Source organism: Actinocorallia aurea, assembly GCF_054783995.1.
This window is the reverse complement of the sequence record NZ_BAAGPQ010000006.1, coordinates 54,060-157,791: the sequence shown is the minus strand read 5'-3', so window position 1 is coordinate 157,791 and position 103,732 is coordinate 54,060. Positions and strand designations below refer to the sequence as shown.

Here is a 103,732-nt window from a genome sequence, read left to right as displayed (position 1 = left end):
TAGGGTGGGGGGATGAAGGTTTCTGGGCTGCCTGATGTTGATCGTTGTCTGGTCATGGGGGTGGTGAATGTCACTCCTGATTCGTTCAGTGACGGGGGGGAGTGGTTCGATCAGGAACGGGCTGTGAAGCACGGGCTGGAACTGGTGAAGGACGGGGCCGACATCATTGATGTCGGAGGTGAGTCGACGAGGCCCGGGGCGCAGCGGGTTTCGTTGAAGGAGGAACTGCGGCGGGTGGTTCCGGTGGTGGCGGCGCTGGCGGCCGAGGGGGTCGCGGTGAGCGTCGACACGATGCGGGGTGAGGTGGCGGAGGCTTCGGTGGCGGCGGGGGCGAGGCTCGTCAACGATGTGAGCGGCGGGCTCGCCGATCCGGACATGGCGCCGGTGGTGGCGGCGGCGCGGGTGCCGTACGTGGTGATGCACTGGCGCGGGCACGGGCACGAGATGCACACGCGGACCCAGTACAACGATGTCGTCGCGGATGTGTGGCGGGAGCTGCGGGTCAGGGTCGACGACGTGATCGCGCAGGGTGTCGACCCATCGATGATCGTGCTGGATCCGGGGCTGGGGTTCTCCAAGGAACCGGAGCACAACTGGCGGCTGCTGGCCGTCACCCGTGAGCTGGGCCGGGAGTTCCCGGTGCTGATCGGGGCGTCGCGCAAGAGGTTCCTCGGCAAGCTCCTCGCCGACGCGGACGGAAAGCCGCGCCCGTTCGCCGAGAGTGATGACGCGACGCTCGCGGTGACGGCGATCGCCGCGCTCGAAGGAGCCTGGTGCGTACGCGTTCACAACGTGAAGCCGAACGCGGACGCGGTGAGGGTCGCCGCCGCCGTAGGCTCAGCGCGTGGATGAAGCAGCCGCGGTAGAGGCCGCCAACGCCAACTTCTATACGGCATTCGAGAACGGGGACCTGGACCTCATGCACGAGGTCTGGGCGGACGGCGACTGGGCCGACACGGTGACGTGCGTGCACCCGGGTTGGACGATGCTCCGGGGGCGCGACGAGGTCATGCGCTCGTGGGCGCTGATCATGGCCAACACGGCCTACATCCAGTTCGTCCTGACCGATGTGCGGACCGAGGTGCGCGGTGATCAGGCAGTCCTGACATGCGAGGAGAACATCCTCACGGCCGACGAGGACGATGAGGGATTCATCGCCGGGGGAAGCGTCGTGTCCACCAAGGTGTTCGTACGTGATGAGGGGCGCTGGCGCCTTTGGGTGAACCATGGTTCACCGGTGCTCGACGGAACGGACGACGATGGATCGGATTGAGCTGCGCGGCCTGCGCGCACGGGGCCACCACGGCGTGCTGCCGGCCGAGCGGGAACTCGGCCAGGAGTTCGTCGTGGACGCGATTCTCAGTCTTGATCTTCGTCCCGCGGCGGCGAAGGACGACGTGACGCTCACGGTCCACTACGGGGAGTTGGCTTCGGCTCTGGTGGAGGTGGTCTCCGGGGAACCGGTCGATCTCATCGAGACGCTGGCGGAGCGGCTCGCCGAGGTGTGCCTCGCCGATCAGCGGGTACGCAGCGCCGAGGTCACCGTGCACAAGCCGGCGGCGCCGATCCCCCACCCGTTCGCCGACGTCGCCGTCACGATCTTCAGGAGCCGCGGATGAACGCAGGAGACGACCGCACCTTCACCGGCGGTCACATGCTTTCCGACCACAGGGTCGTGCTCTCGCTCGGCAGCAATCTCGGCGACCGCCTGGACAACCTCCAAGAGGCCGTGGACGCTCTCTTCGACGCTCCGGGCCTGACGCTCCGGGGGATCTCCCGCGTGTACGAGACCGCGCCGTGGGGCGGGGTCGAGCAGGACGACTTCCTCAACGTCGTCGTGGTGGCCACGACCCGGCTGGCGCCGCTGACGCTGCTGGACCGGGTCCTGTCGATCGAGGAGTCGATGCGCCGGGAGCGGGCGGTCCGCTGGGGACCGCGCACTCTGGACATCGACATCGTCGTGTACGAGGGTGTCACGTCGCACGATCCGGCGCTGATGCTGCCGCACCCGCGCGCGCACAAGAGGCTGTTCGTCTTGGCGCCCTGGGCGGAGCTCGATTCCGAGGCGGTGCTGGAGCCGCATGGCCGGGTGGCCGACCTCGCCGCCGCGCTGACCGATCAAGTCGTCACCGTGCGGGACGACCTGGCCCTTCAGCTCCCCTCGTGAGGGCGACCCGCCCGTCGGTGCTCCTCCTGCTGGTGGTGGTGCCGGCTCTCGTGCTCTGGGCGGTGCTGCGCGCCTTCTACGGGCAGCTTCCCCCGCTGCCGTGGACCGCGGTGCCGACGTTCCTGCTGCTCGCGTTCGGGGAGATCTTCATCGGGTTCGGGACCCGGAACAAGATCTTGCACAAGTCGTCGGCGGAGACGGCCCGGCCCGTCGATCCGCTGAGCGTCGCGCGGCTGGCGGTGCTGGGGAAGGCCAGCGCGCACGCGGCGGCGGTGCTCGCGGGGGTCTTCCTGGGATTCGTCCTCTATGTCTCCGGGGATCTGGACAATCCGGCGCGGCAGCACGACTTCTTCGTCAGCGCCGCGACAGCGCTGTCGGCGGTCGTCCTCGCGGGCGCGGGCCTGTTCCTCGAATGGTGCTGCCGCATCCCCAAGGGCGAGGACGACGACGAGCGCTAGCGGTCGAGGGCCTCGGCCGCAGGAGTGCGACCCCCGTCAGCGGTCGATGTCGCCGACGACGAAGAACATGCTGCCGAGGACGGCGATCATGTCCGCGACGAGGAGTCCCTCGAACAGTTCGGGCAGGACCTGGATGTTGTTGAAGCTCGCGCTGCGCAGTTTGAGCCGCCACGGGGTCTTCTCGCCGCGGGAGACCAGGAAGTAGCCGTTGAGGCCGAGCGGGTTCTCGGTCCAGGCGTAGGTGTGGCCGTAGGGGATCTTGAGGATCTTGGGCAGTCGCTGGTCGACGGGGCCGGGCGGCAGGTCGGCGAGCCGGTCGAGGCAGGCGTCGGCGAGGTCGAGTGAGACCCGCGTCTGGTCGAGGAGGCACTCGAACCGCGCGAGGCAGTCGCCTTCGGTGCGGGTGACGACGGGGACGTCGAGTTCTCCGTAGGCCAGGTAGGGCTCGTCGCGGCGCAGGTCGAAGTCGACGCCGGACGCCCGCGCGATCGGCCCGCTGATCCCGTACTGGAGCACCTGTTCGCGGCTGAGGACGCCGATGCCGCGGGTGCGCGCCCGGAAGATCTCGTTTCCGAGGATGAGGTCGGAGATGTCGCCGAGCCGGGAGCGGACGAGCGCGACGGCCTGGCGGGTCCGTCCGATCCAGCCGAAGGGCAGATCCTCCTTCAATCCGCCGACGCGGTTGAACATGTAGTGCATGCGCCCGCCGGAAACCTCCTCCAGAACGCGCTGGATCTCCTCCCGTTCCCGGAACGCGTAGAACATCGGGGTGATCGCACCGACCTCAAGCGGGTAGGACCCGAGGAACATGAGGTGGTTGAGGATCCTGTTCAGCTCGGCGAGGAGCGTGCGCGCCCAGACGGCCCGCTCCGGCACCTCCATGCCCAGCATCCGCTCGGCGGCGAGCACGACCCCGAGTTCGTTGGAGAACGCCGACAGCCAGTCGTGCCGGTTCGCCAGCATGATGATCTGGCGCAGGTCGCGCACCTCGAACAGCTTCTCGGCGCCGCGGTGCATGTATCCGAGGATCGGTTCGCACGCGGCGATGCGTTCGCCGTCCAGGGTGAGGCGCAGCCGGAGCACGCCGTGGGTGGACGGGTGCTGCGGCCCGATGTTGAGGACCATGTCCTCGGTGCCGAGCTCCTTGGCCCCGGCGCCGATTCCGACTGTGCGCGTCTCCATGGACGCCATGGTCGCAGAAGCCGGGCCGGGCGGGTGCTCCGCGGCGGTGTCGCGTAAGCGGCGTTTCGGGTTGACTGGGGCGCGATGAACGAGCAGCCGCAGATGATTCCGCCGGAGCCGTACCGCCAGCGCAGCCGTGAGGAGGCGTTCGGTCCTCCGCAAGGCGCGGGGTGGTGGAGGCTGTCGCCCCGCTACCGCTGGCACAGGCGGCTGTCGGCCCTCGCGGTGGTGGTCGTGGGCGGTCCGCTGGGCGCGCTGGTGGTCTCGCGTTCGGGGGGCGGGGCCGGGGTGCTGCTGTGGTCGGTCGCGGTGCTGCTCGGTTTCGTGCTCGCGTGGGTGGCGGCCGAGCAGGAGTTCCAGGCGTGGGGGTTCCTGGAGCGGAAGGACGACCTCGTCATCACGTCCGGCGTGTTCGGGCGCCGTGTCGTCATCGTCCCGTACGGGCGGATGCAGTTCGTCGATGTGACGTCGGGGCCGCTGGAGCAGGTGCTGGGGCTCGCGACCGTCCGGCTGCACACGGCGGCGGCGACCACCGACGCGCGCATCCCGGGCCTGCCGACGGCGGTCGCCGACCAGTTGCGCGACAGGCTCGCGCGGCGCGGAGACGAAGGGTCGGGTCTGTGACGGCGTATCTGACGATGACTCCCCGCGCCGCATGGCCGACGGTCGGGGCCCGCCGCCTGCACTGGGCGACGGCCCCGCTGCGGGCGATCACGATCTTCGTCGTCTACCTGGTCCTCATCGGGCTGTGGCTGCTCGTCGTGCCGTCCGGCGGGACGGTCACCATCCCGCTCGTGCGGGTCATCCTGTTCATCGCGGTCTCGGTGCCGGTCGCGGTGGTCGCGGCGGGGGTCGGGGCGTGGCACTGGTGGGCGCTGCGGTACTGGATCGAAGGCGACGACCTTGTGGTGGACGCGGGGATCGTGCGGAGCCGCATCCGCCGGATCCCGTTGTCGCGGATGCAGGGCGTGGACGTCGTGCAGCCGCTCGTCGGGCGGGTGCTGGGCCTCGCGGAGGTGCATCTGGAGCTCGCGGGCGGGACCTCCGCGCAGATCACGCTGCGCTATCTCGGCGTGCGAGAGGCGCAGGCGCTGCGCGCGGAGCTGCTGGCGCTCGCCGCGGGGCTGCCGGCGCACACGCCCGAGGCGCCGGAGCGGCCGATCGGGCGGGTGACGCTGGGCGTGCTCTTCGCCTCGCTGATGTTCAAGGTGCCGGTCCTCGCGGCGATCGCGCTGTTCTTCGCGCTGGTGGCCTTCGGCATCGTCTTCCAGGAGCTCGCGGTGCTCGCGGTGGCGGTGCCGCTGCTGCTGGGGCTGCTGCGCGGGGTGATCGCCCCGCTGGTGATGTACACCGAGTTCACCCTCTCGGTCGCGCCCGACGGCATGCGGTTGCGCTACGGCCTGTTCGAGACGCGGACGCAGACGGTGCCGCCCGGCCGGATCCAGGCGGTGCGGGTGGTGGAGCCGCTGATGTGGCGGGCGTTCGGCTGGGCGCGGGTCGAGGTGACGGTCGCGGGGTACGGCGGTGACCGGCAGGCGCTGTCGTCGACTCTCGTGCCGGTCGCGCCGACGTTCGCGGCGTTCGCGCTGGTGGCCGAGGTGTTCCCCGGGGTAGCGCTGGAGCGGATCACGCTGAAGGAGGGGGCGGCGGGGCACGCGGCGGCGGGCGCGTCGCCCGAGGTCTTCGTGACGCGCAGGGGCCGGGTCTGCCGGACATGGGACGTCGTGGCGCTGGCGCGGGCGCAGTCCGTGCGGATGACGGCCTCGCCGTGGCAGCGACTGTTCGGCAGGGCGACGGTGCACGTCGATGTGCCGCCGGGGCCGGTGCAGGTCGCGGCGGTGGACCGGGACGCGTTGGACGCGCGGGAGATGGCCGACGACCTGGTCGGGCGGTCGATGCGGGCGCGCGCCATCGCGGCGCGGCCGGAGCGGTGGGCTCGCTGACCCCGTCCTCGGCGAGTAGGCGGCCGCTGCAACGCGAACGGCCGGCGGCCCCATCGGGACCGCCGGCCGTTCAAGGAGCGACTTAGAAGTCGTTCTTGACGACGACGCCGCTGTCCGTGCAGGAGCCGCTGGCGATGCCGAGGATCGCGATGCCGTTGCCGCAGAGGTTGATCGGGATCGAGATCGGGGCGATCAGCTGGATGCCCGTGAGGAGGCCGGTGTTGTTGTTGTTCTCCGGCCCGTCGTTACCGCCGTTGCTGGCGAACGCCTGGCCGGCGCCGCCGAGCACGCCGAAGGCGGTGAGGGCGAGCAGACCGGTGCCGGCGATTTTCTTGAGCGACATTGAAGGAGATCCTCCTGGTACGTGGACGAAGCATCGGAGCAATGCCGCCCCGAACTCTCACGGGGAGTAGTTATTCAGCTACTCGCCGGTAGTGGGTCGCTAATTCGAGCACGATTACTCGATTAGGGGGCAAGGATCACCATCCCTTTACCTTCCGTGGTCGGTACGTCCTGGAATCTGGCGGGTCTGCTGCGACACGGATGTGCCACGCTGGTGTCGTGATCGGGTGGCGCGAGGCGATGGAAGGGGCCCTGTACGGCTCCGAGGGCTTCTACCGAACGCAGAGCCCCAGGCGGCATTTTCGGACTTCGGTGCATGTGTCCATGTGCTTCGCGGAGGCCTTCGCGCGGCTGCTCGCCGATGTCGATGTCGCTCTCGGTAGTCCCGCGCGGCTCGACTTCGTCGATATGGGGGCGGGCGACGGGGCGCTGGCCGAAGGGGTGCTCGCCGCCCTGCCGGACGGACTGCGCGCACGGGTGCTGGCGACCGCCGTCGAGGTGGCGCCCCGGCCGTCGCGGACGGTGCCGGGGCTGGTCTGGGCGACGGAGCCGCCCGCGCGGATCACCGGGCTCGTGGTCGCCAACGAGTGGCTCGACAACGTGCCCCTCGACGTCGCGGTGCGCACTCCGGACGGGCCGCGGCTCGTGCTCGTCGACGGCTCGGGCCGCGAGGGGGCCGGGGCGCAACCTGACGCCGCGGACCTCGCGTGGCTCGCCCGGTGGTGGCCGGACTCACGGTGGCCGGAAGGCGAGCGCGCCGAGATCGGGCGCACCCGGGACGTCGCCTGGGCGGAGCTGGTCGACCGGCTGGACGCGGGCCTCGCCGTCGCCGCCGACTACGCGCACGACGCGACGAGCCGGCGGGCCACCCTGACCGGCTACCGCGACGGGCTCGGCACCGCTCCCGTCCCCGACGGCACCTGCGACATCACCGCACATGTCGCCCTCGACTCCGCCGCCGAAGCCGCGCTCGCCCTGGCCGCGGTCCGCGGCACGACGAAGGCGGATGTCTCGCCCCAAAACGAGTCGGCGCGGCGGGCTCCGGCCGACCGCGTGTCGGCCGAGCGCGAACAGGCTCGGGGCATGTCGGCGGAACGTTCGGAAGAGGGCTCAGCGGAAGGTTCGGGGGAGGGTTCGGCCTCGGCTCACGAGCCGGGCGCCACCCCTGTGGACCGCATCCTCGGCGCGGCGGGAGGGGCGGTTCCTCCAGGCGCCAGGCCGACCGGAGGAACCGCCGCGAAGGCCGCACGGCGGGACGTCGCGGAGGCAGGGGGCGTGCCCGCGACGGCCTTCCCGAAGGCTCCCCTGGCGACGGTCCTCACCACACAGCGCGCGGCGCTGCGCGCTCTGGGCGTGACCGGCGACCGGCCTCCGCGGGAGCTCGCGGTGGCCGATCCCCGCGCCTACCTGCGGAGCCTGGCGCGGGCGGGGGAGTGCGCCGAGCTGACCCACCCCGGAGGGCTCGGCGGTTTCGGGTGGCTGATGCAGTCCAGGGGGGTGTGCCTCGACGGGTTCGCGGAGGCCGAACCCAGGGCGACCGCCGCCCGCGGGCTGACCGGGTGAGCACCGGACCGGCGGTCGCCAGGACCCCTGAATCCATCCGGGAGATCTCCTTAGGCGGCTCCCTTCACGGTGTGTGATGGTGGTGTGGCAGAAACCACCTTCGCCCCTGGTGGGCGCGGGTGGCTATGACCCCGGAGCGACCTTTTGGTGACCACGGGTCAGGACGGGTGTCAGGTGAGCCGCTCCGGGGGTTGGGTACTCTTGGCTGTCGCAACCGTCCGGTACCCCTTGCGAGGACTGGAACGTTCATGGAAATGCCTTCTCAGCGACCCGGCAGGCTCAAGGTCGGGGTCGTCGGCGCCGGCCGTGTCGGCGCGGTGCTGGCCGCCGCCCTGCAGCGCGCGGGGCACCTCGTCGTCGCCGCCTCGGCGGTCTCCGCCCGCCCGCGTGCGGAAGCGGTCCTGCCCGGGGTGCCCTTCCTGGCGCCCCAGGAGGTCGTCGAGGCCGCGGACCTTGTGCTGCTGACCGTCCCGGACGACGCGATCGCCGGGCTCGCCGCGGGGATCGTCGCCGCCGAGGTCCCGGTGCAAGGCAAGCTCTTCGCTCACGCCAGCGGACGGCACGGCGCGGGCGTCCTCGACCCTTTGACCCGCGCCGGCGGGCTCCCCTTGGCGCTGCACCCGGTCATGACCTTCACCGGTCGGCCCGACGACCTCGACCGCCTCGCCGGGATCTCCTTCGGCGTCACCGCGCCCGGGCCGCTCCGCCCGATCGCCGAGGCGCTGGTCTTCGAGATGGGCGCCGAGCCCGTCTGGATCGAGGAGGAGAACCGGACCCTGTACCACGCGGGCCTCGCCGCGGGCGCGAACCACCTGGTCACGCTGGTGGTGGAGGCGTCCGGGCTGCTCCGTGGGGCCGGGGTCGAGGAGCCGGGCAGGATGCTCGGTCCGCTCCTCGGCGCGGCGCTCGACAACGCCCTGCGCCTCGGCGGGCAGGGGCTCACCGGCCCCGTCGCGCGCGGGGACGCGGGCACGGTCGCCGATCACGTGGCCGCGCTCGCGAAGGCCGAGCCGGACGCCGTCGCCGCGTACCTGGCGCTCGCCCGGCGCACGGCCGACCTCGCTCTGGACGCCGGCCTGCTCAAGCCGGAGGACGCCGAGCGCCTGCTCGGCGCGCTCTCGGACCCCCGATGAACGGAAGGACCCCGATGATCGTTCACACCGTCGCCGACCTGCGTCGGGCGCGCCGGGCGCTGCCGGGCCGGGTCGCCTTCGTCCCGACGATGGGGGCGCTGCACGAGGGGCACCGGGGCCTGGTCCGGGCCGCCCGGGAGGCGGCCGACCACGTCGTGGTGAGCATCTTCGTCAACCCGCTCCAGTTCGGCGAGCAGGCCGATCTCGACCGCTATCCGCGCACGCTGGAGGCCGACGCGGCGATCTGTGCCGAGGAGGGCGCGGAGATCGTCTTCGCGCCGTCCGTGGACGACGTCTACCCCCGCCCGCTGGAGGTCTCGGTGAAGACGGGGCGGATGGGCGAGATCGTCGAGGGCGCGGCGCGTCCCGGGCATTTCGACGGGATGGCGACGGTCGTCGCGAAGCTCTTCGGAATGGTCGGTCCCGACCTGGCGTTCTTCGGTCAGAAGGACGCGCAGCAGCTCGCCATCGTCCGGCGGCTCGTGGCGGACCTGAACCTCGATCTGGAGATCGTCGCGGTGCCCACGGTGCGGGAGGCGGACGGCTTCGCGCTGTCCAGCCGGAACAGGTTCCTGTCCGAGGCGGAGCGGGTGACGGGGCTGGCGCTCTCGCGGGCGCTGTTCGCGGGCCGCGACGCGGTCTCGGGCGGTCCCGAGGCGGTGCTGGCCGCGGCGGAACCCGTTCTCGCCGAGGCCGCCAAGGCGGACCCTCCGCTGCTGCTGGACTACCTGGTCCTCGCCGACCCGGCGAACTTCACGCCCGTCACCTCCGGACATCGCGGTCCGGCTGTCCTCGCCGTCGCCGGACGCGTCGGCGCCACCCGGCTGATCGACAACCTCCCCCTGGAGTTCTGATGTTCCGCACCATGTTCAAGTCGAAGATCCACCGCGCCACGGTCACCCAGGCGGACCTGCACTATGTCGGTTCCGTCACCATCGACGCCGATCTGATGGACGCCGCCGACCTGCTGCCCGGCGAGCAGGTCCACATCGTGGACATCGACAACGGGGCGCGGCTGGAGACCTATGTCATCGAGGGACCGCGCGGCACCGGCGTGATCGGGATCAACGGGGCGGCGGCGCACCTGGTGCACCCGGGCGACCTCGTCATCATCATCAGCTACGCGGCGATGACCGACGCCGACGCGCGCGCGTTCAAGCCGTCGGTCGTGCACGTGGACGGGGCCAACAAGATCGTCCTGCTCGGGGACGACCCGGCCGAGCCCGTCCCGGGCACCGACACCCTCCGTCCTGACCTCGTGGGCTGAGCCGGACGGCAGGCTGAGCGGCGAAGGACCGGGAACCCGCATGTCCGGTGACGTTCCGCGCCCATTCCGACAACCCCAGATGAATGCCTCGAAAGGGTTTAGTGTCATACTGACGAAAACCCCCGAGGAGGGCCCGATGATCAAGGAGCTCGCGGCAGGAACGCCGGGCTGGAGCGTGGAGACCGACGTCGTCGTGATCGGATCCGGCATCGCCGGACTCGTCGCGGCCATGCGCGCGTCCGAGCACGGCCGCGTCCTCCTCGTCACCAAGGCCCTCCTCGACGCGGGCTCCACCCGGTGGGCGCAGGGCGGCATCGCCGCGGCGCTGGCGCCCGAGGACAGCCCCGAGGACCACCTGGCCGACACGCTCACCGCCGGAGTCGGCCTCTGCGACACCGAGGCCGTCCGGACCCTCGTCACCGAGGGCCCCGGCGCCGTCCGCAGGCTCATCGACGTGGGCGCCCACTTCGACCTCGCTCCCGACGGCACGGTGTCCCTCACCCGCGAGGGAGGGCACCACCGGCGCCGCATCGCGCACGCCGGCGGCGACGCGACGGGCGCGGAGATCAGCCGGGCGCTGCTCGCCGCGCTCAAGCAGGCCGACGGAGTCGAGGTCATCGAGAACGCGCTCGTGCTCGACCTCCTGACGTCCGGCGGCCGGGCCGCGGGCGTCACCCTGCACGTCATGGGCGAGGGCTCGCCGGGCGGCGTCGGCGCGGTCCGCGCGCGGGCCGTCGTCCTGGCGACGGGCGGGCTCGGCCAGGTCTTCGCGGCGACCACCAACCCGGAGGTCTCCACCGGCGACGGGGTCGCGCTCGCGCTGCGCGCCGGAGCGGAGGTCGCCGATCTGGAGTTCGTGCAGTTCCACCCGACCGTCATGTGGCTCGGACCGGACGCCGAAGGCCAGCAGCCGCTCATCTCCGAGGCCGTGCGCGGGGAAGGCGCCCACCTCGTGGACGCCGCAGGGGAGCGCTTCATGGTGGGCCGCCATGAGCTCGCCGAACTGGCGCCCCGTGACGTCGTCGCCAAGGGCATCATGAACCGGATGCGGGAGACGGGCGAGCCGTGCATGTGGCTCGACGGACGCCGCCTCGGCGCCGCGTTCTGGGAGTCGCGCTTCCCCAACATCCTCGCGAGCTGCCGCCGCCACGGCGTGGACCCGGTGACCGAGCCGATCCCCGTGGTCCCCGCCGCCCACTACGCCAGCGGAGGCGTCCGGACCGACCTGCACGGCCGTACCTCCATCCCGGGCCTCTACGCGTGCGGCGAGGTCGCCTGCACGGGCGTGCACGGCGCCAACCGTCTCGCCTCCAACTCCCTGCTCGAAGGACTCGTCTTCGCCGAGCGCATCGGGGAGGCGGTCAAGGAGGACCTCGCAAGGCCGAGCACGCAGCCGGAGCCGTCAGGCGGCTCAGGGGGGCTGCTCGACCCTTCGGTGCGCGCTGAGGTCCAGAAGGTGATGAGTGCCTACTGCGGCGTCCTGCGCAGCGCGGACGGGCTCGCCGAGGCCGAGCGCGCCCTTGCGCGGCTCGCCGGGCGCACGTCGGAGCGGCACTGCGTCGAGGCGTGGGAGGCGACCAACCTTCACCAGGTCGCCACGGCGGTGGTCGCGGCGGCGGCGCGGCGCACCGAGACCCGCGGCAGCCACTGGCGCGAGGACTTCCCCGACCGCGACGACACCGCATGGCTCGGCCGCCTGGTCGGACGGGCGGTGCCGGGCCCGGACTCCGGGACGGGCTACGGCCTGGAGTTCCGCCCCGCGGGAAAGACAGACGAGACGGCATTGAAGGGCGAACGATGACACCCGAGCTTCAGGGGCGCCTGCGCGCCGAGGGACTCGATCCGGACCGCGTCGAGAAGGTGGTGCGCATTGCGCTGGCCGAGGACGGCGACGTCGACGTGACGAGCGAGCCGATCTTCGATCCGGCGCAGGTGTCGACCGCCGACTTCACCGCGCGCGACGAGGGGGTCGTGGCGGGCCTGCTGGTCGCCGAAGTGGTCTTCGAGGTCCTGCTGGGCGCGAAGGCCTCCCTGGAGCCGAAGGTGAAGGACGGAGAGCGCGTCGGCAAGGGCGACGTCCTGCTCACCGTCACCGCCCCCACGGTCGGGCTGCTGCGCGCCGAGCGGATAGCGCTCAACTTCCTCACGCACCTGTCCGGAGTGGCCACCCAGACGGCCCGCTGGGTGGCGGCTCTGGAGGGCACCAAGGCGCGGGTGCGTGACAGCCGCAAGACACTGCCGGGCCTCCGCGGCCTGCAGAAATGGGCGGTGCGCTGCGGCGGCGGCGTGAACCACCGCATGTCCCTCCAGGACGCGGCCCTCATCAAGGACAACCACGTCGCGGCCGCCGGAGGCGTCACCGCGGCCTTCCAGGCCGTCCGGGCGCGTTACCCCGAGCTGCACATCCAGGTCGAAGTCGACACCCTGGAGCAGCTTCGGGAGGCATTGACGGCCGGAGCCACCGACATTCTGCTGGACAATATGACGGACTCCACGATGGCCGAGGCGGTTCGCCTGACGGCCGGTCGAGCGACCCTCGAAGCGTCCGGCGGTCTCTCCCTCGACAGGGCCCGAGACGCCGCCGTGACCGGTGTGGACTACCTTGCGGTCGGTGGGCTGACGCATTCCGCGTCCGTCCTCGACATCGGCCTTGACTTCCGTTCAGTAGCGGGGACCTGATGCTTCTCACCATCGACGTCGGCAACACCCACACCGTCCTCGGCCTGTTCGAGGCCGAGGAGGTGATCGAGCACTGGCGCATCAACACCGATCCGCGGCGCACCGCCGACGAGATCGCCGTGGTGCTCCAGGGGCTGGTGAACCAGAGCCCGCTCCTCGTCGGCACCGACATCAGCGGGATCGCGCTCTGCTCGACCGTGCCGTCGGTGCTGCACGAGATGCGCGAGATGTGCCGCCGGTACTACGGCGACGTGCCCGCGGTGATCGTCGAGCCGGGGGTGAAGACGGGCGTCCCGGTGCGGATGGACAACCCCAAGGAGGTCGGATCCGACCGGATCGTCAACTCCCTGGCGGCGATCCACCTGTACGGCGGCCCGGCCATCGTCGTGGACTTCGGCACCGCGACGACCTTCGACTGCATCTCGGCCAAGGGCGAGTACGTCGGCGGGGCGATCGCGCCGGGCATCGAGATCTCCATCGACGCGCTCTCGGTCCGCGGCGCGCAGCTGCACAAGATCGAACTGGTGCGGCCCCGGCACGTGATCGCGAAGAACACGGTCGAGGCGCTCCAGTCGGGCATCATCTTCGGCTTCGCCGGCCAGGTCGACGGCCTCGTCGACCGCATGGCCGAGGAACTCTGCGACAACCCCGACGACGTCAAGGTCGTCGCCACGGGCGGCCTCGCCCCCCTCGTCCTCGAAGAGGCCCGCAGCATCGACGCCTTCGAGCCCTGGCTCACCCTCCACGGCCTCCGCCTCATCTACGAACGCAACATCGGCGGCTCGTGAACCGGTGTGATCCCACCGAGCACCCCCACCCGCGACGCCCGTAGCCGGCGCCCCCCGCGCCACCACGTCCTGGGTTCCTCCCAGGAAGCGCCGCCAGGCGCGCCCCACGAACAACCCCAAGTAGCGCTGCCAAGCGGGACCAAGCGCGGGTTACCTTCCAGGGAGCGCCGAAGGCGCGGCCGCTCACGTGATCGGGCGCCCAGGGATCTCAAGCGCCCGATCACACGCCGACCTTCGGCCCCCCAGGGCCGAAGGTCGGCCAACAAACACAGTTCGCGTTGGATTTTCGGGCTCGATAGCCTGACACCGTGAGTGAGCAGACCTTCGACGCGTCCCTGGGCGACGGCTATGCCGACGCGCCCGAGCAGATGCGCGTCCGCCTGGAGAAGGTGGCGCGGCTGCGGGAGAGCGGCATCGACCCCTATCCGGTGAACTTCCCGCGCACGCACACCATCGCCGAGGTGCGCGCCAAATACCCCGAACTGGAGCCGGGCACCGAGACGGGTGAGAAAGCCGCGATCACCGGGCGGGTCATGCTCTCGCGCATCGGCGGCAAGCTCTGCTTCGCCACCCTGCGCGACGGCACCGGCGACCTCCAGGTGATGATCTCCCTCGCCGGCGTCGGCGAGGAGGCCCTGGCCGCCTGGAAGGGCGACATCGACCTCGGCGACCACGTCGGCGTCGAGGGGGAGATCATCTCCTCCAAGCGCGGCGAGCTGTCGATCATGGCCGAGCGCTTCGTGCTGACGTCCAAGTGCCTGCGCCCGCTGCCGGAGAAGCATGCCGGCCTCACCGACCCCGAGGCCCGCGTCCGCTACCGCTACGTCGACCTCATCGTGAACGACGAGGCGCGCAAGATGGCGCGGCTGCGCAGCGACACGGTGCGCGCGGTCCGCGACTTCTGGCACGAGGAGGGGTACCTCGAGGTCGAGACCCCGATGCTCCAGCCGATCCACGGCGGCGCGGCGGCCCGGCCCTTCAAGACCCACATCAACGCCTACGACATGGAGATGTACCTGCGCATCGCCATCGAGCTGTACCTGAAGCGGCTCGTCGTCGGTGGTGTGGAGAAGGTCTTCGAGATCAACCGCAACTTCCGCAACGAGGGCGCGGACTCCACGCACAACCCCGAGTTCACCATGCTCGAGGCCTACGGCACCTACCTCGACTACAACGACATGGCCGACCTCACCCAGCGCATGTACCAGAAGGCCGTGGTGGCCGCGCTGGGCCACTCGGTGGTCGTGCACGACGGCGAGGAGTACGACCTCAGCCTTCCGGTGTGGCCGCGGATCACGCTCTTCGGCGCGGTGTCCGAGGCCCTCGGCGAGGAGATCACTCCGCACACGGCGATCGAGCAGGTCCGCAAGCTCGCCGACGCGCGTGAGATCCACTGGGACCCCAAGTGGGGCCAGGGCAAGCTGGTCCAGGAGATCTTCGAGGAGCTGGTGGAGCACACCCTGCTCCAGCCGACCTTCGTCATGGACTACCCGCTGGAGACCTCTCCGCTCACCCGGGAGCACCGGGCCGAGCCCCTGCTGACCGAGAAGTGGGACCTCATCGGGTTCGGCACCGAGCTGGGCACCGCCTACTCGGAGCTGGTCGACCCGATCGAGCAGCGGCGGCGGCTCACCGAGCAGTCGCTGCTGGCGGCCGGCGGCGACCCGGAGGCGATGCAGCTCGACGAGGACTTCCTGCGGGCCCTGGAGTACGCGATGCCCCCGACGGGCGGCATGGGGGCCGGCATCGACCGGATGATCATGGCCTTCACCGGCAAGAACATCCGCGAGACGATCTTGTTCCCGCTGGTCAAGCCGGGTTCCTGACGTCTCCCCTCGGCCGGTTCATGAGGCCGAGTCCCGGATCACCAGGTCCGGCGCGAGCGTGATGTTGCGGCCTTCGGCCCCGGCGAGCGCCAGTTCCGTCGCGATCCTTCCGAGGTCGCGGCGGGGCTGGCGCACCGTCGTCAGGGGCACCACCGCCGTGGCGGCGAGCGCGATGTCGTCGTAGCCGATCACGGCTACCTCCTGGGGGATCTTCACCCCGCCCCGCACGAGTTCGTTGACGACGCCGATGGCCATGAGGTCGTTCGCGCACAGGACGCCGTCGGGGAGCGTTCCAAACTCCATGAGGCGCTGCGCGGCGTGTCGGCCCGCTTCCGTCGTCGGGGCGGGCTCGGCGAGGGTCAGCGGCGCGGCGTGTCCTGCCCTGGCCAGGGCGCGCAGGGCCCCGGCGCGGCGCTGGCGCAGCGGGGGCGTCTCGGGCTCGGCGGTGATGAAGGCGAGGTCGTGCCGGCCGATCGCGGTGAGGTGCTCGGCCGCGAGGCGCCCTCCCTCGACATGGTCGACGCCGACCGTGCAGGCGCCCGCGCCGGGGATCTTCCGGTCGATGAGCACGACGGAGACGCCGTGGGCGCGCAGCCGCCCTATCCGGCGCGCGTCGAGCCCCACGGGGGTCACGATGAGCCCTGAGACGCCCTGCTCCTCAAGGAAGTCGACGCACCGCCGCTCCTTCTCCGGGGAGCCGTCGCTGGTGCACCACAGGACGTCGAAGCCGCTCTCGTTCAGTGCGGCCTCAGCGCCGCGTGCGACGTCGGTGAAGTAGGGGTTGGCGATGTCCTCGACGAGCACTCCGAGTGTTCGTCCCGAGCCCTTGCGGAGCGCGCGGGCCGCCTCGTTGCGGACGAATCCGAGCTCCTCGATCGCGGCGAGCACCCGGACTCTGGTCGCTTCGGCCACCTGTTCTGGCCGGTTTAGGACATTCGAAACGGTCCCAACTGAGACTCCCGCACGTCGCGCCACCTCACGAATACTTGCTCGCATCAGCCCACTCCCCTCCGGTACGGGACGTGTTCTCGCAGGTTAACGCCATATCGTTCGCGCGAGGCCGCCAGAGACGGCACGGGACGTGGCGGGATGATCACTTTTAGCGCTCTTTGGGACCTTGACGGTCCAGATCCGGCCGCCTAGCGTTCCGGACCGTAGGGACCTTGAAACGATTCACGGAGCGGGAAGGGGAAGGCTGCAACCGATGTCCCCTCTCTCAAGCCGACGTTACTCACAGTTCCCCGCGAACGGCCCGCAAACGACGCATCGGCCGAGTCCGGCCACCGCAGACAACCGAGACCGAGAACCATTGCCCGTGCAGCCGTCCGGCTGCGCCCCCGCGGTCGCACCATCGACGAGGGAGGAATGGAGTGGAACAGGCCATGCTCGCACGCAGGGCGTTCGACGAACCTCGGCTGAGCGAGGACGAACTGAAGTTGCTCGCCCAGATCGCCAGTGGAGTCACCGCCGACGTCGCGGCGCGCAAGCTTGAGCTGAGCGCCCGGACCCTGCGCCGCAGGCTCCGGACGATCTGCGACCGACTCGACGTCAACACCCCCATCGAGGCCGTCGTCTGGGCGGCACGCAGGCAGCTCATCTGATCCGCCGGCCCGCCCGTGGGAACCCCTCCGTTCCCGCGGGCGGTGCCTTGCCGGGAGTCCTTCCGCCCGGCGCCGGAGCGCCGGCTCAGGCGATGCGAACCGCGCCCGCGTAGGGCCGTCCCGCGATGGGCGCGATCTTCACGACGTCGCCCGTCTGCGGGGCGTGGACCATCTGGCCGTCGCCGAGGTACAGGCCGACGTGGTGAAGATCGCTGTAGAAGAAGACGAGGTCTCCCGGCTGGAGGTCGCCCTCGGAGATGTGGGTGCCGGCGCTCCACTGGCTGCCCGTGTAGTGCGGGAGGCTGATGCCGACCTGGCGGTAGGCCCACATGACCAGGCCCGAGCAGTCGTAGGAGCTCGGCCCGGCGGCGCCCCAGACGTACGGCTTGCCTAGCTGGCCCAGCGCGTACCGCAGGGCCTCGGCGGCCTTGCCCGCGCCCGGCACCGGCGGGATGTCGACGACCTTGCCCGGGTCCTCGCGGACGATCTTGTCGCGGATCTTGGTGTACTGGTCCTTGAGGTCGTCCTGCCGGTCGGTGAGCTGTTTCTTCAGATCCCGGACCTGCTTCGCCCGGTCGTCGGCGGACTTCTGCGCGCGGTTCGCCGACTGCATCGCCGACAGCAGCGTCATGACGCGCGTGCCGTCCTGGTTGGCGAAGTAGCTGAGGGTGGCGCTCTGGTCGAGGAACGCCTGCGGGTCGTTCGACGTCGCCAGCAGGAACGCCTGGTCGGACGTGCCGCCCGTCATGTAGCTGGTGGCCGCCAGGCTGGTGACGCGTTCGGCGGCGCCCTTCATGGCCTTCTGCTGCCGCTCGGCGTTCTCCCGGGCGACCTTCGCGGCGCGCTCGGCCTGCTTCAGCTTGACCTTGAGACCGTTGATCTCCTCGCTGACGGTCTCGAGCTCCTCGTGGATGGCCTCGATCTTCTGCATAGGGTCGGGCTCGGCGTGCGCGGTGCCGGGGACGACGAGGACGGAGGAGACGAGCAGGCCGCAGGTGACGGCGACCAGACGGCTTCGGGCGTGCTTCACGGTCTTCCTCTCCTGCCCCTGGGGCTCGGTCGAGGAGACTAACGAAAACCAGGGTCGGTGCCAACCGGAACCTCGTACGGGTCGGCGAAAACCCGGCGCTGCGGATAGTCTCGGGCTCACTATGGAGTTGACGATCCGGCGGGCGCGTACGCCCGATGTCCGTGCTATCCGGAGTCTGGTCGACACCTATGGCGGGCAGGGACGCCGCCTCCTTCAGAAGAGCACGGTCAAGCTCTATGAGGACATGCAGGAGTTCTGGGTGGCGGATGCCCCCGGAAACGGCGGAGTCATCGGCTGCGGTGCCCTGCATGTGATGTGGGAGGACCTCGCCGAGGTGCGGACCGTCGCAATCAACCCCGAATGCAGGGGGCTCGGCATCGGGCACCAGATCGTCGAGCGGCTGCTGGAGACCGCCCGGGATCTCGGCGTCCGGCGGGTTTTCTGCCTGACCTTCGAAGTGGACTTCTTCGCGCGCCACGGCTTCACCGAGATCCAGGGCACGCCGGTGCAGCACGACGTCTATGAAGAGCTGCTGCGCTCCTATGACGACGGCGTCGCGGAGTTCCTCGATCTGGATCGGGTGAAGCCGAACACCCTGGGCAACACCCGGATGCTGCTTCGCTTGGAGGAATGACGTCATCATGAGTGGACCCCCCAACCCGTATGGTCCTGGAGGAGGATTTGGGTCTCCCCCTCCCCATGGCCGGCCCGCACAGGGATCCGGAAATCAAGGACGGCCGGGATTTCAGGATCCGGCGCAGTCCCGCGGCGGCCCTTCGCCGCAGCCGCAGTATGAGCAGCCGCGGCCGGCGGGCCCGCATCCGGCCGAGAGCCTTCCTCTCGCGTCATTCCGCCCGCGCGCCCTGGCCCGGCTGATCGACGCCGGACTCGTGTGGGCCGGCGGTTTCGCGGTGCTGTTCCCGATCGTCCTCGCCTCGATCGGAGTGAACAAGGAAGAGGACGGGGTCTGGTCGACCCCGGTCCTGTGGACGACTTTCATCGTCGTCGCGGTCATCCCGTTCCTGTACGAGGCGGTCCAGTTGGCCGTCTGGGGCCGTACCCTGGGCAAACGGCAGATCGGACTGCGCGTCGTACTCGCCGACCCGGCGGGCGGAACGCTGCCCATCACCACGGCCGTGTACCGGGCCGCGATCAACAATCTCGGCTACATGCTGGGCATTTTTCTGTTCCTGCTCCTCGGCGTGCGGGTGTGGTCGTTCTTCATCTTCTTGATGTTCGTCGCGGCCGCCGGCGTCTTCATGGCCTACGCCTGGTCCGTCTGGGACAGGCCGCTCTTCCAGTCGATCCATGACCGATACGCCGGGACTGTCGTGGTAGATGACCGGGCGGAGTGGCCATAGGGTCAGGCCATAACGACCCCTCAAAGGGGAGATGCTCATCACAGCGAGGGCCGTCCGGGTGCATGAACCGGGCGGCCTTCGTTGCGTCCTGGGGGGATCAAGCAATTCTCACCCTTATCTACGGGTATATCTCGTGTGGGCGCGTGCGGGGGCCTCGGGGATGGGTTAAAGGTGGCATCTGCGTTGGATTCGGGTGGGAATCCATGATCGACTTGTCGCTCGACATGGCCTCGACATGAATCTTCCGTTGGAATCCGGGCCGATTACGGTCCGTCACATCGTGGGAGCGAAAACTCTGAGGGGCGCTGAATTGTCATCGGCAGTCGTCGGGTATATCTTTGTCAACCGAATGAACTATCGCCGGGCTCGCCCGATCGGTGCGCGACCTATCGGTGTCCGACTCGTGTGCCCCGGCTCTACCGATTGCTGAAAGGCCAGCCCCATGGCACGCGAAACTATTGTTCGTCTGGTCGACGATCTCGACGGCGGCGCGGCGGACGAGACCGTGTCGTTCTCGCTCGATGGCGCGGCCTATGAGATCGACCTGAGCGCCGAGAACGCCAAGAAGCTGCGGGACTCGCTCAACGCGTTCGTCGAGCACTCCCGCCGCGCCGGCTCCGCCAAGCGAGGTGGCCGCGGCACGGGCCCGGCCAAGCGCGGCGCCTCCAACCGTGAGCGCAGCGCCGACATCCGGGCCTGGGCCAAGGGCCAGGGCATCAAGGTCAACGAGCGTGGCCGCATTCCCGCCTCGGTGGTGGAGCAGTACGACGCCGCCCACTGACGCACGTCGCACCAGATACGAGCGAACGGCCCGATCCGCCCTGCGCGGAGCCGGGCCGTTCGCTTGTGGCGTATCGGAAAGTGCCGACGGGAGCGGGAAACTGCGCGTCTCCAGGGGTACTCGTGGGAGGAGAGCCCCAATAGGTCGTTCGCCTGTGGCGTATCGGGAACACGGCACGCTCAGTCGGTAGTTGGATGAGGATGAACAGCCCCAGCACTGGGAAGGCCTTCACCTGAAGACCTCCTGCGGGGCGGTGTGAGGGAGCGACGAGATGTTCGAAAGGTTCACCGACCGTGCACGGCGGGTGGTCGTCCTGGCCCAAGAAGAGGCCAGGATGCTCAACCACAACTACATCGGCACCGAGCACATCCTCCTTGGCTTGATCCATGAGGGTGAAGGTGTCGCCGCCAAGGCCCTTGAGAGCCTGGGGATCAGTCTCGAAGCCGTGCGCCAGCAGGTCGAGGAGATCATCGGCCAGGGTCAGCAGGCGCCGTCGGGGCACATCCCCTTCACCCCGCGCGCCAAGAAGGTGCTGGAGCTGTCGCTGCGTGAGGCGCTGCAGCTCGGCCACAACTACATCGGCACCGAGCACATCCTGCTCGGCCTGATCCGCGAGGGCGAGGGCGTCGCCGCCCAGGTCCTGGTGAAGCTGGGCGCCGATCTGAACCGGGTCCGCCAGCAGGTCATCCAGCTGCTGCACGGCTACCAGGGGAAGGAGGCGACGGCGACCGGCACCGCGACGGAGTCCGCTCCCTCCACCTCGCTCGTGCTGGACCAGTTCGGCCGCAACCTGACCCAGGCCGCCCGCGAAGGCAAGCTCGACCCGGTCATCGGCCGGGACAAGGAGATCGAGCGGGTCATGCAGGTGCTGTCCCGCCGCACCAAGAACAACCCCGTGCTGATCGGCGAGCCGGGCGTCGGCAAGACCGCCGTCGTCGAGGGCCTGTCCCAGAAGATCGTCAAGGGCGAGGTGCCCGAGACGCTGAAGGACAAGCAGCTCTACACGCTCGACCTGGGCGCGCTGGTCGCCGGTTCGCGTTACCGCGGTGACTTCGAGGAGCGCCTGAAGAAGGTGCTGAAGGAGATCCGCACCCGCGGCGACATCATCCTGTTCATCGACGAGCTGCACACGCTCGTGGGCGCGGGTGCCGCCGAGGGCGCGATCGACGCCGCCAGCATCCTCAAGCCGATGCTGGCCCGCGGCGAGCTGCAGACCATCGGCGCCACGACGCTGGACGAGTACCGCAAGTACCTGGAGAAGGACGCGGCCCTGGAGCGGCGCTTCCAGCCCATCCAGGTGGCCGAGCCGTCCCTGTCGCACACCATCGAGATCCTCAAGGGCCTGCGCGACCGGTACGAGGCGCACCACCGCGTCTCGATCACCGACGGCGCCCTGGTGGCGGCGGCGCAGCTCGCCGACCGCTACATCTCCGACCGGTTCCTGCCGGACAAGGCGATCGACCTCATCGACGAGGCCGGCTCGCGGATGCGCATCCGCCGCATGACCGCGCCGCCGGACCTGCGCGAGTACGACGAGAAGATCGCAGACGTGCGCCGCGAGAAGGAGAGCGCGATCGACGCGCAGGACTTCGAGAAGGCCGCCGCCCTGCGCGACAAGGAGAAGCAGCTCCTGGCCGCCAAGGCGCAGCGCGAGAAGGAGTGGAAGGCCGGCGACATGGACGTCGTCGCCGAGGTCACCGAGGAGCTCATCGCCGAGGTCCTGGCGACCGCCACCGGCATCCCGGTCTTCAAGCTGACCGAGGAGGAGTCCGCGCGGCTGCTGCGCATGGAGGACGAGCTGCACCGGCGCGTCATCGGCCAGGAGGACGCCATCAGGGCGCTGTCCCAGTCGATCCGGCGTACCCGTGCGGGCCTGAAGGACCCCAAGCGTCCCGGTGGCTCGTTCATCTTCGCCGGTCCGTCCGGTGTCGGTAAGACCGAGCTGTCCAAGACCGTCGCGGAGTTCCTGTTCGGCGACGAGGACGCGCTCATCTCGCTCGACATGTCCGAGTACATGGAGAAGCACACCGTCTCGCGGCTGTTCGGCTCCCCGCCCGGCTACGTCGGGTACGAGGAGGGCGGCCAGCTGACCGAGAAGGTGCGGCGCAAGCCGTTCTCGGTGGTCCTGTTCGACGAGATCGAGAAGGCCCACCCGGACATCTTCAACTCGCTGCTGCAGATCCTGGAGGACGGTCGCCTGACCGACGCCCAGGGCCGGGTCGTCGACTTCAAGAACACCGTCATCATCATGACGACCAACCTCGGCACCCGGGACATCTCCAAGGGCCTGTCGATCGGCTTCGGCCGCGCGGACGACGCCAAGGGCGACTACGAGCGGATGAAGGCGAAGGTCGGCGAAGAGCTCAAGACGCACTTCCGTCCCGAGTTCCTCAACCGCGTCGACGACATCGTGGTCTTCCACCAGCTCACGCCGAAGGAGATCATCCAGATCGTCGACCTCATGGTCGCCCGCCTGGACGAGCGCCTGCGCGACCGCGACATGGGCATCGAGCTCAAGCAGTCCGCGAAGGACCTGCTGGCCGAGCGTGGCTACGACCCCGTGCTGGGCGCCCGGCCGCTGCGCCGGACCATCCAGCGGGAGATCGAGGACGCCCTGTCCGAGAAGATCCTCTACGGCGACCTCAAGGCCGGCCAGATCGTCGTGGTCGACACCGAGGGCACGGGCGAGAACGCCAAGTTCACGTTCAAGGGCATGCCGAAGCCGTCGTCCGTTCCGGACGTCGCGGCGATCGAGGAGGCCTCTCCGCTGAACCTCAACAAGGACTGAGACACGTCCTGAGCCATGGGCCCGCCACCCTTCGGGGGACGCGGGCCCTTCGGCTGTGTCTGTCTGCCCGCCCTCCGGCCCTGGGGGCCTACGGGCGGGCTGGTGATCGGGCTCTCGCGAGCCTGGGGCTGCCCCTCCGGCCCTGGGGGCCTACGGGGCAGCCCCAGGGAGCCCGATCACGTGACGCTCCGCGCCTGGGCGGCGCTCCCTGGACATCGGGGTGTCTGAGGCTGCGCTTGGCGGCGTTCCCTGGGAATCGGCGGTGTTTGGGCCGTGCCTGGCGGCGCTTCCCGGAACCGGCGGTGTCTCAGGGGTGGTCGTTCGGTGCCGGGCGGGGCGGCGGGCCCTGGGACACGAGCTGTTCCGGCGCGGGTGTTCCGGAGAAGCCGGGCAGGGCGTAGCGGCCGTCGTCGAGGGGGTCGACGAGGCCGTCGGCGATGAGGCCGTCGAGGGCGCGCTCGCGTTGCACGGCGTCCGACCAGACGATGTCGAGGGCAGGCTTCTCGACCGGGTGGGAGGCCTCCCGCAGGACGGCCAGGAGCCTTCCGCGGCACTGCCGGTCGGTTCCGGCGTAGGTCTGGCCGCGGCGGGGTGGGCCGTCCCAGGCCGGTTTGCCTGCTTTGTACCAGGCGCACTGGGAGATCACCGGGCAGTCGGCGCAGCGCGGGGAGCGGGCGGTGCAGATCAGCGCGCCGAGTTCCATGACGGCCACCGCCCAGGTGGCGGCGGTCTCGGCGTCCGCCGGCAGGAGCGATTCGGCGAGGCGGAGCTCGCCCGTCGTCTGGGACTTCGGCGGGTGCTCCTGGCCGGACCTCAACCGGGCGAGGACCCGGCGGACGTTGGTGTCCAGGACGGCGTGCCGCTGGCGGAAGGCGAAGCTGGCGACGGCCGCCGCCGTGTAGGCGCCGACGCCGGGAAGGGCGAGGAGTTCGGCGTGGTCGGAAGGCACCTGGCCGCCATGCCGTTCGGTGATCGCGACGGCGCAGGAGTGCAGCCGCAGGGCGCGGCGCGGGTAGCCGAGCCGCCCCCAGGCGCGGACGGCCTCACCGGACGGCTCGGCGGCCAGGCTCGCGGGGGTCGGCCAGCGCTCCATCCAGGCGGCCCAGACGGGCAGGACCCGGTTGACGGGCGTCTGCTGGAGCATCAGCTCGCTCACCAGGATCGACCAGGGTGAGGCGGAGGGTGCGCGCCACGGCAGATCACGGGCGTGGACGGCATACCAGGCGAGAATCGGTTCGGTCGGCATCGCCCGCCAGCTTAGGGGGTGCGCGTGTCGCACGGCGCGCCGAAGATCCAAAAAGCATACTGTCGGCATGGATTCGGGCACACCGGGTTACGAGGATGAGGGATACGCCGACGCGTACTGGAAGCGCAGGGCGATCGCGCTGGGCGCGGTGCTGCTCGTCGTCGGGGGGCTGGCCTGGAGCTGCATGGGCGAGGACGCCCCTGTGCGCAAGGCCGCGGGGGTCGGGTCGGCGGGTCCGTCGCCGAGCGGTTCCACGCCGAGCCCCACGGCGGGCGGGAGTCCGAGCGCGGCCGACCCGTTCGCCCTGCCGACGGTCACCCACACCGCGACGGTCACCGCCACCGTGGCGGCGCCGCGCAGGCCAGGGGACGTCTGCGCCAAGGACAGCGTGGTGGCGAACATCACGCCGACGAAGCCGCAGTTCCGGCCCGGGGAGCGGCCGTCCTTCCGAGTGACCGTGGTCAACACCGGAGCGATGGACTGCACCTTCGACGTGGGGGCCGAGCGGTTCGTCGCGCGGATCACCACGGGGCCGTACAAGATCTGGTCGTCGGCGCACTGCCCCGCCTGGGCCGGCTCGTCGATCCAGCTGCTGCGCCGCGGCATCCCGTATGAGACGGCGTTCGAGTGGAACCGCCGACGCAGCTCCAGCGGATGCGCGGCGGCACAGGACAAGGTCTCGTTCGGCGAGTACACCGTGCGCGCGGCCGGGCGCGGGGTGAAGGCGCCCAAGCAGACGTTCACGCTGCTGGCGCCGCCCTGAGGGCGATCGGACGGTCCTGCGGGGTTGTCCACAGGGCCGCCGGAAAGTGTCGGCGGATCGGCCTAAGGTCTGTGGCATGGCCAAGGCAGTGAAGACCGCGTACAGGTGCGGCGAGTGCGGGTGGCAGACCGCGAAGTGGGTCGGCCGGTGCGGTGAGTGCCAGGCGTGGGGCACCGTCGGGGAGGCCGGCGGGGCGGCGCCGCCACGGGTGGTGGCGGCGGGGCCCGTCAGTGCGCCCGCGCGGCCGATCGGCGAGGTCGACGTGCGCAGCTCGGCCGCCAGGGCGACCGGCATGGAGGAACTCGACCGGGTGCTCGGCGGCGGCCTGGTGCCGGGCGCGGTGGTGCTGATGGCGGGCGAGCCGGGCATCGGCAAGTCCACGCTGCTGCTGGAGGTCGCGGCTCTGGCGGCGGGCCAGGGGGCGGTGCTCTATGTGACGGGCGAGGAGTCGGCCGAGCAGGTGCGGTTGCGGGCCGATCGGGTCGGGGCGATCACCGAGCGGCTGTACCTCGCGGCGGAGACGGATCTGGGGGCGCTGCTCGGCCACGTGGAGATGGTGCGGCCGAACCTGCTCATCGTCGACTCCATCCAGACGATCGGGTCGGCCGAGGCGGACGGGGCGCCGGGCGGGGTCACCCAGATCCGGGAGGTCACGGCCAACCTGATCCGGGTCGCCAAGGAACGCGCGATCACCACGGTGCTCGTCGGCCACGTCACCAAGGAGGGGGCGATCGCGGGGCCGCGGCTGCTGGAGCACCTGGTGGACGTCGTCCTGTACTTCGAGGGAGACCGGCACAGCAGGCTCCGGATGATCCGGGCCGTGAAGAACCGCTACGGCCCGACGGACGAGCTGGGCTGCTTCGATCTGTCCGAGGTCGGCATCGTGGGCCTGGCCGACCCGAGCGGGCTCTTCCTCACCCGCCGGGAGGAGCCGGTGCCGGGCACCTGCGTGACCGTGACGCTGGAGGGCAGGCGGCCCCTGGTGGCCGAGGTGCAGGCGCTGGTCGGCCCGAGCTTCCTGCCATCGCCGCGCCGCGCCACGTCCGGGTTGGACTCCACCCGGGTGGCGATGGTCCTCGCGGTGCTCCAGCAGCGGGCGCGGATGAAGATGCACGAGAAGGACGTCTACGTCTCGACCGTGGGCGGGGTCAGGCTCAGCGAGACCTCGGTGGACCTCGCGGTGGCGCTGGCCGTCGCCGGATCGAGCTCGGAGCAGCCGCTGTCGCCGACGCTGATCGCCGTCGGGGAGGTGGGGCTCGCCGGGGAGGTGCGGGCGGTGCCGGGGGCGCAGCGGCGGCTGAGTGAGGCCGCGCGGCTGGGCTTCCGCAGCGCGATCGTGCCGAGGGGGGCCCTGGAGCTGGGCAAACGCGGGCCCCTGCGGGAGTTGGGCGCGGTCGAGTTCGAGGGTATGAAGGTGATCGAGGTGGACACCCTCGCCGAGGCCACCCGGGTTGCGTTCACCGCGCCATGATCACGATGTGGATTCGATGCCCACCATTTTCGGAAGAAAGGGAACCAGCCGGGGGGCTACCACGTCCGATCGAACGGAGAAGGGGTTCTCGGTAAACTGTCTTCGCCCGAATCTCTTCCCAGGGGCGCAGAACGGTGGAGATCTTCCGGTCCCGCCGCGTCCCCTCTGACGACAGGCGACCTGCGGGGGTCCAGTGCCAGCAACAGAGAAGACCGTCGACGACCGACGCCGTACGACCCTGGGCGCGGTGGCTCCGGGGACACAGTTGCGCGATGGGCTGGAGCGCATCCTGCGCGGCCACACCGGCGGCCTGATCGTGCTCGGATACGACAGGCTGGTGCAGGAGCTGTGCACCGGCGGGTTCGAGCTGGACGTGGAGTTCTCCGCGACCCGGCTGCGCGAGCTCGCCAAGATGGACGGCGCGATCGTGGTGGACTCCTCGTGCACCAGGATCGTCCGGGCCGCGGTGCACCTCGTGCCCGATCCGGCGATCCCCACCGAGGAGTCAGGCACCCGGCACCGCACCGCCGAGCGGGTCGCCAAACAGACCGGCCACCCGGTCATCACGGTCAGCCAGTCGATGCGGATCATCGCGCTGTACCTCGACGGACGCTATGTCCTCGAGGACTCCGCGGCGATCCTGTCCAAGGCCAACCAGGCGCTCGCCACCCTTGAGCGCTACAAGCTGCGGCTCGACGAGGTCTCCGGCACCCTGTCGGCGTTGGAGATCGAGGATCTCGTCACCGTCCGGGACGTGACCGCGGTCGTGCAACGGCTGGAGATGGTGCGCCGGATCGCCGACGAGATCGAGGGCTACGTCGTCGAGCTCGGCACCGATGGGCGGCTGCTGTCGCTGCAGCTCGACGAGCTCGTCTCCGGGGTCGAGGAGGAGCGGGAGCTGATCATCCGGGACTACCGGCCCAGCCAGCGGCCGGTCGCCGAGGTCCTCGACGCGCTCGACGCGCTCATCGCCGCCGACCTCATCGACCTCGGCGACGTCGCCCGCACGATGGACTTCACCGGCTCCGACGCCCTCGACCTGCCCGTCAGCCCCAAGGGCTACCGGCTCCTCGCCAAGGTGCCGCGCCTGCCCAACACGGTCGTGGAGCGCCTCGTCGAGCATTTCGGCGCCCTCCAGAAGCTTCTCGCCGCCACCACCGACGATCTCCAGGCCGTCGGCGGAGTGGGCGAGTCCCGGGCCCGCTCCGTCCGCGAGGGCCTCTCCCGCCTCGCCGAATCCAGCATCCTGGAACGCTACGTCTAGCCGCCCCCCCGCGCCCCACGGGGTGATTCGCGCCCGGCGCACACACGTGCGGGCGAGGAGCGCGCGGCGCCTTCGGGCGCCCGCCGGCGCCGTGAAGCCTCGTCGTCCCCGGCCGCGCGGAGCCCGCCGAAGAGTTCACCGAGCCCTACGATGCCCCGTGCCGCCCAGTCGGCACGGGCACCCGGTCGATCGATCGGGGAACGCCGCTCGGTGTTCCGGACGTACGGGGCCGTGGGGAGCGGTCGATCAGGTGGGGCCGGTCGGGGTCGCGCGGCTAGTCGATCGGTTAAGGAGCGCCGCTTGGTGTTCCGGCGTGGGTCGGGGTCGGCGGAGAGGTCGGGCGGGTGGGGGTGGCGGTCGGGGTCAGGGGCGGGGGCCGGTGCCGTGGAGGAACTGGTCGACGGCGGTTTCGACGAGGTCGTCGAGGCGGTCGGGTCCGACGAAGTCGCCGTTGATGAGCGAGGCGATGCCTTGGAGGGTCGCGAAGAGGACGACGCCGATCCGCTCCGGGTCGCCTGACTGGAGCGCGCCCTGGCGCTGGCCCTGGACGACCGGTTCGTTCAGGAGGCCGAACGGGGCCTCGGCCGCCTTGACGATCCGGGTCGCGCCCGGCCGGTGCTTGCCGGTGTACATGAGTTCGACCAGCGCGGCGTTCTCGGTCGCGAAGCGGACATAGGCCGTCATGACGGCCTGCACGCGTGCGGGGAAACTCCCCTTCGCGGCCGCCAGCGCGGTGCGCAACGCCGTGTCCAGCCGGCCGAAGCCCGTCTCGCCTAGCCCGTGGACCTGCTGATCAACAACGCGGGCGTGATGGTCCCGCCCTTCTCCCGCACCGCCGACGGCTTCGAGCTCCAGTTCGGGACCGACCACCTGGGGCACTTCGCGCTTACCAACCTGCTCCTGCCGCGGATCCGGGAACGGGTCGTCACGGTCTCCTCCAACGGCCACAGGTGGGGCTCGATCGACTTTTCGGACCTCAACTGGGAGCGCAGGACGTACCGGGCGATCACCGCTTACGGGCAGTCCAAGCTCGCGAACCTGCTGTTCACTTCGGAGCTCCAGAGGCGTCTCGCCGAAGCCGGCGCACCGGTGATCGCGACCGCCGCGCACCCGGGCATGGCGGACACGAACCTGCTGCGGTCCGACCGCCCGCGGCCCGCTCGTGACCGCATCGCCAAGGCGGTGACCCGGAGGCTCGGGCAGAGCGACGAGGACGGCGCCCTGCCGACGCTCTACGCGGCCGCGGCCGACCTTCCAGGCGACGCCTACGCGGGCCCGAGCGGCTTCCTGGAGGGCCGCGGCGCTCCGAAGCCGGTCGGCCGCTCGGCGAAGGCGCGCGACGCGGAGACCGCACGCCGCCTCTGGGAGGCGTCCGAGGCCCTCACGGGGTGGCCTTCCCCCGCGAAGCCCTTCGGCCCGCCCACCCCGGCCCGCCGCGACGGTCGGGCCACCGTCAGCGCTCGGCCGCCAGCCCGCTGGTTCGCATAACCCGGGCGCGGCCGTCTCGCGGCTCGGGCGCGGCTGGCTCGTGGTTGCGCGGATCCGAGGCATCCGTCGTTCGCGGGGTGGGTCAGATGCGGGTGAGGAGGTCGTGGAGGTGGTCGGAGAGGGAGGTGGGGCGCTCCAGCATGGCCATGTGGCCTGCGGTGGGGATGACCTCGAGGCGGGCCTTGGGGCACTTCGTGGCGATGGTAAGGCTGTGCTCGACGGGGGTGAGACGGTCGTTCTCGGCGGCGACGATGAGGGTCTCGATGTCGGCCAGGGGGGCGCAGGGGGAGATCTCCGGGGTGGTGATCATCGAGTGGAGGAAGCCGGTGAGGGCGTCGAGGCGGGTCGCGGCCATCATCTCCTCGGCGAAGCGCACCGCCGTGGGGCTCGCGTCGGGGCCGAACGCCAGGAAGTCCTCGATGAGCAGGGACGCCGTACGGCCGCGCTTGCGCAGCGGCTCGAAGGGCAGGACACGCGGGGTGGCCGCGCGCAGGCCGGTGGGCAGGACGCGCCGGCCGACCCGGGCCAGGGCCGCCGGAAGCCCCAGGGTCGCCTCGCCGAGCCCGCCGCTGGACGTGCAGACCAGGGCCGCGCCCTTGACGCGCGAGCCGATCAGCTCGGGGTAGGTGTCCGCGAAGCGCATGATCGTCATGCCGCCCATGGAGTGGCCGACGAGGACGACGGGGGTGTGCGCGGGGACGGTCGCGTCGATCACCGCGCGCAGGTCGTGGGCGAGCTGGGGCAGCCCGTAGGTGCCGTGCGCGGCCGATTCGGACCTGCCGTGGCCGCGGTGGTCCCAGACGACGATCCGGCCCGCGTCGCGCAGGGCCTCGCGCTGGAAGTGCCAGGAGCCGCCGGTGAGGGTCCAGCCGTGGCAGAAGACGATCGCGACGTCCTCGCGGTCGGGGTTGTCGACCTCGGCGTGCAGGACGGTCCCGTCGTCCGCGGTGACCCGGACGGGTGTGCCGCGCCGGCCGCCGAGCGGCTCTCCGGCGTACGGGTCGGGGCGCAGCGCAAGGCGGCGGGCGGCGTGCCGCTGGACCGCGGTGCCCGCGGCGGACGCTCCGGCGGCGACGGCGCCGAGGGCGGTGGCCCACATCAGGGTGCGACGGCTCATGGATCGACCTCCTCTTTCCGCATTGTTATACATCTTGTCCAGCAATGGGAAGCGCTCAGTATCCCCGGTGCCAGAGGTTGACCGCGTAGTCCACCTCCAGGCCCGGCGTCTCCGCCAGGAAGCGGGAGGCCAATTCGGCCGGGAACTCGATGCCCAGGACGGCGGCCAGATCCGCGCGCGAGCCGAACGACCAGCGGATGAGCAGCGGCTCGCGGGAGAACCCCTGGCGGACCCAGAACCGCTCGACGGCCTCGGGATCGTAGGAGGGGAGCCACTGCCGGAACCAGCCGCCGAAGGTCGAGCGGGTGGCGTCGTTGTCGATCACGAAGGCGGTGCCGCCGCGGCGCAGCACCCGGTTCACCTCGCGCAGGCCGGGTTCGCAGCCGGGCCCGAAGAAGTACGCCCACCGTGCGTGCACGACGTCCACCGACGCGTCCGGCAGCGGGATCGCCTGGGCCGAGCCGGGCCGGACCGCGACGTTGCCGAGCCCCGCCGTGCGCCGCCGGGCCCCCGAGACGAGGCCGGAATGCGGTTCGACGCCGACGACCCGGCCCGCCCGCTCGGCGAAGAACGGCAGGTGGAAGCCCGTGCCGCAGCCGAGGTCGAGGACCGTAGCCCCGGCCCAGGGCCGGATCCGCCACATCGCCTCGGCCAGCAGCCCATCGGGGTCGACGGCCCGGTTCTCGATCTCGTAGGTCTGGGGCGTGTTCCAGATGTTGGGGCTCGGGACGGCGCCCGCGGCGATCTCCATCACGCCACCGAGGGTAACCGCGCCTGCGGACACCCTGGCAGGGGCGTCGCGGGCGGCTCCTGTGCTTCGCGCCACGGCTGCGCGCTTCCGCCCGAGAAAGCGCATAGGCTTTCAGTGCCAGGAACGGCCAGGGAGGCGCAGCCTTGTCCCGTAACGACATAGCCAAGTCGATCAGGGTTCCGGACGCCCCGATCACGCTCTCGACGGCCTCGGTCTACCCGGAGAAGGTACCGAGCGCCTTCGAGACCGCCGCCTGGCTGGGTTACGACGGCGTCGAGGTGATGGTGACCCTCGACGCGGCCTCGCAGGACCTGAACGTGCTGCGGCGCCTGTCGGAGTACCACCAGATGCCGATCAAGTCGATCCACGCGCCGTGCCTGATCTTCACCCAGATGGTGTGGGGCAGGGATCCGTGGGTGAAGCTGATGCGCTCGAAGGACATCGCCGAGCAGCTCGGGGCCGAGGTCGTCGTGGTGCACCCGCCTTTCCGCTGGCAGCGCGAGTACGCCCGCGAGTTCGAGGTGGGCCTCGCCCGGATGCAGGACGAGACCGACGTGATCTTCGCCGTCGAGAACATGTTCCCGGCCAAGGCCCGAGGCACCGAGCTGGGCATGTACTCCCCGCACTGGGATCCCAGCGGCTACGACTACCCCCACCTGACCTTGGACATGTCGCACACCGCGGTCTCGGGCAGCGATTCGATGGCGATGGCCGACAAGTTCGGCGAGCGGCTGCGCCACCTCCACCTGGCCGACGGCGTCGGCATCCCCAACAAGGACGAGCACCTCGTTCCCGGCCGGGGCTCCCAGCCCTGCGGGGAGATGCTGGAGCGCCTGGCCCTCCAGGGCTACCAGGGCCATGTGGTGCTGGAGGTCAACACCCGCAAGGTGACCTCGCGTTCTGAGCGGGTCGAGGACCTGGCCGAGGCGCTGGCGTTCGCGCGGCTGCACCTGGCGGCGAGCCGCACCTGGGAGGTCTCGGCCTCCGGGGAGGTCTCCCGCCAGCCCGGCCGCTGAGGCCGTCCCGACCTCGGCTTAGTCTGGATCGGGGGGAGTCGCGACACGGGGGGAGGGGTCCCGATGCTGCGCCGGACACTGCAGTCGGCCTCGCGCAGGGGCGGGCCGTTGCGCAAGGCCGTCGAACGGATGCCGTCGGCGCAGGCCGCCGCGGGCCGCTACGTGGCGGGCCAGACGGTCGGCGAGGTGCTGCTGGCGGCCCGGGTGCTGCGCAGCGAGGGCATGCTGGTGTCCATCGACCGCCTCGGCGATGAGGTCACCGACCGGGACGAGGCCGAGACGACGGTCCGGGCCTATGAGCGGCTGCTGGAGGAGCTTCCCGAAGGCGCGGACGTGTCCTTGCGGCTGACGGCCCTGGGCGTCGGGTTCGACGAGGGGCTCGCCTACGCGTGCGCGGAGCGGATCTGCGAGGCGGCGGCCAACGCGGGCACGACCGTCACCCTCGACATGGAGGAGCACGACAAGGTCGAGGCGACCCTGCGCGTCGTCGATCGGCTCCGGTTCGGGTACCCGCTGACGGGGATCGTCGTCCAGTCGTCGCTGCGCAGGTCGGAGGAGTACTGCGCGGAGTACTCGCACGGCGAGTCCCGGGTCCGCCTCTGCAAGGGCTCCTTCCCGGCCCCCGCCGAGGTCTCCTTCACCGACCGGGACGAGGTGGACAAGTCCTTCGTCCGGTGCCTGCGCGTCCTCATGGCGGGGGAGGGCTACCCGATGATCGCCACGCACGACCCTCGGCTGCTGGAGATCGTGGACGCCCTGCGGGTCATCCACGACAGGTCGTACGACTCGTTCGAGTACCAGATGTTCTACGGCGTCCGTGAGGACGAGCAGAGGCGCCTCGTGGACACGGGCGCCCGGATGCGCGTCTATGTGCCCTACGGAGGCAACTGGTACCCGTACGTCATGCGCCGGATGGCCGAGCATCCCGCCGACCTCTGGCACCTCCTGCGCGGCGCGCCCACCTGAGGCGGCCCACCTCGCGGAAGGAGGCGGCCCCGCGTCGCACTAGGCTGGGGCGTCGGCTAACTCCCCACTGCGCATGACCAGGTCAGGTGTGTGATGATCGCGATACTCGGTACCGGCAAGATGGGCGAAGCGCTGCTCTCCGGGCTGCTCCGGGCGGGGCGCAAGCCCGAAGAGGTGCTCGTGACGGCCCGGCGGCCCGAGCGCGCCCGGCTGCTGCACGAGCGCTACGGGGTCGGCTCGGTGGGCAACGCCGAGGCCGCGGCCAAGGCGTCGGTGCTGGTGCTGGCGGTCAAGCCGCAGGACATGGGCGCGCTGCTGTCCGAGGTCGGCGAGCACGTCGCGCCCTCGACCCTCGTGGTGTCGATGGCCGCGGGCATCACCTCGGCCTTCATCGAGGAGCGGATCGCCTCCGACGCGCCGGTCGTGCGCGTCATGTCGAACACCCCGGTGCTGGTGGACGAGGCGATGAGCGTCATCTCCGCCGGTTCGCACGCGACGGAGGAGCACCTGCGGCTCGCCGAGGAGCTCCTGTCGCCGGTCGGGAAGGTGACCCGGATCCCCGAGTCGCTCCAGGACGCCGCCACGGCACTGTCGGGCTCCGGGCCCGCCTACTTCTACTACCTGGTCGAGGCGATGGTCGACGCGGGCATCCTGCTGGGGATGCCGCGGGCGGCCGCGCTGGACATGGTGATCCAGTCGGCGGTCGGCGCGGCGGTCATGCTGCGCGACTCCGGCGAGCACCCGGTCCTGCTGCGCGAGGCCGTCACCTCGCCGGGCGGCACGACGATCTCGGCGATCCGCGAGCTGGAGCGGCACGGGGTGCGCGCGGCGGTCCTCGAGGCGATCGAGGCGGCCCGCAACCGGGGCCGGGAACTCGCCGGCGGCTGATCCAGGGGGCCCAAGTCGGGGGACCCAACGGACGTGCCGGGCATACCGCCCTAGCATGCGCTTGTGACGATGCGGCGTTTCGTCCCCCCGGCGCTGGCCTGCGTGCTCGCGCTCGCGTCCCTGAGCGGCTGCTCGGACGACGGGGACCCGGGCACCCGGATCAGGCTCGGCGCGGTCGAGCGCGGCGCGGTCGCCGAGACCGTCGAGGCCCCGGCCACGCTGACGGCCAAGGCGAACGCCACCTTGCGCAGCCCCGCCGACGGGACCGTCGCGCGCCTGCACGTCCGCGACGGCGACAGGGTCAAGGAGGGCCAGGTGCTGGCCCGGATCTTCTCGCCGTCGGCCCAGGAGCAGCTCGACCAGGCCGAGGAGGCCGACCGGAACGCCGCCGACGGGGTCGCGCCGCCCGCGGGCCTGGGGATCGCCGGTTTCAAGGACGAGATCGACGCGATCGCCGAGCGCGGGTTCAAGAAGGCCCGCCAGGCCGCGATGAAGATCGAGGATCCGAAGCAGCGCGCGGCGGCGCTCGCCGAGATCACCAAGGCCGAAGGTGACTACGCGACAGCCGCGGGCGCGGCCCAGGCCGCCGTGGACCGGCTGAACGAGGGCATCGGCGGGGTGACCGCCGCGCTGGCCTCGATCGGCGCGGCGAGCCGGGTGCAGACGCGGGCGGCGGTGAAGGCCGCCCGCCGGACCGTGGACGGGCTCGTGCTGCGCGCGCCGTTCACGGGCGTGGTGAGCCTCGGCGGGCCCTCCGGCGGGAGCAACGACGCGCTGTCCGGGATCCTGCCCGAGCAGATCTCCGGGTTGACCGGGGGCCTCTCGGTACCCGGAGCGGCCACCGACGGCTCGGCCGTCGCGGTCGGCGCCCCTGTGGCGTCCGGGGCCGCGGTCGTCACCGTCACCGATGTCTCGGAGCTGCGCCTGTCGGCCGACATCGACGAGTCCGACATCCTCAAGGTGACGCGGGGGAGCACCGCCGCCGCCGACTTCGACGCCCTTCCCGAGGCCGTCTACGGGGCGAAGGTCTACAGCGTCGGGGTGACGCCCAAGGCGGGCGGCGGAGGCGGCGTCACGTACCAGGTGCAGCTCGAACTGGCCGAAGGAGAGCTCTCCGACGGGGCTCAGGCACCCGAGCCGAAGCCGGGGATGAGCGCTGTCGTCCGGATCACCGTCCGGGAGGTGGCCGACGTCCTTGTCGTCCCGGTGGCGGCCGTCGTCAGCAGCGGCCGGGACAGCGTCGTATGGGTGGACGACGGGGGCAAGGCCGTAAGGCGGACGGTGACGCTCGGCGCGGAGGGCGACGGGAAGGCCGAGGTCGTCTCCGGGCTCAAGGAGGGCGATCGCATCGTCGTCTCAGGGGCCGACTCCGTCGAGGCGGGACAGGAACTGGGGTGAGCGGGCCGCCCGCCTTGGAGGCCGTCGACGTCACCCGCACCTATGAGCTGGACGGCGTCAGCGTGCAGGCGCTCAAGGGGGTGAGCCTGCGGATCGACGAAGGCGAGTACGCCGCGATCCTCGGCCCTTCGGGCTCGGGCAAGTCCACCCTCATGCATCTGCTCGGCGCGCTCGACCGGCCGACCTCCGGGACGCTGCGCATCGCCGGGCGGGACGTGGCGGGGCTGACCCCCGACGAGCTGGCGGAGCTGCGCAACGCGCACATCGGCTTCGTCTTCCAGTCGTTCCACCTTCTGGCCCGCACCAGCGCGCTGGACAACGTCGGCATGCCGCTGGCGTACCGCGGCGTGGCGAAGGCCGAGCGGCGTGAGCGCGCGGCGGCGGCACTGGAGACGGTCGGGCTGGGCCACCGGCTCGGGCACCGGCCCAACCAGCTGTCGGGCGGCGAGCAGCAGCGGGTCGCGATCGCGCGGGCGCTGGTCGGCGGGCCGCGCCTCGTGCTCGCCGACGAGCCGACCGGCAACCTCGACACCCGCACCGGCCACGAGGTGATGGACCTGCTGGAGCGCCTGAACGCCGAGACCGGCGCCGCGGTCGTCCTCGTGACCCACGAACCCGACGTGGCCGAGCGCGCCCCCCGCCGCGTCCACGTGCGCGACGGCCTGATCGAGACCGACGTGCGGACGGGGGAGGCGTGAGGGCCCGGGAGCTGTTCGCGGTCGCGTTCGAGGCGCTCCGGGTGAATCGGATGCGGAGCCTCCTGACGATGCTCGGCGTCGTCATCGGGGTGTGGGCGGTGGTGGTGCTCGTCGCGATCGGCGGGGGCGCGCGGGACATGGTCGAGGGGGAGATCGAGGGGCTCGGGTCGAACATCATCTTCGTGGTGCCCGGCGAGTTCGGCCTCGGGACCACGGCGGCGACCGTCAACCGGATGACCGCCGAGGACGTGGCGCTGCTGCGCGGGGTCGTGGGCCGGGACGCCGTCACCGCGACGCTGACGTCCGGGGAGAGCGTCCGCAACGGCCGCGCCGAGCTGTTCACCACGCTCACCGGCGCGGACGAGAACGGGTCGCGCGTCTTCGACAGGCCGCTGGCCAAGGGCAGGCTCCTGTCCGGGATCGACGTGGAGACGGGGCGGCGCGTCGCCGTCCTCGGGCCGGACGCCGCGGCCCGGCTGTTCGGCGACGTGGACCCGATCGGCAGGCAGGTGACGGTCGCGGGCGCGCGGTTCCGGGTCGTCGGGGTGTTCGCGCCGATCGGCCAGACCTTCGGCCAGTCCCGCGACGCCGAGGTGCAGATCCCGCTGACCGCCGCGCACCGGCTCCTGGGCGTCACCCGGGTGGACCTCGTGGCGGTGCGCGCGCCCGACGCGGACGCGGTGCCCGGGCTCCGGCCGCGGATCGTGGGGGCGCTGCAGGACGCGCATCCGGGCGAGCGGTTCTCGGCGGTGACCCAGACGCAGCTGCTCGGCACGATCGGCACGGTGCTGGGCGCGCTCACCGCGGTCCTGGCCGCGATCGCGGCGATCTCGCTGCTGGTCGGCGGGGTGGGGGTCTCCAACATCATGCTGGTGAGCGTGCGGGAGCGGACCCGCGAGATCGGGCTGCGCAAGGCGCTCGGCGCCCGTCAGCGCGACATCCTCGGCCAGTTCCTGGTCGAGGCGGTCCTGCTCACGTCGGCGGGCGGCGTCACCGGGATCGTCCTCGGCGCGGGGACCGCCCTCGCGATCGCGGCCCTGTCCCCGGTCCCCGCCGCGATCGCCTGGTGGTCTCCGGCCCTGGCCTTCGCCGTCTCCGCGGGCGTGGGCGTCTTCTTCGGCGTCATGCCCGCCCGCCGAGCGGGTCGCCTGGACCCGGTGATCGCCCTCAGAGCCGACTGATGGCAAAGGACCGACTTTCCGGGTCCGCGCAGAGGACGACCTGCACGCCGCAGGCCCCCTGGAGGACCAGTGATCGGGCGCCCCTGGGCTGCCCCGGAGGCCCCCCAGGGCCGGAGGGGCGGTCCAGGGATCTCAAGCGCCCGATCACGCCGCGCCGGAGGCGCGGCAAGAAGGCACAGCCAGGGCGTCGGTGATGAAGGCAGCGGTCTCGCGCATGGCCTCGTCGGCGTCCGGCAGGACGCGGTTGAGGAGCTGGAAGACGTGCATCTGGCCGGCCCAGACCTGGAGGTCGACGCGGCCGCCTGCGGCGGTGAGGAGCCGGGCGAGTTCCTCGGCCTCGGGGCGCAGGACCTCGGCGCCGCCGACCTGGATCAGGACCGGCGGGAGGGCGGACCAGTCGGCGGTGAGCAGGTGCAGCCGCGGGTCGATCTCCAGCCCGGCGACGAGCCGGCCGACGCGCCGCGCGGCGAACGGGCTGATGAAGGCGTCCCTGACCTCCTTGTCGGCGGGCACGGACAGCTCGCACGACAGGTCGACCCAGGGCGAGTACAGGACGACGCCCGCGGGCTCCGGCAGGCCCGTCCGGGCGATCTCCCCGGCGAGGCTGGCCGCCAGGTGTCCGCCCGCGGAGTCGCCCATGATGACGACCTTGTCGTGGCCGCGTTCCAGCAGCCACCGGTAGGCGGCGAGCGCGTCGTCGAGGGCGGCGGGGAAGGGGTGCTCGGGGGCGAGCCGGTAGTGCGGGACGAGGACGGGCAGGCCGGTGTCGAGCGCGACCCGGGTGGTGAGGCTGCGGTGGGTCTGCGGGGAGCACAGGATGTAGCCGCCGCCGTGCAGGTAGAGCACCGCGCCGGATTCGGGGGCGTCGGCGGAGTCCGGGATGATCCACTCGGCCCGCAGGACGTGGCCGGTGCGCAGGTGCGGGTCGCGGACCCGCTCGACGCGGACGCGCCGGTCGGTCGGCATCAGGGCGGCGGCCCTGTCCAGCGCGCGGCGGGCCACCCTGATGGGCAGGGGCCGGCTGGGCGCATGATGGATGAGAGGCCGCATCGTGAGGCGGAGGGCCCCACCGAGGACGCGGCTCTGGACGCTCGGCCGCCACTCCCACCGCTCGTCGCGGGGGCGCGGCGCGGTCACCGACGAGACGAGTTCCTCGGCCATGGCCACCCCAGGTGTTTCCGGTTTGTTAAAGCTTACCCATTCTGACAACAGGGTTACCCTACGAAAAGCGTCAAAATGGTACGCTCCACGTAACTCTCCGTATAGCACGCTACGGTGGGACCGACGGGCGGTCCACGACGCGGCGGAGAGATCAAGATGAGCGGCGAACTGCGGGTCTACTGGGATGACAAGCTGCTGTCCTACGACTTCGGGCCGACCCACCCCCTCAATCCGGTCCGCGTCGACCTGACGATGCGGCTCGCCCGGGCGCTCGGCGTCCTGGACGGCGTGGAGGTCGCCGGGTTCACCTCGGCCGGTGACGGTCTCCTCTCGCTCGTGCACGACCGCGGCTACATGGAGGCGGTCAAGGCCGCGGGGCACTCCCTGAAGCCCGACTACCGCTACGGCCTCGGCACCGCCGACAATCCGGTCTTCGAGGGCATGCACGAGGCGTCCGCGCTCGTCGTCGGGGCCTCGGTGGCCGCCGCGCGCGCGGTCTGGAACGGGGAGGTCCCGCACGCGGCCAACATCGCGGGCGGCCTGCACCACGCGATGCCCGAGGGCGCGGCCGGCTTCTGCGTCTACAACGACCCTGCCGTGGCGATCGCCTGGCTGCTGGAGCACGGCGCCCACCGGGTCGCCTACGTCGACGTCGACGTGCACCACGGCGACGGCGTCCAGAAGGCCTTCTACGACGACCCTAGGGTCCTCACGATCAGCCTGCACGAGACGCCCAGGACGCTGTTCCCCGGCACGGGGTTCCCGAACGAGACCGGCGCGGAGGGCAGCGCGGTGAACGTCGCGCTGCCGCCCGGCACGGGCGACCTCGCCTGGATGCGCGCCTTCCAGGGCGTCGTGCCGCAGCTCTTGGCGGCGTTCCGACCGCAGGTCCTGGTGACCCAGCAGGGCTGCGACACCCACGCGCAGGACCCGCTCGCCCATCTTTCCCTCACCGTCGACGGCCAGCGCGCGATCTACGCGGAGCTGCACCGGCTCGCCCACGAGCACGCCGGCGGCCGGTGGGTGCTGACGGGGGGCGGCGGCTACGAGTTGGTGAGGGTGGTGCCGCGGGCGTGGACGCACCTGCTGGCCGAAGCTTCCGGGCGGCCTCTGGCGCCTCGGACCCCCTGTCCCGAGGACTGGCGGGCCTACGCGCTGGAGCGCACCGGAGAGATCGCCCCCAAGGCGATGACCGATGGTTTCCAGGTGGAGGTGCAGACGTGGGGCGAGGGCTTCGACCCGGCCAATCCGATAGACCAGGCGATCCTGGCGACCCGCAAGGCGGTCTTCCCGGAGCACGGCCTTCTCCCGCTCTAGCGGGTGAGGGCGCGCCGTCCCGGGAGGAGTTGCGCGCGCACCTGCTGCGCCACTACATCGCCGGAGACGTCGCGACGCCCCGGCACAACAACCTCGGCCACTTCCGCAAGATGGCCCAGGGCGACCCGTACTACCAGTTCGGCCTCGACCTCGGCGCCTGGACGTACGAGGAGACCGTCGCGATGATGGCCGACCTCTGCGGGACGAGCCCCGACCTGTCGCACTGGTACGGCGACGACACCATCGACGTCGAGCGTACCCTCGACGCCCTCGACGCGATGGGGGACAGGATCGGGAGGGCCGCACGGGCGGGCGAGACCGTCCTGCTGGCGACCGGCCACCCCGGCGCGCTCCTCGACGTCCTGTACGTGCCGCTCGCCGACGCGCTGCGCGCCGCGGGCTGCGCCGTGCCGACGCCCGCCGAAGGCTGGTCCTATCTCTCCGACGAGGGCAGATACGGCCCGGAGATCAGGACGATCCGGTACAACGGGGGCGTCGCCGCGCTGGAGGGAGAAGGCGAACTCCGGCACACGCACCACTCGGCTCCCATGGAGGCGATGCTGGCAAACCTCGCAGGCGAATCCCGGTATTGGCCGGATCTGGTCATCGCCGATCACGGGTGGGCGGGCGCGGCGGGTGAGGCGGGCGTTTCGACGGTGGGATTCGCCGACTGCAACGATCCCGCCCTGTTCGCGGGGCATGTCCTGGGGAAAATAGAGGTCTGTGTGCCGCTGGACGACTTCGTGCTCCCCCGTCACTACACCCCCTTGACGCGCTATCTGATGGCCCGCGCGGACCTGCTGGCCTAAAGAACCCCTTGCGACTTGCGGTGCGCGATTTACGCTGGATGAAGAACACGTGCGGTGATCGAAGTCACCCGAAGGGCAGGTGCGCGGCACGTGTAGTGAGAGGGCGACTCATGGGCTCAGGCGAACGACCCCTCAGCGAGGTGAGGTTCCTGACCGTCGCCGAGGTGGCCTCGGTGATGCGGGTGTCCAAGATGACCGTCTACCGGCTCGTGCACTCGGGCGAGCTTCCGGCCATCCGGGTCGGACGCTCGTTCAGGGTCCCCGAGCAGGCCGTGCACGACTACTTGCGAGAGGCCTACATCGAGGCCGGGTAGTCGAGCCGGCCCGGGTCACGGGGACGGGGAACACCATCGACACCGGCGGCCGAAAGGCCGCCGGTACTACTCAAGGGACGACCAACGGTAGTGTTAGGCGGCGGGCCGCTGTTAGCGGCCCTTTCCTGCACACCCCGCAACGGTCATCCGGGCGATGGCCGGGGATCGTCTGAGTGAGGTTTCGTGGGTTCCGTTATCAAGAAGCGTCGTAAGCGGATGGCCAAGAAGAAGCACCGCAAGCTGCTGAAGAAGACCCGCGTTCAGCGCCGCAACAAGAAGTAAGTTCGCAGCTCGCCTACTGCCAGCCGTGAGGGGTGGGCCGCACAGTGTCTTCTCTGCGTGCCTCTTCAGCGGCCCGCGTCGTCCTCGTCACTGGCGTGTCCAGGTTCTTGGGCGCGCGGGTCGCTAACACCCTGCAGGCCGACCCGTCGATCGAGCGGGTCATCGGCGTCGACACCGTGCCGCCGGCCCATCAGCTGGGCCGCACCGAGTTCGTCCGGGTCGACATCCGCACGCCGAGCATCGCCAAGGTGATCGACAGCGCCGAGGTGGACACCGTCGTGCACCTCAGTCTGGTGACCTCTCCGTCGGGGCAGCGCGCCGCCGCCAAGGAGATCAACATCATCGGCGCGATGCAGCTGCTCGCGGCCTGCCAGCGCTCGCCGCACATGCGCAAGCTCGTCGTGCGCTCCTCCGCTTCGGTCTACGGGTCCTCGCCACGCGATCCCGCGGTCTTCACCGAGGACACCGAGCCGGTCGAGGCCCCGGTGTCCGGCTACGCCAAGGACGCCGCCGAGGTCGAGGGCTATGTGCGGGGGCTCCAGCGGCGCAGGTCCGATCTCGTCGTGTCGGTGCTGCGGTTCGTCAACTTCCTGGGCGCCGGCGTCGACTCGCCGCTGACCCGGGTGCTGCGCATGCCCGCGGTCCCGACGGTGCTGGGCTACGACCCGCGCCTGCAGTTCCTGCACGAGGACGACGGCGTGGAGGTCCTGCGGCGGATGACCGCCGAGGACCATCCGGGCGTCTTCAACGTCGCGGGCGACGGCGTGCTGCTGCTGTCGCAGTGCCTGCGCAGGGCGGGGCGCGCCGCGGTCCCGCTGCCCGCGCCCGCCTACGCGATGGTCGGCGACGCCGGCCGCCGGGCGGGCACGCTGCCGGGCTTCTCCAGCGAGCTGCAGCGTTGGCTGACCTACGGCCGGGTGGTCGACACCACCAGGCTCGAAGCGGAGCTGGGGTGGCGGCCCAAGTACGACACCGCCGCCGCCTTCGCGGAGTTCGCACAGGCCCACGGGCTCGGCAACGAGCGGCCGCTGGGCCTCTTCGACATGCTCACGGCGGGTCTGCCGCACGAGCCGGAGAGCGGAGGTGCCCGCGGTGAGACACGCGGAGAACGGTGAGCCCGCGGAGCCGATGGCGCGGGTGATCCCGCTGCACGGCCACCGGGAGCCGGAGGAGGATCGGGGCTCGCTGGAGCGGACCGTGGCGTCCGGGCTGGCCTTCCTGCGCCGCAGGATCGCGGGCGAGTACGAGATCGACGAGTTCGGCTACGACCCGGACTTCACCGACTCCGTCCTGGTCCCGCTCGCGCGCGTGTTCTACCGGCACTGGTTCCGGGTCGAGCTGCACGGCCTCGACAACGTGCCCGACACCGGCGGCGCGCTGCTGGCCGCCAACCACTCGGGCGTCCTGCCGCTGGACGCGATCATGCTCCAGGTCGGGCTGCGCGACTCCCTCGACAGGCATCTGCGGCTGCTCGGCGCCGACCTCGTCTACCAGGTGCCGTTCCTCGGGCACCTGTCCCGCAAGTCGGGCCACACCCTGGCCACCCCGCCCGACGCGCTGAGGCTGCTCGCCAAGGGCGAGCTCGTCGGGGTCTTCCCCGAGGGCTTCAAGGGCGTCGGCAAGCCCTTCAGCGAGCGCTACCGGCTGCAGAGGTTCGGCCGGGGAGGCTTCGCCGCGACGGCCCTGCGCGCAGGCGTCCCGCTCATCCCGACGGCCATCGTGGGCGCCGAGGAGATCTATCCCAAGATCGGCGACCTCAAGCCGATCGCCCGGCTCTTCGGGCTGCCCTACTTCCCGGTGACGCCGACGTTCCCGTGGCTCGGCCCGCTCGGCGTCGTGCCGCTGCCGTCCAAGTGGATGATCCAGATCGGCGAGCCGATCCCGGTGGACGACTACGGCCCCGACGCCGCCGACGACCCGATGGCGGTCTACGAGCTGACCGACCGGGTGCGCGAGACCGTCCAGCAGATGGTCTACGACCTGCTGCTGCGCCGCGGCCCGGCGTTCTAGCCGCGGACCCTCGGGGCTTCAGACCCGCGCGGTGTCCAGACTGCGCGGTGTGCAGACTGCGCGGTGTTCAGACGCGTCCCACGGGGGCCCGGTAGTGGCGGCGCAGCGCGATCCCGGCGGCGACGCCTCCGGCGAGCGCGCCCGCGCCCGCGGCGGCGGGCAGGGTCACCAGGGCGACCTTGCGGCCGGTGCGGAAGTCGTGGACGGGCCAGTCGTCGGCCTTGGCGCGGTCGCGCAGCTCCCCGTCGGGGTTGACCGCGTGCGGGTGGCCGACGGTGGTCAGCATGGGCAGGTCGTTGGCTGAGTCGCTGTAGGCCGCGCAGCGTGACAGGTCGAGGCCTTCGCGCTCGGCCAGCGCGCGCACGGCCTCGGCCTTGGCGGGCCCGTGCAGGAGGTTGCCCACGAGGCGGCCGGTGTAGACGCCGTCGACGGTCTCGGCGACGGTGCCGAGCGCGCCGGTGAGGCCGAGCCTGCGGGCGATGACCCGGGCGATCTCCACGGGCGTCGCGGTGACCAGCCAGACCTGCTGCCCGGCGTCGAGGTGGTTCATGGCGAGGCTGCGGGTGCCCTGCCAGATCCGGTCCTCCATGACGTCGTCGTAGATCTCCTCGCAGAGGGTGACGAGTTCCTCGACGGACTTGCCCGCGACGAAGCCGAGCGCGGTCTCGCGGGCCGTGCCGATGTGGTCGGCGTTCTCGGTGCCGCGGGCCCGGAACAGGGCCTGGCCCCACGCGAACAGCAGAAGGTCCTTGGTGGTGAACAGCCGGCGCTTGGCGAGGCCGCGCGCGAAGTGGTAGATCGACGCGCCGCGCATCATGGTGTTGTCGACGTCGAAGAAGGCGGCCGCCGTGGGATCTTCGGCGAGCGGCAGGCTCTGGACGGCCTCGACCGCAGCCTTGCCCGCGCCGACCGGGTCGTCTTGGTGCCTGTGCCAGAACCGCCGCATGCCGATGACCATCTCCGCTCCCCGTCGCCTTTCGCAGAGCCTAACCACGGCCGCCGCGGTTTCCGAGTCCGCGCCGCCGAATCGGGACCGTCGTCACAAGAACTTCCCCAGCGCTTCACCAGGAACGCGGGTCGTGGGGGAGGTTCCGGGCGAGGGTCCGCACGGCGCGGTGCTGGAGCGCCTTGACCGCGCCGGTGTTCTTGCCCATCGCCTCGGCGGTCTCGGCGACGGACATGCCGTGCAGGAAGCGGAGTGCCACGCAGAGCCGCTGGTCTTCCCCGAGGCGCCTTACGGCGAGGAAGAGCGCCTGATTGGCGAGGGAGTCCACCACCGCGCTCTCAGGGCCGTCCAGGGGCGTCTCGGGGGGCTCGTCGGTGATCAGCTCCCACCGGCACCGCGCCGACTTGTAGTGGTCGGCGACGAGGTTGCGGGCGATCGTGACGAGCCAGGCGCCGAAGTCGCGGCCCTGCCAGGTGAAGTCGCCGATGCGGCGCAGCGCGCGGGCGAAGGTCTCGCTGGTGAGGTCCTCGGCCAGGAAGTGGGTTCCGACGCGCGCGTGCACGTAGCGGTAGACGAGATCGGAGTACTGCCCGTAGAGGGCGCCGAAGGCCTCCCGGCAGCCTTTCCGCGCGCGTTCGACGAGCACTTCGGCGCTCGGCGTCTCCGCGGGGGCGTGCATGGGAGGTCTCCTAGGGGGTGGCTGTGACCTGCGGCACGAAGGCCCACCCTAGGCAGCCCGGCAGTTCCCGGCAATCCTGCGTTACATGGAAAAACGGTGAGAAATTGCCCGCGCGGTACGCCTCATCGCGGTTCATCGGGCACCATGGGTCCGCGATGGTCGAAGGAATGCTGGCTCTGGTGGCGACCCTGGCAGCCCTTGTGGGCGCCGGGTTGCTCGTGCAGAGCACCCTGAAAGAGCGGCGGGCTCATCTCGCCGTGTGGTCCGGTGCCCTGGTCGTCATGGCCCTGGGCCTGGCCGGTATGGCGCTGGGCTCCTTCGCCGGCTTCAACGCCGCGGCGTTCCGGCTGTGGGCCGCGACCGGGGGGCTGCTCGCCCCGCTGTGCGCCGCGGTCGGGCTGCTCGAACTGACCGCCAAGCCGGTCCAGGTCAGGTTCGCGGCCCGCCTCGTGGGCATCTCCTACGGGCTCGTCGCCCTCGTCGTCCTGGTGCTCGACCCGCTCTCGACCAAGGTCCCCGACAGCGGCCTGCCGAACCCCGGCGACGCCTACGGCGTGCTGCCCGGGTCGCTGCTCACCGGCGCGACCGCGCTGACGGTGCTCGCGCTCATCGCGGGCGTCGCCACCACGGTGGTGCGCACCCAGAAGCGGGACAAGAGCGCCTACCCGCTGATGCTGCCCGCGGCGCTCGCCACCGGCGCCGGAATGATCAACGTGATCGCCGTCGGCTGGCTGCCCGGTCTGCTTAAGATCGTCGGACTGGCCGCCGCCGCAGGACTCATCTTCTTCGCCGCCTCCAAGACGATGACGGCCGAGTCCGACGAGGACGGGCCAGACACCGAAGCCGAACAGGAAGCCGAGGAAGAGATGGCCTTCGACCCGCCGCACCGCCCGCACCAGCAGCCGCCGCGCAACACGCAGGGCATGCGCAGGCCCGAGGCGCCCCAGCCGCCGCTGCCGCAGCAGGGGGGAAGGCACCACACCGGCCAGCGTCCGATGCCGCCGCAGCCCCCCGCGGGGCCACCCACCCAGGCGATGCCGCCGATGCAGTCCACCGGCCCCGTCGCGCCGGACGACTGGTTCGCCACGCCGCCCCCGCAGCCCACGCAGCCCCCCATGGGCCCGTACGGCCAGATCGTCGTCTACACCCTGCTGGACGGCCGCGAGCAGGCGTTCGACCGGCAGATCAACGCGCTGATCGGCGAGGCCGTGCGCGCCGAGGACGGCATCCTGATCTTCACCTGCCACGAGGTCGAGGGCGCGCCGACGCAGCGCATCTCCTACCAGCTCTTCCGCGACCGGGCCTCCTACAACGAGCACCAGGGCCGCCCGTACGTGCACCGCTTCCACGGCGAGAGCCGCACCCACGTGCTCGCCACCAACGTCATCGACCTGAAGCTGACCGGCGGCAGCCTGCCGGTCCTGCGATGATCACCCTGCTCTCCCGGCCCGGCTGCCATCTGTGCGACGACGCCCGCGCGGTGATCGAGCGGGTGGCGGCCGACTGCGGCGCGGCCTGGGAGGAGAAGGACATCACCCAGGACGAGGCGCTGCTCCGCGAGTACCACGACCACATCCCCGTGACCTTGGTGAACGGGCGCCAGATCGATTTCTGGCGGGTCGATGAAGATCGTTTGAGGCGCGCGCTAGCCTCTGGGTGAATGTTCCGTCCGTCACACAGTCCGGGCCGTTCGCCTCTTCTCACCAGGGAAATCCGCCCGGAACCGGACAGCAAGACTTTGTGCATTCGTTCACGACCGGGTTAACCTGGTGGAAATACGCCTCTCCCGGGGTGGGAGAGGCGCGCTCTAGGAGAGGCCGACCCACCCGCGATGAGCCCCCGGGAAGCGCAGACCGAGACCGCCGACGGTGATACCGCGGCGAGCAGACACACCCCCGCAAGAGACCTTCCATCCCGCGACGCCAAGGTCGGCGTCAAGGGCATCCCCGAAGCGACGGTCGCAAGGCTGCCGGTCTACCTCAGGGCGCTGCACGGACTCCAGGACCGCGGGGTGATGACCGTCTCTTCCGAGGAACTCGCCTCGGCGGCGGGCGTGAACTCCGCCAAGCTCCGTAAAGACCTGTCACACCTCGGCTCGTACGGCACGCGCGGCGTCGGATACGAGGTTGAGTACCTCGTGTACCAGATCTCCCGCGAGCTGGGCCTCACCCAGGACTGGGTCGTGGCCATCATCGGAGTGGGTAACCTGGGCCGCGCGCTCGCCGGTTACGGCGGATTCGCGTCCAGGGGGTTCCGGGTCGCCGGGCTGCTCGACGCCGACGCGAACACCGTCGGCCAGCGCATCTCCGGGCTCACCGTGGAGCACATAGACCAGCTGGAGACGATCATCAAGGACCACGGCGTGTCCATCGCCGTCATCGCCACCCCGGCGGCGGCGGCGCAGCCGGTGTGCGACAGGGTGGTCGCTGCCGGAGTCACCAGCGTGCTCAACTTCGCCCCCGTGGTCCTCGCCGTCCCCGAGGGCGTGGACGTCCGCAAGGTCGACCTGTCGATCGAACTCCAGATCCTGGCGTTCCACGAGCAGCGCAAGGCCGGCGGACCGCATGAAGAGTACGTAGAGGTACAAGCATGAGCCTGCTCGTCGTCGGCCTCAGCCACCGATCCGCCCCCGTCACGCTTCTGGAGCGCGCCTCCATCACCGGCGACGACCTGGTGAAGCTGCTGCACGAGATCCACGACGCGGTCCGCGAGACGATGATCGTCTCGACCTGCAACCGGGTCGAGGTGTACGCGGCGGTGGACAAGTTCCACGGCGGCGTCCAGGTCATCTCCGAGGCGCTCGCCCGGCGTTCGGGCATCGCCCTGGAGGAGCTCACCCGGCACCTGTACGTGCACTACGAGGACCGGGCCGTCCAGCACGCCTTCGCCGTCGCCTGCGGCCTGGAGTCCATGGTCGTCGGCGAGGGGCAGATCCTCGGGCAGATCCGGTCTGCCTTCCGGCTCGGCCAAGAAGAGGGCACCATCGGCCGGGCGCTGCACGAGGTCGTCCAGCGCGCGCTGCGCGTCGGCAAGCGCGCCCACTCCGACACCGGCATCGACAAGGCAGGGGCCTCTCTCGTCAGCGTGGGGCTCCAGGTCGCCGCGGCGCACCTCGGCCAGATCGAGGGCCGCCGCGCGCTGGTGATCGGCGCGGGCGCGATGAGCGGCCTCGCGGTCGCCACGCTGGCCCGCAGCGGGGTCGGCGAGATCGCCGTCGCCAACCGCACGTACTCACGGGCCGTGCGGCTCGCCGAGTCCGCGGCTGCCGAGGGCGTGCCCGCCCGGCCGCTGCCGCTGGAGCAGCTCGACGCCGAGCTGAACAAGGCCGATCTGATCATCTCCTGCACCGGGGCCGGGCGGATCATCACGCCCGCGCAACTGGAGCCCGGCCGCCGGTTCATCCTCGACCTCGCGCTGCCGCACGACGTGGACCCCGCGGTCCGCGACCTCGAAGGCGTCGGCCTCGCCGGGCTCGACGACCTGCGCACCGCCGAGGAGGCCGCGAAGGCGATCGGCCCGGAGGCCGTCGAGGCGGTCCGCCGGATCGTCGCCGACGAGGTCTCCGCCTTCCTCTCGGCCGAGCGGGCCGCGGCCGTCGCCCCGACGGTCGTCGCGCTGCGCGCCAAGGCCGCCGAGGTGGTGGAGCTGGAGCTCACCAGACTGCGCGCCAAGCTCCCCGACCTCGACCCCAAGACCGAACACGAGCTCGCGATGACGGTGCGGAGGGTGGCGGACAAGCTCATGCACGCCCCGACCGTCAGGGTGAAGGAGCTGGCGGCGTCGCCCGGCGGCGACTCCTACGCCGACGCCCTGCGCGAGCTCTTCGACCTCGACCCCACGGCTCCCGAGGCCGTGACCCGCGCGGACATGCCGCGTCAGGAACGGAGTACGTCGTGACCGAGTCCGTGGCCCGGCCGGCCCTGCGCCTGGGCACCCGCAAGAGCCTCATGGCGACCACCCAGTCCGGCCTGGTGGCCGACGCGCTGACCGAGGCGACGGGGCATGCCGTCGAGCTGGTCGGGGTAACGACCGAGGGTGACGTCTCCAAGGCACTGCTGGCCCAGATGGGCGGCACCGGCGTGTTCGTCAACGGGCTGCGGGAGAAGATCCTCGCCGGTGAGGTGGACTTCGCCGTGCACTCGCTGAAGGACCTGCCGACCGCGCCCGCCGAAGGCATCGCCCTGGTCGCGATCCCGGCCCGCAACGACCCCCGTGACGCGCTGTGCGGTCCGGGTAAGCTGAGTGAACTCCCGCAGGGCGCGAAGGTCGGCACGGGCTCGCCGCGCCGGGTCGCCCAGCTGCGGGCGCTGCGCCCCGACCTCGAGGTCGTCGCGATCCGCGGCAACGCCGACACCCGCCTCGGCAAGGTGAGCGGCGGGGAGCTCGACGCGATCGTGCTGGCGCACGCCGGGCTGGTGCGGATCAAGCGCACCGCCGAGATCGGCGAGGTCTTCGAGCCTGACCAGATGCTGCCGGCGCCGGGTCAGGGGGCCCTGGCGCTGGAGTGCCGGGCGGACGACGCCCGGATGTTGGAGATCCTCCGGGTGCTGGACGACCCGGCGAGCCGCGCGGCCGTCACCGCCGAACGCACCGTTCTCGCGGTGCTGGAGGCGGGATGCTCCGCGCCGGTGGGCGCGTACGCGCACCTGGAGGACGAGCAGAACCTGATCCTGACCGCGGCGGTCGTCTCGGTCGACGGCACCCGCCAGGTCAGGCTCACCGCGAGCGGCCACCCCGAACGGGCCGAGGAGCTGGGGCGGGAACTCGCCGCGCGGCTCTTCGCCGAGGGGGCCGACAAGCTGATGGAGGTGCCATGACCGTCACATTCGTGGGCTCGGGTCCCGGAGATCCGGGCCTGCTCACCCTGCGCGCGGCCGAGGTACTGGGGAAGGCCGACACTGTTGTGGTGAACCTGTCGTCCTGCCCCAAGGACGTGCTGGCGCTGTGCGCGCCGGGCGCCGAGATCGTCGACGCCGACGACCGCGACGCCGCGAAGCTCGTCCTGGCCGCGGCCCGGACGGGCAGCGTCGCCCGCCTCGTCTCGGGGGACTCGGGGCTCGGCGGGCGGACCGCCCGGGAGGCCGAGGTCTGCGCCGCCGAGGGCGTCGAGTTCGAGATCGTGCCGGGCGTCTCGGCGGTCACCGCGGTGCCGCAGTACGCGGGCATCCCGCTGCGCGACGACCGGACCCGCGAGGTGCGCGTGATCGACGCCGCGGGGGGCGGCGTCGACTGGGACGCGGTCGCCGCGGGCGATGCGACCCTCGTCGTGCTGGGCGCCGACGGGATGATCAGCGAGGTCGCCAAGGGCATCATCTCGGCGGGCCGCGCGGACTCCACGCCGGTCGCCTACACCTCGCTGGGCAGCACGACCGAGCAGGAGACGGTCGTCACCACCCTGAACCGGCTGTACGCCGAGACCAAGGGCATGGACTCCCCGGCGATGATCATCGTCGGCGACGTCGTGCGCTGGCGCGAGAAGCTGTCGTGGTTCGAGACCAAGGCGCTGTTCGGCTGGCGGGTCCTGGTGCCGCGCACCAAGGAGCAGGCCGCCGACCTGTCGGAGCAGCTGCGCTCCTACGGGGCCGTGCCGGACGAGGTCCCGACGATCTCGGTCGAGCCGCCGCGCACCCCGCAGCAGATGGACCGGGCGATCAAGGGCCTGGTGACGGGTCGCTACGAGTGGGTCGTCTTCACCTCCGTGAACGCGGTGAAGGCGGTGCGCGAGAAGTTCGTCGAGTACGGCCTCGACGCGCGCGCCTACGCGGGCCTGAAGGTCGCCGCCGTCGGCGAGCAGACCGCCGCGGCGCTCGTGGAGTTCGGCGTGGTGCCGGACCTCACGCCGTCCGGCGAGCAGTCCAGCGACGGGCTGCTGGAGGTCTGGCCGCCCTACGACGAGGACCTCGACCCGATCAACCGGGTGCTGCTGCCGCGCGCCGACATCGCGACGGACCGCCTCATCTCCGGCCTGACCGACCTCGGCTGGGAGTGCGACGACGTCACCGCCTACCGGACGGTCCGGGCGGCCCCGCCGCCCCAGCCGATCCGCGAGGCCATCAAGGGCGGCGGCTTCGACGCCGTCCTGTTCACCTCGTCCTCGACGGTGAAGAACCTGATCGGCATCGCGGGCAAGCCCCACAATGTGACGGTCATCGCGGTGATCGGCCCGCAGACGGCCAAGACCGCCGAGGAGTACGGCCTGCGCGTCGACGTCATGGCCGAGAAACCATCGGTATCGGCCCTCGCCGAGGCCCTCGCGGAGTACGGCGCCAAGCGCCGGGCCGCGCAGGTCGAGGCCGGCGAGCCGCTCCGCAAGCCGAGCCAGATGCGGCGCGGGGCCCGGAAGAAGAGGTTCACGTGATGATCGAACGCCCCCGCAGGCTGCGCAGGACCCCGGCGCTGCGCCGGCTGGTGGCCGAGACCCGGCTCGACCCGGCCGACCTCATCCTGCCGATGTTCGTGAAGGAGGGCATCGCCGATCCGGTCGAGATCGTGTCGATGCCCGGCGTGTACCAGCACACGCGCGAGAGCCTCCGCAAGGCGGCTCACGAGGCCGCCGAGGCGGGCGTGGGCGGTGTCATCCTGTTCGGCATCCCCGAGCACAAGGACCCGCGCGGCTCGGCCGCCGACGACCCGAACGGGATCATGCAGGTCGCGCTGCGCGACCTCGCCGCCGACCTCGGCGACTCGCTGGTGATCATGACCGACCTCTGCCTGGACGAGTACACCTCGCACGGGCACTGCGGGCTGCTGACCCCCTCGGGCGAGGTCGACAACGACCCGACCCTGGAGCGGTACGCCTCGATCGCGGTCGCCCAGGCCCAGGCGGGCGCCCAGGTCGTCGCGCCCAGCGGCATGATGGACGGCCAGGTCGCCGCGATCCGCGACGCGCTCGACGGCGCGGGCTTCCACAACATCCCGATCATGGGCTACTCCGCCAAGTACGCCTCGGCCTTCTACGGCCCGTTCCGGGACGCCGCCGAGTGCGCGCCCCAGTTCGGCGACCGCGCCGCCTACCAGCAGGACCCGGCCAACGCCCGCGAGTCGCTGCGCGAGGTCGCCCTTGACCTCGCCGAAGGCGCCGACATCGTCATGGTGAAGCCCGCCGGGCTCTACCTCGACGTCATCCGGCAGGTGCGGGACTCCGTCGAGGTGCCCGTCGCGGCCTACCAGGTGAGCGGCGAGTACGCGATGATCGAGGCGGCCGCGGCCAACGGCTGGATCGACCGCGACCGGGCGATCCTGGAGTCGCTCGTCTCCATCAAGCGTGCCGGGGCCGACCTGACCCTGACGTACTGGGCCACCGAGGTCGCGCGCGGCCTCCGGTAGGGCTCGGGCCCAGTAATACAGCCCGGTTCCGGTCGGGTGATCTCCTTCTAGTCATTTGGAGCCGTATCCGGGGGTCGGCGCACAGGCCTCCGGGGACTTTCGCCATGATCGGGGAAAGGGCGGTTCTCTCCTCGGGGGGCGGTAGATGTTGGCGGTGACGCGCTATTCACGCACGAAGAACCGGTTGGCCGACGCGGCACGGGATTACGCGCGGCGGGGCTGGGACGTGGTGGCCGGCGCTTCGGCCGGCGCCGACCGGGCCTGTTCGTGCGACCGGATCGGCTGTCCGGACCCCGGGGCCCATCCGGTGTCGGCGGCCTGGGGCCTCCAGGCCACGACCGATCCGGAGATCCTGAACCGCTGGTGGTCGCGGGAGCCCGGGGCGAACCTGATCCTGCCGACCGGCCGCGTCTTCGACGTGTTCGACGTCCCCGCCGAGCCGGGTCGCGCCGCCATCGAGGCGATGGTCGCCGCCGGGGTGCCGACCGGCCCGGTGGCCGGGGTCGGCGAGGAGCGGCTGCTGTTCTTCGTCGCGACCCGCGGCAATCCCGAGGACGAGGCCGAGTGGTGGTCCTGCCATCTCGACTCGACCCCCGAGACCATCGTCGACAACCCCGGCATGCGCTGGCACTGCCGCGACAGCTACGTGGTCGCGCCCCCGTCGGTGCTCCCTTCGGGCCGCGAGGTCTTCTGGGTCCGTCCCCCCGACGGCGCGCCCCTGCCCGACCCGCTGCGCATCCTGGAGTTCCTGGCCGACTAGCGGGGGTCGGGAGCCGTCCAAGGGCTCTGGAAGGCTCTGAGACGACGAAGGGCGCGGCCGGAAGGCCGCGCCCTTGTCCTATGTCCGCTTACTTCTTCGGGGCCTTGATCGAGACCTTGCCGCCCCACTTGCCGTAGGCCACGACCACGGTGATCTTGGGCTTGCCCTCGGCGGTGATGGTGGCCTTGAGCTGGCGGGGCAGCCAGCTGGTGCCGACGGTGAGGTCGTAGGCGACCTTCGCCCTCTTGTAGCCCGGCGCGATGTCCTCAAGGCCCGAGGCGTCGTGGATGGTGCCGAGCCAGTGGGTGCCGCCCTTGCGGCTGAGGTCCTCGGTGGCGTCCAGGAGGTCGGTCAGGCTCGCCACGGAGCCGCCCCAGCGGGCCTGCGCGGCGAGCACGCCGTAGGTCTTGGCCTTGCCGAGCGCGAACTTCTGCCAGGCCGTGCCGTTCTGCACGTAGGCGCTGCCGTCGATGACGATCGCCGAGCGCTTGGTGAACGGCTTCTGCCCGGTGAGGCTGACCTTGAGCGCGCCGTCCTTGGCCCAGCCCGTCGCCCTGGTCGTCTCCTTGCCCGCGACGCGCTGGAAGCCGAGGGCGAAGCTGTCCTTGCCGTCGACCGCGTTGGTGATCTTGCCGGCCAGGCCGGGGCCGTCGATGGCCTGCTCGGGCGGGGCGGGCAGCGGGGTCTCGGTCGCCAGCGGGGTGGTGGCCGCCGGGACCGAAGGCTGGACGGTGACTTCGGGGTCGTCCCCGCCGCTGCTCGCCGCGTAGGCGACGCCGCCCAGGATGAGAACGGCCGCCACGCCGCCGCACGCCAGGATCAGCGGGCCCTTGCGGCCGCCGCCCTGGGGGAGGCCGTTGGCGTCCTTCTTGGGGGCGAGGAACGAGCGCTGCTGGGGGGGAGGGGGCGGCGCGTCGGCCGCGCGCTTGGCCAGCTCCCGGACCCGGGCCCTGCCGCGCTTCTCCCAGTCGGCGCCGAAGACGGGGCTGACGGCGTCGTCGAGCTCGGCGAGGAAGTCGGCGGCGGAGCCGGGACGGTCGTCGGGCGACTTGGCGAGGCCGTGCAGGACCAGCGGGCGCAGCGGGCCGGGCACGTCGGTGACCGGGACCGCCATGTTGTTGTGCGCCTTGCCGAGGCCGCTCGTGGACGTCGCGGGGAACAGCCGCCGGCCGGTGAGGCACTCCACGAACACCGCGGTGGCCGCGTAGATGTCGGCCCGCTCGCTCTGCGGCGAGCCGTGCCAGCGCTCGGGGGCCTGGTAGGCGGGGTTGCCCGCGGGCGCGCCCCGGCCCTGCACGACCGCGATCCCGAGGTCGCTCAGCTTCGCGCGGCCGTCGGGCGCGATGAGGATCCGGTCGGGCGTGACGTCGCCGTGGTGGACGCCCTTGGCGTGCGCGGCGGCGAGGCCGAGGAGGACGTCGCTGAGGACGACCACCGCGGACTCGGGGTCGAGCGGGTCGGTGAGCATGCGGCGCAGCGTCACCCCGTCGAAGAACTCCGAGACGACCGCGGCCTCGTCGCCTCCGGTGACCAGCTGGTACACCTGGACGAGGTTGTCGTCCTCCAGCTGAGACAGGATCTCCATCCGGTGCGCGAAGGCCTCGTCCCGAGGCAGCGCCGGAGGCAGGTAGCGGATGGCGACCTGGGTCCCTGTCAGCTCGTCGGTGGCGAGCACCTGCCGCCCGGACGCGTCGGCTCCCAGCTCGCGGACGAGAGAGAACCCCGGTACCGCCCAGCCGTCAGTCACTTCAGTCCAGCCCCTTAACGCACGTGCATTTCCGATGCCCTCATGGGTGGATACCGGCAGTTGCGGTGGGTGGTCAAGCGAGTTACCGGATTGTGTCGAGGTCGGCGCATATGTGCGGCCGAAAGGCCACGGCGTGCCCACCCTGCGGTGACCTTCCGTGATCTTCGATCCGGCCCGGCGGCGGGCTCCCCGGCGCAGCCGGTCCCCCCGAGAAGCCCCCCGAGAAGCCTCCCGGGAGCCCGCCGCCGGGCCATGCGCACGGACCCGGGACCGGCCACCCGGAGGGTGCTGGCAGACTGAGTCCGTGACTTCCACCGACCGTTCCCAAGCCCTGTTCGACCGGGCCCAGACCGTCGTGCCGGGTGGCGTGAACTCCCCGGTCCGGGCGTTTCGGGCCGTCGGCGGCACACCCCGATTCATGGCCTCGGCCAAGGGCGCCTATCTGACCGACGCCGACGGCAACACCTACGTCGACATGATCTGCTCGTGGGGACCGATGATCCTCGGCCACGCCCACCCGGCGGTCGTCGAGGCGGTCACGGCCGCGGCCGCGGGCGGGACGTCCTACGGCGCGCCGACGCAGGGCGAGGTCGACCTCGCCGAGGAGATCGTCGCGCGCACCGCGGTGGAGAAGGTCAGGCTGGTCAACTCCGGCACCGAGGCGACGATGTCGGCGATCCGGCTCGCGCGGGGCTTCACCGAGCGGTCCAAGGTGATCAAGTTCGCCGGGTGCTACCACGGCCACGTAGACGCCCTGCTGGCCTCGGCGGGCTCCGGCCTGGTCACCCTCGGCCTGCCCGACACCCCGGGCGTCACGGGCGCCTCCACCGCCGACACGATCGTGCTGCCGTACAACGACGCGCTGGCCGTCGAGAAGGCCTTCGCCGACTCCGGCCACGAGATCGCCTGCGTGATCACCGAGGCGTGCCCGTCGAACATGGGCGTCGTGCCCCCGATCGACGGCTTCAACGAGCTGCTGCGCCGCCTGTGCGCCAAGCACGGCGCCCTCCTGATCCTCGACGAGGTGCTCACCGGCTTCCGCGTCACCAGGTCCGGCTGGTACGGGCGCGAGGGCGTCAAGGCCGACCTGTTCACCTTCGGCAAGGTCATGGGCGGCGGCCTGCCCGCCGCGGCGTTCGGCGGCCGCGCCGACGTCATGGACCACCTGGCGCCCGCCGGGCCGGTCTACCAGGCCGGCACCCTGTCGGGGAACCCGCTGGCGACCGCCGCGGGCCTGGCGACGCTGCGCAACGCCACCGACGAGGTCTACGCCAAGGTCGACCGGGCCGCCGCGCTCGTCGGCGAGTGGGCGTCCGACGCGCTCAGCCGCGAGGGCGTCCCGCACCGGCTGCAGACCGCGGGCAACCTCTTCTCGGTCTTCTTCACCGACGAGCGCGTCCTGGACTTCGAGGCCGCCCGCAAGCAGAACTCCGCGGCCTACGCGGCGTTCTTCCACGAGGCGCTGAACCGCGGCGTCTACCTGCCCCCGTCGTCCTACGAGGCGTGGTTCCTGAGCGCCGCGCACGACGACGCGGCCCTCGACCGGATCGCCGAGGCGCTGCCGCACGCGGCCCGTGCCGCGGCACAGGCCGGCTGACCCTTTCCCGCGAGTACCCTGGGGCCGCCATGACTGAGACCACGATCGTCCATCTGCTGCGCCACGGTGAGGTGTACAACCCTCACAAGGTGCTCTACGGCCGGCTGCCCGACTTCCACCTCAGTGAAGACGGGCACCTCATGGCCAAGGCCGCGGCGGCTCACCTGAGCCGGCGCGACATCGTCGCCCTCTTCACCTCCCCCCTTGAGCGGGCCCAGGAGACGGTCGCCCCGCTGGCGGCGGCCACCGGGCTCACCCCCACGATCGACGAGCGGCTGATCGAGGCCGAGAACGTCTTCGAAGGCCAGGTCTTCACGATGGGGCGACTCGTCGACCCCCGGGTGTGGCCGCACTTCCGCAACCCCTTCAGCCCTTCGTGGGGCGAGTCGTTCGAGACCGTGGCGCGGCGCATGACCGCGTTCACCGAGGACGTCCGGCGCCACGTCCGCGGCCGGGAAGCCGTCTGCGTGAGCCACCAGTTGCCCATCTACACCGCGCGCCGCCGGGCCGAAGGCCTGCGGCTGTGGCACGATCCGCGCCGCCGCGAGTGCGGCCTGGCCAGTGTCACCAGCCTCGTCTTCGAAGGCGACACGCTCGCCCGGGTCGAGTACTTCGAGCCCGCCGCCCATCTGATCAAGGGCCCCACCGTTCCGGGCGCCTGAGGCGCCGGTACAGTCGGGTACTACAGTCCGTAGTACTTCAGGAGTGAGCATGATCCCCCGTGCCGCCGCCGCCACAGGTGCCGCCGTCGCGCTGCTGTTCGCCGCGGCCTGCGGGTCCGGCGGCGCGGGGGCCGGACCGGGCGAGCCCCTGCCCGTCGGTGAGCGCAAGGCGCCGTCGGCGGTGGCGGGCGAGGACCTCGACGGCAAGGCGCTCGACCTGGCCGCCTACAAGGGCAAGGTCACCGTCGTGAACTTCTGGGCGTCGTGGTGCGGCCCCTGCCGGGGCGAGGCCGAGACGCTGGAGTACGTCTACCAGGAGAACAAGGACGACGGCGTCGAGTTCGTCGGCGTGGACATCGAGGACACCCGGGACGGCGCCAAGGCGTTCACCCGGACGTTCAAGACGACCTACCCGAGCTTCTTCGACCCCGAGGGCAAGATCACCCAGGCCTTCTCCACGGTCAACCCGAGCGCGCTGCCGACCACCCTGATCCTGGACCGCGAGGGCCGCGTCGCCGTGCAGTTCCCCGGGCTGGTGACGACCACCAAGCTGGAACCGGCGCTCGCGAAGATCGTCGCCGAGCAGTGATCGCCGCAGCGGGCATCGAGCAGACCATCACCAGCGGGACGCTGGTGCTGGCGCTGCCGCTCGCCGCGCTCGCCGGGATGGTGTCCTTCCTCAGCCCGTGCGTGCTCCCGCTCGTCCCCGGCTACCTGTCGTACGTGACGGGCCTGACCGGCGAGGACCTCGCCGAGCAGCGCAAGGGACGGCTGGTGGCCGGCGTCGGCCTGTTCGTCCTCGGCTTCACCTTCGTGTTCATGGCCTACGGCTTCATCTTCGGCGGCCTCGGCCGCTGGCTGAACGCCTACGAGGACACGATCACCCGGCTCCTCGGCCTCGCCACGATCTTCATGGGCCTGCTGTTCATGGGCCTGTTCACGAACCTCCAGCGCACCGTGAAGTCCACCCGGCTGCCGAGCGCGGGCATCGCGGGAGCGCCGCTGCTGGGCGCGCTGTTCGGCCTCGGCTGGACCCCCTGCATCGGCCCGACGCTCGGTGCGATCCAGGCACTGGCGGTCACCGAGGCCACCCCGGTCCGCGGCGGCGTCCTGTCGTTCTTCTACTGCGTCGGCCTCGGCCTGCCCTTCCTGGTGACGGCGCTGGCCTACCGCCGCGCGCTGGGCGTCTTCGGATGGGTGAAGCGGCACTACCTCCTGGTGATGCGGCTCGGCGGCGGGATGCTGGTGTTGATCGGCGTGCTGCTGCTGACGGGGCTGTGGACGGAACTCAACAATGAGCTGCGGGTCTGGATCGGCGGCTTCGGGACGGTGATCTAGATGGGTGTCTTGGGCTGGCTGCGCTGGGGCTGGCGCCAGTTGACGTCGATGCGGACGGCGCTGGTGCTGCTGTTCCTCGTGGCGCTGGCGTCCGTGCCCGGGTCGGTGTTCCCGCAGCGCGGCATGTCGCCGGAGAAGGTGCAGCAGTACTTCACCGACCATCCGGACCTCGCCGCGTGGCTCGACCGCCTCTCGCTGTTCGACGTGTTCGCCGCGCCGTGGTTCGCCGCGATCTACCTGCTGCTGTTCACCTCGCTCGCGGGCTGCGTGGTGCCGCGCACCTGGCAGCTCTTCCAGCATGTGCGCGCCCGGCCCCCGAAGGCCCCCAAGCGCTTCGGGAAGCTTCCGCAGCACGCGGAGTTCACCTCCGACGCCTCGCCCGAGGAGGTCGTCGAGGCGGCCCGCGCGGCTCTGCGCGGGCGGCGCTTCCGGACCGAGACCGACGGCCTGTCCGTCGCGTCGGAGAAGGGGTACCTGGGCGAGGCGGGGAACCTGCTGTTCCACCTGTCGATGCTCGCCCTGCTGCTCGCGGTCGGCCTCGGCGCCCTGTTCGGCTACCGGGGGAACCTGCTGCTCACCGAAGGCAAGGGCTTCAGCAACTCCGTCGCCTTCTACGACGAGTACAAGCCCGGCCATCTCGTGGACCCCGAGGACCTCGCGCCCTTCCAGCTCACGATGGACGACTTCGAGGCGACCTTCATCGACTCGGGCCCGCAGACGGGCCAGCCGAGCGGCTTCCACGCGAGTGTGACGTACCGGGACGAGCCCGGCGCGGAGCAGCAGAAGTACGACATCCGGGTGAACCACCCCCTGGAGGTCGACGGAGCCAAGGTCTACCTCCTCGGCCACGGCTACGCTCCGACTTTCAAGATCACCGACTCCGAGGGGAACGTCGCGTTCAACGACGCGGCCCAGTTCCTGCCGCGTGAGACCGGCAACCTCACCTCCGAGGGCGTCGTGAAGACCCCCGACGCGAAGCCGCAGCTCGCGTTCCAGCTGATGTTCTGGCCGACCGCGGGGGCGTCCTCGGACGGCTCGTCGATCGTGTCGACCTTCCCCGGGCCGCTCAACCCGACCGTCGCGATCAAGGCGGCCTTCAAGGGCGACCTGAACATGGACGGCGGCGAGCCCCAGTCCGTCTACGAGATCGACTCCAGCAAACTGGAGATGATCAAGCTGCCCGAGGACGCGAAGGTCCTCAAGGTGGGCGACAAGCTCGACCTGCCCGATGGAGCGGGAACCCTGGAGTTCACCGGGTTCAAGGAGTACGGAGCCATCACGGTCACCTATGACCCGGGCCGCGTGCCCGCACTGTTCGCCGGGGCGCTGGCCGTCCTCGGCCTGATCGGCTCGTTCATGATCCGCCGCCGCAGGGTGTGGGTCCGTGCGAGCGCCGGAGAGAACGGGCGTACCTTGGTCGAGGTCGGCGGCCTCACCCTGGGCGCGGCCACGGCGGAGTTCGACGAGATCGTGCGCGGACTGCGGCCGGATGACGGCGAGCGCGACGCGCGCTCGGATGACAGCGAGCCGGTCGTGACCGGCCCGATCAAGGAGTGACACGGTGGTCGACGCCGATCTGGCCGGCCTGAGCAACAACCTCGTGCTCGGCGCGGTGCTCTTGTACATCGTCGCGATGCTCGGCTACGCGGCCGACCTCATCTCGTCGCCGACCCGGGCCGAGCGCCGCGCGCTGGTGGGCGCCGGGGCACCGGCAGTGGAAGAGCCCGAGAAGCCCGAGGAGAGCGAGGGCAGGAGGAAGGCCGACTGGGGCCGGTTCGCCGTCCTCATCACCTGCTTCGGGTGGCTGCTGCACGCGGGCGCGATGCTGACCCGCGGCATCGCGGTGGAGCGCTGGCCGTGGGCGAACATGTACGAGTTCGTCGTCGCGATCTGCCTCGCCGCGGTCACCGCCTACCTGGTGCTGCTGTACAAGACCAAGGCGCGGTTCCTCGGCGCGTTCGTCATGGTGGCGGTCGTGCTGGGGCTCGGCGCGGCGACGATCTGGCTGTACCAGGAGGCCGGCGCGGTCGTCCCGGCGCTGGAGTCGTACTGGATCGCCATCCACGTCACCGCGGCCATCATCGCCTCGGGCGGCTTCACCGTCGGCTTCGTCGCGACGCTGCTCTACCTCTTCGCGGCGCGCCACGAGGTGCGCAAGGCCGGGGAGAAGGCGGACGCGGTCAAGCCGAGCCTGCTCGACCGCCTGCCCGGCGCCGACGTCCTCGACGGCCTCGCCTACAAGTCGATCATGTTCGTGTTCCCGGTCTGGACGTTCGCCATCATCGCGGGCGCGATCTGGGCGGACTCGGCGTGGGGCCGCTACTGGGGCTGGGACCCCAAGGAGACGTGGTCCTTCATCGTCTTCGCGATCTACGCCGGCTACCTGCACGCGCGGGCGACCGCGGGCTGGAAGGGCAGCAAGGCCGCCGTCGTGTCCGTGATCGGCTACGCGGCGCTGCTGTTCAACCTGGTCGGCGTGAACGTCTTCATGAGCGGACTGCACTCGTACTCCGGCATGTGATGTGATCATGAGCGCTTCCGCGCTTGAATGGTCGGCGTTGTCCGGCTACGCGGGAGTTTGCCCATGCGGTGGGGAAGACATCGGAGGACCGCTGAGGCGATCCCCGCGGCCCCGGCCCGTCCCGACGCGGTGCGCGCCCGTGAGGTGCAGCCGAGGGACGGCCGGGGCCGTTTCCGTCGGGCGGGCCGCGACGACGCCTCGGTGGGTCTGAGGGACGCCGCGGCCTACGAGCTGTACGACGCGTCCGACGCCATCGTCGCGGTCCCGCCGCATCCGCCGGACCACCGCTGGGGCGGCGACGGACGGATCCACTGCGGCCCGCTGGAGCAGATCCTGGTCCGGCAGTGGGACGCCGCCGCGGGCCCGCCCCCGGACGCGATCGTGCGCGCGGTGGAGAGCCTCGCGGGGCTGCCCCCGGCGCTGAAGGAGAAGCTCGCCAGGGGCCTCGACGCCATCTACGTGGGCCCCGGCGGGGTGCCCGACCTCGACCACATGGGGGAGCTCAAAGGCCGGGCACTGCCATCGGGCGCCGCCACCTGGGACATCTGCGCGGGCGCCTACGGCAACCGCAAGATCGTCGTGGGCGACCGTCCGTCGCCCACCCCCGACGTGATGATGCACGAGGTCGGCCACGCCCTCGACGACGTGGACGACCCCGGTGCCGGCTGGGCGTCGGACTCCCCCGAGTTCCAGACGCTCTTTCGTGCCTGCTCGCCCTTCCTGCGCAGCGGGTTCCACCGCCAGGAGGGTGTGCTGGGGCGCCGGGAGTTCTTCGCCGACGCGTTCGCGGCGATCGCCTCGCACCAGCGTCCCGCCCTCGTCGACATGCTCGGCGGAAACATCCGCCTGGCGCTCGACGTGATGCTGTTCTTCAACCGCCGGTATGGAATCTGAGGAGTACGAGGATGTACGTGATCAGACTCGCCAATGGGAGATTGCGGGTGCCGTACAGCGAACTCACCGAGAACGAGGAGATCGTTCAGGCCTATCGTGAAATAGGCCCCGAAGACGAGGAATACTCATCACTGATGGCCGAAGCGGTCAGCGAAGAGGAACTCGTCCGGATCAAAGATCGCTGGCGCAGGGACGATGCCGCACTGCGGGCGAGCTTCGAGGCCTGGAAGGCTTCATCCGAGGAGGATTGAGCCCGTCCGCTCTAGCGGACTTCGGCGAGCGGCTCTTCGCCGCGCAGGAGCGCGTGCACCTCGGACTCGCGGAACCGGCGGTGGCCGCCCGGCGTGCGGATGCTGCTGATGCGTCCTGCGGCGGCCCAGCGGGTGACCGTCTTCGGGTCGACCCGGAACAGTGCGGCGACCTCACCAGGTGTCAACAGACGCTCACTAGTGCTTTCCACGGATTCTCTCCCCTTTTGTCCCGCTCTGGTGACGGGTGGTTGGATTCCAAGTCTGACGGGTCAAGACCGATTCATGCCTTGTTTTCGGAAAAGATGACTTTCTGTGACGCCCTGACCAGGGACTATGTCGGAAAGTAACCGATGCATGTCTCACAGCAGCAACGGAGGTGTCACTGACATCGCCCTTGACCCGCACAGACCCCATCAGATGAGGGTTTCGGGTGGTTGGTTCGCGGCTCCTCAGGGGTGCTCGGCTAGGGTTCCGCTCATGTCGGATCTGGTCACTTTGTCGGAAATCGAAGCTGCTGCCCGGCGGCTCCACGGGGTCGCCGTCCGCACCCCTCTGGTCCGCCTCCCCGGGACCGAATTGTCGATCAAGCCGGAATCCCTGCAACCTGTCGGCTCCTTCAAAATCCGCGGCGCATATGCCGCGATGACCGCCGGTGCGGTCCCCTCGGGCGTGGTCGCCCATTCCAGCGGGAATCACGCGCAGGCCGTCGCCTACGCGGCCCGGGAACTGGGCATTCCGGCAGTTCTCGTCATTCCGCATACCGCGCCCGAGGTGAAAGTGCAGGCATGCCTTGAGCTCGGCGCGGAAGTCGTCCTTGTGGAACCGAATCTCGAGGCCCGCGCCGGAACGGCCGAAAGGCTCGCGGAAGCGCACGGCTACGACCTCATTCCCCCGTTCGAGGACCTCCGGGTGATCGCGGGCCAGGCGACCATCGGCCTCGAACTGCTCGCCGACGACCCGCACCTCGACGTCGTCCTCGTCCCGGTCGGCGGGGGCGGACTGGTCGCGGGCGTCGCCGCCGCGGTCAAGCTGGCCGGTCGGCGCACCAAGGTCATCGGCGTCGAGCCGTCGCTGGCCGCCGACGCCCGCGACTCGCTGCGCGGCGGCACCCCGGTCTCCTGGGACCCCGCCAAGACCGCCCGCACCATGGCCGACGCCCTGCGCGCCGAACGCGTCGGCGACATCCCGTTCCGCCACATCATGAAGTACGTGGACGACATCATCACCGTCACCGAGCAGGAGATCTTCGAGGCGGTCCGACGCCTCGCCGCAGGCGCCCACCTGATCGCCGAACCCGCCGGCGCCGTCGCCGCGGCCGGCTACCTCGCCCACCGCGGGGCCCTGCCCGACGGCACCCGCTACGCCGCGGTCCTCTCCGGCGGCAACGTCGACCCGGCCCTGCTCTTCGGCTGACGGGAGGGGCCCGCGCGGGCGGGTCGGCGTTAGGGGTGGGGCGGGGGAGAGGTTCGCTGAGCAGGGGATACCCTCGGAGGCACCATGCGCCACGTCATCGCTTACACCGCGTCCAGGGTGCTGCTGTTCGCCGCGACGGCAGCGATCCTTCTGCTCATCGGGGTCAACGGGCTCCTGAACCTCGCGCTCGCCGTGCTGATCTCCGGCATCGTCAGTTATGTGGTGCTGTCCAAGCAGCGCGACGCCGTCTCCACCGTCATGGTCGAGCGGACGCAGCGGCAGGGCCGCGAGGACGGCCAGGGTGACGAGGGCGCCGCGGCCTCCGCGGAATAGGCTGCACCCATGACCCGTGCCGATCTGGACAAGAAGCCCTCGGACGTCGCCGCGATGTTCGACGACACCGCCGAGCGGTACGACCTGCTCAACACCCTGATGACGGGCGGGCAGGACCGAGCCTGGCGCAAGGCGGTCGCCCGCGCGGTCGACGCGACCCGGGGCCAGCAGGTCCTCGACCTAGCGGCGGGCACCGGCACCTCCTCGGCGGTCCTCGCCGCCGACGGCGCCGAAGTCGTCGCCTGCGACTTCTCCCTCGGCATGCTCCAGGTCGGCACCCGCCGGCAGGCCGAGACGGCGGGGCTGACCTTCGTCGCCGGGGACGCCCTGCGCCTCCCGTTCGCCGACGGCTCCTTCGACACGGTGACGATCTCCTTCGGCCTGCGCAACGTCGCGGACGTGGACGCCGCCCTCAAGGAGCTCCTGCGGGTTACCAAGCCGGGCGGGAAGCTGGTCATCTGCGAGGTGAGCCACCCGCGCAACCCGCTGCTGCGCACCGGGCACCGCCTGCATCTGAAGGTGGGCCTGCCGTTCCTCGCCCGCTTCAGCTCGAACGCCGACTCCTACCACTACCTGGCGGAGTCCACGCTCAAGTGGCCCGACCAGCGCGGTCTCGCCGCCGTGCTGCGCGACGCCGGCTGGGACCGCGTCCAGTGGCGCGACCTCACCTTCGGCGTCGCCGCGATCCATCGGGCCTGGAAGCCGGAGATCATTACCGAAGCCGAGTAACCTCCTCTGCCGCTCGCGAGCACGTCGGGTGTAGCGTGAGCATCAAGAGAGTTTGTGAAGTTGTTCACAAACGCACTTGAGCGGAGCGAAGAAGGTCGGCAGTTGAGCGAGCACTCCCCCGAAGCCGCGGACGTCATCGTCGTGGGGGCCGGTCCCGCCGGCTCCACCACGGCGTACTACCTCGCGCAGACGGGTCTGAAGGTCCTCCTGCTGGAGAAGGCGACCTTCCCAAGGGACAAGATCTGCGGCGACGGGCTCACCCCGCGCGCGGTCCGGCAGCTGATCGCGATGGGCGTCGACATCAACGCCCCGGGCTGGATCCGCAACAAGGGCCTGCGCATCTACGGCGGTGGTGTCAAGATCGAGCTGCCCTGGCCCGAGTTGGCGACCTTCCCCGACTTCGGCCTGGTGCGCCCCCGCATGGACCTCGACATGCTGCTCGCCGAGCACGCGGCCAAGGCGGGCGCCACCCTGATGCAGGGCACGACGGTCACCGAGCCGATCATCGACGAGCGCAGCGACCGCGTCACAGGCGTGCGCACCAAGGACGGGCGCGAGTTCCGCGCCCGCATGGTCGTGGCCGCGGACGGCAACTCCGCCCGGATGGCCCTCGCCATCGGCATCCGCAAGCGCGAGGACCGGCCCATGGGCGTGGCCGTCCGGCGCTACTACGAGACGCCCCGCCACGACGACGACTACATGGAGTCGTGGCTTGAGCTGTGGGACGGCGAGAAGCTGCTCCCCGGGTACGGATGGGTCTTCGGGTGCGGCAACGGCACCTCGAACGTCGGACTCGGCCTGCTCAACACCTCCAAGTCGTTCCAGAACACCGACTACCGCGAGATGCTCCGCCGCTGGACCGCCGGAATGCCCGAAGAGTGGCAGTTCGACGAGGCCCACGCGACGGGTCCGGTCCGCGGCGCGGCGCTGCCGATGGGATTCAACCGGCAGCCGCACTACTCCCGGGGCCTGCTCCTGGTGGGCGACGCCGGAGGCATGATCAACCCGTTCAACGGCGAGGGCATCGACTACGCGATGGAGTCCGGCCGCCTGGCCGCCGACATCATCGTGCAGGCGCTGGCCAGACCGACCGCCGCACAGCGGGAACGGGCGCTGTACGAGTACCCGCGCATCCTCAAGGAGGAGCACGGGGGGTACTTCACGATCGGGCGCGTGTTCGTGAATGCCATCGGCGACCCGCGGGTGATGAAGTTCGCCACCCGGCACGGGCTGCCCCACCCGACGCTGATGCGGTTCACGCTGAAGCTCCTGGCCAACCTCACCGACCCGCGCGGGGGAGACGCGATGGACCGGATCATCAACGCGATGACCCGGATCGCCCCGTCGGCCTGACCCCCCGCTCCGAACAACTGAAACCCCACTGGTACGGACCAATGCGCGTTCTCACTAGGATGATGCAGCTCACAACGGTGAGATGTGTCACGAACTCTCAAGAGGGGGGTGTGTGATCCCGTGGACCTCTACTTGCCCATCATCGTGCTCGGGGCGCTGGCGGCCGCCTTCGCCGTCGGCTCGGTGATCATGGCGGCTTTCACCGGCCCCAAGCGCTGGAACAGAGCCAAGCTCGAATCCTACGAATGCGGGATCGAGCCGACACCGCAGCCGGTCGGCGGCGGCCGGTTCCCCGTGAAGTACTACCTCACGGCGATGCTCTTCATCGTCTTCGACATTGAGATCATCTTCCTGTACCCCTGGGCGGCCTCGTTCGACCGCCTCGGGCTCTTCGGACTCGTCGAAATGGTGTTGTTCATCGTCACCGTCCTTGTCGCGTACGCCTATGTGTGGCGGCGCGGCGGCCTGGAGTGGGACTGATTCACCATGGGTCTTGAAGAGAAACTTCCAAGCGGATTCCTGCTCAGCACCGTGGAGCAGGTCGCGGGCTGGGCACGGCGCAGCTCCACCTGGCCGGCGACGTTCGGTCTCGCGTGCTGCGCCATCGAGTTGATGGCGACCGGCGACCCCCGGCATGACATGTCCCGCTGGGGCATGGAGCGCGCGGCGGCCACCCCGAGACAGGCCGACCTCATGATCGTCGCGGGCCGGGTGAGCCAGAAGATGGCTCCCGTCCTGCGGCAGGTCTACGACCAGATGACCGAACCCAAGTGGGTCATCGCCATGGGGGTCTGCGCCTCGTCCGGTGGCATGTTCAACAACTATGCGATCGTCCAGGGCGTCGATCACATCGTACCAGTGGACATCTACCTGCCCGGATGCCCCCCGCGTCCCGAGATGCTGCTCGATGCGATCTTGAAACTGCACGACAAGATGCAGAATACGAAACTCGGCGTGCAGCGCGAACGGCAGATCCAGGAACTGGAGAAGGCGAAGCTGCGGCAGCTGCCGCTGCTCGGGCAGTCCGGGGCGCGCTCATGAGCGAGAACAACGGCGCGCGCCAAGGCATGTTCGGCGCGAACACGACGGGCGACACCTCCGGCTACGGCCGCCTCGTCGTCAAGCGCCCCGCCGCGGCCTCCTCGCCGCGCCCCTACGGCGGGTACTTCGACGACGTCGCCGACCACCTGGAGCGGTCCGGCTTCGGCGACGCGGTCGAGCGGACCGTCGTCGACCGCGGCGAGCTGACCTTCTTCATCAAGCGCGAGCGGATCGCCGAGGTCGCCGCGGTGCTGCGCGACGACCCCGAGCTGCGGTTCGAGCTGCTCTCGGGCGTCTCGGGCACGCACTACCCCGCCGAGGAGGGGCGCGAGCTGCACGCGGTCTACCACCTGCTGTCGATGACCCACAACCGGCGCGTCCGGCTCGAGGTGGCGATCCCCGACGCCGACCCGCACGTCCCGTCGCTCGTCGGGGTCTACCCGACCGCCGACTGGCACGAGCGCGAGACGTGGGACTTCTTCGGCATCGTCTTCGACGGCCACCCGGCGCTCACCCGCATCGAGATGCCGGACGACTGGATCGGGCACCCGCAGCGCAAGGACTACCCCCTCGGCGGCATCCCCGTCGAGTACCGCGGCGCGGAGATCCCGCCGCCGGACGAGCGGAGGTCGTACTCATGACCACCACGTATGACGCCTACAAGGCGGGCGCGACGGACGACGGCGCCGAGGGCCGGATCTTCAACGTCGCCGGCGCCGACTGGGACGACGTCGTCGCCGGCGCCAAGGACGCCGCCGACGACGAGCGCCTCGTCATCAACATGGGGCCGCAGCACCCCTCGACGCACGGCGTGCTCCGGCTCATCCTCACCCTCGACGGCGAGTCCGTCGACGAGGTGCGGGTGGGCATCGGGTACCTGCACACCGGCATCGAGAAGAACATGGAGTTCCGCACCTGGACGCAGGGCACCACGTTCTGCACCCGGATGGACTACCTGGCGCCCATCTTCAACGAGACGGCGTACTGCCTCGCGGTGGAGAAGCTGCTCGGCGTCACCGACCGCATCCCCGAGCGGGCCAGCGTCATCCGCGTGATGATGATGGAGCTGAACCGGATCTCCTCGCACCTCGTCGCGATCGCCACCTTCGGGCTGGAGCTCGGCGCGACGACGGTGATGCTCAACGGCTTCGTCGAGCGCGAGTACACCCTCGACCTGTTCGAGGAGATCTGCGGTCTGCGCATGAACATGGCCTACGTCCGGCCGGGCGGCGTCGCCCAGGACGTCGGCCCCGCGGCGATCGGTAAGCTGCGCGCCTACCTGGAGCGCATGCCCGAGCGGTTCCGCACGATGCGCAAGCTGCTCGACGCCAACCCGGTCTACCTGGCCCGGACCAAGGACGTGGCCTACCTCGACCTGACGGGCTGCATGGCCCTCGGCGTCACCGGCCCGGTACTGCGCAGCGCAGGTCTTCCGTGGGACCTGCGCAAGACGCAGCCCTACTGCGGCTACGAGACGTACGACTTCCAGGTCCACACCCAGGACACCGCCGACGTGTACGGCCGCTATCTCGTCCGCATGGCCGAGATGGAGGAGTCGCTGAAGATCGTCGAGCAGTGCGTGGAGCGGCTCACCAAGGGCTCGGCCAAGGACGGCCCGGTGATGATCGAGGACAAGAAGATCGGCTGGCCCGCGCAGCTCGCGATCGGCGCCGACGGCATGGGCAACTCGCCCGCCCACATCGGGCACATCATGGGCGAGTCCATGGAGGCCCTGATCCACCACTTCAAGCTGGTGACCGAGGGCTTCCGGGTGCCCGCCGGGCAGGTCTACGCCGCGGTGGAGTCCCCGCGCGGCGAGCTCGGCGCGCACGTGGTGTCCGACGGGGGCACGCGCCCCTACCGGGTGCACTTCCGCGAACCGTCCTTCGTGAACCTTCAGTCGACCGCCGCGATGTGCGAGGGCGGCTACGTCGCCGACGTCATCGCCGCGGTCGCGTCCATCGACCCCGTGATGGGAGGTGTCGACCGATGACGACCTTCATCCCGCTCGGCTTCACGGGGCATTTCCCCGAAGGCTCCGCCTACGACGTGGAGACCAGGCAGCGCCTGGAGCAGGACGCCAAGGAGATCATCGCCAAGTACCCCAAGACGCGCAGCGCCCTGCTGCCGATGCTGCACCTCGTGCAGTCCGTCGACGGGTGCGTGACCCAGGCCGGCGTCGAGTTCTGCGCGCAGATGCTCGACATCAGCCCGGCCCAGGTGACCGGTGTGGCGACCTTCTACACCCAGTACAAGCGCCGCCCGATGGGCGACTACCACGTCGGCGTGTGCATCAACACGCTGTGCGCGGTGCTCGGCGGCGACGAGATCTGGGCGGCGCTGGAGGAGCACGTCGGCGTCGGGCACGACGAGGTGACCGAGGACGGCAAGGTGTCGCTGGAGCGGCTGGAGTGCAACGCCGCCTGCGACTTCGCGCCGGTCATGATGGTCAACTGGGAGTTCTACGACAACCAGACCCCCGAGTCGGCCAAGCAGCTCGTCGACGACCTGCGCGCGGGCCGCGAAGTGCCGCCGACCCGCGGCCCGAACGGCCTCTGCACGTTCAAGGAGGCCTCCCGGGTCCTCGCCGGCTTCAACGACGGACGCGCCGGCGAAGGCGTCCAGGCGGGCCCGGAATCCCTCGTCGGCCTCGAGCTGGCCAAGGAGAAGGGCTGGGAGGCGCCATGACGACGAGCACTCCGACGACGCTCACCCCCGTCCTCACCAAGCACTGGGACCAGGCCGACTCCTTCACCCGCGCGGGCTACGAGCGGGAAGGCGGATACTCCTCCCTGCGCACGGCCCTCGGCATGGAGCCGTCCGCGATCGTCCAGGCGGTCAAGGACTCCGGCCTGCGCGGCCGGGGCGGCGCCGGATTCCCCACCGGCATGAAGTGGGGATTCCTCGCGCAGGGCACCGGCAAACCCACCTACCTGGTGGTCAACGCCGACGAGTCCGAGCCCGGGACGTGCAAGGACATCCCGCTCATGCTCGCCAACCCGCACGTGCTCGTCGAGGGCGTGATCATCAGCTCGTTCGCGATCGGCGCGCACCAGGCGTTCATCTATGTGCGCGGTGAGGTCCTGCACGTCATCCGGCGGCTCCAGCAGGCCGTCGCCGAGGCGTACGAGGCCGGATACCTCGGCAAGGACATCCTGGGTTCGGGGTACGACCTCGAACTCGTCGTCCACGCCGGGGCGGGCGCGTACATCTGCGGCGAGGAGACCGCGCTGCTGGACTCGCTGGAGGGTTTCCGGGGCCAGCCCCGGCTCAAGCCCCCCTTCCCCGCGGTGGCGGGCCTCTACGGCGGACCCACCGTGGTGAACAACGTCGAGTCCATCGCGTCGGTTCCCTCGATCGTCGCCAACGGCGCCGACTGGTTCGGCTCGATGGGCACCGAGAAGTCGAAGGGCTTCGGCATCTTCTCCCTCTCGGGGCACGTCACCCGGCCCGGCCAGTACGAGGCGCCGCTCGGGATCACGCTGCGCGAGCTGCTGGAGATGGCGGGCGGCGTCCGCGAGGGCCACGAACTGAAGTTCTGGACCCCCGGCGGATCGTCCACGCCCATCTTCACCGCCGAGCACCTCGACGTGCCGCTGGACTTCGAGTCCGTCGGCGCGGCGGGGTCCATGCTCGGCACGCGCGCGCTGCAGATCTTCGACGAGACCACGTGCGTGGTGCGGGCGGTCTCGCGCTGGACCGACTTCTACGCGCACGAGTCCTGCGGCAAGTGCACGCCGTGCCGCGAGGGCACCTACTGGCTCAAGCAGATGCTCAAGCGGCTGGACGCCGGGCAGGGCACCGAAGAGGACCTCCAGACGATGAACGACATCGCCGACAACATCCTCGGAAGGTCCTTCTGCGCTCTCGGCGACGGTGCGACGAGCCCGATCCACTCCTCGATCAAGTACTTCCGCGAGGAGTACCTGGCGCACTTCTCCCACGGCGGGTGCCCGTTCGACCCCGCCAAGTCCACGAAGTGGGGCGCATAAATGACCGCGACATCCGAGACGGGCGTCGTTCCCCAGGAGGACCTCGTCTCCCTCACCATCGACGGCTTCGAGATCTCCGTCCCGAAGGGGACGCTGGTCATCCGGGCCGCCGAACTGCTCGGCATCCAGATCCCCCGGTTCTGCGACCACCCGCTGCTCGACCCGGTCGGCGCGTGCCGCCAGTGCCTGGTGGACATCCCCGACGCCGGCAACGGCAGGGGCTTCCCCAAGCCGCAGGCGTCCTGCACCATCCCGGTCGAGAACGGGATGGTCGTCAACACCCAGCTCACGTCCCCGGTCGCCGACAAGGCGCAGAAGGGCGTGATGGAGTTCCTGCTCATCAACCACCCGCTGGACTGCCCGGTCTGCGACAAGGGCGGCGAGTGCCCCCTGCAGAACCAGGCGATGTCCAACGGGCGGGGCGAGTCCCGGTTCACCGAGCGCAAGCGCACCTTCGCCAAGCCGCTGCCGCTGTCGTCGCAGGTGCTGCTCGACCGCGAACGCTGCATCCAGTGCGCGCGCTGCACCCGGTTCTCCGAGCAGATCGCCGGCGACCCGTTCATCGACCTGTTCGAGCGGGGCGCCAAGGAGCAGGTGGGCACGGCCGACGGTGAGCCGTTCTCGTCCTACTTCTCCGGCAACACCGTGCAGATCTGCCCGGTCGGCGCGCTCACCGGCGCGGCCTACCGGTTCCGGTCGCGGCCGTTCGACCTGGTGTCGACCCCGTCGGTGTGCGAGCACTGCTCGTCCGGCTGCGCGCTGCGCACCGACCACCGGCGCGGCAAGGTCACCCGGCGCCTGGCGGGCGACGACCCGCAGGTGAACGAGGAGTGGAACTGCGACAAGGGCCGGTGGGCGTTCACCTACGCCACCGAGCCCGACCGGCTGCGCTACCCGCTGGTCCGCAACGCCGACGGCGTCCTTGAGCCCGCGTCCTGGCCGGAGGCGCTGCGCGCCGCCGCCGAGGGGCTCGGCTGGAAGAGCGCCGCGGTCCTGACGGGCGGCCGGCTCACCCTTGAGGACTCCTACGCCTACGCCAAGTTCGCCCGCGTCGCGCTCGGCACGAACGACCTCGACTTCCGGGCTAGGGCGCACAGCTCCGAGGAGGCCGACTTCCTCGCCTGGGGCGTCGCCGGACACGGGATCGAGGTGTCCTTCACCGCGCTGGAGAAGGCGCCGGTCGTCCTGCTGGCCGGGCTGGAGCCCGAGGAGGAGGCCGCCGCGGTCTTCCTGCGGCTGCGCAAGGCGGTGCGCAAGCACGGCCAGCGCGTCCTGGCGATCGCGCCGTTCGCCACGAAGGGCCTCACCAAGCTGAGCGGACGGCTCCTGCAGGCGGGTCCGGGCGGTGAGCCCGAGGCGCTGAGCATCTCCGGCGAGGCCGCCGAGGCGCTCGCCGCCGAAGGGTCGGTCATCCTCGTCGGGGAGCGGCTGGCGGAGGTGCCGGGCGCGCTCAGCGCCGCCGTGCGGCTCGCCCAGTCGACCGGGGCGAAGCTCGCCTGGGTCCCGCGCCGGGCCGGTGAGCGCGGCGCCGTCGAGGCCGGCGTGCTGCCGGGGCTGCTGCCCATCGGACGGCCCGTCACCGACCCGCAGGCGCGCGCCGAGGTGGCCCGGGTGTGGGGCGTCAGCTCCGTGCCCGACGCGCCCGGCCGCGACACCGCGCACATCCTCGCCGCCGCCTACGCGGGCGAGATCGAGGCGCTGGTCATCGGCGGTGTCGACCCCTACGACCTGCCCGACCCGGCGTTCGCGCTCGCGGCGCTGGACAAGACGGGCTTCATCGTCAGCCTGGAGCAGCGCGCGAGCGCGGTCACCGACCGCGCGGACGTGGTGCTGCCGGTCGCGGCGGTCGCCGAGAAGTCCGGCACCTTCGTCAACTGGGAGGGCCGCGGCAGGTCCTTCGAGACTGCGCTGAAGGTGCCCGGCGTGCTCACCGACCTCGCCGTCCTCGGCGCCCTGGCCGACGAGCTGGACTTCCACCTCGGCCTGCCCGACACCGCGGCGGCCCGCCGCGAGCTGGCGGAGCTGGGCTCCTACCGCGGTGAGCGCTCCGGCGCGCCCGGCACCCTGACGGAGTTCACCTACACCCCCGGCGACGGCGAGGCCCTGCTGGCCACCTGGCGGCAGCTCCTCGACGACGGCCGCCTCCAGGACGGCGAACCGCACCTGAAGGGCACGGCCCGCCCGGCCGTCGCCCGGATGTCGGCCGCCACCGCCGAGGCGAACGGGCTCAAGGGCGTGGTGACGGTCTCCACCGACCGCGGCGCGATCACCGTGCCGCTGGTCATCGACGACCTCCCCGAAGGCGTCGTGTGGCTGCCGGGCAACAGCTCCGGGATCAACCTCGCACGCGACCTCGGCGCGACCTCCGGCAGCGTCGTGAAGATCGGAGGCGTCGGCTGATGGACAGCTACCCCTACCCGACCCTCGCCGACTTCGGCAAGGACCCCTGGTGGCTGATGGTCGGCAAGTGCGTCGCCATCTTCGTCTTCCTGGTCCTGACCGTCCTGATGTCGATGTGGGTCGAGCGCCGCATCATCGGCCGCATGCAGCTGCGCATCGGCCCCAACCGGTGCGGGCCGTTCGGTCTGCTTCAGGGCCTCGCCGACGGCATCAAGCTGGCGCTGAAGGAGGACATCGTCCCGTCCGGAGTCGACAAGATCGTCTTCTGGACGGCGCCGGTGATCTCCGCGATCCCCGCCTTCATCTCCTTCATCATCATCCCGTTCGGCCCGATGGTCTCGGTGTTCGGCCACAAGACGCCGCTGCAGGGCACCGACCTGCCCGTCGCGGTGCTGCTGGTGCTGGCGATGAGCTCCATCGGCGTCTACGGGATCGTGCTCGCGGGCTGGGCGTCGATGTCGCCCTACTCGCTGCTCGGCGGCCTGCGCTCCAGCGCCCAGGTCATCTCCTACGAGATCGCGATGGGCCTGTCCTTCGTCGCGGTGTTCCTGTTCGCCGGGACCCTCTCGACGTCGGGGATCGTGGCCGCCCAGCACGACCGGTGGTTCGCGGTGATGCTGCTGCCCTCGTTCGTGGTCTACGTGATCACGATGATGGGCGAGTCCAACCGCATCCCGTTCGACCTGCCCGAGGGCGAGGGCGAACTCGTCGGCGGCTTCCACACCGAGTACTCGTCGCTGAAGTTCGCGATGTTCTTCCTCGCCGAGTACATCAACCTGGCCACCCTCTCCGCCCTGGCCACCACGCTGTTCCTCGGCGGCTGGCGCGCCCCCGCCCCGATCTCGACGGTCTGGGCCGGCGCGAACGAGGGCTGGTGGCCGATCCTGTGGTTCCTGGTGAAGATGTGGATGTTCATCTTCTTCTTCATCTGGCTGCGCGCCGCCCTCCCGCGTGTCCGCTACGACCAGCTGATGAAGCTCGGCTGGAAGGTCCTCATGCCGTTCTCCCTCGGCTGGATCCTCCTGGTCGCCACCTTCCGCGCCCTGCGCAACGAGGGCTACAGCTCGACCGGCTTCGTCATCGGCGCGGCGGTCCTCGTGGCCATCGCGCTCGGTGTCTCGGTCGTGGTGGACGTCCTCAAGCGCGAGAAGCCCGGCGGGAAGGCTGAGCCCACCGAGCACGCCGACTCCGGCAAGCAGACCGCAGTGCGGCCCGACCCGTTCGCGGGCGGCTTCCCCGTCCCGCCGCTGGACGCGCCGCACTACCACGGTGTGATACCCCGCCCTGCCCAAGGGCGGACCACGACCGAATCCGCGACCGAGAAGAAGGAGGTCGAAAGTGGGATTCACTGACTTCCTGAACCCGGTCAAGGGGTTCGGAGTCGCCTTCCACCAGCTGTTCACCAAGGTGGAGACGGTCCAGTACCCCGAGGTGAAGGTCGCGACCGCGCCGCGGTTCCACGGCCGGCACCAGCTCAACCGGTGGCCCGACGGCCTGGAGAAGTGCATCGGGTGCGAACTGTGCGCCTGGGCCTGCCCGGCCGACGCGATCTACGTCGAGGCCGGCGACAACACCGAGGAGGAGCGCTTCTCCCCGGGTGAGCGGTTCGGCCGCGTCTACCAGATCAACTACCTGCGCTGCATCCTGTGCGGGCTGTGCATCGAGGCGTGCCCGACCCGGGCGCTCACGATGACCAACGAGTACGAACTGGCCGACGACAGCCGCGAGTCGCTCATCTACACCAAGGAGATGCTGCTCGCCCCGCTGCGCGAGGGCATGACGCAGCCTCCGCACGCGATGGAGCTCGGCGAGACCGAAGAGGACTACTACCGGCTCGGGCTCGGCGCCAAGGACGGTGACTTCTGATGGTCGCCTTCTGGATCCTCGCGGTCGTCTCCGTCGCCGCCGCGCTCGGCATGATCTTCCAGAAGAAGGCCGTGTACTCGGCCCTTCTCCTGGCGGTCGTCATGCTCAGCCTGGCCGTGCTCTACGCCGTCCAGGACGCGCCGTTCCTCGCCTTCGTGCAGGTGATCGTCTACACCGGCGCGGTGCTGATGCTCTTCCTGTTCGTGCTGATGCTCGTCGGCGTCGCCTCCACCGACTCGCTCGTGGAGACGATCTCCGGCCAGCGGATCTGGGCGGCCATCGCGGGCCTCGGCTTCGGCGGCCTGCTCGTCTTCGGCTTCGGCTCGGCGACCTTCTCCGACAACGTCGGCCTCGCCGCCGCCAACGGCGAAGGCAACGTCATCGGCCTCGCCCGGCTGATCTTCGGCAAGTACGTGTTCGCCTTCGAGGTGACCAGCGCCCTGCTGATCACCGCGGCGCTCGGCGCGATGGTGCTGGCGCACAAGGAGCGGCTCACGCCCAAGCCGACCCAGCGGGAGATGTCGGAGGAGCGGTTCAAGTCCGGGGCGCACCCGGGCAACCTGCCTCCGTCCGGCACCTACGCCCGCCACAACGCGGTCGACATGCCCGCGCTGCTGCCCGACGGCTCCATCTCGGAGTTGTCGCTCAACCCCGTCCTCACCGGCCGCGGCGAGGACGCCGCCGAACGGCACACCGACCTCGAAGGCGTCTCGGAGACCGAGGCAGTCGAAGAGGACGTCAAGGCCGTGCAGGAGGCCCAGCAGTGAGCCACTACCTGATCCTGTCCTCGCTCCTGTTCACCATCGGCGCGGTCGGCGTGCTCATCCGCCGCAACGCCATCGTGGTGTTCATGTGCGTCGAGCTGATGCTCAACGCCACCAACCTCGCGTTCGTCAGCTTCTCCAAGCTGCACGGCAACCTTGACGGCCAGGTCATCGCGTTCTTCGTGATGGTCGTGGCCGCGGCCGAGGTCGTGGTCGGACTGGCGATCATCATGACCATCTTCCGATCCCGCAGGTCCTCGTCGGTCGACGACGCGAACCTGCTGAAGTACTAGGAGCGGGGCATGGAGAGCCATATCCTCGCCGCGACCGGGATCCAGGCCTGGGCAGGGCTGCTCATCGCGCTGCCCCTCGCGGGCGCCGCGATCCTGCTGCTCGGCGGCCGTGCCACCGACAAGTGGGGCCACTACCTGGCCACGCTGCTGTCGGGCGGCGCCTTCGTCCTCGGCTTCGCGATGTTCTGGCAGATGCTCGGGTACGCGGGTGAAGAACGCGCCCGCGACATCCACCTCTACCAGTTCTTCAAGACCGGGAACCTGAGCTTCGACCTGGGCATCCTGCTCGACCAGCTGTCCATCAGCTTCGTCCTGCTGATCACCTTCGTCGGCACGCTCATCCACATCTACTCGATCGGCTACATGGCGCACGACGCGAACCGTCGGCGCTTCTTCGCCTACCTCAACCTGTTCGTCGCGGCCATGCTCCTGCTGGTCCTGTCGGACAACTACCTCGGCCTGTTCATCGGCTGGGAGGGCGTCGGCCTCGCCTCGTACCTGCTCATCGGGTTCTGGCAGCACAAGCCGACCGCCGCCGTCGCCGCCAAGAAGGCCTTCGTGGTCAACCGCGTCGGCGACATCGGCATCGTCATCGCGCTCGGGATCATGGTCGCCACCTTCGGGTCGCTGGCCTTCGAGACCGTGCTCGGCGAGGTTTCCGGCGCGTCCGAGGGCGTCATGACGGCGCTCGGCCTGATGCTGCTGCTGGGGGCGTGCGGCAAGTCCGCCCAGCTCCCGCTGCAGTCCTGGCTGCTGGACGCGATGGAGGGCCCGACCCCGGTGTCGGCGCTCATCCACGCGGCGACCATGGTCACCGCGGGCGTCTACCTGATCGTCCGCTCCGGCGTCATCTTCCAGGCGTCCGTCGCGGCGCAGACCACCGTCGCCATCGTCGGCGCGGCCACGCTGCTCGCCGGTGCGATCATCGGTTGCGCCAAGGACGACATCAAGAAGGCGCTCGCCGGATCGACGATGTCGCAGATCGGCTACATGATCCTCGCCGCGGGCCTCGGCCCGATCGGCTACGTCGTCGCCATCGCCCACCTCATCGCGCACGGCTTCTTCAAGGCCGGGATGTTCCTCGGCGCCGGCTCGGTGATGCACGCGATGAAGGACGACGTGGACATGCGCAAGTACGGCGCGCTCCGCACCGGCATGAAGATCACCTTCGTCACGTTCTTCTTCGGCTACCTGGCGATCATCGGCGTCCCGCCGTTCTCGGGCTTCTTCACCAAGGACGGCATCATCGAGGCCGCCATGCACGAGAACGTCGTCCTCGGCATCTGCACCGTCGTGGGCGCGGCCATCACCGCGTTCTACATGTCGCGCCTGATGTTCATGACGTTCTTCGGCAAGGCCCGCTGGGACGACGACGCGCACCCGCACGAGTCCCCGGCCGTCATGTGGGTCCCGCTGGTGGTCCTCGCGGTCGGCTCCATCGGGATGGGCGGCTTCCTCATGCTGGGCGACAGGTTCGGGGCCTTCCTCGAACCCGTCACCAAGACGCCGGAGGCCGAACACGAGTTCTTCAGCCTCACCGGGATCATCACGCTGGCGCTGGTCGTCATCGGGGTCATCATCGCCTGGGTCAAGTACGGCGCCGCCCCGGTGCCGCGCGAAGCCCCCCGCGGGTCGTGGCTCACCACGTTCGCCCGCCGGGACCTGTACGGGGACGCCCTGAACGAGTCGCTGCTCATGCGGCCCGGCCAGTGGCTGACCCGCCTTTCGGTCTGGTTCGACAACCGCGGCGTCGACGGCGTCGTCAACGGCCTCGCGGCCGGGATCGGCGGCACCTCCGGACGCGTCCGGCGGCTCCAGACCGGATTCGTGCGGTCCTACGCACTGTCCATGTTCCTCGGCGCAGGCGTCCTCGTCGCCGCGCTCCTGGTGGTGAGGATCTGATGCTCTCCGCACTCATCGCCCTCCCCGCACTCGGCGCGCTGGTCGTCGCCCTGCTGCCCAAGGGCAAGGACGAGCTGGCCAAGCAGATCGGGCTCGGGTTCGCCCTCCTCGCCCTCGTCTTCGGGGCCACGCTCGCCACGGGCTGGGACTCCTCGGCCACGGGCTACCAGTTCGCCCAGTCCGTCTGGTGGATCAAGCAGTTCGGCGTCCACTGGGCCGTCGGCCTCGACGGCATGGCCCTCGTCATGGTCCTGCTGTCGCTCATCCTGGTCCCGCTCGTCATGCTGGCGAGCTGGACCGCGGCCGACCGGTACGGCGGCGCGTTCGAAGAGGTCGCCGCGGCCCGCGCCGCGGAGGCCGAGGAGGCGGGCAAGACCGGCAAGACCCCGTTCGGGGTCGTCGGCTCCCGCTCCGCGAAGACCTACTTCGCGCTCATCCTCCTCATGGAGTCGATGATGATCGGCGTCTTCGCGGCGACCGACGTCTTCCTCTTCTACGTGTTCTTCGAGGCCATCCTCCTGCCCGTGTACTTCATCGTCGGCATCTTCGGCGGGCCGCAGCGCTCCTACGCGGCGGTGAAGTTCCTGCTGTACTCCCTGTTCGGCGGACTGCTCATGCTGGTCGCCGTCATCGGGCTGTACGTCTTCGCGGGCAAGAACAGCTTCCTGCTCACCGAGCTGACCGGCGTCGACCTCGACCCGGCGACCGCCAAGTGGCTGTTCCTCGGCTTCTTCATCGCCTTCGCGATCAAGGCGCCGATGTTCCCCGTCCACACCTGGCTGCCCGACACCGCGGCGCAGGCCCCGGCCGGCGCGCTGGTCCTCATCGTCGGAGTGCTGGACAAGATCGGCACCTACGGCATGATCCGGTTCTGCCTTGAGCTGTTCCCCGGCGCGTCCAAGTGGGCGACACCGGTCGTCGTGGTCTTCGCGGTGATCAGCATCGTCTACGGGGCGGTCCTGGCCATCGGGCAGGTCGACCTGAAGCGGCTCATCGCCTACACCTCGATCAGCCACTTCGGATTCATCGTCCTCGGCATCTTCGCGATGACGTCCATGGCCCAGTCCGGCGCGATCCTCTACATGGTGAACCACGGGTTCTCCACGGGCGCGCTGTTCCTGGCCGCGGGCTACCTGATCGTCCGGCGCGGCTCGGCCCGCATCGACGCCTACGGCGGCGTCCAGAAGGTCGCGCCGCTGCTGGCCGGGACGTTCCTCATCGCGGGCCTGTCGGCGCTGTCGCTGCCCGGCCTGTCGACGTTCGTCTCGGAGTTCATGGTCCTCGTCGGGACGTTCACGCGGTACGAGGTCGCCGCCATCATCGCGACCTCCGGCATCGTGCTGGCCGCCCTGTACGTCCTGTGGGCCTACCAGCGGATCGCCGGCGGCCCGACCGCCGAGGCGATCTCCCGCAAGGGCGCGTTCCCCGACCTCAGCCCCCGGGAACTCGCCGCGATCGGTCCGATCCTCGCCGTCATCGTCCTGCTCGGCTTCTTCCCGGGGCCGATCGTGAACGTGATCAACCCGACGGTGGAGCACACGCTCTCGGTCGTCGAGATGACCGACCCCGAGCCCACCGTGGCGGAAGCCCCTGGAGGCCAGCCGTGAACTTCACCGAGGTGTCAGCGGAGGCGTTCCGCGCACCGCACATCGAGTACTCCCACCTCGCCCCGATGCTCATCGTCTTCGGCGTCGCCATCGTCGGCGTCCTCGTCGAGGCGCTCGTCGGGCGGGGATGGCGCGGACGCGTCCAGGTCCCGCTGGCGTTCGCCGGCCTGGGCGCGGCCCTCATCTGGCTGATCATGCTGGCGGTCAACCAGAAGCCGCACAGCGTCGACGCCGAAGGCGCCCTCGGCACCGACGGCCCGACCCTGTTCATCCAGGGCACCATCCTCGCGATGGCGATCCTCAGCCTCCTGCTCGTCGCCGACCGGCAGCAGGAGACGTTCGCCGCGCAGGCCGCCGCGCTGCCCGGCAGCGAGGCCGAGGCCCAGGCCCTGGCGAAGGGCTCGGTCCAGACCGAGATCTTCCCGCTGGTCATGTTCGCTGTCGGCGGCATGCTCATGTTCCCCGCCTCCAACGACCTCCTCACCATGTTCGTGGCGCTGGAGGTCATGTCGCTGCCGCTCTACCTGCTGTGCGGGCTCGCCCGCCGCCGTCGCCTCCTCTCGCAGGAGGCCGCGGTGAAGTACTTCCTGCTGGGCGCGTTCTCCTCGGCGTTCTTCCTCTTCGGAATCGCCCTGGTCTACGGGTACGCGGGCAGCGTCAAGCTCGGCGACGTCTCCCTGGCCGTCCAGTCCGGACCTGGAGCCGCCGCGGGCTCGGCGGTCGAGGTGCCGTCCGTCGTCCTGTACGCCGGTCTCGCCCTCCTGGCGGTCGGGCTGCTGTTCAAGCTCGGCGCGGTGCCCTTCCACTCGTGGAAGCCCGACGTCTACCAGGGCGCGCCGACGCCCGTCACCGCGCTCATGGCCTCCGGCACCCTCGTGGCGGCGGTCGGGGCGACGATGCGGGTGTTCTACGTCGCCTTCGAGAACATGTCGTGGGACTGGCGTCCGATGATGTGGGCGGTGGCCATCCTCACGATGGTCGTCGGCGCGATCGTGGCGATCACCCAGACCGACATCAAGAGGCTGCTGGCCTACTCGTCGGTCGCCCACGCCGGGTTCCTCCTGACCGGCATCATCGCGATGTCCGAGTCCGGGCTGTCGGCGGTGCTGTTCTACCTCGCCGCCTACGGGGCCACGACGATCGGCGCGTTCGCCGTCGTCAGCATGGTCCGGGACGCCGGGGGCGAGGCAGGGCACCTGTCGCGCTGGGCGGGCCTCGGCCGGCGGTCCCCGGTCGTCGCCGGGATCTTCGCCTTCTTCCTGCTGGCCTTCGCCGGCATCCCGCTCACGAGCGGGTTCAGCGGGAAGTTCGCCGTGTTCACCGCGGCCGTCGAGGGGGGCGCCACCCCGCTCGTCATCGTCGGTGTGCTGTCGTCGGCCATCGCCGCGTTCTTCTACGTCCGGGTGATCGTGGTCATGTTCTTCAGCGACCCCGAACCGGACGGGCCGACGATCGTGGTGGCCCCGGCCACCGCGGCGGCGGTCGCCCTCGGGCTTGCGGCTACTGTGGTACTCGGTGTGCTGCCGCAGCCGCTGCTCGACCTGGCCAACACGGCGGCCGGTCAGCTTTTCGTACGTTAGCCAGAAGGGGGCGCATTCGTGAGTGCTGCCGTTCCGTTCGATCTGCGGGTGGACGACACGCTCGCCGCGCTCGTGCAGCAGGGACTCGCCGACGTCGAGTCCCTGCTGTTGGAGACGGTGCACAGCGACTACGGCCTGCTCACCGAAGCCTCCGAACATCTGCTGAACGCGGGCGGCAAGCGGTTCCGGCCCATGCTGGTCCTGCTCGCCGCCCAGTTCGGCGACCCCGCCGCGCCGGGCGTCGTCCCGGCCGCGGTGGTGCTGGAACTGACCCACCTCGCCACGCTCTACCACGACGACGTCATGGACGAGGCCCCGCTCCGGCGCGGCGCCGCCTCGGCGAACTCGCGGTGGAACAACAGCGTCGCGGTCCTCACCGGCGACTACCTGTTCGCCCGCGCGTCCGATCTCCTCGCCGACCTCGGTCCCGAGGCCGTCCGCGTCCAGGCCCGGACGTTCGCACGGCTCGTGCGCGGCCAGATCCAGGAGACCGTCGGCGTCCCCGAGGGCGGCGACGAGCTCAAGCACTACCTCCAGGTCGTCGGCGACAAGACGGCGTCCCTCATCGCCACCTCGGGCCAGTTCGGCGCGATGACGGCGGGCGCGCCCCGGCACGTCGTGGACACCCTCACCTCGGCCTGCGAGAAGATCGGCGTCGCCTTCCAGCTCTCCGACGACATCCTCGACGTCGCCTCGGAGTCCTTCCAGTCCGGCAAGACGCCCGGCACGGACCTGCGCGAAGGCGTCCGGACCCTGCCGATGCTGCACGTCCTGTCCGGCGAGGTCGGCGGCGACGAGCGGCTGCGCGCCCTGCTCGCCGGACCCATCACCGACGACGCCGAGCACGCAGAGGCGCTCGCCCTGCTCCGCGCCCACCCGGCGATGGAACGCGCCCGCTCCGACACCCGCCGCTGGGTCGAGGACGCCAGGGCCGAACTCCTCACCCTCCCCGACATCCCCGCGCGTCAGGCCCTCATCGGCCTCTGCGACTACGTGGTGTCGCGGACGGGCTGAACCTGACTTCCGGCCGAGACGCCGAAGGGGGACGGGCCTGTCGGCCTCGTCCCCCTTCGCCGTTCTCGCGGCGGTGGTGCTCAGTTCCGGGTCAGGTAGAACATCCCCGCGCGGTTGTCGACGGCCTGGGTGGCCTTCGCCAGGCGCTTCACCTTGATCGTGTGGGTGCCGCCGGTGAAGTAGTAGTTGTACGGGTCCCAGACCTTGATCGTCTTGCTCTTCTTGTTGTAGCCGTAGGCGATGACGATGTGCCCGGGATTGCCGGTCGTGATCTGGCTCCGGTACCAGGGGAGTTTGCGCATGTAGACCTGGAGCGGAACCGCCTTGCGCAGGACGCCGACGTTCTGGATGACCCGCTCGGCGAGCTTCTCCGGATCGTCGACGTCATAGACGAGGCTGTAGGCGAATCCCTTGCGCACGGCGTAGGTGTTGAGCACCTTCACCGCGACGTTGTCATACGTGCCCGCGGGCGATTTCGTCTCCATCTTCTCCGCGAGGACGCTCTGGGAGACCGAGATCCCCATGGTCGACAGGGAGATGGCCGAACCCGCGGGGTTGCACCACAGGGGATCGGCCTGGAAGACCTTCCTGATCTTGAGGGTGATCTTGGCAGGGGAGGCCGCGACGGCCCGGGCCGAGGGCGCATCAGCCCGCCGCTCGGGGGCCGCGGCCACAGCGGGTGCTCCCGGCACGACGACGAGCGACGCGAGGAGAGCGGTGCCGGGCACCAAGCTCGCTAGTACCTTGTTCACCTGGTGGGACTCCGGGCGTTCGGGGTGGTTTGCAGTAAGAGTGCCGAACGATGCCGACCGGTGCAAGTGTCTCAAGCGACGGCGGTGACGGGAGTGGCCGCCCGTGATCTGCGTGCCGTACGGAACGCGTCGAAAGTCAGGATCGCGAGCGCGAACCAGACGAGTCCGAAGCCCGCCCAGCGGCTCCCCGGCATCAGTTCGTGCTGCACGAACAGGCCGACGGAGAACTGGAGGACCGGGGCGAGGTACTGCAGGAGCCCGACGGTGCTGAGCGGCAGGGCCTGCGCGGCGGTGTTGAAGAGCATCAGCGGCGCCGCGGTGATGATGCCGAGCAGCAGGATCAGGACCGTGTGGCCGACGCCGTGGTGGCCGAACGCGCCGGACCCGTCCGCCTGCGTCCACACCGCGAAGCCCGCCGCGGGGACGAAGAGGACCGCGGACTCGACGGCCATGCTCTCCGCCGACGCCATGGCCGCCCGCTTCTTCAGCAGCCCGTAGGTGCCGAACGTGAACGCCAGGATCAGCGCGATCCACGGCGGCCTGCCGTAGTCGACGGCGAGGATCACGACGGCGGCGAGACCGACCCCGACCGCGGCCCACTGCCAGGGCCGCAGCCGCTCCTTGAGCAGGACGACGCCGAGCATGACCGAGAAGAGAGGGGTGATGAAGTAGCCGAGGCTCGCCTCGATCGTCTGGCCGTCGTTGACCGCGAGGATGTAGGTGCCCCAGTTGACGGCGATGAGGGCGGCGGCCGCGGTGAGGGCCGCCCACTGCCGTCCGGTGACCTCGCGGATCCACGCCCACCTGCGGGCGAAGGCGAGGATGAGGGCCATCGTGACGAGCGTCCAGACGATCCGCTGGGCCAGGATCTCGCCGGCGCCCGCGGGCTTCAGGAGGGGAAAGTAGAGGGGGAACAGGCCCCAGATCACGTAGGCCGCGAGCCCTGCCGCAAGCCCCCGCCGAGTTTCCATGACGGGCAGGGTATCAAGCCGTAATCACCTAATGCCCGTTGAGTCCTGTCTTGACCGGGTGGATATCATTACCACATGTTCGGATTCGCGAAGACGACCATGGTCAGCCCGGAGAAGGCGCTCCCGGGACGTGACACCCCGATCCCCGTGGCCCCCCGGCACGTCGTGCTGGACGCCCCTCTCGCCCCTCCCTTCCCGGAGGGCGCCGAGATCGCGGAGTTCGCCATGGGCTGCTTCTGGGGCGCCGAGCGCGTCTTCTGGCGCACTCCAGGCGTCATCTCGACCTCCGTGGGCTACGAGGGCGGCTACACCCCCAACCCCACCTATGAAGAGGTCTGCTCGGGCCTCACCGGCCACACCGAGACCGTCCGCGTGGTCTTCGACCCGTCCGCCGTCTCCTACGAGACCCTCCTCAAGACCTTCTGGGAGAACCACAACCCCACCCAGGGCATGCGCCAGGGCAACGACGTCGGCACCCAGTACCGCAGCGCCATCTTCACCCACTCCGACGCCCAGCTCGCCGCCGCCAAGTCCTCCAAGGACGCCTACCAGGCCGTCCTCACCTCCGGCGGCCTCGGCGACATCACCACCGAACTCACCCCGGCCACCGACTACTACTACGCCGAGGACTACCACCAGCAGTACCTCTCCGACTCCAAGAACCCGGGCGGCTACTGCGGCCTGGGCGGCACCGGCCTCTCCTGCCCGATCGGCATCGCCCCCGCGGAGTGACCTGGACGGATCGCGACGAACTCGCGATCCTCTGGGCAGAACACCGCCGTTTCCGCCACCCGACGATCTCAAGTTCGGCAGGTGGCCTGGAAGCGCGTCCTCTACTGGACCCGACGGGTCGTGAGCGGCGCGGTCGAGGGCTGGCGGTGTGGCCTTGGTGGCTGAGATCCTTTCAGGACGTTCGTTGCGAAAGGGGCGGGAAATGCTGGGCTTGGGTGTTCCGGAGCTCCTTCTCATTCTCATGGTCGGGGTTTTCTGGGTGGGGGTGGCCGGGGTCGTCTATCTCATTGTTCGGCTCGCGGCCCGACACGGGGCGCGTGACGCGATGCGGCAGGAGCGGCAGGATTCGGGCGGGCCGCGATGAGGTGATCGTCGCCCGGCCGCGTGGCCGGGCGGGTGGCGGTGTGTCGGCGGTGTCCGCGGCGGGAAACAGGTGAGTTCGCCGCGGGCTGGAGTGCTGGTGGAGATATGGGGTGAAGATGGGGAATTTGAGGAAGTTGGGGGTGGGTGTGGTGCTGTACTGGGGGTGTCGCGTGGGGGGACGGCACTTGCACCGGGGGACGTGACGCGGGTCCCATCGGGTGTTCCCGGCGCATGATCACGTTCTCGGCGGGAACGGGATTCAGGTAAGGAGATCTCTCAGGAGGTGCAGTGATGGGGTTCGTGGACAAGATGAAGAACCAGGCCGAGAAGGTCAAGGGCCGGGCCAAGGAGAGAATGGGGCACGACACGCGGGACCGCTCGCTCCAGAACGAGGGGCGGGTGGACCGGATCAAGGGGAGTGCCAAGCAGGCCGGCGAGCATCTGAAGGACGCCGCGCGCGACCTTCGGCACCGGGGCAAGTGAGCATCCTGACGGCCGGGACGGAGTGATCCGTCCCGGCCGTCGCCGTGTCCGGGGCATGGGGCGGCGCGCTCAGCTTCCCGGGGCGTCGTAGGCGGCGCGGGCCCGGTCGACCTCGGGCATGTGTTCTTCGGCCCACGATGCCAGGGAGTCCAGGAGGGCCAGGAGGCTCTCTCCCGGCGGGGTCAAGGAGTAGTCCACGCGGGCGGGGACGCCGGGGACCGCGGTGCGCAGGACGAAGCCGTCGCGCTCAAGGGAGCGCAGGGTCTGGGTGAGCATCTTCTGGCTGGCGCCCGCGACGGTCCGGGACAGCGCGTTGTAGCGGACCGGTCCGTCGGCGAGGGCCCGCAGGACGAGCGGGGCCCACTTGTCGCCGAGCCGGTCCAGCAGGCGGTTGGCGGGGCACGCCGCGGCGCGGCCGAGGTGGTCGGCGCGGGCGGCGGCGCGGCGGTCGGCGGCGCTGAGTGTGGTCATCGGTCTCCTCCGGGTGCGTTGCGCACTTGCGGGTGCTTACTGCCGCGGGGTCTCCTGCGGCGCCTAGGGTCGGCGCGGAAGGTCTCCAGCGTACGAGCAAGGGGTGACGGCGGCGATGACGGTGATCGGGATTCTGGGTGCGGGCGGGGTGGCCGGCGCGCTGGCGACGGGGCTGCACGGGGCGGGCCGCGAAGTGGTGGTGGGCGCGCGGCGGCCCGCCGCATGGGACGTGCCCGGAGTGCCGGCGATGGCGCCGCGCGATGCGGCGATCGCGGCCGACGTGGTGGTGAACGCGCTGCCCGGCGACGTCTGCCTGGACGTGCTGGGCGGGCTGGCCGAGCAGCTGGAAGGCAAGATCGTGATGGACGTCGCCAACGCCGTGGTGACGGACCAGGTGGGGTTCGCCGTGGCGCTGCGCCACCCTGGCGGCAGCCTCGCCGAGGAGCTCCAGCGGGCGCTGCCCGGATCCCGGGTGGTCAAGGCGCTCTGCACCGCGCATGTCTCGGTGATGGCCGACCCGGGCTCGCTGGCCGGGTCGCCCGACGTCTTCCTCTCCGGGGACGACGCCGCCGCGAAGACCGTCGTCCGGGGGCTGCTGCGGGATCTGGGCTGGCCGGAGGGGGCGGTGATCGACCTGGGAGGGGTGCGGACGGCGCGCGGCCCCGAGGCGTTCGTCCTGATGGTGGGCGATCTCGTGCGCGCGCTCGGCCCGGTGCCCTTCGCGCTCTCCGTGGCCCGGTAGGCGCGGACATCCGTAATTCGGGGTAGGGGTGTCCGAAGGCGGGCGGGGGTCGACCTGTGCGGCGCTCGCCTGCGTCATAACGGACATGGGGGTCGAAGTAGAACGGAACATGTACAGGGCCGGGACGGTGTCCGCGGTCCTCGGGTTCGTGCTGGTGCTGGCGTCGGGGGGTGACGGCTGGGCGGCGTGGTTCGGGGCGGTCTTCGGGATCGCCGGGGCGCTGACCCTGTTCGAGGCTCTGGTCGTTCGCGGGGCGCGGCCGCGGCGGATCGTCGACGCGCTGGCGCCGCTCGCCGTGCTCGGACTCTGCGTGGAGTCCGCGCTCTGGGTCATCCTCTGAAGGTGCGCCGGTTCCCCTATCGACGCTGCCCTTTGCCGGATATACGTTGATCTTCCGGGCGGCCGCGCAGGTCGGCGCCAGAGGTGGACAGCGGTGGGCTATGCGTGAGAGATGGCATTCGGTGATCGGGCGGGTCGCCCCCGGTCTCGCCGTGGTGTCGGTGCCCGTCCTCTTCTCCGACCGGCCGCTGAAGGACGCGGTGGTCCCCGTCGTCGCCTTCGCCTTCGCGGTGGTGTTCGGGGTGCTGCTGCCGGGCCGGCCGGGCTGGAACCGGGTCTGGCCCTGGACCCTGACGGTCTTCGGGATCGTCTTCGGCGCGTTCGCCGGGGCGTCCCTCATCGCCGGGGTCATGTCGAACCTGTGGGGCTGGGGCGGGCGCTTCGAATTGCCGTGGGGCCTGGCCTGGGAGACCTCGGGCGTGCGCGGCGAGGGCGTCGGGTTCACGCCGGGCCGCGCCTTCCTGCTGACCCCGCTGGCCGCCGCCGCCGTGACCGCCGCCTTCCTCACCCTGCGCAGGCCCCCGAAGGAGGCCTAGCCGCGCCGCGCGGCCCCGGGAACGCGAAATCCCCGCCCGGGTCCGAGCGGGGATTCCTGGGGCGCGAGGCCTCAGCGCAGGCGCTTGCCGAACGAGAAGAAGACGCTCTCGCCGGTCGCGTCCTGGACCGCGTCGTTGTCGGTGGCGACCCACGGCCGTCCGCCGCCCGTCACGGCGAAGCCCTCGACCTTCTCCTGGACCCAGCCGCCGAAGGAGGCGAGGTCGGGCAGCAGGTCGTGCACGAGGGTCTTCGTCAGCACCGCAAGCCCCGTCGGCTCGCCCTTCGGCAGGGCGACGGAGTACAGCTTCTTGTGCGCGGCGGCCGTGCCGGACGCCTTGTCACGCTCGACGACGATCAGCCTGCCGTCGTAGGCGGTGATCTCCGACAACCCGTTCCAGTTCGCGGTCGACGCCGACGGCTCGATCGGGTACCCGAACCATGACCAGGCGCCCGTCGCCGGGAGGTAGCGCCCGATCCGGACGGTGTTGGCCGGGTCGCCCGTCAGGGGCCGCTGGAGCGTCACCCAGACGGTCTCAGCCGCGCCGGAGCCGGTGACGGTGACGCCTTCGAGGCCCTGGGAGCCCATCCGGGAGGTGATGTCGGCCGGGAGGGTGATCTCCTTCTGGACGGCGCCCCTGGCGTCGACCTCGACCAGGAGGTTCCCCGGGCCCTTGGCGCCTTCGTTGGCGAGCCAGAACCCGCCGGACGGCCGGGCGGCGACACCTTCGGCGTCATAGGCGGCGGGGGCGCCGTCCTTGGTGACGGTCAGGGCCGAGGTGAGCTCGGCGGGGCTCTCGCCGGTGTCGATCGAGTAGATCCTGGTCGGCGCGTAGGCGTTGTCCGAGACCGCGTAGAGGCCGTCACGGCTGCCCGGCCTGCCGGAAAGGCCCGACAGGGCGCCCCAGCCGATCGGCGCGCCGTCCGGGCCCGCCTGGGACACCAGGCCGGGCGTCTCCGGCCTGCCGAGCCGGAACACCTGGACGCCCGCGCGCAGGCCCACCGAGGAGTCGTCGGTCTCGGAGGAGACGACGAACATGCCGCGCGACGGGACCGCGAGCAGCCCCTCGGGTCCGGCGTTCGTGGACAGGAACTGCACGAACTCCGGCCGGGACGGACGGCTCATGTCGTAGACCGCGACGAAGTTCGAGCGCTCGGATCCGACGAAGGCGTACCGCTTGCCGTGGAAGGTTCCGACGGCGAGGCCCTCGGGCTCGGCGCCCTTGTTCTCCGACCTGTCGTCGTTGAACTGGCCGTACTTGATCGCGAGCCGCTCGTAGGAGTTCCCGGCGTCCCACAGGACCTTGCCGGAGGCGCTGAAGACGGTCCAGCCGCGGCTGCCGCCCTTCCAGTCGCCCTCGTTGGCGGTCGCGAGGGTCTCGTCGTCGACCCAGGAGATCGCGTCGGGTTCGCGCGGCACGTCGGTGATGGTGCCGGTCGGCGAGATGACGCCGTCCTCCTCGGTGTCCACGCCGGAGACGGTGACCTTGCCGGCGGAGAAGACCTTCTCGATCTTTCCGGAGGCCAGGTCGACGATGGCGACGCCGTTGTTCTCCTGGAGCGTGACGGCCACCTTGCCGCGCCCGTTGATCGAGACGTACTCGGGCTCGGGGTCCTGTGGGGTGTCGATTCCGGCGGCGGTGAAGGAGGGCAGCGCGCTCCCGTCGGCCTTGGTGAAGGGCACCGTGCGAAGGCCCCACGAGGCCGGGTCGGCCCGCTTGAGGTCGAGGATCTGCAGGAATCCGGCCGGCGCCTGGGGCAGGTCGCCGTCGTCGCCGCCCGCGGGGGCGACGTCCTCGTCGCGCTGGTTCTCCATCGCGATGGCCGCGTACCTGCCCTTGACCGCGATCGAGTCGGGCTGGCCGCCCAGGTCGATGCTGCGGACGATCTTCCGGTCGGCGATCCGCACGACGTCGACCCGGCCCGAGGGGGCGGTGAAGCTGTCGCTGGTGTCGATGACGACCAGCGCGTAGGCGCCGACGACGGCGACGGAGGTCGGCTGGCCGCCTTCGGTGGCGAGGGTGCCGAGGCCCTTGGGGGAGCCCGGATCAGAGAGGTCGAGGAAGCCGACGCGCTCGCCCGGGGCGTCGGTGTAGATGAGGGTCCTGCCGTCCTCGGTGACCGCGCTGATCTCCGCGACGGTCTCGTCGGCGGGGTCGGCGTCCGCGGGCAGGTTCTGGAAGACCGGGTAGGTCGAGACCCGCTCGAACAGCGGGCCCTTGCCTCCGGCGCCTCCGGCGTGCGCGGCCGGGGTCAGCCCGGCGACCAACGCCGCGCCGGCCAGCGCGCCGACCGACAGTTGCATGCGAAGTCGCATGAAGTACTCCGTTCCGTATCCAAACGGAACGACCCTGGCAGGTGGTGGAGAAGCCCGGATGAACTCTCGGGGTCCTGGGCCTTAAGAGGGCGAGGAGTGGCGCTGGTGACGGGTGGGGCGGCGGCCCGGGCTCAGTATGGGAGGACGCGGCCGGAAGGGGTGCGGAGGTCGAGGTCGGTGGTGGGCTTGCGGGGGACGCGCGGAAGCTTGACGATCTGCTGCTGCCTTGCCATTTCGATCATCTCCCCTCGGAGACAGGCCGCTAATCGGCCGGCGTGTTCACCCTCGGCGGAACTTCGCGTGCGCTCCCGCGACTGCCGTGGGTTGTGCTGAGCTTACGCACTGTTTGTTAGAGCTTCATCCGGTTTTCTGGTGTGGGACGTCACACAAGGTGATCGTATGGTGCCTTCTCGTCAAAGTGCAGGGGGTTCCACGATGATCCCCCTGCGGTCTTTGGCCGTGGAATACCCCACTGAAGCCTTGTCATAAACCGATGATTGCCCGGGCTCTTCCCGAGAGGGGAACGGTCCGGCCCCGGAAGGCGGCGGACCTGCCGCGTCAGGAGGTGATGTCCTTGGCGCGGAAGCGCCGGAAGGCCAGGGCGAACAGGACGAGTGCGTAGGAGACGGACAGGGCGGCCCCCTTGGCCATGCCCGTCCACTGGATCTCCGGCTGGAGCGCGTCCATCCAGGCGTACATGTAGCGGGTGGGCAGCACGTCCCGCCACGAGCCGAGGGCCTCCACGGCCTCCAGGATGTTGCAGATGATCACCATGCCGACGGCCCCGCCGACCGCGCCGAGCGGCGAGTCGGTGCTCACCGACAGCAGGAACGCCACTGCCGCGACGACGAGCTGGGAGACCAGCGCGTACCCGGCGATGATCGCCATCCGGCCGAACGCCGCCTCGGCCGGGAAGGTCCCGCCCGTCGGCACCGTCACGTCGGACCAGCCGAAGACCAGCGTGCCCGCGACCAGCGCCATCACCGGCAGCGTCAGCACCGCCGCGGCGGCGTAGCCGAGCGCGACGACGAGCTTCTGGCGCAGCAGCCTGTCGCGCGGGACGGGCGCGGCCAGCAGATAGCGCAGCGACGACCAGCCCGCCTCGCTGGCCACGGTGTCGCCGCAGAACAGCGCGACCGCGACGACCAGCAGGAACCCCGTGGCCACGAACAGCGCGAACAGGGCGAAGTTCAGCCCGCCCGTGGTCGCCACGTCGACCAGCGAGACCCGCCCGTCCGGCTGGTCGGGCTCCCCGCCGAACTGGAACGCGACGATGAGGATCCACGGCAGCGCCAGCAGCAGCCCGAACGCGACGAGCGTCCGCCGCCGCCGGAACTGCCGCACGGCCTCCACCCGCAGCGGCAGCGCCCGGCTCATACCCCGCCTCCGATGATCTCCAGGAACACGTTCTCCAGGCCGCGCCCGCCGACGATCTCCTCGACGGGGCCGTCGGCGACCTTCGCGCCGCGGGTCATGACGACCACGTGGGTGCAGGTCTGCTCGACCTCGCTCAGCAGGTGGCTGGAGACGATCACGGTGCGGCCGCGGGCGGCGTAGTCCACGAGGACCTCGCGCATCGCCCGGATCTGCGGCGGGTCGAGGCCGTTGGTGGGCTCGTCGAGGACGAGGAGGTCGGGTAGGCCGAGCATCGCCTGGGCGATCGCCAGCCGGGCCCGCATGCCCTGCGAGTACGTCCGGACGGGGCGGCCCAAGGCGTCCTCGCCGAGGGCGGCCACCTCCAGGGCCTCCTCAAGGTGCGCCTCGTCCATGGGACGCCCGGTGGCCCGCCAGTACAGGGTCAGGTTGTCGCGGCCGGACAGGTGCGGGAGGAACCCGGGGCCTTCGACGAACGAGCCGAGCCGGCCCAGCACCTCGGCCCCGGGAGTCACCTTGTGGCCGAAGATCCGGATCTCGCCGCCTTCGGGGTGGATGAGGCCCATGAGCATCCGAAGAGTCGTCGTCTTCCCCGCGCCGTTGGGCCCCAGAAGGCCGAGGACCTGGCCCTTCTCGACCTTGAACGAGAGGTCGTCGACGGCCTTGAACCCGTTCGCGTAGGTCTTGGTGAGGCCGTCGATCCGCAGCGGCACCTCGGCGAGGGAAGGGTCGAAGCTTCCCTTCGGCCTGCGCCGGAAGACCAGGGCCCCGGCGATCACCAGCGCGACGAGGGGCAGCACCCACACCCACGCCGGAGGACGGCCCGCGGGCGTGGCCAGGCCGGGGACGGTCGGGAGCGAGAGCGCGGAGGCCGCCGAGATCTTGTAGGTCGCGGGGGCGAGCGGCCCGGCGAAGCCCATGTCGGTGGTGGAGAGCGTGATCCGGATGCGGTGGCCGCGGGCGAAGTCGTAGTCGATCGCCGGAAGGACGACCTCGGCCTTGCCGGCCTCCGTCAGGCGCACCGGGGCGGCGATCCGCCGGGCGAGCGCCGCGGTGCCCTCGGGCGTCACGTCGTAGACCTTGGCGAACAGGGTCGCCGCCTTGTCGACCTCCACGGTGAGGCGGGGCGCGCCCGTCACCCGCAGGGACTCGGCCAAAGGCTCGGTGGTGAAGGACGCGCTCTGCCCTGGCGAATCCAGGGAGGCGCCCAGAGAGCCGAGCGACGAGCCCAGCGCGCTCAGCGCGCCGAGACCCGGCACCGCCGAGACCGCCGCGGGCACCCCGCCGGCCGGGTTCTGCACGGCCTGCTCGCCGCCCTCCACGGGCATCTCCCGAGGCATCGACGACAGCCCGGGGTAGGTGCCGGTGGAGGCCGCGCGCAGCCATGTGCGCCCGTTCGTGGAGTCCACGCCGGTGGCCCGGGTGACGGTGAAGGCGGGGGCGGGCTTGGCGGCCTCCAGGCCCTTCAGATGGTCGTCGAACCAGCTCGCGGTGAGCTCGGTGAGCAGGGGGGTCTCGGGGTCGCCGCCGTCATGGCCGCCCTGGTACCAGACGACGGAGACGGGCCCTTCGGCTCGGCGCGCGTTCGCGTCGGCGTGGTCGAGGGGGAAGAGGGAGTCGCTCTGGCCCTGGATAAGGAGGGTCGGCGCCTTGACGGGCGGAGCCGTCGCGGGGGAGGAGGCCTTGAGGAGCGCGATGTCCTCCTCGGTGGCCTCACCGGTCTGGGCGATCCGCTGGTACATCGCGCACAGCTCGGGCCGGAACCGTCCACAGGCTGTGGATCCGTCGGACTCGCCGGTGAAGAACAGGCCCGCCCACAGCTTCTTGAACACCCCGTCGGGCAGCAGCGCCGAGGACAGGTCGTACCAGGTGATCGACGGGACCAGGGCGTCCACCCGGTCGTCGTAGGCCGCCGTCAGCAGCGAGATCGCGCCGCCGTAGGACGGGCCCGCCAGGCCGACGCGCGGATCGCCGGGCGCGTCCTGGAGCACCTCGGGACGCTTCCCCAGCCAGTCGATGAGCTGCCGGGTGTCCTTGACCTCGTAGTCGGGCGAGTTGAGCGCGATCTGGCCGCCGGAGGCCCCGAAACCGCGCGCCGACCAGGTGAGTACCGCGTAGCCGCGCTCCGCCAGCTCCCGCGCCGCCGCGGTCTGGGAGCGCTTCGAGCCGCCGAACCCGTGCGCCAGCAGCACCGCGGGCGCCTTCCCCGCGCCCTCGGGCCGGTAGAAGGTCGCGTCGAGGGTGATCCGCTCGTCGTCGCGCGGGCCGTCGACCACGTCGATCCGCACGTCCTGCCGGACCACCCCTGGTGCGTCGTCGCGCTGAAGGAGGTAGCCGCCCCCGCCCGCCGCGACGAGGCCCGCCACGGCCGCGCCCGCGACCCACCGCCTCATGCGCGCGATGCTACGCGGGCCCGCGTAAAACGGAGATCAGTTCCCTACCTGTGCCGGTGGGTGCCCAGAAGGCCCTTGGCCTCCTTGCCCCCGCCGTGCTCCTGCCCGGACGAGTCGATCACCTCGCCCGGCACGGCCTGCGCGTGCTTGCGTTTGGCCACCGCCGCGGTCACCGCGCTGATGATCACCGGCGCGGCCGCCGTCAGCAGCATCTGGACCTGGCTCTGCGGCAGCCCGGTCTTGCGGGCCAGCCGCTTGGCCACCGGGGCCAGCGCCTTGCCGAGGACCGCCGTACCGACGAGCCCGCCCCCGGCCACCGCGGCCATCTTCGCCTTGCTCGGGGACGAGCCGCCGCCCGACGACTCCTCTTCGAGCCACATCAGCGTCTCTTCGTCGAACCTCTGGGTCATACGACGAGCGATGCCCGGCGGCTTGGCCGGGCAGCCCCAAGGGCGGGTCACTTTCCGGTGAGTTCGAACGCCAGCTGATCGGCGCCCGCCTGGCTGAACCCGCCCGTCAGCATCAGCCGGCCGCCCTTGATCGGCGCGTCCAGGGTCGGCGCGGTGACGACGCGGCCGGACACGACGAGGACGAGCTGCTTGCCCGCGGCCCGGCCCGTCAGCGCCTCGAACTCGCCCCGATCGCCCGTCAGCAGGTGCAGGACCACCCCGTAGGTGCCGTCCTGGAGCGGCTGCACGTCCACCGAACTGACCTTCTTGACCTCGATGCCGTCCTCGGCGACCTGGTAGCAGGACGGCTCGGGGCCCGCGAAGCCCAGGGCGTCCACCGGGCAGACGCCCTGCGTGTGCTGGGCCACCGGGTAGATCAGCAGCGGTTCGGCGAGGTCGACGCGCGGCTGGCGCGCGATCGACAGCAGCACCCCGGTGAGCGCCACCGCGCAGGCGGCCAGCGCGATGACGACGACCGATGTGATCATCAAGGTCCTCGGCGGTCTCCGCATCGGCCGATTGTCGCAGAAGACCGCGGGGGCGCCGCAACAGGGGAAGGGCCCGGACACCCTCTGTGGAGAAGGTGTCCGGGCCCCGTCGGCCGGTGGACGGCGTCAGTCGACGCGCCAGGTGTCCCCGCTGGCGAGCAGCGCGGCGAGGTCGCCCTTGCCCTGCGTGGCCTTGGCCTCCTCGACCTGCGCGTTCAGCAGCGAGTCGTAGGACGCGCGCGGAGCCGAGCGGAACACGCCGATCGGCACGTGCGTGAACGCCGGCTGGTCGAGACGCGACAGCGCGAACGCCAGCGACGGGTTCGTGGTGGTCGCGTCGTGGATCACCACGTCCGGGTCGTCGGGGCTGCCGACCTTGAAGCCGAACCCGTCGCGGACGAGGGCCTTGTCGCGGTCCTTGCCGTAGACGAGCGGCTGGCCGTGCTCCAGCCGCAGCGTGATGTCGTCGCGCTGCTCGTTGTCCTTCAGCGGCTCGTACGCGCCGTCGTTGAAGATGTTGCAGTTCTGGTAGATCTCCACCAGCGCCGCGCCCTGATGCTCGGCCGCCGCCCGCAGCACCGACTGGAGGTGCTGGCGGTCGGAGTCGATGGTCCGGGCGACGAACGCGCCCTCCGCGCCGATCGCCAGGGAGATCGGGTTGAAGGGGCTGTCGACCGAGCCCATCGGGCTGGACTTGGTGACCTTGCCGGCCTCGGAGGTCGGCGAGTACTGGCCCTTGGTCAGCCCGTAGATCCGGTTGTTGAACATCAGGATCTTGATGTTGACGTTGCGGCGCAGCGCGTGGATCAGGTGGTTGCCGCCGATGGACAGCGAGTCGCCGTCGCCGGTGACGACCCACACCGACAGGTCCGGGCGGGCCGAGGCGAGGCCCGTGGCGATCGCCGGGGCGCGCCCGTGGATCGAGTGGAACCCGTAGGTGTTCATGTAGTACGGGAACCGCGAGGAGCAGCCGATGCCCGAGACGAACACGGTGTTCTCGCGCTTGATCCCCAGCTCCGGCATGAACCCCTGCACGGCCGCCAGAATGGCGTAGTCACCGCAACCCGGGCACCAGCGGACTTCCTGGTCGCTCTTGAAGTCCTTCATCGAGAGCTTGACGTCGGACTTGGGCACGAGTGAGAGCGCGTCGAGAGCCATCAGGCCATCACATCCCGGATCACGTCGGCGAGTTCCTCGGCCTTGAACGGGAGGCCGCGGACTCGGTTGTAGCTGACCACGTCGATCAGGTACTTGCTGCGCAGCAGCGTGGCGAGCTGTCCGAGGTTGATCTCGGGCACGATCACCTTGTCGTAGGACTTGAGCACTTCGCCCATGTTCGCGGGGAACGGGTTGAGGTGCCGGACGTGTGCCTGCGCGACCTTCCCGCCCGCCTTGCGGACCCGGCGGACGGCTGCGGAGATGGCGCCGTAGGTGCCGCCCCAGCCGAGCACGAGGACCTTCGCGTCGCCGTCCGGGTCCTCGACCCGCAGCGGCTCGATGTCGTTCGCGATCCCGTCGACCTTGGCCTGGCGGAGCCGGGTCATGAGGTCGTGGTTGGCCGGGTCGTAGGAGATGTTGCCGGAGCCATCGGCCTTCTCGATGCCGCCGATCCGGTGCTCCAGGCCCTCGATGCCCGGGGGCGCCCAGGGGCGGGCCAGCGTCTCGGGGTCGCGCTTGAACGGCTGGAAGTCGACCTGGTTCGGCTCGGCGAAGTTCGCCTCGATGATCGGCAGGTCGGCGACCTCGGGCAGCTTCCACGGCTCGGAGCCGTTGGCGATGTACCCGTCGGACAGGATGAAGATCGGCGTCCGGTACTTCACCGCGATCCGTGCGGCCTCGACCGCGGCGAAGAAGCAGTCGGACGGCGACAGCGGCGCGATGATCGGCACCGGGGACTCGCCGTTGCGGCCGAACATCGCCTGCAGCAGGTCGGCCTGCTCGGTCTTGGTCGGCATGCCCGTGGACGGGCCGGAGCGCTGCACGTTGACGATCAGCAGCGGCAGCTCCACGGAGACCGCGAGGCCGATCGTCTCGGCCTTCAGCGCCACACCCGGACCCGACGTGGTCGTCAGGCCCAGCGCGCCGCCGAACGAGGCGCCCAGCGCCGCGCCGATCGCCGCGATCTCGTCCTCGGCCTGGAACGTGCGGATGCCGAAGTTCTTGAACTTCGACAGCTCGTGCAGGATGTCGGACGCCGGGGTGATCGGGTAGGAGCCGAGGAAGACGTCGAGGCCGGAGCGCTCGCCCGCCGCCACCAGGCCCCACGCGAGCGCGGTGTTGCCGGTGATCTGGCGGTAGAGGCCGGGCTCCAGCGACGCCGGCTTGACCTCGTAGGAGTTCACGAAGTCCTCGGTGGTCTCACCGAAGCTCCAGCCCGCCTGGAAGGCCGCCACGTTGGCCTTCATGATCTCGGGCTTCTTCGCGAACTTCCGCTCCAGGAACGCGATCGTGCCCTCGGTCGGCCGGTGGTACAGCCAGGACAGCAGGCCGAGGGCGAACATGTTCTTCGCCCTCTCCTTGTCCTTCTTGGTGAGGTCGAAGTCCTCGAGGGCGGTGACCGTCATCGAGGTCAGCGGGATCGCGTGCACCCGGTAGTCGCCGAGGGAGCCGTCGTCGACGGGGCTCGCGGCGTAGCCGACCTTCACCAGGTTGCGCTTGGTGAACTCGTCGGTGTTGACGATCAGGTCGGCGCCCTTGGGGAGGTCGCCGAGGTTGGCCTTGAGCGCCGCCGGGTTCATGGCCACCAGGACGTTCGGCGCGTCGCCGGGCGTCATGATGTCGTGGTCGGCGAAGTGCAGCTGGAAGCTGGAGACGCCCGGGATCGTGCCGGCGGGCGCCCGGATCTCGGCCGGATAGTTGGGCAGGGTCGAGATGTCGTTGCCGAACTCTGCCGAGTCCGCGGTGAACCGGTCGCCGGTCAGCTGCATGCCGTCGCCGGAGTCGCCGGCGAAGCGGATGATGACGCGGTCGAGCTGCTGGACCTGTTTGGTCACTGCGCCTCCTTGGCGGGCACAGAGTGCACTGTCGGCGCGGTGGTGGGCACCGTGACGTTGCGTGCTGGGTGTGCGGGGATCTCGCTCCGCTCGATCAACGGAGGACGGCCTTTCTCGACGGCGCAGCTCTGCCGCCGCGAAGTGAGGGATTCTCCGAGGCGGGAGGGCTACTAGGGCTTTGGTCTTATGTTATGACGACCCGGATGAGCTGGTATCGGCCACGCCGAGGCCGAACGCGCACCCGGGCACTGAGGACCCCGCGCCGAGAGCCGAACAGTGCCCTACCAATGTACCGAACCGGCCAAGTGGGGTACCTGGCCGCCCTGCCCGCAAGGGCTTCCCGGGTGTGATCTGCGTCGCTTTCGCCACGTAGGGTGAGCGCAGGTTGGATTTAACGTGGAATTTCGCTCTTCGGTGGCAGTGAAGAGTGAATGTGATCTTAGGCTCGCCCCATGATCGCCCTCATCACCGGTGCGAGCAGAGGCATCGGCTACGAGACCGCGCGGGGACTCCTCGCGCGGGGAGTGGAAGTCGTCATTGGAGCCAGGGACGAGGCGAAGGGCCAGAAGGCCGCAGCCGACCTTGGCGCCGGGTTCGTCATGCTCGACGTGACCTCGCCCGTGTCCGTCGCCGCGGCGGCGGACACGATCGCGCGCGAGCACGGCGGCCTGGACGTCCTCGTCAACAACGCGGGAATCCTGCGGATGGAGAACGCTCCCAGTCAGGTACCTCTGGACGGCCTCAGGGAGACGTTCGAGACCAACGTCTTCGGCCTGGTGTCCGTCACCAACGCGATGCTCCCCCTGCTGCGTTCGTCAGCGGCGGGTCGGATCATCAACCTTTCCAGTGAGCTGGGTTCGATGTCCCGCATGTCCGATCCGGACCACCCTTACTACGGGTTCAACCTGCTCTCCTACAACGCCTCGAAGGCCGCCGTGAACATGATCACGGTCTCCTACGCCAAGGAGCTGGCGGACACGTCGGTCCGGGTCAACGCGGTCAACCCGGGGTACTGCGCGACCGACCTGCACGGGCTTCCCGGCCCGCGCACGGCGGCCGAGGGCGCCGCCATCGCGATCGCGCTGGCGCTCGACCCCGAAGCGCCGAACGGCGCCCACCTGGAGGACGCGGGCGCCGTCCCCTGGTGATGCTCCCGAACGAGGCGCGGCGGCCGTCCCCCACCGAAGGGGGCGGCCGCCGCGGCGTTTCGGGGGAGACGGGTCAGCCGCGTTCCTTCTCGAGTTCCGAGATGATCGTCGCGGCGCGGGCGCCGGAGACCGACTCGACCTGGACCCAGCCGTAGCTGTAGAAGTCGCCGGAGCCGCCGTCGAGCGAGCGCACCCACTTCTTCCACGCCGCGCCGACGACGGAGCACTTGAGCGTCGTCTTGCCCTTGGCGATCTTCACCGACCTGGTGCACTCGCCGATCAGCTTCGTGCCCGCCTTGTCCGTCGAGACTTCGGCGTGGTACTTCACCCAGGCCGCGGCCCCGTCGTTGACGAAGGTCTGCGCGACGTCGCACTTGGTGTCGGTGCAGTCCTTGGCGGTCGACAGGCCGTCCCGGCCGATCGGCGAGTAGGGGTCGAGCGCGCCGACGAGGTCGTCCTTCACCTTGCCGGCGAGGTCGTCGTACAGGGTGCCGAGGGCGGCGGAGTCGACCTCGGAGACGGTGAAGGAGAAGGAGTCGTCGCCGCCCGTCTTCACCTGGGTGAGCCGGTGCGGGGCCTTGTCGGTGACGAGGTACTGGGCGTTGCCGCCCTCGAACGCCAGCGTCGACACCCCGTTCACGGTCTGGGCGGTCGGCTGGCCCGTCGGCACGACCGTCGGCGCGGCCTGCTTGAGGCTCTGGCCCAGCGCGCCGGGGACGAGGAAGGCGCGGACGTCGAAGCCGCGCAGCGACTTGGGCGCCTTGGCCCACTTGTCGGCGTAGTCCGGCGCGATCTGCTCGCCGGCCTCCGGCTGCGTCACCCAGAACGAGTTGGGCGCCTTCACGTACATGTCGCCGTCGAGCAGCATCATGTCCATCGCCTGCCCGTAGACGGTGAGGGTGCCGGCCGCGGTGCCCGCGTGCGTGACGGTGAAGTCGGCGGTCACCGGCGTGGAGTCGGAGGTGAAGTCGCCGGTGAAGTGCAGGGCGCGGACCTCGCCGAGGTGCGTGGCGGCCGCCGCGCCCTTCTCCGGGGTCGTCAACGCGCGCGCGGGCTCTTCGCCGTCCGGCCACACCGCGATCGCGACGACCGCGAGCACCACGATGACGGCGCCGATCGCCGCGAAGAGCGCGACGAGCGGCTTGCGGCCGGTGCGGGGCGGCTGCGGGTAGCCGCCGGGCTGGCCGGGGCCGGGGAAGCCGCCGTACGGCGCGCCCGGAGGGAACTGGCCGCCTTGCGGGGGAACGCCCTGGGGGAAGCCGCCCTGGGGGTACTGGCCGCCTGGCGGGAACTGGCCGCCCGGCGGGTACTGGCCCGGAGCCTGCTGGAAGGGCGGCGGGGTCCACGGCGGCGGAGTACCCGGCTGTCCTTGCGGATCCTGCGGCCCGCCCTGCTGCGGAGCCTGCCCTGGGAAGCCGCCTTGCCCGTCCGGGGGCTGCTGCGGAGGCTGCCCTCCGGGAGGCCCGCCCCACCCTTGGGGCTGCGGCTGCCAGCCCTGCTGATCCTGACCTTCTGCCATGACCGCACCACCCCGTATAACACGTGTTCCTGGCGAGACCTTATGTTCGTCTCATTGATCCGTAAAGATGGATGCATCGCGCGCCGCGTTGGTTCCCCACGACGGTCTACAGTGCCTGAGTGCGCGACTACTACGGCTCCTACGTCCTCGTCGCGGTCCTCTTCCTCATCGGCGGCGGGATCGTCGCGGGAGGCCTCGCCGCGAATCGGCTGCTGCGGCCGAACAGGCCCACACCCGAGAAGCTCACGACCTATGAGTGCGGTGTCGACCCGGTCGGCGAAGGCTGGGCGCAGTCCTATGTCCGGTACTACGTGTTCACGTACCTGTACGTCGTGTTCGCCGTCGACGCCATCTTCCTGTTTCCCTGGGCGACGGTGTTCAGCCTCGACGGCTTCGGCGGCCTGACCCTCGTCGAGATGTTCGTCTTCCTCGGCTTCCTGGCGACCGGGCTCCTCTACGCCTACAAGAAGGGTGTGCTCTCGTGGGTGTAGTGGACCTCCCCGAACCGTCGGTGGGGCCTCTGTCGAAGCTCGCGCCCCAGCCGGTCAAGTTCGTGCTCAACTGGGGCCGCCGGTACTCGCTCTGGGTGTTCAACTTCGGGCTCGCCTGCTGCGCGATCGAGTTCATCGCCGCGTCGATGGCCCGGCACGACTTCATGCGGCTCGGCGTCATCCCGTTCGCGCCCGGGCCGCGCCAGGCCGACCTCATGGTGGTGTCCGGGACCGTCACCGACAAGATGGCGCCCGCGATCCGGCGGCTGTACGAGCAGATGCCCGAGCCGAAGTACGTCATCTCGTTCGGGTCGTGCGCCAACTGCGGCGGCCCTTACTGGGACTCTTACTGCGTGACCAAGGGCGTCGACCAGATCATCCCGGTGGACGTGTACGTGCCCGGCTGCCCGCCCCGGCCCGAGGCGCTGCTGCACGGGATCGTCCGGCTCCAGGAGAAGATCGCCGGGGAGTCGCTCGGCGACCGGTACTCCGGGCCGCAGCCTCCCCCACCCGTATGGGACGCGCCCGCGAGCGTGCTGCTCCGGCCCCTGCAGCCGGTGCCGGAGATCCTCGTGGAGAACGACACTCCTACGCAGGGCATAGAGGCCCTCACCCAGGGGCTCGGCCCTGCGGACACGCAGACACTCGACACCCGAACCCTCGACACGCAGACGCTCGACATGCAGACGCTCGACACCCAGACGCTCGACACGCCCGCGGTGGACGCGCCCGCGGAGGGCCCGGAACCGGCCAGGCCGGACAAGGCGCGGCCGAAGCGGGTCAGCGACTACACGATCATCCCGGGGTGGACGGACGAATGACGCCTTCGGAGATCCAGGAGGGTTTCGCGGCGGCGTTCCCCGACGCCGTGTTCGCGCTGAGCCTTGGCGACCTGACCGTCGATGTCCCTGCGGGGGCGTGGACCGACGCGCTGGAGTTCGCGCGCGACGGATTGGGCTGCGCGTTCTTCGACTGGCTGACCGGCGTCGACGAGCTCGACGAGGGCTTCCGCGTCGTCGCGCACGTCTACTCGCTGGAGGGCCGCCACCACGTGCTGCTGCGCACGCTCGTGCCCAAGGACGCGCCGGTGCTCGCCTCGGCCGTCGGGGTGTACCGCGGCGCCGGCTGGCACGAGCGCGAGACGTGGGAGATGTTCGGGATCGTCTTCGAGGGCCATCCGAACCTGGTGCCCCTGCTGCTGCCCGACGGGTTCGAGGGCCATCCGCTGCGCAAGGACTTCGTCCTGGCCGCGCGTGTGGTCAAGCCGTGGCCGGGCGCCAAGGAGCCGGGTGAGAGCGGCGGTGCGCCTTCGCGGCGCAAGAACCTCCCGCCGGGCGTCCCGCAAGGCTGGGGGCCCAATGCGTGACGTCGTCGCGCTCGTCCTCGTCACCGTCGCCTTCCTGACGCTGCCTCTGGTCATCGGCCAGGCCGAGCACAAGGTGATGGCGCACATGCAGAGCCGCCTCGGCCCGATGTACGCGGGCGGCTTCCACGGCTGGGCCCAGCTCATCGCCGACGGGGTCAAGTTCGCGCAGAAGGAGGACGTGGTCCCCGCCGGGGCCGACCGGCGGATCTTCCTGCTGGCGCCCGGCGTCGCGCTCGTGCCCTACCTGGTGGTGCTCGCCGTCGTGCCGGTCGGGCCGGGGCAGGTGGCGGTCGACCTGTCGCTCGGGCTGTTCTTCGCGCTGGCCGTGATGGGCATCGGCGTGATCGGCTCGATCATGGCGGGCTGGGCGTCGGCCAACAAGTACTCGCTGCTCGGCGGCATGCGGGTGGCCGCCCAGCTCGTCTCGTATGAGCTGCCGATGGTTTTGTCCGCCGCCTCGTTCGCGATGGCGGCCGGGACGCTCAGCCTGTCGGGGATCGTCGAGGAGTGGCGCTGGTACTGGCTGTTCTGGCAGGCGGGCGCGGCCGCGGTGTTCTTCGTCGCGGGCCTCGCCGAGCTGCGCAGGCCGCCGTTCGACATGCCGGTGGCCGACTCCGAGGTCATCTTCGGCCCGTACACCGAGTACGGCGGACTGCGCTTCGCGTTCTTCCTGCTCGCCGAGTACGCCGGGATCCTGGTGCTCTGCTCGCTGACGACCGTCCTGTACCTGGGCGGGTGGAAGGGACCGCTTCTGCCCGACGTCATGTGGACGCTGATCAAGGTGTTCGCGCTGGCCTTCGTCGTCATCTGGGTGCGGGTGTCGTTCCCCCGGATGCGCGAGGACCAGCTCCAGCGGCTCGCCTGGGTGTGGCTGGTGCCGATCTCCCTGGCGCAGCTCGCGCTGACCGGCGTGGTGAAGGTGGCGATGGCGTGAAGGTGGCGATGGCGTGAAGAAGCCCGGCCTGGCCAAGGGCCTCGCGGTGACGCTGCGGACGATGATGAAGCGGTCGGTCACCCGGCAGTATCCGGACGTGTCGCCCGATCTCGCGCCGCGCTCGCGCGGGGTCATCGCCCTGTTCGAGGAGAACTGCACCGTCTGCATGCTGTGCGCCCGGGAGTGCCCCGACTGGTGCATCTACATCGACTCGCACAAGGAGACGCTGCCCGCCGAGGGCTCGGCCCGCGCGCGGGCGCGCAACGTGCTCGACAGGTTCGCCATCGACTACGCCCTGTGCATGTACTGCGGGATCTGCGTCGAGGTCTGCCCGTTCGACGCGCTGTTCTGGTCGCCGGAGTTCGAGTACGCCTCCTACGACATTGCCGAGCTGACGCACGAGCGCGAGCGGCTGCGCGAGTGGATGTGGACGGTGCCTCCGCCGCCCGCCCACGAGCCGAACGCCGACCCGCCGAAGGAGCTGCGGTGACGACGGCCGAGATCGTGTTCACCGCGCTCGGTGTCGTCGCGGTCGCGGCGGGCCTGGCGACGGTGACCACGAAGCAGATCGTGCACGCGGCGCTGTGGCTCGTCGTGAGCTTCGGCGCCGTGGCCGGGATGTACCTCGTGCTCACCGCCGAGTTCGTCGCGTGGGTGCAGGTGCTCATCTACGTCGGGTCGATCGTGGTGCTGCTGCTGTTCGGCATCATGCTCACCCGCGCGCCTGTGGGCCCCGCCGAGGGCCTGGACTCGCGTAACCGACCCGCGGCCCTGGTCGTGGCGCTCGGGACCGCCGTGGTCCTCGCGTCGGTCCTG

At 70.7% G+C, this 103,732-nt stretch carries 106 protein-coding genes and 1 pseudogene (1 of these 107 running past the window's edge); 83 read left to right on the top strand and 24 right to left on the bottom strand.

What is annotated here, in order from left to right; translation table 11 throughout:
* Positions 1 to 12 precede the first annotated feature (12 nt).
* The 5 genes from folP to ACYVOM_RS08955 are packed head-to-tail and all read left to right on the top strand — an operon-like array spanning position 13 to position 2,625.
* Positions 13 to 852, top strand: a complete 840-nt coding sequence (folP, locus tag ACYVOM_RS08975; RefSeq protein WP_460302783.1) for a dihydropteroate synthase — start codon at positions 13 to 15, stop codon at positions 850 to 852.
* A complete protein-coding gene (locus ACYVOM_RS08970) occupies positions 845 to 1,273 on the top strand; it encodes a nuclear transport factor 2 family protein (protein WP_460302782.1) in 429 nt (142 codons plus the stop codon). Before folP ends, ACYVOM_RS08970 begins: the two co-directional genes overlap by 8 nt.
* Positions 1,260 to 1,619: a dihydroneopterin aldolase gene (gene folB, locus ACYVOM_RS08965; RefSeq protein WP_460302781.1), complete on the top strand. Its 360-nt coding sequence runs from the start codon at positions 1,260 to 1,262 to the stop codon at positions 1,617 to 1,619. The genes ACYVOM_RS08970 and folB overlap by 14 nt, the downstream gene beginning before the upstream one ends.
* A complete protein-coding gene (folK, locus tag ACYVOM_RS08960; protein WP_460302780.1) occupies positions 1,616 to 2,167 on the top strand; it encodes a 2-amino-4-hydroxy-6-hydroxymethyldihydropteridine diphosphokinase in 552 nt (183 codons plus the stop codon). The genes folB and folK overlap by 4 nt, the downstream gene beginning before the upstream one ends.
* The gene (locus tag ACYVOM_RS08955) at positions 2,164 to 2,625 is read left to right on the top strand and encodes a DUF3180 domain-containing protein (RefSeq protein ID WP_460302779.1); all 462 of its coding nucleotides are present in this window, start codon (positions 2,164 to 2,166) and stop codon (positions 2,623 to 2,625) included. Before folK ends, ACYVOM_RS08955 begins: the two co-directional genes overlap by 4 nt.
* Before the next feature lie 36 nt (positions 2,626 to 2,661).
* On the opposite strand, the gene ACYVOM_RS08950 is transcribed toward ACYVOM_RS08955, so the two are convergent.
* Positions 2,662 to 3,807, bottom strand: a complete 1,146-nt coding sequence (locus tag ACYVOM_RS08950) for an NADH-quinone oxidoreductase subunit D (RefSeq protein WP_460302778.1) — start codon at positions 3,805 to 3,807, stop codon at positions 2,662 to 2,664.
* An 84-nt stretch (positions 3,808 to 3,891) separates the two neighbouring features.
* On the opposite strand from ACYVOM_RS08950, the gene ACYVOM_RS08945 reads away from it, so the two are divergent.
* Both ACYVOM_RS08945 and ACYVOM_RS08940 read left to right on the top strand, forming a co-directional pair.
* A complete protein-coding gene (locus tag ACYVOM_RS08945) occupies positions 3,892 to 4,431 on the top strand; it encodes a PH domain-containing protein (RefSeq protein WP_460302777.1) in 540 nt (179 codons plus the stop codon).
* Positions 4,428 to 5,750, top strand: a complete 1,323-nt coding sequence (locus ACYVOM_RS08940; protein WP_460302776.1) for a PH domain-containing protein — start codon at positions 4,428 to 4,430, stop codon at positions 5,748 to 5,750. Before ACYVOM_RS08945 ends, ACYVOM_RS08940 begins: the two co-directional genes overlap by 4 nt.
* Positions 5,751 to 5,832: 82 nt before the next feature.
* Here the strand turns inward: ACYVOM_RS08940 and ACYVOM_RS08935 are convergent, their stop codons facing one another.
* Positions 5,833 to 6,093 (bottom strand): chaplin family protein, encoded by a 261-nt coding sequence (locus tag ACYVOM_RS08935; RefSeq protein ID WP_460302775.1) that lies wholly within the window; start codon positions 6,091 to 6,093, stop codon positions 5,833 to 5,835.
* Positions 6,094 to 6,416: 323 nt separating this feature from the next.
* On the opposite strand from ACYVOM_RS08935, the gene ACYVOM_RS08930 reads away from it, so the two are divergent.
* The 8 genes from ACYVOM_RS08930 (at position 6,417) to lysX (ending at position 15,348) form a co-directional block, all read left to right on the top strand.
* Complete coding sequence (locus ACYVOM_RS08930) at positions 6,417 to 7,655, top strand: SAM-dependent methyltransferase (protein WP_460302774.1); 1,239 nt, start codon at positions 6,417 to 6,419, stop codon at positions 7,653 to 7,655.
* Positions 7,656 to 7,903: 248 nt separating this feature from the next.
* Positions 7,904 to 8,788 (top strand): Rossmann-like and DUF2520 domain-containing protein, encoded by an 885-nt coding sequence (locus ACYVOM_RS08925; protein ID WP_460302773.1) that lies wholly within the window; start codon positions 7,904 to 7,906, stop codon positions 8,786 to 8,788.
* 14 nt (positions 8,789 to 8,802) lie between these two features.
* Positions 8,803 to 9,642 (top strand): pantoate--beta-alanine ligase, encoded by an 840-nt coding sequence (gene panC / locus ACYVOM_RS08920; protein WP_460302772.1) that lies wholly within the window; start codon positions 8,803 to 8,805, stop codon positions 9,640 to 9,642.
* Positions 9,642 to 10,055 (top strand): aspartate 1-decarboxylase, encoded by a 414-nt coding sequence (gene panD / locus ACYVOM_RS08915; protein WP_460302771.1) that lies wholly within the window; start codon positions 9,642 to 9,644, stop codon positions 10,053 to 10,055. Before panC ends, panD begins: the two co-directional genes overlap by 1 nt.
* Before the next feature lie 136 nt (positions 10,056 to 10,191).
* The gene (locus ACYVOM_RS08910; RefSeq protein ID WP_460302770.1) at positions 10,192 to 11,856 is read left to right on the top strand and encodes an L-aspartate oxidase; all 1,665 of its coding nucleotides are present in this window, start codon (positions 10,192 to 10,194) and stop codon (positions 11,854 to 11,856) included.
* A complete protein-coding gene (nadC, locus tag ACYVOM_RS08905; protein WP_460302769.1) occupies positions 11,853 to 12,734 on the top strand; it encodes a carboxylating nicotinate-nucleotide diphosphorylase in 882 nt (293 codons plus the stop codon). Before ACYVOM_RS08910 ends, nadC begins: the two co-directional genes overlap by 4 nt.
* Entirely contained in the window at positions 12,734 to 13,522 is a 789-nt protein-coding gene (locus ACYVOM_RS08900; protein ID WP_460302768.1) for a type III pantothenate kinase, read from the top strand. Before nadC ends, ACYVOM_RS08900 begins: the two co-directional genes overlap by 1 nt.
* Before the next feature lie 308 nt (positions 13,523 to 13,830).
* Positions 13,831 to 15,348 (top strand): bifunctional lysylphosphatidylglycerol synthetase/lysine--tRNA ligase LysX, encoded by a 1,518-nt coding sequence (lysX, locus tag ACYVOM_RS08895; RefSeq protein ID WP_460302767.1) that lies wholly within the window; start codon positions 13,831 to 13,833, stop codon positions 15,346 to 15,348.
* Positions 15,349 to 15,366: 18 nt separating this feature from the next.
* On the opposite strand, the gene ACYVOM_RS08890 is transcribed toward lysX, so the two are convergent.
* A complete protein-coding gene (locus ACYVOM_RS08890; RefSeq protein ID WP_460302766.1) occupies positions 15,367 to 16,344 on the bottom strand; it encodes a LacI family DNA-binding transcriptional regulator in 978 nt (325 codons plus the stop codon).
* 386 nt (positions 16,345 to 16,730) lie between these two features.
* On the opposite strand from ACYVOM_RS08890, the gene ACYVOM_RS08885 reads away from it, so the two are divergent.
* Entirely contained in the window at positions 16,731 to 16,949 is a 219-nt protein-coding gene (locus tag ACYVOM_RS08885; protein ID WP_123670976.1) for a LuxR C-terminal-related transcriptional regulator, read from the top strand.
* A gap of 85 nt (positions 16,950 to 17,034) precedes the next feature.
* Here the strand turns inward: ACYVOM_RS08885 and ACYVOM_RS08880 are convergent, their stop codons facing one another.
* Complete coding sequence (locus ACYVOM_RS08880) at positions 17,035 to 17,979, bottom strand: NlpC/P60 family protein (protein ID WP_460302765.1); 945 nt, start codon at positions 17,977 to 17,979, stop codon at positions 17,035 to 17,037.
* Between the two features lie 121 nt (positions 17,980 to 18,100).
* Between ACYVOM_RS08880 and ACYVOM_RS08875 the strand changes: the two genes are divergently transcribed.
* From ACYVOM_RS08875 to ACYVOM_RS08860, 4 genes are all read left to right on the top strand, one after another.
* Positions 18,101 to 18,613, top strand: a complete 513-nt coding sequence (locus tag ACYVOM_RS08875; RefSeq protein WP_460302764.1) for an amino-acid N-acetyltransferase — start codon at positions 18,101 to 18,103, stop codon at positions 18,611 to 18,613.
* A gap of 7 nt (positions 18,614 to 18,620) precedes the next feature.
* On the top strand, positions 18,621 to 19,340 hold the full coding sequence (locus tag ACYVOM_RS08870) for an RDD family protein (RefSeq protein WP_460302763.1): 720 nt from the start codon (positions 18,621 to 18,623) through the stop codon (positions 19,338 to 19,340).
* A 442-nt stretch (positions 19,341 to 19,782) separates the two neighbouring features.
* Positions 19,783 to 20,121 (top strand): histone-like nucleoid-structuring protein Lsr2, encoded by a 339-nt coding sequence (locus ACYVOM_RS08865; RefSeq protein WP_460302762.1) that lies wholly within the window; start codon positions 19,783 to 19,785, stop codon positions 20,119 to 20,121.
* Positions 20,122 to 20,392: 271 nt separating this feature from the next.
* Entirely contained in the window at positions 20,393 to 22,909 is a 2,517-nt protein-coding gene (locus ACYVOM_RS08860; protein WP_460302761.1) for an ATP-dependent Clp protease ATP-binding subunit, read from the top strand.
* A 385-nt stretch (positions 22,910 to 23,294) separates the two neighbouring features.
* Here the strand turns inward: ACYVOM_RS08860 and ACYVOM_RS08855 are convergent.
* Positions 23,295 to 24,155 (bottom strand): annotated as a pseudogene (locus tag ACYVOM_RS08855) (HhH-GPD family protein); the annotation flags it as partial.
* A gap of 67 nt (positions 24,156 to 24,222) precedes the next feature.
* Here ACYVOM_RS08855 and ACYVOM_RS08850 point away from each other — a divergent pair.
* The 3 genes from ACYVOM_RS08850 (at position 24,223) to disA (ending at position 27,653) form a co-directional block, all read left to right on the top strand.
* The gene (locus ACYVOM_RS08850; RefSeq protein WP_460302760.1) at positions 24,223 to 24,918 is read left to right on the top strand and encodes a hypothetical protein; all 696 of its coding nucleotides are present in this window, start codon (positions 24,223 to 24,225) and stop codon (positions 24,916 to 24,918) included.
* A gap of 76 nt (positions 24,919 to 24,994) precedes the next feature.
* Entirely contained in the window at positions 24,995 to 26,389 is a 1,395-nt protein-coding gene (gene radA, locus ACYVOM_RS08845; RefSeq protein ID WP_460302759.1) for a DNA repair protein RadA, read from the top strand.
* A 193-nt stretch (positions 26,390 to 26,582) separates the two neighbouring features.
* Complete coding sequence (gene disA, locus ACYVOM_RS08840; RefSeq protein ID WP_460302758.1) at positions 26,583 to 27,653, top strand: DNA integrity scanning diadenylate cyclase DisA; 1,071 nt, start codon at positions 26,583 to 26,585, stop codon at positions 27,651 to 27,653.
* 363 nt (positions 27,654 to 28,016) lie between these two features.
* Here the strand turns inward: disA and ACYVOM_RS08835 are convergent, their stop codons facing one another.
* The gene (locus ACYVOM_RS08835; protein ID WP_460302757.1) at positions 28,017 to 28,394 is read right to left on the bottom strand and encodes a TetR-like C-terminal domain-containing protein; all 378 of its coding nucleotides are present in this window, start codon (positions 28,392 to 28,394) and stop codon (positions 28,017 to 28,019) included.
* A gap of 39 nt (positions 28,395 to 28,433) precedes the next feature.
* Between ACYVOM_RS08835 and ACYVOM_RS08830 the strand changes: the two genes are divergently transcribed.
* Positions 28,434 to 29,141: an SDR family NAD(P)-dependent oxidoreductase gene (locus ACYVOM_RS08830; protein WP_460302756.1), complete on the top strand. Its 708-nt coding sequence runs from the start codon at positions 28,434 to 28,436 to the stop codon at positions 29,139 to 29,141.
* An 82-nt stretch (positions 29,142 to 29,223) separates the two neighbouring features.
* Here the strand turns inward: ACYVOM_RS08830 and ACYVOM_RS08825 are convergent, their stop codons facing one another.
* On the bottom strand, positions 29,224 to 30,258 hold the full coding sequence (locus ACYVOM_RS08825) for an alpha/beta fold hydrolase (RefSeq protein WP_460302755.1): 1,035 nt from the start codon (positions 30,256 to 30,258) through the stop codon (positions 29,224 to 29,226).
* A gap of 55 nt (positions 30,259 to 30,313) precedes the next feature.
* Entirely contained in the window at positions 30,314 to 31,009 is a 696-nt protein-coding gene (locus ACYVOM_RS08820) for a class I SAM-dependent methyltransferase (protein ID WP_460302998.1), read from the bottom strand.
* 143 nt (positions 31,010 to 31,152) lie between these two features.
* Between ACYVOM_RS08820 and ACYVOM_RS08815 the strand changes: the two genes are divergently transcribed.
* The 6 genes from ACYVOM_RS08815 to ACYVOM_RS08790 all read left to right on the top strand — a co-directional run bounded on the left by ACYVOM_RS08815 (position 31,153) and on the right by ACYVOM_RS08790 (position 37,156).
* Entirely contained in the window at positions 31,153 to 32,025 is an 873-nt protein-coding gene (locus tag ACYVOM_RS08815) for a sugar phosphate isomerase/epimerase family protein (protein WP_460302754.1), read from the top strand.
* A 63-nt stretch (positions 32,026 to 32,088) separates the two neighbouring features.
* The gene (locus tag ACYVOM_RS08810) at positions 32,089 to 32,991 is read left to right on the top strand and encodes a proline dehydrogenase family protein (protein ID WP_460302753.1); all 903 of its coding nucleotides are present in this window, start codon (positions 32,089 to 32,091) and stop codon (positions 32,989 to 32,991) included.
* Between the two features lie 93 nt (positions 32,992 to 33,084).
* Positions 33,085 to 33,879 carry a pyrroline-5-carboxylate reductase gene (proC, locus tag ACYVOM_RS08805; RefSeq protein ID WP_460302752.1) on the top strand — a complete coding sequence of 265 codons (795 nt, stop codon included), beginning with the start codon at positions 33,085 to 33,087 and terminating at the stop codon, positions 33,877 to 33,879.
* A gap of 69 nt (positions 33,880 to 33,948) precedes the next feature.
* Positions 33,949 to 35,277: an efflux RND transporter periplasmic adaptor subunit gene (locus ACYVOM_RS08800; RefSeq protein ID WP_460302997.1), complete on the top strand. Its 1,329-nt coding sequence runs from the start codon at positions 33,949 to 33,951 to the stop codon at positions 35,275 to 35,277.
* Entirely contained in the window at positions 35,274 to 35,975 is a 702-nt protein-coding gene (locus tag ACYVOM_RS08795; RefSeq protein ID WP_460302751.1) for an ABC transporter ATP-binding protein, read from the top strand. Before ACYVOM_RS08800 ends, ACYVOM_RS08795 begins: the two co-directional genes overlap by 4 nt.
* Entirely contained in the window at positions 35,972 to 37,156 is a 1,185-nt protein-coding gene (locus tag ACYVOM_RS08790) for an ABC transporter permease (RefSeq protein WP_460302750.1), read from the top strand. Before ACYVOM_RS08795 ends, ACYVOM_RS08790 begins: the two co-directional genes overlap by 4 nt.
* A 144-nt stretch (positions 37,157 to 37,300) precedes the next feature.
* Here the strand turns inward: ACYVOM_RS08790 and ACYVOM_RS08785 are convergent, their stop codons facing one another.
* Entirely contained in the window at positions 37,301 to 38,317 is a 1,017-nt protein-coding gene (locus ACYVOM_RS08785; protein WP_460302749.1) for an alpha/beta hydrolase, read from the bottom strand.
* Between the two features lie 156 nt (positions 38,318 to 38,473).
* Here ACYVOM_RS08785 and ACYVOM_RS08780 point away from each other — a divergent pair, with 156 nt between their 5' ends.
* The 6 genes from ACYVOM_RS08780 to ACYVOM_RS08755 all read left to right on the top strand — a co-directional run bounded on the left by ACYVOM_RS08780 (position 38,474) and on the right by ACYVOM_RS08755 (position 43,049).
* A complete protein-coding gene (locus ACYVOM_RS08780) occupies positions 38,474 to 39,634 on the top strand; it encodes an acetoin utilization protein AcuC (RefSeq protein WP_460302748.1) in 1,161 nt (386 codons plus the stop codon).
* 29 nt (positions 39,635 to 39,663) lie between these two features.
* Entirely contained in the window at positions 39,664 to 40,443 is a 780-nt protein-coding gene (locus ACYVOM_RS08775; protein ID WP_460302747.1) for a phosphatase, read from the top strand.
* A 110-nt stretch (positions 40,444 to 40,553) separates the two neighbouring features.
* Positions 40,554 to 40,757, top strand: a complete 204-nt coding sequence (locus tag ACYVOM_RS08770; RefSeq protein WP_460302746.1) for a helix-turn-helix domain-containing protein — start codon at positions 40,554 to 40,556, stop codon at positions 40,755 to 40,757.
* Between the two features lie 183 nt (positions 40,758 to 40,940).
* The gene (locus ACYVOM_RS08765) at positions 40,941 to 41,039 is read left to right on the top strand and encodes a 30S ribosomal protein bS22 (RefSeq protein ID WP_012854759.1); all 99 of its coding nucleotides are present in this window, start codon (positions 40,941 to 40,943) and stop codon (positions 41,037 to 41,039) included.
* Positions 41,040 to 41,071: 32 nt separating this feature from the next.
* Complete coding sequence (locus ACYVOM_RS08760; protein ID WP_460302745.1) at positions 41,072 to 42,154, top strand: NAD-dependent epimerase/dehydratase family protein; 1,083 nt, start codon at positions 41,072 to 41,074, stop codon at positions 42,152 to 42,154.
* A complete protein-coding gene (locus tag ACYVOM_RS08755) occupies positions 42,132 to 43,049 on the top strand; it encodes a lysophospholipid acyltransferase family protein (protein WP_460302744.1) in 918 nt (305 codons plus the stop codon). The genes ACYVOM_RS08760 and ACYVOM_RS08755 overlap by 23 nt, the downstream gene beginning before the upstream one ends.
* Before the next feature lie 67 nt (positions 43,050 to 43,116).
* Here the strand turns inward: ACYVOM_RS08755 and ACYVOM_RS08750 are convergent, their stop codons facing one another.
* Both ACYVOM_RS08750 and ACYVOM_RS08745 read right to left on the bottom strand, forming a co-directional pair.
* Positions 43,117 to 43,995 (bottom strand): HAD family hydrolase, encoded by an 879-nt coding sequence (locus ACYVOM_RS08750; protein ID WP_460302996.1) that lies wholly within the window; start codon positions 43,993 to 43,995, stop codon positions 43,117 to 43,119.
* A gap of 115 nt (positions 43,996 to 44,110) precedes the next feature.
* Positions 44,111 to 44,674, bottom strand: a complete 564-nt coding sequence (locus ACYVOM_RS08745) for a sigma-70 family RNA polymerase sigma factor (RefSeq protein WP_460302743.1) — start codon at positions 44,672 to 44,674, stop codon at positions 44,111 to 44,113.
* Between the two features lie 167 nt (positions 44,675 to 44,841).
* On the opposite strand from ACYVOM_RS08745, the gene ACYVOM_RS08740 reads away from it, so the two are divergent.
* The 8 genes from ACYVOM_RS08740 to ACYVOM_RS08705 all read left to right on the top strand — a co-directional run bounded on the left by ACYVOM_RS08740 (position 44,842) and on the right by ACYVOM_RS08705 (position 52,760).
* Positions 44,842 to 46,104, top strand: a complete 1,263-nt coding sequence (locus ACYVOM_RS08740) for a putative quinol monooxygenase (RefSeq protein ID WP_460302742.1) — start codon at positions 44,842 to 44,844, stop codon at positions 46,102 to 46,104.
* The gene (locus ACYVOM_RS08735) at positions 46,101 to 46,334 is read left to right on the top strand and encodes a glutaredoxin family protein (protein ID WP_460302741.1); all 234 of its coding nucleotides are present in this window, start codon (positions 46,101 to 46,103) and stop codon (positions 46,332 to 46,334) included. The genes ACYVOM_RS08740 and ACYVOM_RS08735 overlap by 4 nt, the downstream gene beginning before the upstream one ends.
* Before the next feature lie 171 nt (positions 46,335 to 46,505).
* Positions 46,506 to 47,267 carry a redox-sensing transcriptional repressor Rex gene (locus ACYVOM_RS08730; protein ID WP_460302740.1) on the top strand — a complete coding sequence of 254 codons (762 nt, stop codon included), beginning with the start codon at positions 46,506 to 46,508 and terminating at the stop codon, positions 47,265 to 47,267.
* Positions 47,264 to 48,571, top strand: a complete 1,308-nt coding sequence (locus ACYVOM_RS08725) for a glutamyl-tRNA reductase (RefSeq protein ID WP_460302739.1) — start codon at positions 47,264 to 47,266, stop codon at positions 48,569 to 48,571. Before ACYVOM_RS08730 ends, ACYVOM_RS08725 begins: the two co-directional genes overlap by 4 nt.
* Positions 48,568 to 49,491: a hydroxymethylbilane synthase gene (hemC, locus tag ACYVOM_RS08720; RefSeq protein WP_460302738.1), complete on the top strand. Its 924-nt coding sequence runs from the start codon at positions 48,568 to 48,570 to the stop codon at positions 49,489 to 49,491. The genes ACYVOM_RS08725 and hemC overlap by 4 nt, the downstream gene beginning before the upstream one ends.
* A complete protein-coding gene (locus ACYVOM_RS08715) occupies positions 49,488 to 51,032 on the top strand; it encodes a bifunctional uroporphyrinogen-III C-methyltransferase/uroporphyrinogen-III synthase (RefSeq protein WP_460302737.1) in 1,545 nt (514 codons plus the stop codon). The genes hemC and ACYVOM_RS08715 overlap by 4 nt, the downstream gene beginning before the upstream one ends.
* Entirely contained in the window at positions 51,032 to 52,000 is a 969-nt protein-coding gene (gene hemB / locus ACYVOM_RS08710; protein WP_460302736.1) for a porphobilinogen synthase, read from the top strand. The genes ACYVOM_RS08715 and hemB overlap by 1 nt, the downstream gene beginning before the upstream one ends.
* A 145-nt stretch (positions 52,001 to 52,145) precedes the next feature.
* Positions 52,146 to 52,760 (top strand): bifunctional DNA primase/polymerase, encoded by a 615-nt coding sequence (locus ACYVOM_RS08705; RefSeq protein WP_460302735.1) that lies wholly within the window; start codon positions 52,146 to 52,148, stop codon positions 52,758 to 52,760.
* Positions 52,761 to 52,848: 88 nt separating this feature from the next.
* Here ACYVOM_RS08705 and ACYVOM_RS08700 read toward each other — a convergent pair whose 3' ends face one another.
* On the bottom strand, positions 52,849 to 54,507 hold the full coding sequence (locus ACYVOM_RS08700) for a serine/threonine-protein kinase (protein WP_460302734.1): 1,659 nt from the start codon (positions 54,505 to 54,507) through the stop codon (positions 52,849 to 52,851).
* A gap of 304 nt (positions 54,508 to 54,811) precedes the next feature.
* Between ACYVOM_RS08700 and hemL the strand changes: the two genes are divergently transcribed.
* The 8 genes from hemL to ACYVOM_RS08660 all read left to right on the top strand — a co-directional run bounded on the left by hemL (position 54,812) and on the right by ACYVOM_RS08660 (position 61,770).
* Positions 54,812 to 56,104: a glutamate-1-semialdehyde 2,1-aminomutase gene (gene hemL, locus ACYVOM_RS08695; protein WP_460302733.1), complete on the top strand. Its 1,293-nt coding sequence runs from the start codon at positions 54,812 to 54,814 to the stop codon at positions 56,102 to 56,104.
* Between the two features lie 29 nt (positions 56,105 to 56,133).
* The gene (locus tag ACYVOM_RS08690; protein WP_460302732.1) at positions 56,134 to 56,766 is read left to right on the top strand and encodes a histidine phosphatase family protein; all 633 of its coding nucleotides are present in this window, start codon (positions 56,134 to 56,136) and stop codon (positions 56,764 to 56,766) included.
* Positions 56,767 to 56,815: 49 nt separating this feature from the next.
* Complete coding sequence (locus ACYVOM_RS08685) at positions 56,816 to 57,355, top strand: TlpA family protein disulfide reductase (protein ID WP_460302731.1); 540 nt, start codon at positions 56,816 to 56,818, stop codon at positions 57,353 to 57,355.
* Complete coding sequence (locus ACYVOM_RS08680; protein ID WP_460302730.1) at positions 57,352 to 58,104, top strand: cytochrome c biogenesis CcdA family protein; 753 nt, start codon at positions 57,352 to 57,354, stop codon at positions 58,102 to 58,104. Before ACYVOM_RS08685 ends, ACYVOM_RS08680 begins: the two co-directional genes overlap by 4 nt.
* On the top strand, positions 58,105 to 59,661 hold the full coding sequence (gene resB / locus ACYVOM_RS08675; RefSeq protein WP_460302729.1) for a cytochrome c biogenesis protein ResB: 1,557 nt from the start codon (positions 58,105 to 58,107) through the stop codon (positions 59,659 to 59,661).
* A 4-nt stretch (positions 59,662 to 59,665) separates the two neighbouring features.
* Complete coding sequence (ccsB, locus tag ACYVOM_RS08670) at positions 59,666 to 60,625, top strand: c-type cytochrome biogenesis protein CcsB (RefSeq protein ID WP_460302728.1); 960 nt, start codon at positions 59,666 to 59,668, stop codon at positions 60,623 to 60,625.
* A gap of 201 nt (positions 60,626 to 60,826) precedes the next feature.
* Entirely contained in the window at positions 60,827 to 61,519 is a 693-nt protein-coding gene (locus ACYVOM_RS08665) for a hypothetical protein (RefSeq protein ID WP_460302727.1), read from the top strand.
* 11 nt (positions 61,520 to 61,530) lie between these two features.
* Positions 61,531 to 61,770: a hypothetical protein gene (locus ACYVOM_RS08660; RefSeq protein ID WP_460302726.1), complete on the top strand. Its 240-nt coding sequence runs from the start codon at positions 61,531 to 61,533 to the stop codon at positions 61,768 to 61,770.
* 11 nt (positions 61,771 to 61,781) lie between these two features.
* Here the strand turns inward: ACYVOM_RS08660 and ACYVOM_RS08655 are convergent, their stop codons facing one another.
* Positions 61,782 to 61,979 (bottom strand): BldC family transcriptional regulator, encoded by a 198-nt coding sequence (locus tag ACYVOM_RS08655; protein ID WP_319815418.1) that lies wholly within the window; start codon positions 61,977 to 61,979, stop codon positions 61,782 to 61,784.
* Between the two features lie 268 nt (positions 61,980 to 62,247).
* Between ACYVOM_RS08655 and ACYVOM_RS08650 the strand changes: the two genes are divergently transcribed.
* The 19 genes from ACYVOM_RS08650 to ACYVOM_RS08560 all read left to right on the top strand — a co-directional run bounded on the left by ACYVOM_RS08650 (position 62,248) and on the right by ACYVOM_RS08560 (position 82,057).
* Positions 62,248 to 63,183 (top strand): threonine ammonia-lyase, encoded by a 936-nt coding sequence (locus tag ACYVOM_RS08650; protein WP_460302725.1) that lies wholly within the window; start codon positions 62,248 to 62,250, stop codon positions 63,181 to 63,183.
* A gap of 84 nt (positions 63,184 to 63,267) precedes the next feature.
* Positions 63,268 to 63,516: a DUF4229 domain-containing protein gene (locus ACYVOM_RS08645; protein ID WP_460302724.1), complete on the top strand. Its 249-nt coding sequence runs from the start codon at positions 63,268 to 63,270 to the stop codon at positions 63,514 to 63,516.
* A 9-nt stretch (positions 63,517 to 63,525) separates the two neighbouring features.
* Complete coding sequence (locus ACYVOM_RS08640) at positions 63,526 to 64,245, top strand: demethylmenaquinone methyltransferase (RefSeq protein WP_460302723.1); 720 nt, start codon at positions 63,526 to 63,528, stop codon at positions 64,243 to 64,245.
* A gap of 102 nt (positions 64,246 to 64,347) precedes the next feature.
* The gene (locus ACYVOM_RS08635; RefSeq protein ID WP_460302722.1) at positions 64,348 to 65,598 is read left to right on the top strand and encodes a geranylgeranyl reductase family protein; all 1,251 of its coding nucleotides are present in this window, start codon (positions 64,348 to 64,350) and stop codon (positions 65,596 to 65,598) included.
* A gap of 120 nt (positions 65,599 to 65,718) precedes the next feature.
* Positions 65,719 to 66,078: an NADH-quinone oxidoreductase subunit A gene (locus tag ACYVOM_RS08630; RefSeq protein ID WP_460302721.1), complete on the top strand. Its 360-nt coding sequence runs from the start codon at positions 65,719 to 65,721 to the stop codon at positions 66,076 to 66,078.
* A 6-nt stretch (positions 66,079 to 66,084) separates the two neighbouring features.
* Entirely contained in the window at positions 66,085 to 66,639 is a 555-nt protein-coding gene (locus ACYVOM_RS08625) for a NuoB/complex I 20 kDa subunit family protein (RefSeq protein WP_123669283.1), read from the top strand.
* Positions 66,636 to 67,280 (top strand): NADH-quinone oxidoreductase subunit C, encoded by a 645-nt coding sequence (locus ACYVOM_RS08620; RefSeq protein WP_460302720.1) that lies wholly within the window; start codon positions 66,636 to 66,638, stop codon positions 67,278 to 67,280. The genes ACYVOM_RS08625 and ACYVOM_RS08620 overlap by 4 nt, the downstream gene beginning before the upstream one ends.
* Complete coding sequence (locus ACYVOM_RS08615; protein WP_460302719.1) at positions 67,277 to 68,632, top strand: NADH-quinone oxidoreductase subunit D; 1,356 nt, start codon at positions 67,277 to 67,279, stop codon at positions 68,630 to 68,632. Before ACYVOM_RS08620 ends, ACYVOM_RS08615 begins: the two co-directional genes overlap by 4 nt.
* Positions 68,629 to 69,327 (top strand): NADH-quinone oxidoreductase subunit NuoE, encoded by a 699-nt coding sequence (gene nuoE, locus ACYVOM_RS08610; RefSeq protein ID WP_460302718.1) that lies wholly within the window; start codon positions 68,629 to 68,631, stop codon positions 69,325 to 69,327. The genes ACYVOM_RS08615 and nuoE overlap by 4 nt, the downstream gene beginning before the upstream one ends.
* Positions 69,324 to 70,631 (top strand): NADH-quinone oxidoreductase subunit NuoF, encoded by a 1,308-nt coding sequence (gene nuoF / locus ACYVOM_RS08605; protein WP_460302717.1) that lies wholly within the window; start codon positions 69,324 to 69,326, stop codon positions 70,629 to 70,631. The genes nuoE and nuoF overlap by 4 nt, the downstream gene beginning before the upstream one ends.
* The gene (locus ACYVOM_RS08600) at positions 70,632 to 73,031 is read left to right on the top strand and encodes an NADH-quinone oxidoreductase subunit G (RefSeq protein WP_460302716.1); all 2,400 of its coding nucleotides are present in this window, start codon (positions 70,632 to 70,634) and stop codon (positions 73,029 to 73,031) included.
* On the top strand, positions 73,031 to 74,383 hold the full coding sequence (gene nuoH / locus ACYVOM_RS08595) for an NADH-quinone oxidoreductase subunit NuoH (RefSeq protein WP_460302715.1): 1,353 nt from the start codon (positions 73,031 to 73,033) through the stop codon (positions 74,381 to 74,383). Before ACYVOM_RS08600 ends, nuoH begins: the two co-directional genes overlap by 1 nt.
* Positions 74,370 to 74,897 (top strand): NADH-quinone oxidoreductase subunit NuoI, encoded by a 528-nt coding sequence (nuoI, locus tag ACYVOM_RS08590; protein ID WP_460302714.1) that lies wholly within the window; start codon positions 74,370 to 74,372, stop codon positions 74,895 to 74,897. Before nuoH ends, nuoI begins: the two co-directional genes overlap by 14 nt.
* A complete protein-coding gene (locus ACYVOM_RS08585) occupies positions 74,897 to 75,664 on the top strand; it encodes an NADH-quinone oxidoreductase subunit J (RefSeq protein WP_460302713.1) in 768 nt (255 codons plus the stop codon). Before nuoI ends, ACYVOM_RS08585 begins: the two co-directional genes overlap by 1 nt.
* Entirely contained in the window at positions 75,661 to 75,954 is a 294-nt protein-coding gene (nuoK, locus tag ACYVOM_RS08580; RefSeq protein ID WP_460302712.1) for an NADH-quinone oxidoreductase subunit NuoK, read from the top strand. Before ACYVOM_RS08585 ends, nuoK begins: the two co-directional genes overlap by 4 nt.
* Before the next feature lie 9 nt (positions 75,955 to 75,963).
* Entirely contained in the window at positions 75,964 to 77,856 is a 1,893-nt protein-coding gene (nuoL, locus tag ACYVOM_RS08575; RefSeq protein ID WP_460302711.1) for an NADH-quinone oxidoreductase subunit L, read from the top strand.
* Positions 77,856 to 79,463 carry an NADH-quinone oxidoreductase subunit M gene (locus ACYVOM_RS08570; protein WP_460302710.1) on the top strand — a complete coding sequence of 536 codons (1,608 nt, stop codon included), beginning with the start codon at positions 77,856 to 77,858 and terminating at the stop codon, positions 79,461 to 79,463. Before nuoL ends, ACYVOM_RS08570 begins: the two co-directional genes overlap by 1 nt.
* A 65-nt stretch (positions 79,464 to 79,528) precedes the next feature.
* Positions 79,529 to 81,043, top strand: a complete 1,515-nt coding sequence (gene nuoN / locus ACYVOM_RS08565; protein ID WP_460302995.1) for an NADH-quinone oxidoreductase subunit NuoN — start codon at positions 79,529 to 79,531, stop codon at positions 81,041 to 81,043.
* Positions 81,044 to 81,061: 18 nt separating this feature from the next.
* Positions 81,062 to 82,057 carry a polyprenyl synthetase family protein gene (locus ACYVOM_RS08560; RefSeq protein WP_460302709.1) on the top strand — a complete coding sequence of 332 codons (996 nt, stop codon included), beginning with the start codon at positions 81,062 to 81,064 and terminating at the stop codon, positions 82,055 to 82,057.
* Between the two features lie 80 nt (positions 82,058 to 82,137).
* Here the strand turns inward: ACYVOM_RS08560 and ACYVOM_RS08555 are convergent, their stop codons facing one another.
* The gene (locus ACYVOM_RS08555) at positions 82,138 to 82,809 is read right to left on the bottom strand and encodes a C39 family peptidase (RefSeq protein ID WP_460302708.1); all 672 of its coding nucleotides are present in this window, start codon (positions 82,807 to 82,809) and stop codon (positions 82,138 to 82,140) included.
* 71 nt (positions 82,810 to 82,880) lie between these two features.
* Positions 82,881 to 83,780 (bottom strand): EamA family transporter RarD, encoded by a 900-nt coding sequence (gene rarD / locus ACYVOM_RS08550; protein WP_460302707.1) that lies wholly within the window; start codon positions 83,778 to 83,780, stop codon positions 82,881 to 82,883.
* Between the two features lie 75 nt (positions 83,781 to 83,855).
* Here rarD and msrA point away from each other — a divergent pair, with 75 nt between their 5' ends.
* A complete protein-coding gene (msrA, locus tag ACYVOM_RS08545) occupies positions 83,856 to 84,512 on the top strand; it encodes a peptide-methionine (S)-S-oxide reductase MsrA (RefSeq protein ID WP_460302706.1) in 657 nt (218 codons plus the stop codon).
* Positions 84,513 to 85,166: 654 nt separating this feature from the next.
* Positions 85,167 to 85,358, top strand: coding sequence for a CsbD family protein (locus tag ACYVOM_RS08540; RefSeq protein WP_460302705.1), 192 nt, complete (start codon positions 85,167 to 85,169; stop codon positions 85,356 to 85,358).
* A gap of 69 nt (positions 85,359 to 85,427) precedes the next feature.
* On the opposite strand, the gene ACYVOM_RS08535 is transcribed toward ACYVOM_RS08540, so the two are convergent.
* Positions 85,428 to 85,829, bottom strand: a complete 402-nt coding sequence (locus ACYVOM_RS08535) for a winged helix-turn-helix transcriptional regulator (protein ID WP_460302704.1) — start codon at positions 85,827 to 85,829, stop codon at positions 85,428 to 85,430.
* 115 nt (positions 85,830 to 85,944) lie between these two features.
* Between ACYVOM_RS08535 and ACYVOM_RS08530 the strand changes: the two genes are divergently transcribed.
* The 3 genes from ACYVOM_RS08530 to ACYVOM_RS08520 all read left to right on the top strand — a co-directional run bounded on the left by ACYVOM_RS08530 (position 85,945) and on the right by ACYVOM_RS08520 (position 87,446).
* Positions 85,945 to 86,571, top strand: coding sequence for an NADPH-dependent F420 reductase (locus ACYVOM_RS08530; RefSeq protein ID WP_460302703.1), 627 nt, complete (start codon positions 85,945 to 85,947; stop codon positions 86,569 to 86,571).
* An 85-nt stretch (positions 86,572 to 86,656) separates the two neighbouring features.
* Positions 86,657 to 86,911, top strand: a complete 255-nt coding sequence (locus ACYVOM_RS08525; RefSeq protein ID WP_460302702.1) for a hypothetical protein — start codon at positions 86,657 to 86,659, stop codon at positions 86,909 to 86,911.
* Between the two features lie 100 nt (positions 86,912 to 87,011).
* The gene (locus tag ACYVOM_RS08520) at positions 87,012 to 87,446 is read left to right on the top strand and encodes a hypothetical protein (RefSeq protein ID WP_460302701.1); all 435 of its coding nucleotides are present in this window, start codon (positions 87,012 to 87,014) and stop codon (positions 87,444 to 87,446) included.
* Positions 87,447 to 87,517: 71 nt separating this feature from the next.
* Here ACYVOM_RS08520 and ACYVOM_RS08515 read toward each other — a convergent pair whose 3' ends face one another.
* The 7 genes from ACYVOM_RS08515 to ACYVOM_RS08485 all read right to left on the bottom strand — a co-directional run bounded on the left by ACYVOM_RS08515 (position 87,518) and on the right by ACYVOM_RS08485 (position 97,458).
* Positions 87,518 to 89,761, bottom strand: coding sequence for an esterase-like activity of phytase family protein (locus ACYVOM_RS08515; RefSeq protein WP_460302700.1), 2,244 nt, complete (start codon positions 89,759 to 89,761; stop codon positions 87,518 to 87,520).
* Between the two features lie 558 nt (positions 89,762 to 90,319).
* Positions 90,320 to 91,138: an ABC transporter permease gene (locus ACYVOM_RS08510; RefSeq protein ID WP_460302699.1), complete on the bottom strand. Its 819-nt coding sequence runs from the start codon at positions 91,136 to 91,138 to the stop codon at positions 90,320 to 90,322.
* Positions 91,135 to 93,528 (bottom strand): alpha/beta fold hydrolase, encoded by a 2,394-nt coding sequence (locus tag ACYVOM_RS08505; protein WP_460302698.1) that lies wholly within the window; start codon positions 93,526 to 93,528, stop codon positions 91,135 to 91,137. Before ACYVOM_RS08505 ends, ACYVOM_RS08510 begins: the two co-directional genes overlap by 4 nt.
* Positions 93,529 to 93,572: 44 nt before the next feature.
* Positions 93,573 to 93,938, bottom strand: a complete 366-nt coding sequence (locus ACYVOM_RS08500; protein ID WP_460302697.1) for a DUF937 domain-containing protein — start codon at positions 93,936 to 93,938, stop codon at positions 93,573 to 93,575.
* Positions 93,939 to 93,985: 47 nt separating this feature from the next.
* Positions 93,986 to 94,465 (bottom strand): SecDF P1 head subdomain-containing protein, encoded by a 480-nt coding sequence (locus tag ACYVOM_RS08495; RefSeq protein WP_460302696.1) that lies wholly within the window; start codon positions 94,463 to 94,465, stop codon positions 93,986 to 93,988.
* Between the two features lie 126 nt (positions 94,466 to 94,591).
* The gene (locus tag ACYVOM_RS08490) at positions 94,592 to 95,623 is read right to left on the bottom strand and encodes a 2-oxoacid:ferredoxin oxidoreductase subunit beta (RefSeq protein ID WP_460302695.1); all 1,032 of its coding nucleotides are present in this window, start codon (positions 95,621 to 95,623) and stop codon (positions 94,592 to 94,594) included.
* Positions 95,623 to 97,458 carry a 2-oxoacid:acceptor oxidoreductase subunit alpha gene (locus tag ACYVOM_RS08485; protein WP_460302694.1) on the bottom strand — a complete coding sequence of 612 codons (1,836 nt, stop codon included), beginning with the start codon at positions 97,456 to 97,458 and terminating at the stop codon, positions 95,623 to 95,625. The genes ACYVOM_RS08490 and ACYVOM_RS08485 overlap by 1 nt, the downstream gene beginning before the upstream one ends.
* A gap of 452 nt (positions 97,459 to 97,910) precedes the next feature.
* On the opposite strand from ACYVOM_RS08485, the gene ACYVOM_RS08480 reads away from it, so the two are divergent.
* Positions 97,911 to 98,606, top strand: a complete 696-nt coding sequence (locus ACYVOM_RS08480) for an SDR family NAD(P)-dependent oxidoreductase (RefSeq protein ID WP_460302693.1) — start codon at positions 97,911 to 97,913, stop codon at positions 98,604 to 98,606.
* Between the two features lie 73 nt (positions 98,607 to 98,679).
* On the opposite strand, the gene ACYVOM_RS08475 is transcribed toward ACYVOM_RS08480, so the two are convergent.
* The gene (locus tag ACYVOM_RS08475) at positions 98,680 to 100,125 is read right to left on the bottom strand and encodes a LolA-like protein (protein WP_460302692.1); all 1,446 of its coding nucleotides are present in this window, start codon (positions 100,123 to 100,125) and stop codon (positions 98,680 to 98,682) included.
* A gap of 119 nt (positions 100,126 to 100,244) precedes the next feature.
* Here ACYVOM_RS08475 and ACYVOM_RS08470 point away from each other — a divergent pair, with 119 nt between their 5' ends.
* The 6 genes in view from ACYVOM_RS08470 to ACYVOM_RS08445 are tightly spaced (at most 13 nt apart) and all read left to right on the top strand, a layout consistent with a single transcriptional unit that may run on beyond the window.
* Entirely contained in the window at positions 100,245 to 100,616 is a 372-nt protein-coding gene (locus tag ACYVOM_RS08470) for an NADH-quinone oxidoreductase subunit A (RefSeq protein WP_460302691.1), read from the top strand.
* Positions 100,607 to 101,437 carry an NADH-quinone oxidoreductase subunit B gene (locus tag ACYVOM_RS08465; RefSeq protein WP_460302690.1) on the top strand — a complete coding sequence of 277 codons (831 nt, stop codon included), beginning with the start codon at positions 100,607 to 100,609 and terminating at the stop codon, positions 101,435 to 101,437. Before ACYVOM_RS08470 ends, ACYVOM_RS08465 begins: the two co-directional genes overlap by 10 nt.
* Positions 101,422 to 101,982 (top strand): NADH-quinone oxidoreductase subunit C, encoded by a 561-nt coding sequence (locus ACYVOM_RS08460; protein ID WP_460302689.1) that lies wholly within the window; start codon positions 101,422 to 101,424, stop codon positions 101,980 to 101,982. The genes ACYVOM_RS08465 and ACYVOM_RS08460 overlap by 16 nt, the downstream gene beginning before the upstream one ends.
* Complete coding sequence (locus tag ACYVOM_RS08455; protein WP_460302688.1) at positions 101,975 to 102,916, top strand: complex I subunit 1/NuoH family protein; 942 nt, start codon at positions 101,975 to 101,977, stop codon at positions 102,914 to 102,916. The genes ACYVOM_RS08460 and ACYVOM_RS08455 overlap by 8 nt, the downstream gene beginning before the upstream one ends.
* Before the next feature lie 13 nt (positions 102,917 to 102,929).
* Positions 102,930 to 103,406 (top strand): NuoI/complex I 23 kDa subunit family protein, encoded by a 477-nt coding sequence (locus tag ACYVOM_RS08450; RefSeq protein WP_460302687.1) that lies wholly within the window; start codon positions 102,930 to 102,932, stop codon positions 103,404 to 103,406.
* Positions 103,403 to 103,732, top strand: the 5' portion of a protein-coding gene (locus tag ACYVOM_RS08445) for an NADH-quinone oxidoreductase subunit J family protein (RefSeq protein ID WP_460302686.1). It continues 198 nt past the right edge of the window; only the first 330 of its 528 coding nucleotides appear in the window; the start codon lies at positions 103,403 to 103,405; the stop codon falls past the right edge of the window. The genes ACYVOM_RS08450 and ACYVOM_RS08445 overlap by 4 nt, the downstream gene beginning before the upstream one ends.

What these genes read in the sequence shown, in the direction of transcription:
- folP (WP_460302783.1), top strand. Translation starts at nt 13, where the DNA reads ATGAAGGTTTCTGGGCTGCCTGATGTTGATCGTTGTCTGGTCATGGGG.
- folB (WP_460302781.1), top strand. Translation starts at nt 1,260, where the DNA reads ATGGATCGGATTGAGCTGCGCGGCCTGCGCGCACGGGGCCACCACGGC.
- folK (WP_460302780.1), top strand. Translation starts at nt 1,616, where the DNA reads ATGAACGCAGGAGACGACCGCACCTTCACCGGCGGTCACATGCTTTCC.
- ACYVOM_RS08950 (WP_460302778.1), bottom strand. Translation starts at nt 3,807, where the DNA reads ATGGAGACGCGCACAGTCGGAATCGGCGCCGGGGCCAAGGAGCTCGGC.
- ACYVOM_RS08945 (WP_460302777.1), top strand. Translation starts at nt 3,892, where the DNA reads ATGAACGAGCAGCCGCAGATGATTCCGCCGGAGCCGTACCGCCAGCGC.
- ACYVOM_RS08935 (WP_460302775.1), bottom strand. Translation starts at nt 6,093, where the DNA reads ATGTCGCTCAAGAAAATCGCCGGCACCGGTCTGCTCGCCCTCACCGCC.
- ACYVOM_RS08930 (WP_460302774.1), top strand. Translation starts at nt 6,417, where the DNA reads ATGTGCTTCGCGGAGGCCTTCGCGCGGCTGCTCGCCGATGTCGATGTC.
- ACYVOM_RS08925 (WP_460302773.1), top strand. Translation starts at nt 7,904, where the DNA reads ATGGAAATGCCTTCTCAGCGACCCGGCAGGCTCAAGGTCGGGGTCGTC.
- panC (WP_460302772.1), top strand. Translation starts at nt 8,803, where the DNA reads ATGATCGTTCACACCGTCGCCGACCTGCGTCGGGCGCGCCGGGCGCTG.
- panD (WP_460302771.1), top strand. Translation starts at nt 9,642, where the DNA reads ATGTTCCGCACCATGTTCAAGTCGAAGATCCACCGCGCCACGGTCACC.
- ACYVOM_RS08910 (WP_460302770.1), top strand. Translation starts at nt 10,192, where the DNA reads ATGATCAAGGAGCTCGCGGCAGGAACGCCGGGCTGGAGCGTGGAGACC.
- nadC (WP_460302769.1), top strand. Translation starts at nt 11,853, where the DNA reads ATGACACCCGAGCTTCAGGGGCGCCTGCGCGCCGAGGGACTCGATCCG.
- ACYVOM_RS08900 (WP_460302768.1), top strand. Translation starts at nt 12,734, where the DNA reads ATGCTTCTCACCATCGACGTCGGCAACACCCACACCGTCCTCGGCCTG.
- ACYVOM_RS08890 (WP_460302766.1), bottom strand. Translation starts at nt 16,344, where the DNA reads ATGCGAGCAAGTATTCGTGAGGTGGCGCGACGTGCGGGAGTCTCAGTT.
- ACYVOM_RS08885 (WP_123670976.1), top strand. Translation starts at nt 16,731, where the DNA reads ATGCTCGCACGCAGGGCGTTCGACGAACCTCGGCTGAGCGAGGACGAA.
- ACYVOM_RS08875 (WP_460302764.1), top strand. Translation starts at nt 18,101, where the DNA reads ATGGAGTTGACGATCCGGCGGGCGCGTACGCCCGATGTCCGTGCTATC.
- ACYVOM_RS08870 (WP_460302763.1), top strand. Translation starts at nt 18,621, where the DNA reads ATGAGTGGACCCCCCAACCCGTATGGTCCTGGAGGAGGATTTGGGTCT.
- ACYVOM_RS08865 (WP_460302762.1), top strand. Translation starts at nt 19,783, where the DNA reads ATGGCACGCGAAACTATTGTTCGTCTGGTCGACGATCTCGACGGCGGC.
- ACYVOM_RS08860 (WP_460302761.1), top strand. Translation starts at nt 20,393, where the DNA reads ATGTTCGAAAGGTTCACCGACCGTGCACGGCGGGTGGTCGTCCTGGCC.
- ACYVOM_RS08850 (WP_460302760.1), top strand. Translation starts at nt 24,223, where the DNA reads ATGGATTCGGGCACACCGGGTTACGAGGATGAGGGATACGCCGACGCG.
- radA (WP_460302759.1), top strand. Translation starts at nt 24,995, where the DNA reads ATGGCCAAGGCAGTGAAGACCGCGTACAGGTGCGGCGAGTGCGGGTGG.
- ACYVOM_RS08825 (WP_460302755.1), bottom strand. Translation starts at nt 30,258, where the DNA reads ATGAGCCGTCGCACCCTGATGTGGGCCACCGCCCTCGGCGCCGTCGCC.
- ACYVOM_RS08820 (WP_460302998.1), bottom strand. Translation starts at nt 31,009, where the DNA reads ATGGAGATCGCCGCGGGCGCCGTCCCGAGCCCCAACATCTGGAACACG.
- ACYVOM_RS08810 (WP_460302753.1), top strand. Translation starts at nt 32,089, where the DNA reads ATGCTGCGCCGGACACTGCAGTCGGCCTCGCGCAGGGGCGGGCCGTTG.
- proC (WP_460302752.1), top strand. Translation starts at nt 33,085, where the DNA reads ATGATCGCGATACTCGGTACCGGCAAGATGGGCGAAGCGCTGCTCTCC.
- ACYVOM_RS08800 (WP_460302997.1), top strand. Translation starts at nt 33,949, where the DNA reads ATGCGGCGTTTCGTCCCCCCGGCGCTGGCCTGCGTGCTCGCGCTCGCG.
- ACYVOM_RS08785 (WP_460302749.1), bottom strand. Translation starts at nt 38,317, where the DNA reads ATGGCCGAGGAACTCGTCTCGTCGGTGACCGCGCCGCGCCCCCGCGAC.
- ACYVOM_RS08780 (WP_460302748.1), top strand. Translation starts at nt 38,474, where the DNA reads ATGAGCGGCGAACTGCGGGTCTACTGGGATGACAAGCTGCTGTCCTAC.
- ACYVOM_RS08770 (WP_460302746.1), top strand. Translation starts at nt 40,554, where the DNA reads ATGGGCTCAGGCGAACGACCCCTCAGCGAGGTGAGGTTCCTGACCGTC.
- ACYVOM_RS08750 (WP_460302996.1), bottom strand. Translation starts at nt 43,995, where the DNA reads ATGCGGCGGTTCTGGCACAGGCACCAAGACGACCCGGTCGGCGCGGGC.
- ACYVOM_RS08745 (WP_460302743.1), bottom strand. Translation starts at nt 44,674, where the DNA reads ATGCACGCCCCCGCGGAGACGCCGAGCGCCGAAGTGCTCGTCGAACGC.
- ACYVOM_RS08740 (WP_460302742.1), top strand. Translation starts at nt 44,842, where the DNA reads ATGCTGGCTCTGGTGGCGACCCTGGCAGCCCTTGTGGGCGCCGGGTTG.
- ACYVOM_RS08735 (WP_460302741.1), top strand. Translation starts at nt 46,101, where the DNA reads ATGATCACCCTGCTCTCCCGGCCCGGCTGCCATCTGTGCGACGACGCC.
- ACYVOM_RS08730 (WP_460302740.1), top strand. Translation starts at nt 46,506, where the DNA reads ATGAGCCCCCGGGAAGCGCAGACCGAGACCGCCGACGGTGATACCGCG.
- ACYVOM_RS08725 (WP_460302739.1), top strand. Translation starts at nt 47,264, where the DNA reads ATGAGCCTGCTCGTCGTCGGCCTCAGCCACCGATCCGCCCCCGTCACG.
- ACYVOM_RS08715 (WP_460302737.1), top strand. Translation starts at nt 49,488, where the DNA reads ATGACCGTCACATTCGTGGGCTCGGGTCCCGGAGATCCGGGCCTGCTC.
- hemB (WP_460302736.1), top strand. Translation starts at nt 51,032, where the DNA reads ATGATCGAACGCCCCCGCAGGCTGCGCAGGACCCCGGCGCTGCGCCGG.
- ACYVOM_RS08705 (WP_460302735.1), top strand. Translation starts at nt 52,146, where the DNA reads ATGTTGGCGGTGACGCGCTATTCACGCACGAAGAACCGGTTGGCCGAC.
- ACYVOM_RS08690 (WP_460302732.1), top strand. Translation starts at nt 56,134, where the DNA reads ATGACTGAGACCACGATCGTCCATCTGCTGCGCCACGGTGAGGTGTAC.
- ACYVOM_RS08685 (WP_460302731.1), top strand. Translation starts at nt 56,816, where the DNA reads ATGATCCCCCGTGCCGCCGCCGCCACAGGTGCCGCCGTCGCGCTGCTG.
- resB (WP_460302729.1), top strand. Translation starts at nt 58,105, where the DNA reads ATGGGTGTCTTGGGCTGGCTGCGCTGGGGCTGGCGCCAGTTGACGTCG.
- ACYVOM_RS08660 (WP_460302726.1), top strand. Translation starts at nt 61,531, where the DNA reads ATGTACGTGATCAGACTCGCCAATGGGAGATTGCGGGTGCCGTACAGC.
- ACYVOM_RS08650 (WP_460302725.1), top strand. Translation starts at nt 62,248, where the DNA reads ATGTCGGATCTGGTCACTTTGTCGGAAATCGAAGCTGCTGCCCGGCGG.
- ACYVOM_RS08645 (WP_460302724.1), top strand. Translation starts at nt 63,268, where the DNA reads ATGCGCCACGTCATCGCTTACACCGCGTCCAGGGTGCTGCTGTTCGCC.
- ACYVOM_RS08640 (WP_460302723.1), top strand. Translation starts at nt 63,526, where the DNA reads ATGACCCGTGCCGATCTGGACAAGAAGCCCTCGGACGTCGCCGCGATG.
- ACYVOM_RS08625 (WP_123669283.1), top strand. Translation starts at nt 66,085, where the DNA reads ATGGGTCTTGAAGAGAAACTTCCAAGCGGATTCCTGCTCAGCACCGTG.
- ACYVOM_RS08620 (WP_460302720.1), top strand. Translation starts at nt 66,636, where the DNA reads ATGAGCGAGAACAACGGCGCGCGCCAAGGCATGTTCGGCGCGAACACG.
- ACYVOM_RS08615 (WP_460302719.1), top strand. Translation starts at nt 67,277, where the DNA reads ATGACCACCACGTATGACGCCTACAAGGCGGGCGCGACGGACGACGGC.
- nuoE (WP_460302718.1), top strand. Translation starts at nt 68,629, where the DNA reads ATGACGACCTTCATCCCGCTCGGCTTCACGGGGCATTTCCCCGAAGGC.
- nuoF (WP_460302717.1), top strand. Translation starts at nt 69,324, where the DNA reads ATGACGACGAGCACTCCGACGACGCTCACCCCCGTCCTCACCAAGCAC.
- ACYVOM_RS08600 (WP_460302716.1), top strand. Translation starts at nt 70,632, where the DNA reads ATGACCGCGACATCCGAGACGGGCGTCGTTCCCCAGGAGGACCTCGTC.
- nuoH (WP_460302715.1), top strand. Translation starts at nt 73,031, where the DNA reads ATGGACAGCTACCCCTACCCGACCCTCGCCGACTTCGGCAAGGACCCC.
- ACYVOM_RS08585 (WP_460302713.1), top strand. Translation starts at nt 74,897, where the DNA reads ATGGTCGCCTTCTGGATCCTCGCGGTCGTCTCCGTCGCCGCCGCGCTC.
- nuoL (WP_460302711.1), top strand. Translation starts at nt 75,964, where the DNA reads ATGGAGAGCCATATCCTCGCCGCGACCGGGATCCAGGCCTGGGCAGGG.
- ACYVOM_RS08570 (WP_460302710.1), top strand. Translation starts at nt 77,856, where the DNA reads ATGCTCTCCGCACTCATCGCCCTCCCCGCACTCGGCGCGCTGGTCGTC.
- nuoN (WP_460302995.1), top strand. Translation starts at nt 79,529, where the DNA reads ATGCTCATCGTCTTCGGCGTCGCCATCGTCGGCGTCCTCGTCGAGGCG.
- rarD (WP_460302707.1), bottom strand. Translation starts at nt 83,780, where the DNA reads ATGGAAACTCGGCGGGGGCTTGCGGCAGGGCTCGCGGCCTACGTGATC.
- msrA (WP_460302706.1), top strand. Translation starts at nt 83,856, where the DNA reads ATGTTCGGATTCGCGAAGACGACCATGGTCAGCCCGGAGAAGGCGCTC.
- ACYVOM_RS08540 (WP_460302705.1), top strand. Translation starts at nt 85,167, where the DNA reads ATGGGGTTCGTGGACAAGATGAAGAACCAGGCCGAGAAGGTCAAGGGC.
- ACYVOM_RS08535 (WP_460302704.1), bottom strand. Translation starts at nt 85,829, where the DNA reads ATGACCACACTCAGCGCCGCCGACCGCCGCGCCGCCGCCCGCGCCGAC.
- ACYVOM_RS08530 (WP_460302703.1), top strand. Translation starts at nt 85,945, where the DNA reads ATGACGGTGATCGGGATTCTGGGTGCGGGCGGGGTGGCCGGCGCGCTG.
- ACYVOM_RS08525 (WP_460302702.1), top strand. Translation starts at nt 86,657, where the DNA reads ATGGGGGTCGAAGTAGAACGGAACATGTACAGGGCCGGGACGGTGTCC.
- ACYVOM_RS08520 (WP_460302701.1), top strand. Translation starts at nt 87,012, where the DNA reads ATGCGTGAGAGATGGCATTCGGTGATCGGGCGGGTCGCCCCCGGTCTC.
- ACYVOM_RS08515 (WP_460302700.1), bottom strand. Translation starts at nt 89,761, where the DNA reads ATGCGACTTCGCATGCAACTGTCGGTCGGCGCGCTGGCCGGCGCGGCG.
- ACYVOM_RS08510 (WP_460302699.1), bottom strand. Translation starts at nt 91,138, where the DNA reads ATGAGCCGGGCGCTGCCGCTGCGGGTGGAGGCCGTGCGGCAGTTCCGG.
- ACYVOM_RS08505 (WP_460302698.1), bottom strand. Translation starts at nt 93,528, where the DNA reads ATGAGGCGGTGGGTCGCGGGCGCGGCCGTGGCGGGCCTCGTCGCGGCG.
- ACYVOM_RS08500 (WP_460302697.1), bottom strand. Translation starts at nt 93,938, where the DNA reads ATGACCCAGAGGTTCGACGAAGAGACGCTGATGTGGCTCGAAGAGGAG.
- ACYVOM_RS08495 (WP_460302696.1), bottom strand. Translation starts at nt 94,465, where the DNA reads ATGATCACATCGGTCGTCGTCATCGCGCTGGCCGCCTGCGCGGTGGCG.
- ACYVOM_RS08490 (WP_460302695.1), bottom strand. Translation starts at nt 95,623, where the DNA reads ATGGCTCTCGACGCGCTCTCACTCGTGCCCAAGTCCGACGTCAAGCTC.
- ACYVOM_RS08480 (WP_460302693.1), top strand. Translation starts at nt 97,911, where the DNA reads ATGATCGCCCTCATCACCGGTGCGAGCAGAGGCATCGGCTACGAGACC.
- ACYVOM_RS08475 (WP_460302692.1), bottom strand. Translation starts at nt 100,125, where the DNA reads ATGGCAGAAGGTCAGGATCAGCAGGGCTGGCAGCCGCAGCCCCAAGGG.
- ACYVOM_RS08455 (WP_460302688.1), top strand. Translation starts at nt 101,975, where the DNA reads ATGCGTGACGTCGTCGCGCTCGTCCTCGTCACCGTCGCCTTCCTGACG.